At 43.7% G+C, this 115343-nt stretch carries 106 protein-coding genes, 6 tRNA genes, 1 other RNA gene and 3 pseudogenes (2 of these 116 only partly in view); 44 read left to right on the top strand and 72 right to left on the bottom strand.

Annotation, left to right across the window (positions count from 1 at the left end; translation table 11 throughout):
* Both msbA and OCV24_RS05215 read right to left on the bottom strand, forming a co-directional pair.
* On the bottom strand, positions 1 to 9 hold the start of the coding sequence (gene msbA, locus OCV24_RS05220) for a lipid A ABC transporter ATP-binding protein/permease MsbA (protein ID WP_017057034.1). Its footprint begins 1740 nt before the window's first position; the window shows 9 of its 1749 coding nt (coding positions 1-9); the start codon lies at positions 7 to 9; the stop codon falls past the left edge of the window.
* Positions 10 to 40: 31 nt separating this feature from the next.
* Complete coding sequence (locus tag OCV24_RS05215) at positions 41 to 2155, bottom strand: DNA internalization-related competence protein ComEC/Rec2 (RefSeq protein WP_167514257.1); 2115 nt, start codon at positions 2153 to 2155, stop codon at positions 41 to 43.
* Positions 2156 to 2370: 215 nt separating this feature from the next.
* Between OCV24_RS05215 and OCV24_RS05210 the strand changes: the two genes are divergently transcribed.
* Positions 2371 to 2883, top strand: a complete 513-nt coding sequence (locus OCV24_RS05210) for a DUF2062 domain-containing protein (protein WP_150878206.1) — start codon at positions 2371 to 2373, stop codon at positions 2881 to 2883.
* A gap of 190 nt (positions 2884 to 3073) precedes the next feature.
* Here the strand turns inward: OCV24_RS05210 and lolE are convergent, their stop codons facing one another.
* Genes lolE through lolC form a run of 3 tightly spaced genes read right to left on the bottom strand, consistent with a single transcriptional unit; the run spans position 3074 to position 6212 of the window.
* Positions 3074 to 4318 carry a lipoprotein-releasing ABC transporter permease subunit LolE gene (gene lolE / locus OCV24_RS05205; protein ID WP_150878204.1) on the bottom strand — a complete coding sequence of 415 codons (1245 nt, stop codon included), beginning with the start codon at positions 4316 to 4318 and terminating at the stop codon, positions 3074 to 3076.
* The gene (gene lolD / locus OCV24_RS05200; protein WP_017057029.1) at positions 4319 to 5011 is read right to left on the bottom strand and encodes a lipoprotein-releasing ABC transporter ATP-binding protein LolD; all 693 of its coding nucleotides are present in this window, start codon (positions 5009 to 5011) and stop codon (positions 4319 to 4321) included.
* Positions 5004 to 6212, bottom strand: a complete 1209-nt coding sequence (gene lolC, locus OCV24_RS05195; RefSeq protein WP_167514256.1) for a lipoprotein-releasing ABC transporter permease subunit LolC — start codon at positions 6210 to 6212, stop codon at positions 5004 to 5006. Before lolC ends, lolD begins: the two co-directional genes overlap by 8 nt.
* A gap of 227 nt (positions 6213 to 6439) precedes the next feature.
* Between lolC and OCV24_RS05190 the strand changes: the two genes are divergently transcribed.
* The 4 genes from OCV24_RS05190 (at position 6440) to OCV24_RS05175 (ending at position 11986) form a co-directional block, all read left to right on the top strand.
* The gene (locus OCV24_RS05190; protein WP_017057027.1) at positions 6440 to 7009 is read left to right on the top strand and encodes a hypothetical protein; all 570 of its coding nucleotides are present in this window, start codon (positions 6440 to 6442) and stop codon (positions 7007 to 7009) included.
* Positions 7010 to 7015: 6 nt separating this feature from the next.
* The gene (gene mfd, locus OCV24_RS05185) at positions 7016 to 10477 is read left to right on the top strand and encodes a transcription-repair coupling factor (RefSeq protein WP_150878201.1); all 3462 of its coding nucleotides are present in this window, start codon (positions 7016 to 7018) and stop codon (positions 10475 to 10477) included.
* A 62-nt stretch (positions 10478 to 10539) separates the two neighbouring features.
* Positions 10540 to 11307: a peptidoglycan binding protein CsiV gene (locus OCV24_RS05180; protein ID WP_077680626.1), complete on the top strand. Its 768-nt coding sequence runs from the start codon at positions 10540 to 10542 to the stop codon at positions 11305 to 11307.
* A gap of 133 nt (positions 11308 to 11440) precedes the next feature.
* Positions 11441 to 11986: a GNAT family N-acetyltransferase gene (locus OCV24_RS05175; RefSeq protein WP_150878199.1), complete on the top strand. Its 546-nt coding sequence runs from the start codon at positions 11441 to 11443 to the stop codon at positions 11984 to 11986.
* A gap of 114 nt (positions 11987 to 12100) precedes the next feature.
* Here OCV24_RS05175 and OCV24_RS05170 read toward each other — a convergent pair whose 3' ends face one another.
* The 7 genes from OCV24_RS05170 to hinT all read right to left on the bottom strand — a co-directional run bounded on the left by OCV24_RS05170 (position 12101) and on the right by hinT (position 18638).
* Positions 12101 to 13390, bottom strand: coding sequence for an NAD(P)/FAD-dependent oxidoreductase (locus OCV24_RS05170; RefSeq protein ID WP_150878197.1), 1290 nt, complete (start codon positions 13388 to 13390; stop codon positions 12101 to 12103).
* A 493-nt stretch (positions 13391 to 13883) separates the two neighbouring features.
* A complete protein-coding gene (ycfP, locus tag OCV24_RS05165; protein ID WP_146443688.1) occupies positions 13884 to 14423 on the bottom strand; it encodes an alpha/beta hydrolase YcfP in 540 nt (179 codons plus the stop codon).
* 111 nt (positions 14424 to 14534) lie between these two features.
* Positions 14535 to 15389, bottom strand: coding sequence for a phosphotransferase (locus tag OCV24_RS05160; RefSeq protein ID WP_146443686.1), 855 nt, complete (start codon positions 15387 to 15389; stop codon positions 14535 to 14537).
* Between the two features lie 155 nt (positions 15390 to 15544).
* Positions 15545 to 16135 (bottom strand): penicillin-binding protein activator LpoB, encoded by a 591-nt coding sequence (gene lpoB, locus OCV24_RS05155; protein WP_017057020.1) that lies wholly within the window; start codon positions 16133 to 16135, stop codon positions 15545 to 15547.
* A 115-nt stretch (positions 16136 to 16250) separates the two neighbouring features.
* Positions 16251 to 16634: a YcfL family protein gene (locus OCV24_RS05150; RefSeq protein ID WP_017057019.1), complete on the bottom strand. Its 384-nt coding sequence runs from the start codon at positions 16632 to 16634 to the stop codon at positions 16251 to 16253.
* Positions 16634 to 18025, bottom strand: coding sequence for a COG3014 family protein (locus OCV24_RS05145; protein ID WP_077680629.1), 1392 nt, complete (start codon positions 18023 to 18025; stop codon positions 16634 to 16636). Before OCV24_RS05145 ends, OCV24_RS05150 begins: the two co-directional genes overlap by 1 nt.
* A 262-nt stretch (positions 18026 to 18287) precedes the next feature.
* Positions 18288 to 18638, bottom strand: coding sequence for a purine nucleoside phosphoramidase (gene hinT, locus OCV24_RS05140; protein WP_004736268.1), 351 nt, complete (start codon positions 18636 to 18638; stop codon positions 18288 to 18290).
* A gap of 277 nt (positions 18639 to 18915) precedes the next feature.
* Here hinT and OCV24_RS05135 point away from each other — a divergent pair, with 277 nt between their 5' ends.
* Together OCV24_RS05135 and OCV24_RS05130 are read left to right on the top strand one after the other, a co-directional pair.
* Complete coding sequence (locus tag OCV24_RS05135; RefSeq protein WP_150878195.1) at positions 18916 to 20907, top strand: methyl-accepting chemotaxis protein; 1992 nt, start codon at positions 18916 to 18918, stop codon at positions 20905 to 20907.
* A gap of 195 nt (positions 20908 to 21102) precedes the next feature.
* Entirely contained in the window at positions 21103 to 22269 is a 1167-nt protein-coding gene (locus OCV24_RS05130) for a DUF1887 family protein (RefSeq protein WP_150878193.1), read from the top strand.
* A gap of 192 nt (positions 22270 to 22461) precedes the next feature.
* Here the strand turns inward: OCV24_RS05130 and udp are convergent, their stop codons facing one another.
* From udp to OCV24_RS05110, 4 genes are all read right to left on the bottom strand, one after another.
* Positions 22462 to 23220, bottom strand: coding sequence for a uridine phosphorylase (gene udp, locus OCV24_RS05125; protein WP_017057015.1), 759 nt, complete (start codon positions 23218 to 23220; stop codon positions 22462 to 22464).
* Positions 23221 to 23520: 300 nt separating this feature from the next.
* Entirely contained in the window at positions 23521 to 25872 is a 2352-nt protein-coding gene (locus OCV24_RS05120; protein ID WP_137031970.1) for a zinc/cadmium/mercury/lead-transporting ATPase, read from the bottom strand.
* Between the two features lie 154 nt (positions 25873 to 26026).
* Positions 26027 to 27487, bottom strand: coding sequence for an MATE family efflux transporter (locus tag OCV24_RS05115; protein WP_137031972.1), 1461 nt, complete (start codon positions 27485 to 27487; stop codon positions 26027 to 26029).
* A 126-nt stretch (positions 27488 to 27613) separates the two neighbouring features.
* Complete coding sequence (locus OCV24_RS05110; RefSeq protein WP_017057011.1) at positions 27614 to 28030, bottom strand: CBS domain-containing protein; 417 nt, start codon at positions 28028 to 28030, stop codon at positions 27614 to 27616.
* A gap of 417 nt (positions 28031 to 28447) precedes the next feature.
* Here OCV24_RS05110 and OCV24_RS05105 point away from each other — a divergent pair, with 417 nt between their 5' ends.
* Positions 28448 to 28744 (top strand): hypothetical protein, encoded by a 297-nt coding sequence (locus OCV24_RS05105; RefSeq protein WP_136996546.1) that lies wholly within the window; start codon positions 28448 to 28450, stop codon positions 28742 to 28744.
* Between the two features lie 122 nt (positions 28745 to 28866).
* Here OCV24_RS05105 and OCV24_RS05100 read toward each other — a convergent pair whose 3' ends face one another.
* The gene (locus tag OCV24_RS05100) at positions 28867 to 29823 is read right to left on the bottom strand and encodes a glycosyl transferase family protein (RefSeq protein ID WP_150878191.1); all 957 of its coding nucleotides are present in this window, start codon (positions 29821 to 29823) and stop codon (positions 28867 to 28869) included.
* 255 nt (positions 29824 to 30078) lie between these two features.
* Between OCV24_RS05100 and OCV24_RS05095 the strand changes: the two genes are divergently transcribed.
* On the top strand, positions 30079 to 30573 hold the full coding sequence (locus OCV24_RS05095; RefSeq protein ID WP_136996541.1) for a peptidylprolyl isomerase: 495 nt from the start codon (positions 30079 to 30081) through the stop codon (positions 30571 to 30573).
* 81 nt (positions 30574 to 30654) lie between these two features.
* Here OCV24_RS05095 and OCV24_RS05090 read toward each other — a convergent pair whose 3' ends face one another.
* The 8 genes from OCV24_RS05090 to OCV24_RS05055 all read right to left on the bottom strand — a co-directional run bounded on the left by OCV24_RS05090 (position 30655) and on the right by OCV24_RS05055 (position 38802).
* Entirely contained in the window at positions 30655 to 31521 is an 867-nt protein-coding gene (locus OCV24_RS05090; protein ID WP_150878188.1) for a DMT family transporter, read from the bottom strand.
* Between the two features lie 126 nt (positions 31522 to 31647).
* Complete coding sequence (gene cyoE, locus OCV24_RS05085; RefSeq protein WP_150878186.1) at positions 31648 to 32565, bottom strand: heme o synthase; 918 nt, start codon at positions 32563 to 32565, stop codon at positions 31648 to 31650.
* Positions 32526 to 32837, bottom strand: coding sequence for a cytochrome o ubiquinol oxidase subunit IV (gene cyoD / locus OCV24_RS05080; RefSeq protein ID WP_150878184.1), 312 nt, complete (start codon positions 32835 to 32837; stop codon positions 32526 to 32528). The genes cyoE and cyoD overlap by 40 nt, the downstream gene beginning before the upstream one ends.
* The gene (gene cyoC, locus OCV24_RS05075) at positions 32837 to 33454 is read right to left on the bottom strand and encodes a cytochrome o ubiquinol oxidase subunit III (RefSeq protein WP_017057004.1); all 618 of its coding nucleotides are present in this window, start codon (positions 33452 to 33454) and stop codon (positions 32837 to 32839) included. The genes cyoD and cyoC overlap by 1 nt, the downstream gene beginning before the upstream one ends.
* Positions 33444 to 35519 carry a cytochrome o ubiquinol oxidase subunit I gene (gene cyoB / locus OCV24_RS05070; RefSeq protein ID WP_150878182.1) on the bottom strand — a complete coding sequence of 692 codons (2076 nt, stop codon included), beginning with the start codon at positions 35517 to 35519 and terminating at the stop codon, positions 33444 to 33446. Before cyoB ends, cyoC begins: the two co-directional genes overlap by 11 nt.
* Positions 35520 to 35524: 5 nt before the next feature.
* Positions 35525 to 36421, bottom strand: a complete 897-nt coding sequence (gene cyoA, locus OCV24_RS05065; protein ID WP_077680639.1) for a ubiquinol oxidase subunit II — start codon at positions 36419 to 36421, stop codon at positions 35525 to 35527.
* Positions 36422 to 37164: 743 nt separating this feature from the next.
* On the bottom strand, positions 37165 to 37689 hold the full coding sequence (locus OCV24_RS05060) for a lipocalin family protein (RefSeq protein WP_150878180.1): 525 nt from the start codon (positions 37687 to 37689) through the stop codon (positions 37165 to 37167).
* A gap of 150 nt (positions 37690 to 37839) precedes the next feature.
* A complete protein-coding gene (locus OCV24_RS05055) occupies positions 37840 to 38802 on the bottom strand; it encodes a helix-turn-helix transcriptional regulator (RefSeq protein ID WP_077680641.1) in 963 nt (320 codons plus the stop codon).
* 52 nt (positions 38803 to 38854) lie between these two features.
* On the opposite strand from OCV24_RS05055, the gene OCV24_RS05050 reads away from it, so the two are divergent.
* A complete protein-coding gene (locus tag OCV24_RS05050; RefSeq protein WP_167514255.1) occupies positions 38855 to 39031 on the top strand; it encodes a hypothetical protein in 177 nt (58 codons plus the stop codon).
* Positions 39032 to 39156: 125 nt separating this feature from the next.
* Positions 39157 to 40887, top strand: a complete 1731-nt coding sequence (locus OCV24_RS05045; protein ID WP_150878178.1) for an amidohydrolase — start codon at positions 39157 to 39159, stop codon at positions 40885 to 40887.
* A 75-nt stretch (positions 40888 to 40962) separates the two neighbouring features.
* On the opposite strand, the gene OCV24_RS05040 is transcribed toward OCV24_RS05045, so the two are convergent.
* Together OCV24_RS05040 and OCV24_RS05035 are read right to left on the bottom strand one after the other, a co-directional pair.
* Positions 40963 to 41412, bottom strand: coding sequence for a septal ring lytic transglycosylase RlpA family protein (locus tag OCV24_RS05040; RefSeq protein WP_150878176.1), 450 nt, complete (start codon positions 41410 to 41412; stop codon positions 40963 to 40965).
* Between the two features lie 369 nt (positions 41413 to 41781).
* Positions 41782 to 42273, bottom strand: coding sequence for a VOC family protein (locus OCV24_RS05035; RefSeq protein WP_046223770.1), 492 nt, complete (start codon positions 42271 to 42273; stop codon positions 41782 to 41784).
* Positions 42274 to 42724: 451 nt separating this feature from the next.
* On the opposite strand from OCV24_RS05035, the gene ahpC reads away from it, so the two are divergent.
* Together ahpC and ahpF are read left to right on the top strand one after the other, a co-directional pair.
* The gene (gene ahpC, locus OCV24_RS05030; protein WP_016798107.1) at positions 42725 to 43282 is read left to right on the top strand and encodes an alkyl hydroperoxide reductase subunit C; all 558 of its coding nucleotides are present in this window, start codon (positions 42725 to 42727) and stop codon (positions 43280 to 43282) included.
* 207 nt (positions 43283 to 43489) lie between these two features.
* Positions 43490 to 45082, top strand: coding sequence for an alkyl hydroperoxide reductase subunit F (gene ahpF, locus OCV24_RS05025; protein WP_150878174.1), 1593 nt, complete (start codon positions 43490 to 43492; stop codon positions 45080 to 45082).
* 135 nt (positions 45083 to 45217) lie between these two features.
* On the opposite strand, the gene OCV24_RS05020 is transcribed toward ahpF, so the two are convergent.
* The gene (locus OCV24_RS05020; RefSeq protein ID WP_016798109.1) at positions 45218 to 45817 is read right to left on the bottom strand and encodes a LysE family translocator; all 600 of its coding nucleotides are present in this window, start codon (positions 45815 to 45817) and stop codon (positions 45218 to 45220) included.
* 121 nt (positions 45818 to 45938) lie between these two features.
* Here OCV24_RS05020 and OCV24_RS05015 point away from each other — a divergent pair, with 121 nt between their 5' ends.
* Both OCV24_RS05015 and OCV24_RS05010 read left to right on the top strand, forming a co-directional pair.
* The gene (locus OCV24_RS05015) at positions 45939 to 46424 is read left to right on the top strand and encodes an Lrp/AsnC family transcriptional regulator (protein ID WP_150878172.1); all 486 of its coding nucleotides are present in this window, start codon (positions 45939 to 45941) and stop codon (positions 46422 to 46424) included.
* Positions 46425 to 46538, top strand: a pseudogene (locus tag OCV24_RS05010) (LacI family DNA-binding transcriptional regulator); the annotation flags it as partial.
* A 23-nt stretch (positions 46539 to 46561) separates the two neighbouring features.
* On the opposite strand, the gene OCV24_RS05005 reads toward OCV24_RS05010, so the two are convergent.
* From OCV24_RS05005 to OCV24_RS04980, 6 genes are all read right to left on the bottom strand, one after another.
* Entirely contained in the window at positions 46562 to 46975 is a 414-nt protein-coding gene (locus tag OCV24_RS05005; RefSeq protein ID WP_029627068.1) for a globin, read from the bottom strand.
* 154 nt (positions 46976 to 47129) lie between these two features.
* Positions 47130 to 47510: a VOC family protein gene (locus OCV24_RS05000; protein WP_017056992.1), complete on the bottom strand. Its 381-nt coding sequence runs from the start codon at positions 47508 to 47510 to the stop codon at positions 47130 to 47132.
* Between the two features lie 142 nt (positions 47511 to 47652).
* Positions 47653 to 48093: a redox-sensitive transcriptional activator SoxR gene (gene soxR / locus OCV24_RS04995; RefSeq protein WP_017056991.1), complete on the bottom strand. Its 441-nt coding sequence runs from the start codon at positions 48091 to 48093 to the stop codon at positions 47653 to 47655.
* A 164-nt stretch (positions 48094 to 48257) separates the two neighbouring features.
* Positions 48258 to 48779 (bottom strand): NADPH-dependent FMN reductase, encoded by a 522-nt coding sequence (locus OCV24_RS04990; protein WP_017056990.1) that lies wholly within the window; start codon positions 48777 to 48779, stop codon positions 48258 to 48260.
* 325 nt (positions 48780 to 49104) lie between these two features.
* Positions 49105 to 50667 (bottom strand): glutamate synthase-related protein, encoded by a 1563-nt coding sequence (locus OCV24_RS04985; protein WP_150878169.1) that lies wholly within the window; start codon positions 50665 to 50667, stop codon positions 49105 to 49107.
* 214 nt (positions 50668 to 50881) lie between these two features.
* On the bottom strand, positions 50882 to 51439 hold the full coding sequence (locus tag OCV24_RS04980) for a DUF1439 domain-containing protein (RefSeq protein WP_017056988.1): 558 nt from the start codon (positions 51437 to 51439) through the stop codon (positions 50882 to 50884).
* Between the two features lie 288 nt (positions 51440 to 51727).
* Here OCV24_RS04980 and OCV24_RS04975 point away from each other — a divergent pair, with 288 nt between their 5' ends.
* Positions 51728 to 53071: a sigma-54 interaction domain-containing protein gene (locus tag OCV24_RS04975; protein WP_150878166.1), complete on the top strand. Its 1344-nt coding sequence runs from the start codon at positions 51728 to 51730 to the stop codon at positions 53069 to 53071.
* 130 nt (positions 53072 to 53201) lie between these two features.
* Here OCV24_RS04975 and OCV24_RS04970 read toward each other — a convergent pair whose 3' ends face one another.
* Positions 53202 to 54992 carry a hypothetical protein gene (locus OCV24_RS04970; protein WP_137007205.1) on the bottom strand — a complete coding sequence of 597 codons (1791 nt, stop codon included), beginning with the start codon at positions 54990 to 54992 and terminating at the stop codon, positions 53202 to 53204.
* 387 nt (positions 54993 to 55379) lie between these two features.
* Between OCV24_RS04970 and OCV24_RS04965 the strand changes: the two genes are divergently transcribed.
* The 4 genes and pseudogenes from OCV24_RS04965 to OCV24_RS04950 form a co-directional block, all read left to right on the top strand.
* A complete protein-coding gene (locus OCV24_RS04965; protein ID WP_150878163.1) occupies positions 55380 to 55766 on the top strand; it encodes a thiol-disulfide oxidoreductase DCC family protein in 387 nt (128 codons plus the stop codon).
* A 385-nt stretch (positions 55767 to 56151) separates the two neighbouring features.
* Entirely contained in the window at positions 56152 to 57471 is a 1320-nt protein-coding gene (locus OCV24_RS04960; protein ID WP_150878160.1) for an ABC1 kinase family protein, read from the top strand.
* A 105-nt stretch (positions 57472 to 57576) separates the two neighbouring features.
* Positions 57577 to 58122, top strand: coding sequence for a glutathione peroxidase (locus OCV24_RS04955; RefSeq protein ID WP_150878158.1), 546 nt, complete (start codon positions 57577 to 57579; stop codon positions 58120 to 58122).
* 24 nt (positions 58123 to 58146) lie between these two features.
* Positions 58147 to 58236: pseudogene (locus OCV24_RS04950) on the top strand (DUF3429 domain-containing protein); the annotation flags it as partial.
* Positions 58237 to 58253: 17 nt separating this feature from the next.
* Here the strand turns inward: OCV24_RS04950 and OCV24_RS04945 are convergent.
* From OCV24_RS04945 to OCV24_RS04915, 7 genes are all read right to left on the bottom strand, one after another.
* Positions 58254 to 58688, bottom strand: coding sequence for a GNAT family N-acetyltransferase (locus OCV24_RS04945; protein WP_136996505.1), 435 nt, complete (start codon positions 58686 to 58688; stop codon positions 58254 to 58256).
* Positions 58689 to 59032: 344 nt separating this feature from the next.
* Positions 59033 to 60469: a lipopolysaccharide biosynthesis protein gene (locus tag OCV24_RS04940; RefSeq protein ID WP_150878155.1), complete on the bottom strand. Its 1437-nt coding sequence runs from the start codon at positions 60467 to 60469 to the stop codon at positions 59033 to 59035.
* 16 nt (positions 60470 to 60485) lie between these two features.
* Complete coding sequence (locus OCV24_RS04935) at positions 60486 to 61412, bottom strand: glycosyltransferase family 2 protein (protein ID WP_046223752.1); 927 nt, start codon at positions 61410 to 61412, stop codon at positions 60486 to 60488.
* A gap of 410 nt (positions 61413 to 61822) precedes the next feature.
* Entirely contained in the window at positions 61823 to 62614 is a 792-nt protein-coding gene (locus OCV24_RS04930) for a ribonuclease H family protein (RefSeq protein WP_146443654.1), read from the bottom strand.
* An 81-nt stretch (positions 62615 to 62695) separates the two neighbouring features.
* Entirely contained in the window at positions 62696 to 63025 is a 330-nt protein-coding gene (locus OCV24_RS04925) for an AzlD domain-containing protein (RefSeq protein ID WP_102506304.1), read from the bottom strand.
* Positions 63026 to 63027: 2 nt separating this feature from the next.
* Positions 63028 to 63756, bottom strand: coding sequence for an AzlC family ABC transporter permease (locus OCV24_RS04920; RefSeq protein ID WP_102506305.1), 729 nt, complete (start codon positions 63754 to 63756; stop codon positions 63028 to 63030).
* 103 nt (positions 63757 to 63859) lie between these two features.
* Positions 63860 to 64693, bottom strand: coding sequence for an AraC family transcriptional regulator (locus OCV24_RS04915; protein ID WP_017056975.1), 834 nt, complete (start codon positions 64691 to 64693; stop codon positions 63860 to 63862).
* Between the two features lie 309 nt (positions 64694 to 65002).
* Here OCV24_RS04915 and OCV24_RS04910 point away from each other — a divergent pair, with 309 nt between their 5' ends.
* The 3 genes from OCV24_RS04910 to OCV24_RS04900 all read left to right on the top strand — a co-directional run bounded on the left by OCV24_RS04910 (position 65003) and on the right by OCV24_RS04900 (position 68430).
* Entirely contained in the window at positions 65003 to 65764 is a 762-nt protein-coding gene (locus tag OCV24_RS04910; RefSeq protein ID WP_150878152.1) for a transporter substrate-binding domain-containing protein, read from the top strand.
* A 550-nt stretch (positions 65765 to 66314) separates the two neighbouring features.
* Positions 66315 to 66914, top strand: coding sequence for a hypothetical protein (locus OCV24_RS04905; RefSeq protein WP_017057182.1), 600 nt, complete (start codon positions 66315 to 66317; stop codon positions 66912 to 66914).
* A 16-nt stretch (positions 66915 to 66930) separates the two neighbouring features.
* A complete protein-coding gene (locus OCV24_RS04900; RefSeq protein WP_198928341.1) occupies positions 66931 to 68430 on the top strand; it encodes a hypothetical protein in 1500 nt (499 codons plus the stop codon).
* Between the two features lie 211 nt (positions 68431 to 68641).
* On the opposite strand, the gene OCV24_RS04895 is transcribed toward OCV24_RS04900, so the two are convergent.
* Positions 68642 to 69238, bottom strand: a complete 597-nt coding sequence (locus OCV24_RS04895) for a tyrosine-type recombinase/integrase (protein WP_077681356.1) — start codon at positions 69236 to 69238, stop codon at positions 68642 to 68644.
* Positions 69239 to 69391: 153 nt separating this feature from the next.
* Between OCV24_RS04895 and OCV24_RS04890 the strand changes: the two genes are divergently transcribed.
* Positions 69392 to 69931: a redoxin domain-containing protein gene (locus OCV24_RS04890; RefSeq protein ID WP_017058056.1), complete on the top strand. Its 540-nt coding sequence runs from the start codon at positions 69392 to 69394 to the stop codon at positions 69929 to 69931.
* A gap of 98 nt (positions 69932 to 70029) precedes the next feature.
* On the opposite strand, the gene OCV24_RS04885 is transcribed toward OCV24_RS04890, so the two are convergent.
* The 3 genes from OCV24_RS04885 to OCV24_RS04875 form a co-directional block, all read right to left on the bottom strand.
* Positions 70030 to 70395: a winged helix-turn-helix transcriptional regulator gene (locus OCV24_RS04885; protein ID WP_017058055.1), complete on the bottom strand. Its 366-nt coding sequence runs from the start codon at positions 70393 to 70395 to the stop codon at positions 70030 to 70032.
* A 32-nt stretch (positions 70396 to 70427) separates the two neighbouring features.
* The gene (locus OCV24_RS04880) at positions 70428 to 71012 is read right to left on the bottom strand and encodes an NAD(P)H-dependent oxidoreductase (protein WP_136998878.1); all 585 of its coding nucleotides are present in this window, start codon (positions 71010 to 71012) and stop codon (positions 70428 to 70430) included.
* Positions 71013 to 71317: 305 nt separating this feature from the next.
* Positions 71318 to 71710: a hypothetical protein gene (locus OCV24_RS04875; RefSeq protein WP_167514254.1), complete on the bottom strand. Its 393-nt coding sequence runs from the start codon at positions 71708 to 71710 to the stop codon at positions 71318 to 71320.
* 330 nt (positions 71711 to 72040) lie between these two features.
* Between OCV24_RS04875 and OCV24_RS04870 the strand changes: the two genes are divergently transcribed.
* Entirely contained in the window at positions 72041 to 72484 is a 444-nt protein-coding gene (locus OCV24_RS04870) for a hypothetical protein (RefSeq protein ID WP_136997239.1), read from the top strand.
* 29 nt (positions 72485 to 72513) lie between these two features.
* A complete protein-coding gene (locus tag OCV24_RS04865) occupies positions 72514 to 73146 on the top strand; it encodes a peptidase M15 (RefSeq protein ID WP_146441211.1) in 633 nt (210 codons plus the stop codon).
* 113 nt (positions 73147 to 73259) lie between these two features.
* Here the strand turns inward: OCV24_RS04865 and OCV24_RS20775 are convergent.
* From OCV24_RS20775 to OCV24_RS04855, 3 genes and pseudogenes are all read right to left on the bottom strand, one after another.
* Positions 73260 to 73517 (bottom strand): annotated as a pseudogene (locus tag OCV24_RS20775) (Tn7 transposase TnsA N-terminal domain-containing protein); the annotation flags it as partial.
* Positions 73518 to 73655: 138 nt separating this feature from the next.
* Positions 73656 to 73752, bottom strand: an RNA gene (ffs, locus tag OCV24_RS04860) — signal recognition particle sRNA small type.
* 195 nt (positions 73753 to 73947) lie between these two features.
* Positions 73948 to 74691 carry a VP0952 family biofilm-associated protein gene (locus OCV24_RS04855; RefSeq protein ID WP_136998832.1) on the bottom strand — a complete coding sequence of 248 codons (744 nt, stop codon included), beginning with the start codon at positions 74689 to 74691 and terminating at the stop codon, positions 73948 to 73950.
* A gap of 214 nt (positions 74692 to 74905) precedes the next feature.
* Between OCV24_RS04855 and OCV24_RS04850 the strand changes: the two genes are divergently transcribed.
* A complete protein-coding gene (locus OCV24_RS04850; RefSeq protein WP_136998833.1) occupies positions 74906 to 75208 on the top strand; it encodes an MGMT family protein in 303 nt (100 codons plus the stop codon).
* Between the two features lie 75 nt (positions 75209 to 75283).
* Here OCV24_RS04850 and OCV24_RS04845 read toward each other — a convergent pair whose 3' ends face one another.
* The gene (locus OCV24_RS04845) at positions 75284 to 75724 is read right to left on the bottom strand and encodes a YbaY family lipoprotein (RefSeq protein WP_017056971.1); all 441 of its coding nucleotides are present in this window, start codon (positions 75722 to 75724) and stop codon (positions 75284 to 75286) included.
* A gap of 168 nt (positions 75725 to 75892) precedes the next feature.
* Between OCV24_RS04845 and tesB the strand changes: the two genes are divergently transcribed.
* Positions 75893 to 76753, top strand: a complete 861-nt coding sequence (gene tesB / locus OCV24_RS04840; protein ID WP_046225083.1) for an acyl-CoA thioesterase II — start codon at positions 75893 to 75895, stop codon at positions 76751 to 76753.
* A gap of 105 nt (positions 76754 to 76858) precedes the next feature.
* On the opposite strand, the gene OCV24_RS04835 is transcribed toward tesB, so the two are convergent.
* Both OCV24_RS04835 and OCV24_RS04830 read right to left on the bottom strand, forming a co-directional pair.
* Positions 76859 to 77524: a hypothetical protein gene (locus tag OCV24_RS04835; RefSeq protein WP_046225058.1), complete on the bottom strand. Its 666-nt coding sequence runs from the start codon at positions 77522 to 77524 to the stop codon at positions 76859 to 76861.
* A gap of 149 nt (positions 77525 to 77673) precedes the next feature.
* The gene (locus OCV24_RS04830) at positions 77674 to 78129 is read right to left on the bottom strand and encodes an Lrp/AsnC family transcriptional regulator (protein WP_046225057.1); all 456 of its coding nucleotides are present in this window, start codon (positions 78127 to 78129) and stop codon (positions 77674 to 77676) included.
* A gap of 145 nt (positions 78130 to 78274) precedes the next feature.
* On the opposite strand from OCV24_RS04830, the gene OCV24_RS04825 reads away from it, so the two are divergent.
* The gene (locus OCV24_RS04825) at positions 78275 to 79342 is read left to right on the top strand and encodes a PLP-dependent cysteine synthase family protein (protein ID WP_150878149.1); all 1068 of its coding nucleotides are present in this window, start codon (positions 78275 to 78277) and stop codon (positions 79340 to 79342) included.
* Between the two features lie 110 nt (positions 79343 to 79452).
* Here the strand turns inward: OCV24_RS04825 and OCV24_RS04820 are convergent, their stop codons facing one another.
* Complete coding sequence (locus OCV24_RS04820; RefSeq protein ID WP_150878146.1) at positions 79453 to 80235, bottom strand: sulfite exporter TauE/SafE family protein; 783 nt, start codon at positions 80233 to 80235, stop codon at positions 79453 to 79455.
* A gap of 20 nt (positions 80236 to 80255) precedes the next feature.
* The gene (locus OCV24_RS04815) at positions 80256 to 81128 is read right to left on the bottom strand and encodes an NAD(P)-dependent oxidoreductase (RefSeq protein ID WP_150878143.1); all 873 of its coding nucleotides are present in this window, start codon (positions 81126 to 81128) and stop codon (positions 80256 to 80258) included.
* A 405-nt stretch (positions 81129 to 81533) separates the two neighbouring features.
* Here OCV24_RS04815 and OCV24_RS04810 point away from each other — a divergent pair, with 405 nt between their 5' ends.
* Both OCV24_RS04810 and OCV24_RS04805 read left to right on the top strand, forming a co-directional pair.
* Positions 81534 to 82874 (top strand): aminotransferase-like domain-containing protein, encoded by a 1341-nt coding sequence (locus tag OCV24_RS04810; protein ID WP_137007196.1) that lies wholly within the window; start codon positions 81534 to 81536, stop codon positions 82872 to 82874.
* Positions 82875 to 83123: 249 nt separating this feature from the next.
* Positions 83124 to 83447 carry a DUF1244 domain-containing protein gene (locus OCV24_RS04805; RefSeq protein WP_046225052.1) on the top strand — a complete coding sequence of 108 codons (324 nt, stop codon included), beginning with the start codon at positions 83124 to 83126 and terminating at the stop codon, positions 83445 to 83447.
* A gap of 79 nt (positions 83448 to 83526) precedes the next feature.
* On the opposite strand, the gene vexH is transcribed toward OCV24_RS04805, so the two are convergent.
* Together vexH and OCV24_RS04795 are read right to left on the bottom strand one after the other, a co-directional pair.
* A complete protein-coding gene (vexH, locus tag OCV24_RS04800) occupies positions 83527 to 86640 on the bottom strand; it encodes a vibriobactin export RND transporter permease subunit VexH (RefSeq protein WP_150878140.1) in 3114 nt (1037 codons plus the stop codon).
* On the bottom strand, positions 86640 to 87716 hold the full coding sequence (locus OCV24_RS04795) for an efflux RND transporter periplasmic adaptor subunit (RefSeq protein WP_137007195.1): 1077 nt from the start codon (positions 87714 to 87716) through the stop codon (positions 86640 to 86642). The genes vexH and OCV24_RS04795 overlap by 1 nt, the downstream gene beginning before the upstream one ends.
* Before the next feature lie 564 nt (positions 87717 to 88280).
* Between OCV24_RS04795 and OCV24_RS04790 the strand changes: the two genes are divergently transcribed.
* From OCV24_RS04790 to OCV24_RS04765, 6 genes are all read left to right on the top strand, one after another.
* A tRNA-Tyr gene (locus OCV24_RS04790) sits at positions 88281 to 88365 on the top strand.
* Positions 88366 to 88467: 102 nt separating this feature from the next.
* Positions 88468 to 88552, top strand: a tRNA-Tyr gene (locus tag OCV24_RS04785).
* A gap of 102 nt (positions 88553 to 88654) precedes the next feature.
* Positions 88655 to 88739 (top strand) — tRNA-Tyr (locus OCV24_RS04780).
* A 102-nt stretch (positions 88740 to 88841) separates the two neighbouring features.
* A tRNA-Tyr gene (locus OCV24_RS04775) sits at positions 88842 to 88926 on the top strand.
* A gap of 102 nt (positions 88927 to 89028) precedes the next feature.
* Positions 89029 to 89113 (top strand) — tRNA-Tyr (locus tag OCV24_RS04770).
* A gap of 102 nt (positions 89114 to 89215) precedes the next feature.
* Positions 89216 to 89300 (top strand) — tRNA-Tyr (locus OCV24_RS04765).
* A gap of 580 nt (positions 89301 to 89880) precedes the next feature.
* Here OCV24_RS04765 and OCV24_RS04760 read toward each other — a convergent pair.
* Complete coding sequence (locus tag OCV24_RS04760) at positions 89881 to 90789, bottom strand: Tim44 domain-containing protein (protein ID WP_017056959.1); 909 nt, start codon at positions 90787 to 90789, stop codon at positions 89881 to 89883.
* Positions 90790 to 90985: 196 nt separating this feature from the next.
* On the opposite strand from OCV24_RS04760, the gene OCV24_RS04755 reads away from it, so the two are divergent.
* The 3 genes from OCV24_RS04755 (at position 90986) to OCV24_RS04745 (ending at position 94535) form a co-directional block, all read left to right on the top strand.
* Entirely contained in the window at positions 90986 to 91576 is a 591-nt protein-coding gene (locus OCV24_RS04755) for a TetR/AcrR family transcriptional regulator (RefSeq protein ID WP_017056958.1), read from the top strand.
* Between the two features lie 17 nt (positions 91577 to 91593).
* Complete coding sequence (locus OCV24_RS04750) at positions 91594 to 93468, top strand: MFS transporter (protein WP_150878134.1); 1875 nt, start codon at positions 91594 to 91596, stop codon at positions 93466 to 93468.
* A 146-nt stretch (positions 93469 to 93614) separates the two neighbouring features.
* The gene (locus OCV24_RS04745) at positions 93615 to 94535 is read left to right on the top strand and encodes a YeiH family protein (protein WP_017056956.1); all 921 of its coding nucleotides are present in this window, start codon (positions 93615 to 93617) and stop codon (positions 94533 to 94535) included.
* Between the two features lie 134 nt (positions 94536 to 94669).
* Here OCV24_RS04745 and OCV24_RS04740 read toward each other — a convergent pair whose 3' ends face one another.
* The 7 genes from OCV24_RS04740 to OCV24_RS04710 all read right to left on the bottom strand — a co-directional run bounded on the left by OCV24_RS04740 (position 94670) and on the right by OCV24_RS04710 (position 102384).
* On the bottom strand, positions 94670 to 94837 hold the full coding sequence (locus tag OCV24_RS04740; protein ID WP_046224406.1) for a hypothetical protein: 168 nt from the start codon (positions 94835 to 94837) through the stop codon (positions 94670 to 94672).
* A 157-nt stretch (positions 94838 to 94994) separates the two neighbouring features.
* The gene (gene menE, locus OCV24_RS04735) at positions 94995 to 96428 is read right to left on the bottom strand and encodes an o-succinylbenzoate--CoA ligase (protein ID WP_137008857.1); all 1434 of its coding nucleotides are present in this window, start codon (positions 96426 to 96428) and stop codon (positions 94995 to 94997) included.
* A 64-nt stretch (positions 96429 to 96492) separates the two neighbouring features.
* Positions 96493 to 97500 carry an o-succinylbenzoate synthase gene (menC, locus tag OCV24_RS04730; RefSeq protein ID WP_137008859.1) on the bottom strand — a complete coding sequence of 336 codons (1008 nt, stop codon included), beginning with the start codon at positions 97498 to 97500 and terminating at the stop codon, positions 96493 to 96495.
* A gap of 75 nt (positions 97501 to 97575) precedes the next feature.
* Complete coding sequence (gene menB / locus OCV24_RS04725; protein WP_017056952.1) at positions 97576 to 98442, bottom strand: 1,4-dihydroxy-2-naphthoyl-CoA synthase; 867 nt, start codon at positions 98440 to 98442, stop codon at positions 97576 to 97578.
* A 103-nt stretch (positions 98443 to 98545) separates the two neighbouring features.
* Complete coding sequence (gene menH / locus OCV24_RS04720) at positions 98546 to 99346, bottom strand: 2-succinyl-6-hydroxy-2,4-cyclohexadiene-1-carboxylate synthase (protein ID WP_136996954.1); 801 nt, start codon at positions 99344 to 99346, stop codon at positions 98546 to 98548.
* Between the two features lie 9 nt (positions 99347 to 99355).
* The gene (gene menD / locus OCV24_RS04715; protein WP_137008863.1) at positions 99356 to 101080 is read right to left on the bottom strand and encodes a 2-succinyl-5-enolpyruvyl-6-hydroxy-3-cyclohexene-1-carboxylic-acid synthase; all 1725 of its coding nucleotides are present in this window, start codon (positions 101078 to 101080) and stop codon (positions 99356 to 99358) included.
* Positions 101077 to 102384: an isochorismate synthase gene (locus OCV24_RS04710; RefSeq protein ID WP_029627060.1), complete on the bottom strand. Its 1308-nt coding sequence runs from the start codon at positions 102382 to 102384 to the stop codon at positions 101077 to 101079. The genes menD and OCV24_RS04710 overlap by 4 nt, the downstream gene beginning before the upstream one ends.
* Positions 102385 to 102679: 295 nt before the next feature.
* Between OCV24_RS04710 and OCV24_RS04705 the strand changes: the two genes are divergently transcribed.
* From OCV24_RS04705 to OCV24_RS04695, 3 genes are all read left to right on the top strand, one after another.
* Positions 102680 to 103897 carry a pyridoxal phosphate-dependent aminotransferase gene (locus OCV24_RS04705; RefSeq protein ID WP_017056948.1) on the top strand — a complete coding sequence of 406 codons (1218 nt, stop codon included), beginning with the start codon at positions 102680 to 102682 and terminating at the stop codon, positions 103895 to 103897.
* Between the two features lie 196 nt (positions 103898 to 104093).
* Positions 104094 to 104678, top strand: coding sequence for a 5'-deoxynucleotidase (gene yfbR, locus OCV24_RS04700; protein ID WP_017056947.1), 585 nt, complete (start codon positions 104094 to 104096; stop codon positions 104676 to 104678).
* Positions 104679 to 104732: 54 nt separating this feature from the next.
* Positions 104733 to 106076 carry an anti-phage deoxyguanosine triphosphatase gene (locus OCV24_RS04695; protein ID WP_102506055.1) on the top strand — a complete coding sequence of 448 codons (1344 nt, stop codon included), beginning with the start codon at positions 104733 to 104735 and terminating at the stop codon, positions 106074 to 106076.
* A gap of 31 nt (positions 106077 to 106107) precedes the next feature.
* Here the strand turns inward: OCV24_RS04695 and OCV24_RS04690 are convergent, their stop codons facing one another.
* Positions 106108 to 106707 carry a tRNA-uridine aminocarboxypropyltransferase gene (locus OCV24_RS04690; RefSeq protein ID WP_146449172.1) on the bottom strand — a complete coding sequence of 200 codons (600 nt, stop codon included), beginning with the start codon at positions 106705 to 106707 and terminating at the stop codon, positions 106108 to 106110.
* Positions 106708 to 106716: 9 nt separating this feature from the next.
* Here OCV24_RS04690 and rrtA point away from each other — a divergent pair, with 9 nt between their 5' ends.
* Positions 106717 to 107259: a rhombosortase gene (rrtA, locus tag OCV24_RS04685; RefSeq protein WP_150878130.1), complete on the top strand. Its 543-nt coding sequence runs from the start codon at positions 106717 to 106719 to the stop codon at positions 107257 to 107259.
* Here the strand turns inward: rrtA and OCV24_RS04680 are convergent.
* The 7 genes from OCV24_RS04680 to tig all read right to left on the bottom strand — a co-directional run.
* Positions 107256 to 107555 (bottom strand): ComEA family DNA-binding protein, encoded by a 300-nt coding sequence (locus OCV24_RS04680; RefSeq protein WP_017056943.1) that lies wholly within the window; start codon positions 107553 to 107555, stop codon positions 107256 to 107258. The genes rrtA and OCV24_RS04680 overlap by 4 nt on opposite strands.
* Positions 107556 to 107763: 208 nt before the next feature.
* Positions 107764 to 109629, bottom strand: coding sequence for a peptidylprolyl isomerase (gene ppiD / locus OCV24_RS04675; protein WP_137008865.1), 1866 nt, complete (start codon positions 109627 to 109629; stop codon positions 107764 to 107766).
* Between the two features lie 218 nt (positions 109630 to 109847).
* The gene (locus tag OCV24_RS04670; protein WP_004736083.1) at positions 109848 to 110120 is read right to left on the bottom strand and encodes an HU family DNA-binding protein; all 273 of its coding nucleotides are present in this window, start codon (positions 110118 to 110120) and stop codon (positions 109848 to 109850) included.
* Between the two features lie 190 nt (positions 110121 to 110310).
* Complete coding sequence (gene lon / locus OCV24_RS04665; protein ID WP_046224397.1) at positions 110311 to 112662, bottom strand: endopeptidase La; 2352 nt, start codon at positions 112660 to 112662, stop codon at positions 110311 to 110313.
* Positions 112663 to 112795: 133 nt separating this feature from the next.
* The gene (clpX, locus tag OCV24_RS04660; RefSeq protein WP_017056940.1) at positions 112796 to 114076 is read right to left on the bottom strand and encodes an ATP-dependent protease ATP-binding subunit ClpX; all 1281 of its coding nucleotides are present in this window, start codon (positions 114074 to 114076) and stop codon (positions 112796 to 112798) included.
* An 81-nt stretch (positions 114077 to 114157) separates the two neighbouring features.
* Entirely contained in the window at positions 114158 to 114784 is a 627-nt protein-coding gene (clpP, locus tag OCV24_RS04655; RefSeq protein WP_017056939.1) for an ATP-dependent Clp endopeptidase proteolytic subunit ClpP, read from the bottom strand.
* 105 nt (positions 114785 to 114889) lie between these two features.
* Positions 114890 to 115343, bottom strand: the 3' portion of a protein-coding gene (gene tig, locus OCV24_RS04650; RefSeq protein WP_017056938.1) for a trigger factor. The gene runs 845 nt beyond the window's last position; 454 of the gene's 1299 nt are visible here — the last part of the coding sequence; its start codon lies off the right edge, out of view — the gene reads right to left on this strand; its stop codon occupies positions 114890 to 114892.

Below are 115343 nucleotides of genomic sequence, written 5' to 3'. Positions count from 1 at the left end.
TGTTGACATAAAATCGCTTAATTTTCTCACAATAATCTATCTATTCTACTCCCTTACGAAGCATCTGCCTATACCACTGCCCACCTTGTTGCTCTCTAATCGTATGATATTTCCAACCTTCCTGATTGACAGTGATGGTTATTTGGCCACTTTCTCCTGTATCAAGCCAAGCACTCCCCACATCTCGATAACGTTCAATAACAGATGAATTTGGCATCCCCCACTGATTACCTTTTGCTAAAGAAGCGATTGCCACTTGAGGTGAAACCGCCTCGATAAACCGAGTAATGGAGGACGTGTCGCTACCATGATGCGGAACCAGCATCACATCGCTCTCAAGCCGATCCCCTTCACGAGAAAGTAACCACTCACTGACTAGTTCAATATCACCAGTTAGTAACATAGAGAACCCTGAACTGGGCTCAGATACTCTTACAACACAAGAATGTGGATTGTACGCTCTCTTCACGCGTTCAGGAGGCCAAAGAACTTCAAAAACAACATCTTGCCAACTCCAAACTTGCCCGATAGTACATGCTCGAAGATTAGATTCCGCTGATGCATTTATGCTTTGACTAGTTCTTATCCATTTGGGATCGTAATAGCCAAGTAACGCCGGATAACCACCTGCGTGATCAGAATCAAAATGACTCACAATCACACCCTCTAGTTCGTTAATCCCCCTTCGATTTAATGTAGGGATAAGCAAAGACTCGACAATCGAGCCGCCAGCCCACACATTACCAAGGTCATAAACCACGACTTGATTATTCTTTTCCAGAACCAATGATAAACCGTGTCCGACATCCAAAATGTCGATGGTTAATCTATCCTGCTTAAGGCTTGTCGACTCCCACCACAGCACAAACACCGCAATGACGAATATCGATAGAGCCTGTTTAAGGTACTTATTAATGAAACCGAAGAATAAAATGAGAAACACAAACAACGCCATCGTATGATCATCAACTTGAATCCAAAAACGTTTAGAAAAAGGAAGGCTATAAACCAGAGGCTCAAGTGACAAGTCAACCAACTTCCAAAGTTGATCAGCAAGATCGTTTACCATCAGTGCTACACTGCTTGCCCAAAGTGCTGATTCAGATAATAGACTGATAAACATTGCCGAAAATAGCAATGGGATCGTCACTATCGAAACCCACGGCAAAAGGAGTAAGTTATAAAAAAAAGAGACTAAACTGACTCCTTTAAAAAACAGTATAGAAAGAGGAGCAATCAGTATCGTCAACATTAGTTGAATCTTAGTAAGGGTTAACCCTCGATTCATCAATGTAAGATTTGAAGATGATGAATTATTATTTAGAGCAATATAAAGAACCACCCCTAGTGCGCCAAAGGATAACCAAAAGCTACTCGACAAAACTGAAAACGGCCATATAAGTAAAACAACGCATAAGCTTAAAGTAACATACCGAATCACGCCTATATTTTGACCCCGCCACAAAAAATAGCTCGCAACAACACACATTACCAAAGCCCTAAGCGTTGGCAACGTAAACCCAGCAAACCAACTGTAGAAATACGCCAACCCAAGCCCTAGTAACATCGGTAACCAAAGAAGCTGAGGTGATAATAATCTAGCGAACTTTCCCAGTTGATAACCGATGCCAAAAGCAATGCCAATATGAAGCCCCGAAATGGCCACTAAGTGGATCAACCCACTGCTTTTCAGTAAATCCCAACGTTCAGGGAGGATAAGTTCTCGATAACCAAAACCTAAAGCCATCATGAGATCCCTATTCTCCAATTGATTTAACCTTTGAAGGCTATTTTCAAACCACTTGGATCGTAAATTCGTACTAGAATAAATTCGATATTTGGTACCCGCTCTGTAAGTTGCATTGGCAACAATACCAGTGCTAAACAGGTATTTTTCTAAATCAAATCCCGCCTCATTGAGTTTGCCCCACACCGGTTTTATTGAAACGGACAAATGGACACTATCTCCAAGCGTCAACTTGAAAGGTGTAAATAACCTCAATTTTATCAATTGAGGGAAGATTAATTTTTCGCCACCAATTGATCTAGCTACTATTACACTTTCAAAACCATGGCTATTTTCACTAAAAAGGCTAACAACCGACGCATTTATGGTAGTATTCTGTCCTGATTGAAATAATCGACCTGTCTGCATTTCAATCGCATTCCCTAGGCAGATAACTAGTATCAATGCTGTTACTGAACCTCTTGCACTCCGGAAAACGCTATACTTTGTTGACGTTATGAGTAATAACATCATCAATGGTGCCCCAACCCAATGTGGCATCACAGGCCAAAAGCTTGCTGACACAGCTGTCGCAGCAAATGAAATCAAGAACCAAGTGTTAAACAAGAGAGTAGCTTCCTCCTATGCCAAGAAAGTTTATCAAACGATTTATGCCTGACCATGAGCTCATCAAGCGTCAGAAAGCATTGAAAGTTTTTGGCAATGTTTTGTACAACCCCAACTTGTGGTGTCTTAATCGTCGCTCTGCGGCTGGTGCGTTCGCTGTTGGGTTATTCATGGCGTTTGTCCCTCTACCAAGTCAAATGATTATGTCTGCAGGCCTTGCTATCGCGTGTGGCGTTAATCTACCATTGGCTGTTGCACTCGTATGGATAAGCAACCCAATCACCATGCCTGTACTCTTCTACTTTGCTTATAAAGTAGGGGCTTTTATTATGCATGTACCACCTCAAGAGTTTCATTTCGAACTGTCGTGGGACTTCATTTTGGCGCAAATGAGTACTATAGGCCCCCCATTCCTATTAGGTTGTCTAATTTGTGGAGTGGTTTCAGCAATGATTGGCTACTTTGGCATTCGTGGCTTGTGGCGCTATTCAGTAGTAAGAAGCTGGAAGAAGCGAAAAGTTAGGTACTAAACCTACCCTTGTATGTACCTTACTTAAAACGTATACAAGCAAAAATCGGATGAACAACTAACCTCTGCAATATTGGTATGTAAGGAAAGTTGTAAGAAATGCAGTTTGAATCCAATAAAAAAGGATCCCATCGGGGGATCCTTTTTTTGCATCTGGAGAAAGAAGATTTATTTGTTATTAGAAGCGAGCATTATTTAGAACTAAGCACCGAGGCCGGATTTAACTTAGCTGCTCGTGATGCTGGGTACCACGTCGCTAGTAGGCTCAGCACAATCGCAGTGCCGGAAACCACAACAACATCCGTCATATCAAGTTGTGATGGCAAGAAGTCGACAAAATAGATATCACCGGACAAGAACTGATGATCGACCAGCGTTTCAAGCCCTTTGATTAGCGTCGTAAGATTAAGCGCCACTAAGACACCTATCGCACTCCCTACTAAACTGCCTAAAACGCCTGAGAACACGCCCTGCCAAACAAAGATGCGCTTCACAAGACCATCTGATGCGCCCATGGTTCTTAAAATCGCGATCTCTGATGCTCTGTCTTTTACAGCCATCATTAAGGTCGAGACGATGTTGAAACAAGCCACACCAATAACCAGTACCATCACCAGATACATAATGGTACGCACCAATTGGATATCACGATATAAGAAACCGAACTTCTGTTGCCAGCTGCGCAGATATACATACACATCAAGCTGATTGCCAACCTCACGGACAATTGAATTCGCGTTCAAAACATCGGTGACTTTCAATGAAACCCCGGTTACCGCCTCACCTAAGTTTGCGTAAACTTGTGCATCACCAATCGGGATTAGAGCCAAGCTGTGATCTATCTGACCATTAAGCGTCAGCAAGCCAACCACTTTCACTCGAACTCGTTTTGGCGCCTGAACTTTCACAGAACCGTTAACCGTTGGAATCATCAAAGTCAGATAGTCACCGACTTTCGCACCCAGCACATTCGCTACACCAGAACCTAAGATGATTTGTTGTTGCCCTGCTTTAAACTCACTCCAAGCTTGTTTATCAATAAATTTCGATAGACTTGATACCTGTTGTTCAAGTTGTGGGTCAACACCGCGAACTTCAATTGCTTTGAGTTCTTTGCCCTTTTCGGCCAGCGCGGTAATTTTTACATAGGGTGTTGCAGCTACAACTTTATCATTTTTCACCGACTGCTCAATCACGTGCTTCCAGCGAGTCACTGGTTCATTTACACCCTCAAATTCACCATGTGGAATAACGGAAAGTACACGCGACTCAAGCTCTCGCTCAAAGCCATTCATTGCAGACAAACCGATAATGATCACCGCCACACCAACGGCAATACCAATCGTCGAAGACAAAGAGATGAACGACACCATTTTGTCTCGTTGTTTCGCTCTGCTAAATCGGCCACCTATCAATAGAGATAAAGAAGAAAACACTTAGCTCTCCTCTTTTTCTACGTTGACCAATAAACCATCTTGCATGTGAAGCTGGCGATCCATCTTACCTGCAAGTTCACCATCATGAGTTACTACCAAAAAGGCCGTGTCGTACTCGCGGTTGAGTTCACGCATTAAGTCGTAAATAGAAAGTGCGGTGTTATGGTCAAGGTTACCGGTTGGTTCATCCGCCAAGACTAACGCAGGCTTATTCACCAATGCACGAGCAATCGCCACTCGTTGTCTCTCACCACCAGAAAGCTCTGAAGGTCGGTGATCAACACGATGACTCAATCCAACTTTATCCAACAGACGTTGCGCTTCTTGCTTTGCTTTAGCGGGCTTTTCACCACCAATCAACAACGGCATTGCTACGTTTTCTAACGCTGAAAAATCAGATAGAAGATGATGGAACTGATAGACAAAACCAAGATGCTGATTACGAAGTTTGGCTTGCTTATTCGAACTCAGAGACGACAAGTCCTGGCCTAGAAAGCTCACACTACCAGCTGAAGCATCGTCTAACGCGCCTAAGATATGCAGTAAGGTACTTTTACCTGACCCAGAGGTACCGATGATTGCTACTAGCTCACCCTTTTCGATTTCAAAGCTCACTCCCTTGAGCACCTCAGTATCTAACGAGCCTTCACGGTACGTTTTACGGATATCATTACATTGAAGAAAATTACTCATAACGAAGGGCCTCAGCAGGTTTCACAGACGATGCACGATAAGAAGGGAATACAGTGGCAATCAGGCTAAGTGCAATAGCCAAAACCACAACAACGGCGATTTGAATTGGATCAATCATGACTGGCAGCTGGCCACCAAATGAGAACAGAGCGACACCGAGCGCTTTTAAAATAGTATTGAGGTTCATTGCTAATACAACACCTAACACGCCCCCCGATAACGCACCAACCACCCCACTACTTGCACCTTGAACCATGAATGTCCCCATCACTTGACCGTCGGTCATTCCTTGGGTCTTAAGAATGGCAACTTCAGATTGCTTCTCCATCACCACCATAATCAACGCAGAGATAATATTAAATGCGGCAACACCAATGATCAGCCCAAGCATCAAGCCCATCATATTTTTTTCCATTCGCACGGCTTGGAATAGCTCGCCACGTTGGTCACGCCAGTCACTCCACAACCAGCCTTCCGGTAACGGTTGGTTTGATAACTCTGCCACTTCAAACGGGTCTTCAAAAAACAGTCGCCAACCTGAAATGGTGTCAGACTTATAACGCATCAAACGACCTGCATCTTGAATGTGGGTAACCATTAATTGAGCGTCAATATCTGAACCTGTATTGAAAATACCGGCTACGGTAAAATTTCGTTGGCTTGGAATACGCCCTAACGGCGTGTATTGGCTAGCACTCGTGACCATTAAGCGAACTTTGTCGCCCATCGAGACTTTTAAGTTTCTCGCCAAAGTATGACCAAGGAATAACTGATACTGCCCAGCTTGGAGTGAAGACAATCTACCAGCAATCAAGTGATTCTGAAGAGGGTCATCTGAATTAGGTTCAATGCCGATTAACAGACCCGCAGATAACTGAGCAGGGCTTTGTATCACTGCTTCACTACGAACAATCGGTTCAACGTGACCATTGAGCGACATTTGCTCTGCAAAGCTAGGGGCTTGAGCAGCAAGTAACGTTGTGCCTCCTTGCTCATAAACGACGGCTTGAGGGAGCACGCCAAGAATTCGGTCTTTTAACTGCGCTTCGAATCCATTCATTACCGATAAAACAGTAATCAAAGACAGCACACCAATGGTAATACCCGCCGTCGACATATAAGAAACAAAACGGCTAAAGCGATCACCTGAACGGCCTTTCAAATAACGCAGGCCAACAAACATTGAAATAGGATGAAACATACTTTGAACCATCAAAAAGGGATGCGGGTTAATGTAACGGGTATTGCTGTTACTGTGTAGGGGGTAATTGAAAATATAGAGTGAATTAACTCAATTAGTTAGGCTTGAAAAACAGAACCTTGTCAAATAGTGATATTTCAAACAACTATTTAAGACTTTCAATTAACTGACCTTGATTACTGCGGCCACATAGCGATAATCAATAGATCACTTCAAGGAACTAACGCATGACAGAACAAGAGTTTTTCACCGTTCACCACAGCCTTACCGCGAATATAGAACCAATGGAAAGTAACTTCACTTTACCCTCTCAAATTCAGTTCGAATCCGAGATCCCTGCCCCTTTTGTTGTGGCGAGTGAATTTAGCCAATTGGACCTGTTAGCCGACAGTGCTCGCGCTGAACTGAAAAACAGCGACTTGAAGAATGTCACCAGTTTATTGGATGCACAAAACTCTAAATTAAACCTCTTGTTGAGCTTTATGCTATCACAACAAGATGATGAGAAATTTCGTACACACACCTACTCTTTTGGTGCGAGTCAGTTCTCTTGTTTTTCCAAAACAGATATCGAAACAGGTCGCTTAGTTAAAGCTAAGCTATTTATCGAGCACCCTGCCGCCGCTATTTATTGCTACGCGGAAGTCTTCGCTAGCGAACCTAAAGATTCAGGCTTCGAAATAAAATTTAAATATGCTCATCTTCGCGATACTGACCAAGACTTACTGATCAAGGCTGCACTTCATCAACAACAGAAGCTCTTACGTCAACGCTCTCTAGAACGAGATAACAAGTAAATTAACATGACCAAACAATCTATTTTTACACTACCTACACTCAAAGGAGCCGGTGACAAGAAGCACATCGGTAACCTAGTCGGTTCGTCTCTCGCTCTAGCCATAGCTAAACTCGCAGAGCAACACAATAGCCATACTGTACTTGCAGTACCAGATCCACAAGTCGCACTTAAGCTACAGTCTGAAATAGAACAATTTACAGCGCATGAAGTCGCACTATTTCCTGATTGGGAAACACTGCCTTACGACAGCTTCTCACCGCACCAAGAGATCATTTCAGATCGTATCGCACGCCTTTATGCTTTACCGACGCTAAAAGATGGTATTACGATAGTACCGATCAGCACGCTATTGCAACGTCAATCACCGCGTGACTTTTTGCTGCAACACACCCTAATGGTCAAAACAGGCGACCTCTATTCACTAGAGAAACTGCGCCTGCAGCTTGAAAAGTCCGGCTATCGCTATGTTGACCAAGTATTCGGGCCAGGTGAATACGCAAGCCGTGGTTCTATTCTCGATCTGTTCCCTATGGGCAGTAAAGATCCGTACCGTATCGACTTCTTCGATGATGAGATCGATACCATCCGTACTTTCGATCCTGAAAATCAGCGCTCTATCGAAGACATCTCTGAGATCCGTTTGCTGCCAGCTCACGAGTTCCCAACCTCTGAAAGTGCTATTGAAGATTTCCGCATTCGCTGGCGCCAACAATTTGATGCGCGACGTGAACCAGAATCTGTTTATATGCAGGTATCTAAAGGCACATGGCCTGCTGGTATTGAATATTGGCAACCGCTTTTCTTCGACCACACCGAAACCTTGTTCGACTATGTTGCCGATGAAGCGCAACTCTTGGTACTTGGTGACGTAGAAGCAGCTGTCGACACTTTCCTCACAGATGTTGCTCACCGATACGAGCAACGCGGTGTTGATCCACTTCGACCATTACTGACACCAGAACAGCTTTGGTTGAAGAAAGACGAACTGTTCGCACACTTCAAACAGAAACCACAAGTCAATCTGAGCTTAGATTCAATCGAAGAGAAAGCCGGACGTATCAACCTTCCAGTTGTGTCTCTTCCAGACCTCAGTGTACAACATCAGAATAAAGAGCCACTCACAAACCTAAGAAAGTTCACTGAAGCCTTCGACGGCAAAGTGGTCTTTTCGGTTGAATCTGAAGGTCGCCGTGAAGCACTTAGTGAATTGCTCCGCGGCATCAAAGTTCGTCCAAGCGAAGTTGAAAACCTCGACGCGGCGATTAAAGGTAAAGATAAGTTCAGCCTGATCCTCGGTTCTGCTGAGCATGGCTTTATCCACGAAGAGCAAAACATCGCCATTGTCTGTGAAAGCGACTTACTCGGCGATCGTGTTGTACAGCGTCGTAAGAAAGATCAGAAAAGCGTAAACAGCGACACCGTAATCCGTCACTTAGCGGAACTTAAACCGGGTCAGCCTGTTGTTCACATTGACCACGGCATTGGTCGCTACATCGGCCTGCAAACACTTGAAGCCGGCGGCATGAAAACTGAATACGTGACCCTTGAGTATCAAAACGATGCCAAGTTATATGTGCCTGTTGCGTCTTTGAACTTAATTGGGCGCTACTCTGGTGGCGCTGAAGATTCTGCACCGCTACATAAACTCGGTGGCGAAGCGTGGCAGAAAGCTCGTAAGCGCGCGGCGGAGAAAGTCCGTGACGTTGCAGCAGAACTACTTGATGTTTACGCCAAGAGAGAGCTCAAACCTGGCTACAAATTTGTATTAGACCGCGGTCAGTACGCGACCTTCAAATCTGGATTCCCATTTGAAGAAACCGATGACCAAGCGATGGCCATCAATGCCGTTATGTCTGACATGTGCCAAGCAAAAGCCATGGACCGTTTGGTGTGTGGTGATGTTGGCTTTGGTAAAACGGAAGTCGCAATGCGTGCAGCGTTCGTATGTACCGATAACAGTAAACAAGTCGCTGTATTGGTACCGACTACACTACTTGCTCAGCAACACTTTGAAAACTTCCGCGACCGTTTCGCAAACCAACCGATACGTGTCGAAGTACTGTCTCGATTTAAGTCTGCTAAAGAACAGAAATTGATCATGCAGGATGTCGCCGACGGTAAGGTTGATATCTTGGTTGGAACTCACAAGTTACTTTCTAGCGATATTAAATTCAAAGACCTTGGCTTACTGGTTGTCGATGAAGAACACCGCTTTGGTGTACGTCAGAAAGAGAAAGTGAAAGCGATGCGTGCCGATGTTGACATCCTAACACTCACTGCAACGCCAATTCCAAGAACCTTGAACATGGCAATGAGCGGTATGCGTGACTTGTCAATCATCGCCACACCACCAGCACGACGCTTGGCGATAAAAACCTTCGTCCGCGAGAGTGATGATGCCGTCGTAAGAGAAGCGGTACTTCGTGAAATCATGCGTGGTGGTCAAGTTTACTTCCTGCATAACCAAGTCGACACGATTGAAAAGACGGCTGAGTCACTGCAAAAACTGATTCCAGAAGCGAGAGTCACCGTGGCTCATGGTCAGATGCGAGAACGCGAACTAGAGCGCATCATGAATGACTTTTACCATCAGCGCTTCAATCTTCTGGTGTGTACGACCATCATCGAAACAGGTATTGATGTTCCGACAGCAAATACCATATTGATGGATAGAGCAGACCACCTTGGTTTGGCACAGCTGCATCAATTACGTGGTCGTGTGGGTCGTTCTCACCACCAAGCTTATGCTTACTTACTAACGCCACATCCGAAAGCAATGACAAAAGATGCCATCAAGCGATTAGACGCCATTGCTTCTTTAGAAGATTTAGGGGCTGGATTCACTCTCGCGACTCATGACTTAGAGATTCGTGGTGCAGGTGAACTGTTAGGCGATGATCAAAGTGGCCAAATACAATCCGTTGGTTTTACACTTTATATGGAAATGCTTGAACAAGCCGTTGAAGCACTGAAAGAAGGCCGAGAGCCTTCACTTGATGACCTGTTGCGAGAACAGACGGAAATTGAAATGCGTCTGCCTGCACTATTGCCCGACGACTATATTCCAGACATCAATACTCGATTATCGACCTACAAGCGTATTGCTAGCGTCAGTGACACTGATGAGCTAGCAGAGCTGAAAGTTGAGCTAATCGACCGTTTTGGTAGCCTTCCTGATGCCACCAAGAACTTGTTGTCCGTATCTGAACTTAAGTTAGCGGCCGCGTCTATTAAGGCGAAGAAAATTGAAGCTCACGATAAGGGCGGATTCTTAGAATTCTACCCGGATGCTGACATAAACCCGGCCTACCTTGTTAAACTATTGCAATCCCAACCGCAAAAGTTTTCAATGGAAGGGCCAACAAAGTTCAAATTTACGATACCATTGGTCGACAGACGGAAACGAATTCAATTTGTTAGTGATTTATTGGGCGAATTCAGACAGAACTTGCTGCCTTCGGCATAAAGCCCAATCCACTGCACATATAAATTATCCAGCCGTAACAGGGGCTGGGAGACGGAGTAAAAATGAAAAGACTGATCCCACTGCTACTATTGTTCGTCTCACTGCCAAGTTTGGCGCAGAGACAATTTGATATAGAAGTGATCATTTTCAAGCGCGCTGTTGATGCGGAAAAAGTCAACGAGTCTTGGCCGAACACTCAGCCTGAAATTTCACTTGAGCGCGTTGGTTCATTTCAAGATACCCAATATCGCTCCAGGAAAGGCGTGCAGATGCTCCCTTACTCGGAATATAAGTTAGCGCCTCAGAAAAATAGACTGAGTAATCATGCCGGCTTTGAAGTTTTGATGCATACCGCTTGGCGTCAAGGTGACCAAGGTAAAAGCTATGCTCCTGTCTTCCACATTCAAGCTGGTAGAGACTTCTCTAAGCAGTTCAATGCCGACGGTTCTGAGAAAGGCGCTGTGACTGCATCAAACCCAGATGGCTTTCAAGAAGAGACCATTGATAAGCCGCTTTATGAATTAGACGGTAAGCTACAAATCTACGTGCAGCACTATTTATACGCTGAAACAACGTTAGATTTAAAAGCACCAAGTGTTCGTGAAGTGACTCTACAAGAACAACAAATCGAGCTAGATTCACCAGTAAGTGGGGCAGAGAGCAACGTTCAAGTTGGTAACCTCACAGAGATATCTCCGACCGTTGAAGTGGAAGAGTTCCTTAAGAGCTACCGCATGGACCAAAAACGTCGTATGCGCAGTACCGAAACTCACTACCTTGACCACCCACTTCTTGGAATGGTGATTCAAGTTCGACGTGTAGCACAATAAGTCGATGTATAAATAACTTAAGGTATATTGATTCTATACGCCCTCCATTGTGAGGGCGTTTTATTAAGTACAGCACATATTCACACGTACTTACTATTCTTACCTAACATTTACACATTCTTCGGTACTTCTTATGAGCCCTGATTTTCAGATTAATACACAGCACCTTAGCCTCAAAATCATTGAAGCCTCAGATGCTCAAGAATTTTCTCAGCTGGTAAAGTCCTCCCCTAGCTTACTTCCATGGATAGACTGGTGCCACAATGAGTTTTCTATCGTCGAAGCCGAGAAGTTCATTCTGGCAACTCGCTTAAATTGGGTCAAAGCAGACTCATTTGGCTTTGGTATCTTTGAGCGAAGAAGCGATAAGTTAGTCGGTATGGTTGCGATCAATGAACTTTATCACACCTTTAATATGGCGAGTTTAGGTTATTGGGTGGGTGATGACTTTCAAAGGAAAGGGATCGCTAAAGAAGCGATGCTCGCACTATTTGAATTTTGTTTCGCGCAACTCAAGTTAACGCGTTTGGAGATTGTCTGCGACACCGAGAACCTACCAAGTCAAAGGTTGATTGAGAAATGTGGCGCTGAACGAGAAACCATCGCCAAGAATCGCTTTATATTTAATGGAAAGCCGAAAGATGGCGTTGTTTATTCCGTGTTACCTCCAACCTCTTAACCGTTGTTAGAGTGGGGTATGCAGAGATAGCAATGAATCAACACAAACAAAAAGAGCTCCAAAGAGCTCTTTTTGATTATTTGTGTACACCACTCTTTAAAAAAGCGTAACCGATTAGTGAAGCTTTAAGTTTGGACGAAGTACACGGTTAATACGGCCAACTAACATCATCAACGATGTTTTGATTAATCCATGAAGCGCCATTTGATGCATACGGTACAAAGATATATAAACTATACGAGCAATACGACCTTCAACCATCATAGAGCCTTTGGTTAGGTTACCCATCAAGCTACCTACCGTAGAGAAACGGCTTAATGAAACAAGCGATCCTTTGTCTTTGTAGATGTAATCTTTCAGGTCACGACCGTTTAGTTTGGCAATAATATTGCTGAATGCACAACTTGCCATTTGGTGGGCTGCTTGTGCACGCGGTGGAACGAATGAACCATCGGCTTGTGTACATTGTGCCAAGTCACCGATAGCAAAAATGTTATCATCATACGTAGTTTGCAGAGTGTTTTTTACAACCAATTGGTTAATACGGTTAGTCTCAAGACCACCGATATCTTTCATGAAATCTGGTGCTTTGATACCTGCAGCCCAAACCATTATTTGCGCTGGGATCTTGTCACCATCTTTGGTTGTTAGGCCATCAGCATCCGCTTGCGTCACCATAGTATTAGTACGAACGTTTACACCAAGCTTCGTTAGCTCAGAGTGTGCAGCACTTGAAATACGAGGAGGAAGAGCAGGGAGAATACGCTCACCCGCTTCAATAAGATTCACGTTCAGCTTACTTGAGTCTAGGTCGCCAAAGCCGTAAGTACGAAGCTCTTTAACCGCATTGTGTAGCTCTGCAGAAAGCTCTACGCCTGTCGCACCAGCACCAACAATCGCAATATCGACGGTCCCTTGACCGTTTTTAGCGTGAAGCTTCAAGAACTGATTGTTCATCTCTGTACGGAAACGGTGTGCTTGCTCTGGGCTATCAAGGAAAATACAGTTGTTACGAACACCTGGAGTATTGAAATCATTTGACGTGGAACCTAGCGCCATCACCAGGATATCGTATTCGAGCTCACGGCTTGGCATAAGCAGTTCACCGTGGTCATCTTTAAACTCGCTTAGAGCAATGACTTTACGCTCACGATCGATGTCGTTCAGGCTGCCCATTTGGAAGTCAAAGTAGTGGTTTTTTGCATGCGCGCGGTAACTCAATGCATCAACACCTTCATCTAACGATCCAGTTGCTACTTCATGAAGTAATGGCTTCCATAGGTGACTCGCTTTGCGGTCTACCAAGGTAATCTGAGCACGTTTTTTACGACCTAAGGTACGACCGAGTTTCGTTGCTAGCTCTAAACCACCAGCACCACCGCCTACTACGATAATTTTTGTCACAATGACAATCCTCTACAAAATGAATAAATGGGGTTCGGCTCGATTACTCCAACCGATAAATTCTATATATCTACTCGGCCCACCTTCAAAGGTTACGGCTTATTTGATAACTGTGATAATGGCTGACAACAGCTCACGAGTAGTTAGAGGGGTTTCAAATAACAAATGCTTTTCTGTTATTCTGCTCACGTGGGTAAAACTAAAAGGTGTCGACCTTCGAGGAAGAACACAAATAATGGGCAAGTTTTTCACTCGCTCTCAATTTTTTTTGATATTTGTCAAAATATTTTTCTTGTGAACATTATATATAGCAAAAAGATGACCGCAACAATAATCCATAACCTTAATGAGGATTCGCAACGAATGAGCTAACGTTTGAACAGCTCATAATCAAACATACATCAACATCTAGAAAAAAGAGTCCCTCTTAGTTTAGATGTAAAAAAGCAGCACTCGATTAAGTACTGCTTTTTTAGAAAATAGAATAGAGTGATTAAGCGTTTTTGAAAGCACTTATTGTCTGAAGGTGCTGAGAAATTTTTTTGAACTTATGGCTCTCTTTCTCATCCCAAATAACATCGTAGTAGTCTTCAAGCGCAGCTGCAGTCTTTGTATTATCATGAATTTCATCAGCACGAGAAAGTATAACTAAACAACGTCCTTTATTCTTCATACGATACTGAGAAACACACTTAGTTGCGATATCTTCGTACTCTTCAGGGCGATCTATTCGGCCAACCATGTTGTTCTCAGGTTCCAAATTAGGGTTGAACAATACCTGCTTAATCCCACACAAAAAACCAATACGCTCAGACCAAAAACCCCCTAAACCCACGCCACAAATGATTGGATGTGGGTCATCGGATTGCTCTATCACTTTATGCACTTCTTTAAGTAAATGTTGCATATCGTGTTTGGGATGCAAAGTACTGTAGTTAATAAAACGAACATCATCATCAATGAATTGCAGCTGCAATATCTTTTCGTGATTGCCGGGACTCGTAGAGTCGAAGCCATGCAGGTAAATAATCATTTGTACCTCCCTTATTGAATACTGGTACGCTTAGATTAATCTAACATGAAAAGTAAGGTTTTAAAGTAAAGAGAAATAAAATTAGATTTTTTTCACTTCCTAAACGTGATCCTAATTACAGAAAGTGCGGCTAAGATCTTCCGCTTCCTCTACGTAACTACCGTCTCCCCATAACTGATGTGCCAATAAATACCATAGCATTGCCATCATTCGACAGCGTGGTAACCATTGATCTACCCCGTCCACCCAAGCCTGCACATCATGGATGTCTCGCAGCTGACAATACTGATGAACGGCTTCAGCGATAGGCGCACCGGCAACAGAGATGGTTAAAGCCAAGTCTAGTCTTGGGTCTGCCAACGCTGCGTATTCCCAATCAATGATTTTGATTCCGTCGCGACTCTTCACGAGGTTATAACCACCCAAATCAAAATGACACAGAGATAAACCAACACTTGAGATGTTCGGAGCTGATCGCCATTCTTGATAAATAGTAGTATAGGTTTCGTTCTTGTGTGCATCATCAAGTTGAAGCCAGTAATGGTCAACTCGTGCGGTGAAGCTAAACGGTTGGAGTGGTAGTCGCTTGGTGTTAACTAAATGCACCGATGTGAGTGTTTTTAAGAGGTGATATAGGTCTAGCCCCTCATATAACGTATCACCTGCTACCCACTCGACTAGTAACCCGTGCTGATTAACCAGTATTGGGCTTGGGCCAATACCAAGACGTTCTATGGTAGACAATACTTGGTACTCTTCATGACGAGAGATAAAAAAAGCTTTAGTGATCGGCGTAATCGGGCGCCAAACATACGCTTTCTCGTCTGCGGAAACCAATTTCCAACATCGATTAGTCAAACCGCCTGTTAAGGTCTGCGCCCTGATTGGTGGCTCAGAAAAGTAACCATCAAGCGAACTCAGACTGGTATCAAGAAGCTTAGCCTCAGACCAAGAAAAAATTGCCATTGTTTATTCCCTATAAACGTCTTCAGTTCTTACAAAAAAGACACTGACCAAAAGCCAGTGTCTCTTCATAAAACAGCATTTGATCTGTTGCATTGGCGTATGGCCAAGCTAAACACTGTCAATACTGGCTGCGTTGAGTTAACAAGTAAGCGAAATTAAAGACCCAGTAGGCTCTTAGATTGTTGCTTCCGGATTTCAGTCTCATCTGCCCATTCAATCAAACCAGACTCAAGATCCATTAGACGCATCGTCATTTTGTAGTAAACATCTCCATCGCTACCGTCTTTCTTTACAATGCTTGATAGGTTGCCGTACAACATATATTGCGCACCGACCATTTTACCAAACTGGATTGCTGAGCTTTGGTTTACCAACTCATCATTATTTTGGAAATTCAATTGGTCACGAACAGACTCTACACGGTCCATATCAACGAAGCGAAACTTGCCAGAGTTCAACATCTTAGTACTGATAGTGTCAGTAATTGACTCTGTATCGATGTGCTCACTGGTTTTGTTCTTGATTCGCTCTACAAACACGATTGGACGCTGCTCACGAGTGATGTAAGCCACAGAACCAGAAGCCATCATGCTATCGACCATTTCACCCGCAATCGTTTGAAGGTCAGTTGAACCGAAATCGATTGTCGTGGTTTCTACTGCTTGTGCATCACCGTAGCTTACCTTGTTTGAACAACCACCTAAAATAACCGCTAAACCTAGTAACGCAATGACACTCTTTTTCATGTTATTTCCTTAACTTATCACTGAGTGGGGTGACCCTCACTCTTAAATTCTTGTATTAGCGAATCAATAGTTCTTCTTTTTTGATCCCTGTTTATTTTAACTTTGTTCTGATGAGTTACTGCTCTCGGAACTGAACTCGGAACTGAGTTGCCTTCGGGTTTACCGATACTTCTGACAACGAAATACTTTCAAAGCCACGAACAATCGCTTGCTTCCAAGGGCCTTGTTTTAGGTTGACCTCAAGCCCTGCATCGTCGTACCAATAGAAACGATAGAGGATATGTTGATCGCCTTTATAGTTGCTGTTTAAACGAACGATTCCTCGTGTATGACCATCAATTTGGTCGGTGCGAATATCTTCAACCATTAAACGGCTGCCCAATACCTTGTCACCAAAGAATACGTTCTGAGTCAGGCTATCAACCCTTACGCCAGCTGTATTATCAGCACAACCAGCTAGAGCTATAACCGCTGCTAAGCTCACTAACCACTTTTTCATTACAGCCTCCCTAGCTGTTTATGCCACATTGTTGCGTTGTTCCCTTGTCGAGAAATCCAAACCACGGTGGTCTGCCCTTCTCGAATATCAAAGTCATACGTTTTCACGCCCGCTTCTAACGTATATTGACCGCTACTTGCTACAAACGTGCTGCTCTTAATCTCAGCTGGTAACGATTGCCAACTACGAGTATCTGGTTGTTCGGTGAATACATTCCACACATTGAACAAAATATTACCAACGTCGTTGCCTTTAGTTGCTTCTTTTCGGATACGATCTTTTGCCACAACACGCAGAGCCTGACGAATTACAATAGTCGTCAGGCGTTCAGATAAATCGTTCTGAGCCATTGCGTTTACGTCCGTGAGCAAGTGTTCTTGCAACGGCTGCCCACTGATTCGTAGGGTTGGAAAACGCTCTACACTCTGACTTGGGTAATATGGCAGCGCCAGAGAATATACCGCTCCCTGATCTCGACTGTCATAAATAGGTAAATCCAATCGCCAACTGTCCATTGCTTGAACAGCGCTTTGCTCCTGAAGCACAATCACACGGCCTTGACCGTTGCCAAGCTTAGACGATTGCTTGTAACGCTTTTCAAGTGTCGCTAAATCTTGCCTCATTCCTAAACGAGCGGCTGTCGCCATCGTTCTATCGATGACTTCTTGGTTCTCTGGCATAACCGCCAAAGCACGTCGATAATCAACATAAGCGCTGTTTAAATCATTTGAAGCCTCATAAAGCAGGCCAGAAAAAAACATCAAATACGCATTCTGAACTGACTGCAGCTTCTTACCCGCATCCGGATAATTGGCAAGGATGCTACCGACATTGGCAGACAAGCCTTGCTTCTTCGCATCGTTAGCGGCTCTTTCTAGATCAGCTTCACGTTGCTTCTTTGCTTGTTCTTGAACTTGGTTGGCACGACGCATTTCGATCACCGCACCTTCTAGATCGTTCTTCTTGAGGTAGTTTAAGCCAAGATAAAGATGAAGAAAGCCTAACTCGTAATCGGGCGGCACATACTCGGTAATATTATCGTTGACAGCCAACGCACCCACGCTGGTCGCACTGTCTGAAATAGAGATCACGGCTTTGTTTTGTTGCTCTTTTACGGCCTGATCGGCCAATTCAAACGAAGACTTACTCTCAGGGTACTTTTGATCGAGCAGATTAATTCTGCCTCTTTCAAAGTTATCAAGGATGGCTCCTGCCGCGTAATCTGGTAACTCTTGTTGAGCCTCTGAATAATCTCCAGACTTCACCGCTTGATAGATAGCTTTGTTTTGTGCGCTGTAATGACTGAACAGGCTGCCTGCAGACATACTTGCACATCCCGCGGTCAACGCCGATAACAGGGCAATGGAAGCGAATCTAAACTGTTGCTTCACTTATCGTCTCCGTGCATGTTTCAAATGCCAACTTTAGTTGTCTCATTATCAAAACGAAACGTGTTGTAAAAAGGATCTCAAGCCAGTTGAAACCCTACTGATTTAGCCTCTACCTAGGCGATGCCGACATTCAGACAACAGATAGAACTTAAAGTTGGCATACAAACTACAAATTTTCCAACTAGCTGTTTATGTGAATCAACTAATTGGCGAGTTTTCGTTAGCTCATTAGCTTTTTAACCAACTCATCAACTTGTTTTGGTTAGCTCATAAGCAACGGACCAAGCGGACGGCCACCCACTAAGTGCATGTGAATATGGTAAACCTCTTGACCACCATGAGAATTACAGTTCACGATAAGACGATAGCCATCTTCTGCGATTCCTTCTTCTTTTGCTAACTTACGAGCAACGGTAAACATGCGCCCCATCATCGCTTCATCTTCGACTTCAACATCGTTGGTTGTTGGAATCAGCTTGTTTGGGATAATCAAAATATGGCTAGGAGCGCGAGGGTTAATATCGCGAAACGCCGTTACTAAGTCGTCTTGGTATAGCAGATCTGCAGGAATTTCTTTATTGATGATCTTACTAAAGATGGTTTCTTCAGCCATGTTTTTCTCCGATAAAACATTTACTTTTTAATGTTTTGAGTATGCGCTATGCCGCAACAAACCACAATAAATCCGCTTTAAAGCTTAATAAAAAACACCGTTCAAATCAAAGAAAACGAGCTTTAGATCTCAAGAATGGCATATTGGTTATAACTGAGGGTTATTTTTGACGTGTGCGTCATAAAATGCGTACGCTTAGCTGAATAGAATGCTGATAATTTTGTTAGTTTTACTTTGACCTGACATTGGGTCTGCATTTTAATTTAGGGAGAAAGCCATGAAGGGATCTGTGATCAAGCGTATGTACGCTGGCTTCGCACTGATCATCATCATGTTTGCCGTCACGATAACCATTATGATGAACAGCATGAATCAGATACACAGCAATTTCGAGAGTGTCTCAGAAACCTCATTACCGCTTGTTGCGCTTTCAAATCAAACGAGTGTTCAACTGCTTTCAGCTGATAAATCGTTTAAAGATTTTTTAACCACCCAAAATACAGAGCGCATGTCTGCAATGCGTACCGAATTTGCTGCATCGAAAGATGCTTTTTCTGAAGTACTCGGAAGACTCTCTGTAGCAAGCGGCAATAACGCGGCGCTCGTAGACCGTATTACACAGCTAAGAGCAATGGAAGAGCGCTACTTTGCAGAAGCAGCTGAAGCCATGAGCAACTACTTGGCGATGTTCGAAGCACAAGAACAAGTACAAAAAGCATCACGTGACTTCCAACGCCTACATTCAGAATTAACGGTTGGCATGAAAGAGTACGTTGCCGACCAAAAAAGCATCTCTGTAAAAGTGATGGCAAAGAGCTACTTCATTAAACTGCAAGACGCAGAAGTCATCACCTCTGATGCCCTCGCTAGCTCTGATGTTGCCTTCGTACAGAAAGCCGTAAATCAAAACAAAAAGGCCGTGACTCACCTCAACTACGCTTATCGCGGCTTATCAACACAACTACCTGCACTTAAAAATGTCTTCGATGAGTCGGTTCAAAAGTTCACCAAAGACGTTGGCCAGAAAGGTGGCGTACTAGACAAACACAACAACTATCTGCAAGCAAAACAAGCGCTGTACGTCAACATCGCTAACCTTGCGGTGGAAATTGACCAAGCGATGGCCGTGTTAGATTCATTCAACGTGACCGCAGAAGAGCAACTTAACGCTTCACTGGCAGACGCGAGCAGCATTTACGACAAAGGCCTATTTAACGCGATTGCGATTGGTATTGTTGTAACAGTATTCGCTGCAGCAATCGGTTATCACATTGCACACAGTGTAAGAGAGCCATTAACTCGTATTTTAGGGACATTGGAAGGCCTAACTGAAGGCGATATGACTCAACGTATCGACATTCGTTACGACAACGAATTCAGCCGCGTGAGCCGTCACATCAACACCTTGGCCGACAACCTACACAATATTCTTGTGAAGCTGAATGATGCTTCAGATGACTTAACAAAGACCGCAAGCGTAAACCAGAAGACGTCTTCTGAAACGCAGGTGCAACTGAACAACCAACGCGAACAAACTGCAACCGTTGCGACGGCGATGACAGAAATGTCTCATTCTGTGCAAGAAGTGGCGAACAGTGCGCAAAGCTCATTAGGCATGGTTCAACAAGTCGAATCAGCTTCTGAATCTGGTCGTCAGATAATGAACACTAACATCAGCACCATCAATCAACTTGAAGTTCGTCTGACTGAATCTGTCAGTGCGGTGGGTGAACTGCAGCAAATGAGCAGCAAGATTGGTTCGATTCTGGATGTAATTCGTGGCATTGCCGAGCAAACTAACCTCCTCGCATTGAATGCGGCGATAGAAGCGGCACGCGCGGGTGAGCAAGGGCGTGGTTTTGCGGTAGTAGCAGATGAAGTTCGAGTACTGGCACAGAAGACCACGCAATCAACGTCTGAAATTGAAACCATGATCAGTAACCTGCAATCAAGTTCGAAAGCGGCTAGCAACGTAATTGAAAGCTGCATGAATGATATGGACATGTCGGTTGAACAAGCTTCAAGTGCCAATAGTGCGATGGAAGAGATTCAAGCATTAATAATGGAAATCAGCCATATGAGCACACACATCTCTCAAGCTGCTGCAGAGCAGAGTGAAACCTCTGGCGATATCGCGCGCAACATCGAGGACATCAACTACATCGCAGATGCAAGTTACCAAGCGATGTCATCGATTGCTGAAGCGAGCCAAAACCTAACGATTCTAGCGAATCAACAGGGTGATTTGGTTCATCAATTCAAGCTATAGATAAACGAAGAATCGATAGATATTTACTGCAATTCTAGAGACTTGCTACCCAATAGTGGTAACTAATTGAACAAGGGCAACTTTTATCAAGGGTTGCCCTTGTTTTCCATGAGCTTTGTCATTATATGATTACTATGGCTTGCTGCTTTTCGTTTTCTTTCCCCTTTATGAGCGAGCCGCTATTAAGGAATTTATATGGCTGTTCATGTTGGTATTATCGATCAAGACCCCATTCGCTTGATCACCCCACTACTCGATAACCGAACGACCAGCACTCATATTGTGTTTATCGGTGACAAGAATCAAGCAAGTATGTATCAACGCTTGCACAACGTTTTGCAAAAACGCGACATTACGAGTGAGTTTTTCGAAATCCCGACGATCGTAAACACGTCGGCTATTAAGGAATCTATCCAAAGCTTAGCAGAAGACCTCAAGGCACGTGGCCAAGAAGTCAAGCTCAACGCTAGCTGCGGCCTACGTCACCGCTTACTTTCCGTTTACGAAGTCTTTCGCACTTATCATTGGCCCATTTTTGTAGTTGAACCAAACAGCGACAAACTGTGCTGGCTCTACCCAAACGGCAAAGAAGATACACAAGTCCAAGACCGTATTACTATCGATGACTACCTGACGGTATTTGGTGCTCGTGGTGAATTCAGCGACGTAAAACTGTCTCCTCAGCTTGATCAAAAACTTTATGAATTGGGTGAGCGCTGGGCAAGCAATGCACTAGAATTAGGCCCTGGCCTTGCGACATTAAACTATCTAGCAACGACCTGCCGTAAAGAACAGAAGCTTGATGTTGGACTGTCTGAGAAACAACAAGGCTACCGTGAACTGAACATGCTATTGAACGATCTGGTTGAAGCTAAGATTGCGACTTACAATAATGGTATTTTGACCTTTGCCAATGAAGACGCGCGTCGCTTCTCAAACGGTGAATGGTTGGAAACTCTGGTTCACAGTACCGTGAAACAAATCCAAGATGACATGCCGACAATACAAGACCGTTCGTTGAATGTTCAGGTATACCGTCAGCTCGGTGAACGTGAGGTTCGAAACGAGCTTGATGTTGCATCAGTGGTGAACAATAAACTGCACATAATCGAATGTAAGACCAAAGGCATGCGCGATGATGGTGATGACACCTTATATAAACTGGAATCGCTAAGAGATTTATTGGGTGGCCTGCAAGCACGTGCAATGTTGGTGAGCTTCCGTCCTCTCCGTCATAATGATATCACTCGTGCTGAAGACCTTGGATTAGCATTGATTGGCCCTGAAGAATTGAAAGATCTCAAAACACACCTAAAAGTATGGTTTACAGCGGCTGGTGGTAACGAAGATTTAGAGTGCTAATCTGAAGAAAATTGAGCAACTCGTTCATCAATAAGTAAAGAAAAAGGCGAACGGCTTAATTAGTCATTCGCCTTTTTTGTGCTCGTTTACTTTTATTTATCTTAATAAAAAATGGCCGCATCTTCCGATTCGGCCATTTTCAAAATCTTTCTGATACTTTAGTTCATCTAAAACTAAAGCATAAAGTAATGCTTAAAGCATTTTACGGGCAGCTTCTACAACGACTTTGATTGAGCGTGCTTCAGTCACTTTTAGAGTGTCGTGATCAGGCGTTTCTTTTTGAGTACGGTTGATGATGACACCAGCAACACAACCCGCCTTCAAACCAGAACTTGCACACATTGTTAGTAGTGTGGCTGATTCCATTTCAAAGTTTAGAACACCCATGTCTTGCCATTCTTGCATAGAACCTTGGAAACGCTTAACAACGCGACCAGAGAATGTATCGTAACGCTCTTGACCTGGGTAGAAAGTATCACTTGAAGCGGTTACGCCCATGTGAACGTCTGCACCTGATTCTTCAACTGCCGCTTTCATCGCCGTTGCAACATCAAAGTCAGCAACCGCTGGGAACTCCATCGGTGCAAAGTGCAAGCTAGCACCGTCTAGACGAACAGAACCAGTTGAAACAATCATATCTCCCACTTTTACGTGTGGTTGGATAGCACCCGTCGTACCAACACGTAGGAAGGTGCGAACACCAAGTTGAGCAAGCTCTTCAACGGCGATAGAAGTAGATGGGCCACCAATACCTGTTGAGCACACCACAACTGACTTGCCGTCTAGCTCTGCACGATAAAGTGTGTATTCACGGTGGCTAGCAAGAAAGACTGGATTTTCCATCTCTTCTGCAATTTTTTGAACACGAGCAGGATCACCAGGGATGATCGCAAGAGTAGCACCGTTAAGATCTGCTTCAGTAACACCTAAGTGGAAAACAGCTTGAGACATAATTCGCTCCTTTTGGCTTATTGGGCTTTTTACCCTTATTTAAGCTCATAGTAAATTCGTGGGGTACGCACACACTCTAACCAAGCTTACTACAAAATGAAGTGACCCCCATCACACCAATGATCGCAACAAAGCTCAATGTTTCACGAAAAACCGATTGGCATCACAAAAAGCAAGCAATACATAAGTCTTTGTTGCATATTAATGAGACAAGAGCGCCTGTAACGCATTATCGCGAATAACGTACTATCGCTAAAGACGCTTCTCAGATTAAGAATGTTCTATATAAGCGATCCGAACTTAATCCGCTTTAGATTTAAATCGAAGCAGACGTAGAGCATTCAGTGTAACTAGAGCTGTCGCGCCAGTATCAGCCAACACCGCAACCCATAAACCAGTAATCCCAAGCAAACTGGTCACCAAGAATACGGCTTTTAAGCCAAGCGCGAGTGCTACGTTTTGACGAATATTGTTCATCGTCGACTGTGACAATTCAATCATCGCTGATAGTTCAGTTAATCGGTTATGCGTGAGTGCAGAATCGGCGGTTTCTAGGGCAACATCAGTACCGCCGCCCATCGCTATACCCACATTAGCGGTTTTCATCGCTGGCGCATCATTAATACCATCCCCGACCATCGCAACATGCGATTGTTGAGAAAGCTCTTCAACATAAGACACCTTGTCACTTGGAAGTAAGCTCGCCTTGTATTGCATACCAATCTTGCTACTTATAGCAGCCGCACTGCGTGGGTTGTCACCCGTCAGCATGATAGATTGAATACCCAAGTCATTAAGTCGTTCAATCGCAACCTTAGCGTCACTGCGTAACGTATCTTGCCACGCAATCAATCCAATAGGTGTCACTTGATCTGTTGATTCTTCTTGATGCTTAAGCTCTAGAGCAATAACAACCGTCTTACCCTCACCTTCTAGAGCTTCTACCTGAGACACAACATCAGTAGCAAGATCGAAACTGACTTTAGAAGGAGCCAACACTTGGTATTTAATGCCATCGACATCACCTTCGACACCACTACCAATCAGCGCCTTCTTATTGTGTGATTCTGGGATGTCTATCTTCAGCTCTTTTACTTTCGCCACCAGCGACTGCGCCAATGGATGAGTAGAACCGACTTCAATAGCACCCACTACGCGTAACATTACGTCTTGCTGCCAACCCGATAGAGGCTGAATATCGGTAACCTGAGGTTTCCCCTCCGTCAATGTACCCGTCTTATCGAAGGCAATCGTTTGAATTTTGCCAAGTTGTTCTAGTGCCGCGCCGCCTTTAATTAGCGCGCCACGTTTTGCCGCAGCAGCCAAACCAGAAGTAATCGCAGCTGGCGTTGAGATAACCAAGGCACAAGGGCAAGCAATCAACAATAGCGCTAGGCCGCGGTATACCCAGGTTTCCCAAGGTTGAGCGAACAACAGTGGAGGCGTGATGATCACCAACAAGGCAACCAACATCATTAATGGCGTGTACCAACGGCTGAACTTATCAAGGAAGCGCTCCAGAGGTGCTTTACGAGATTCCGCCTCTTCAATCAAATGAAGAATACGGTCGATCGCATTCTCACCCTGCTTTGATGTGATAGTGATAAGAACGACTTTATCCACAACCACAGCGCCAGCCATGATGCTGCTGCCTTCGATATGTTCAACTGGGACAGATTCGCCAGTCAATGCACTTTCATCAAAACTCGCGGAATCTGTATTCAGTTGACCATCAGCGGGTAAACGAGATCCTGCAGAAACTTCGATAACATCACCAGGTACCAGCTCACTCACTGCAACTTCAGTCCGTTCGCCGTTGATAATTTTAGTCGCATTCTCTGGCACCAGTGCCATTAGGGCTTGCACACCACTTCTTGCTCTTGATGAAGCAAAAGCCTCCAAACGCTCACCAATCAAGAACAACAGTAATACCATGGCTGCTTCAATGGTTTCACCAAGATATAGAGCACCAAGAGCAGCGACACTCATTAAAGTTTCTATCGCGAAAGGTGTCCCAGATCGCGCTAATTGAACCGCCTTTTTCGCTACTGGATATAAGCCAAGTAAACAGGTTGCGATAAATAAGCCTTCGCTGAATTGAGGGAACGAGTTTCTCAGAAGAGCAGCGATCAGCATTGAGGCTGCAATCGCTATGATTTGTAAATTAGGTTGGATATGAGCTTGCCAAAACGTCTCTGGTTGTTGTTTTTCTTTCTTCGCCCCCACTTCGGTTAGTGGGAAGCCAGTTTTCATAGAGACTTGTTCAATGGTGTCGACGAGACTTTCTTTTTCGAATTTCACAACCAACTTTTCGGTAGCAAAAAGAACCTTCGCTTGAATCACACCGTCAATGTTACTGATCGCGTTCTCTATTTTTCTTGCACAAGCTGGACAGTCCATTCCGGCCACCAGCCAACTTTTGGAGAATTTGGCATCAAGAGATAAGGTTGAGGAGTGACTGTCTTCTTCTCCACTGTCCGACCCACAACAATCATCTCCAGACGGCGAAGACGCAGCAACAGAACTGCAACATGCAGATGAAGTACCTGCTGCGGTAATGCTTGAAATTTTAGGGCTAGAGCAGCTTGCTCCTGCCGCTTGAGGTTGAACGTCCACTTTTGTTGAGCGGCACACTGCATGTTTTGCGCACATATTGTATCTCCTTAATACTCAAAAAGCCTTGAGGCAGTTGCTGACTGATAACAACTGAACCCTAAGTTCACCAAAAGTATAAACCTTAGAGGTAGCTCCAAGGTCAAGAAGAAATTTACAAACCGATGAACCTTATATTAGAACATCGGTGTTATTATGATTTGAATTTTTTACATTCTTCCCGATTCGCCGACACATCATCGATCAGAACAGCATCGTGCGAACAAAATGGCGGGGTATTCAAACTGACTATCGATACATCCTCTTCACCATGATCGACTTCAGATCCTTGCATGAGCTCAGCAATATGATGACGAAGAACCAAGATCCCCAACAATCCAAACAAAATATTACCTAATGCCTGTCCATACAACACGCCTAACGCGCCATACCATAGTGAACCCAAGTACACGAATGGCAGAGTACCTAATGTCGCTTTACCTAAGTTAAGCGCCGTTGAGTAAAGTGGCTTACCTAGGTTATTAAAAGAAGTATTCGCTACAAATAACGCGCCATTAAAGGTAAAAGTAAAGGCAACATAAGTACAGAAAGCAGCAACAATAATGGCCGCGTCTCCCTGAAGGCTAAAGCCTTGAATCACGTAGCCCTGAGCTAAATACAACACAATACAAACAGCAATGGTGTAAATCGTTGCCACTAACAAAGAGTTATTCAATGTTTCTTTAACTCGGTCCATTCTTTCAGCCCCGAAGTTCTGGCCAATGATTGGTCCCACGGCACCGGATAATGCAAAAATAGCGGCAAAACAAACAGGTGTTAAACGACCAATGACCGCAAAACCAGCAACGAAATCCTCACCATATTGTGCGATACCAGTCGTCACGATCGCATTACCGATCGGCGTTGCTGTATTAGCAATAATGGCTGGAATTGCGATTGTCAAAATAGGGCGAATATTAATACGCCACTGCCCTAAAGAAGGTGGAGCAACCAACTGATGACTACGAATAAGAGGATAAAGCGAAAAGAAAAGAACCGAAAAACGTGCAATGACAGAAGCAATTGCTGCCCCTTCTATGTTCCAACCAAAACCAAAGATAAATAGAGGGTCTAAGATCGCGTTCACGATCCCGCCTGACAAAGTCGCCCACATCGAACGCTTTGCATCACCTGCCGCTCTTAAACCAGCACCTGCCGCCATCGCCAGGGCTAGAAATGGCCCACTTGGCAATAAAATCTGTAGGTAAGCTTGAGCCCGTTCTGCCGCAACGCCTTTGGCGCCAATGGCAGTCAGCAACTCAGGGATATAAACGAACATAACCGTAGCCACCGTCGAACTAATGACAAACGCAGTCAACATAATACTAACACTAAGGTTTCGAGCTTGGTCTCTGTCTTTGTAGCCTATCGCTTTCGATACCAGGGCACCCATGGCAATTGAAGTACCAATCGAAACTGAAGTGGCGAAAAAAGTGAGTGTCCCTGCAAAACCAACTGCCGCAGCCAATTCAACCTGTCCCAACATACTGATGAACAACATATCGAGTAAATCGACAACAAATAACGCCATCAAACCAACAGAGCCGGCTCCCGACATCATCAATATATGGCGCATCGTCGAACCTTCCACAAACTTTGCAGTTTGATTTGACATGAAACCTCCAAAGCTGAAATACCACAAGCTAACGATCGACAAAGAAAAGCTCTACAAAGAAGAAAAGACGCTAATGCGCCTTTTTAACCTAGAATATTGGAAGGTATAATCGTTCGTATTACACGACTACACCTGATGTTTGAAGCATTCATTTAAATTCTTGCCTATTGCTTTTAAAACATCCGATCTTGTTATCATGCCCACCAGTTTTTTATTATCAATCACTGGGTAAGCTTTAGGCTTGCCAACCTGCATCATGTCTGCCAATTCAATAATTGACAATTCAGGCGATACCGATAACACCTCTTGGTACATGCAATCGCGCACGATGTGGGTGTCTTGGCAGAAGTAGCTAACCTTGACCAGTTTATCTAATAAATCTTGTTCCGAGAGGAAACCGATAACTTGCTCGTTATCATCAATTACAGGTCCTCCCATATGAGGACTTCGCATCACTTTATCTAACGCTAGACTTAAAGGCATATCAGGAGTGAATGTCACAACCTGCTTCGTCATGTAATCTTTCACTTTTATTGAATGCATTATGTTCTCCCTAAATACTTTTCGTCATGGCTTTTCCGTCTTGTTAAGTTAATTGTTGTCTAAAATCTTGATTTTACTAAATGGATTTCAACAATTTTATTGATAGGTAAAACCTACTAAGACAAAAATGCGAGGTCGCAAAAGGCTTGAGCGTGTTTTAACATCACAAAAAAGAAACATTAGAGCACAAGAAATCACCCTCAGTCTGTTCATTAAATAGCGGATTCATACACATATTGTCTCGAACAAAGCTAACCAGCATTGTTATTAATGTATCGATATCGTATTTTGTAGCGAGTTTTTAAGCGGGTAACTATTTGACAATGGTGGAGGCTTAAATCGATACACTTCGTTCACTGGAGCGCTGGTTGTGTGAACTTTGCTCTTACTACTTTCATTTCTCAAATACGGTCTACTATGCCTTTATCAACCTCTTCTCAGACTCCTCTATCTAAGTATTTATCAAGGCTAAAAGCCTACTTCAATGAATTATTAGACTTCCAATCGCGTATTTGGGTTGTGCATATCTTTGAAGGCTCCATTACCGACCAATCGTTTGTGATTAACGAAGATGGCTTTAAAGAACCATTAGAGTGGATGAAAAAGCGTGACTATCAAGGAAAAATGCTTGATCGTGTAGATAAGATGAAAGTCTCGCAAGTGATTGAGATTCAGTTTGAAGACAAGATGCATCGACTGATGCGAGTTAAATAACCTTTGTAACTTAATCATTTACCGAAATACCTGTGCTAAAAAAATGAGTCACAAAAAAACAAGCACAAAAAAGGCCAGCAACGACGGCTGACCTTCTCTCATTTTATGTCGTTAGTTTGCCGCTAACTTTCACAATAAGCTTCCCAAAGATGCAATGCTTTTGCATAGGCTTCAGCTTTGTCATGTGTTTCTGCAAATAAAATCGCCGTCATACTGTCAACCACACTATTCGCCATTAGCTCCATCTCATCTTCCGGAGTACCCAAGACACATTCAGAAGGCAGAGGCAGTTCTGCGTTCATGGTCCCTTCCCAATAGAAAGACTCCACCTTTTCAGGTGAGCTCATCCAAACCGTTTGGCTAACCTTAGGGTTATATTCCGACTCGCCATTCATGCCTTTAAATGAAATTACCGAGTGGGATTTATTGCCAATGACATGCTCAACTTCAGCGTGTAACTGAGGAAAGCCTGGGTGGAAACTGCCACGTAACCCTAAACGGCCACCACCTGGGTTTAATGCTCTAACTACAGTGTTGATTGGCGTCCTCAACCCATAACGGTGCTTCCAACCAATCATAGTTTGAGCTTCTGGAGCAAAATTCACTAGAGGTAGATATGCAATGCCATCAACTTCTAGGATCTGTTTCGCGTCTTGTGGATCGGCCGCTCTACGAACACCAACGAGATCTAAATAAGTCTCAACGTGTGTACGACCGCTTGGCTTATCCATATAACCATGCATCAAGACTTTATAGCCATTTTCTGCCAATATCTTCGCAGCAAGTAAGTTCCACGGTTTACCACTAGCGGTATCGTTCCGCTTACCGGCGTAGCAAGGCCAATCGATATCAGCGCCCAAGTCAGGCACTCGTGATTGGAATGCTTTTACAAAGCCAGCTATCTCTTCGTTGGTTTCATTTTGTACACGAATTAACATCAATAGCATCGCCATTTGGTCGTCACCGACCTTTCCGCTTAAATACTCATCCATGATGCGATAGGCTTGTTCGAACGATAAAGGCTTACGCCCCCTTTCCCCTCGTCCAACAGTACGAATACACTCTAAAATACTACTCATTGACTGTTAATTCTCTTCCGTAGATATCAATAAAATTTACTACGTTTTCGATTCTATGTCACTCATAGCGCATTGCAAAGCGATTCGAGCGTATAGTAATAACTGCAGTAAGTTTATTAATGATCGATAAGTAAGCGGCCTAAAGAAATATAAACCTAGCGTGGAATCCACCACTGGCATCTGCCGTGATTTTTCATATACTGCACCCTATTGAAACATTCACGACTCTGTAAGACACAAATATTGGGCACCTTTATGATCATTATGAGCACCAACTTTGGCGATATCGAAATTGAACTCAACCTTGAGAAAGCACCTGTCAGCTCTAAAAACTTCCTTAAATACTGCCAAGATGGTTTCTACGAAGGCACCACATTTCACCGTGTTATTGAAGGTTTCATGATTCAAGGAGGTGGACACACTATCGACATGACAGAAAAACCAACTCGCGCACCCATCGTCAACGAAGCAAACCGTGGCTTGAAGAATGTCATTGGCTCTGTGGCGATGGCTCGCACAGACGCACCACATTCTGCGACAGCACAATTCTTTATCAACCTTGATAACAATGACTTTTTAGACCACACCTCTACCACAAATGCAGGCTGGGGCTATGCTGTGTTTGGTAAAGTATCTGCGGGCATGGATGTAGTCAGCAAAATCGCTGCCGCCCCAACGACCATGCGTTGGGGACATGAAGATGTGCCTTGCGAAGATATCGTGATCACTAAAGTCAGCATCAACGAATAGTTGTCAAGGAAACATAAAGACGAAGCGAGACCAACACTAATATAGAACTGAGCCTGTCACAGCCCTAATTCGCGCAGGCTTTTATTTTCGTCTCGACCATTTGATATAACAAAACAGTGAAGCAATAATCACCGTACCACCAAGCAGCTTCTGCGTTTCAACACTTTCTCCTAGCACGCCAACACTCAGTAATAGTGTCCATACAGGCTCTAGAATCATAATCAATGCAGCCACTTCCATATTCACGGAGTGTTGACCGACGGTTTGCAACAAATAGCGAATAGAGGTTGCGACCACCGCAGACACAATAAACCAGAAGATCAACGAACGAGTTATTTCAAAATCAGGTTGAGTCGTCATTGCAGAAAATGCCAAGCCACTAGCACCCACAACAAACAGCTGCACGCATATTGAAGCGATAGGTTTGATATTAGTAATCACACGCTTGTTCATTACGAAATGTACAGAGAGCAGCATCGACGCCAATAAGAAATAGATCTGACTCTGTTCAACATTCCAGCCATTGCCTAAGGTCAGTAATAACATACCGATGATCGCAATTGGGAAAGACATCCAAAACGCACGATTAGGCTTAACTCGAAACAGAATCCAAGAAACAAACGGCGCAATGATCATGGCTAAGCTCATGATAAAGGCCCCTTCAGACAAGCTTTCGGTTACCGAAACCGCAAATACCCATACTTGCAATGAGGCAGACAGCAACAACCCCACCCCACAAAGGGACAAGATCTGCTTAAGCGAGAGCTTGCGAATATGATGAATACAGAATGGCAATAAAATAAGGCTTGCAACAAAAAATCGCACACCGATGAACACTGGCCCCGGCATTTCCAATACCACCAACTTAGATGCGATCCACCCTACCCCAGCTAGCAGGGTGGCAAATAGGAGGTAAAGTTCTCCACGCATCGATTTCACGTTCATCATTTTCAATCGTCCGATAACAAAAAAACAACCTTACTCTGCAAGGTTGCTTTTAGAAAAATTCAACAGGATCAAGATACTATCCATTACTCAATATACCAAGTCCTTTGGGCTATATCTCTATTGAAGTTACAAAAAAGGCAACGGAATCAGTTCTATCCCGAGTACGCCACTGATGCTCATCACAACCAGCAGAGAGACCTTGAAAACAGTCTTTGACCACTGAATGTAGTTTAGGCAATCGACTTTTCGGAATGTCACTTTAGTCCACATAAAGCAAACCGCTGCCGACACCGCTAGGTATTCGTAACCCGCTTCTCCGAGTAAGAACAACGCCAGTGCAACCGCACCAAAAGCAACCACATACGCTTTCATGTGCTGATGTGCTTTGTCGACGCCCTCTTTCACCGGTAACACAGGAATACCTGCATCTCGGTAATCTTGAAGGCGGAACATTGCAATCGCATACGAGTGTGGCATTTGCCATAAGCAGAACATCACGAACAACAACACCGCTTCAAGGCTGATGTAATTAGTCACCGCCAAATAGCCCACCAATGGCGGCACTGCTCCCGAAATACTACCCACTAAAGTGCCGTAAACCGATGTACGCTTGTACCACATGGTGTAGAAAAAGACGTAAAACACATAGCCAAGCAACACCATGACCGCAGAGATCGGGTTAGCGAACTGAAACAGCAGCGCTGTGCCGGCTAGCAATAAAACCAAGGCATAGACGAACGCTACGTCTGTATTGATGTTGCCCTGAACCAATTCTCGATTTTGTGTGCGCTTCATCTTCTGGTCGATATCTCGGTCAAAGATGTTGTTCACAACACAACCTGATGCAATCACCAGCCCCACGCCCGCTAATGTTGTTAGTAACAACATCGCACTGGCGGGTTCTGTTTTTGCGGCGAGGAAGAAACCCGCCGCAACAGAAATCAGGTTGCCGAAAATGATGCCCGGTTTGGTAATAGACAAATATTTTTTCAGCATACCTTGGCCTACAACTTCATGTTGACGTTCATGTTGTAGATGATCCATACCGAGCCAGCGATAAGAATCAATACAACAATGGCGGTAAACATCAGTGACACCAAGTTCCAACGTCCATCAGAAGATTTCGCTTCCATGTGCAAGAAGTACTTAAAGTGCACAAAGATTTGTACCAGCGCACAACCGAACAAGATCACGTAAGTTTCCGTGCTTGGTAGCGCATGTGACCACACAATGTAGAACGGAATAATGGTCAGAATTAGTGACGCAATAAAGCCTTTCACGTAATCCGTTGCACCGCTGTCTAGATGCAGTTCCATTACATCACCCCCATTAAGTACACGATGGTAAATACACAAATCCAAACGATATCAAGGAAGTGCCAAAACAAGCTTAAGCACTGGAAACGCATCGACATGTTGTCGTTCAAGCCTTTGGTTGAAAGTTGGTGATACGCCACTGCCATCCAAATCAGACCAAACGTTACATGCAAACCGTGTGTGCCTACCAAGGTAAAGAATGCTGAAAGGAACGCACTCTCTTGAGGGCCATACCCTTCTGCAATCAAGTGATGGAACTCATACACTTCCATACAGATGAAGGCTAAGCCCAATACGAAAGTCACTTTGATCCAACGCTTCAGTCCGGCCACATCTTTGCGCTTCATCGCAATCATGCCAAAACCGAAGGTGATACTACTGAACAGCAGCATCATGGTTTCGACAAACACGAACGGCAGTTCAAAGATGTCTTTGCCTGTCGGACCTGCGATAGATCCACTCTCAAGCACGGCATAAGTCGCGAAAAGCGTGGCAAACAGGACACAGTCACTCATCAAGTAAACCCAGAAGCCAAACAACTTATTGCCCGCAGCTTCGTGGTGATGATCATGCGAGTGTGCAAGATCATAAGTGTGTGACGGAGTATTAGCTTGCATACGTCGTCTCCAAATCATCTTTATTGTCGTTATTACCACTATCAGCGCTGTTACCACGACCAGAATGGTCGCCTTTCACTGACTGTTTCTTTGCTTCTTCAAGCTGTGCACGTCGAGCCGCTTCAATCGCTTTGATCTCTTCAACTTCCACGTAGTAGTCCACATCGTCGTTGTAGCTGTGTTGAATACACGTCACCACGATGCCCACTAAGCTTGCAGCCGCTAGCCACCAGATGTACCAAATCATTGCGAAGCCAAATGCCAACGCCCATGCAGACACATAAATGCCTGTCGGTGTGTTCTTCGGCATGTGAAGACGTTCGTATTCTTCTTCCTGAGTTGGGTCAAACTCGCCACTTTGCTTTTGATACCAGAACGAATCGATCTCATCGCCCTTAGGCAGTTTTGCAAAGTTATAGAACGGCGGTGGTGAAGACGTTGCCCATTCAAAGGTACGTCCGCCCCACGGGTCACCGGTTAGATCTCGGTTTTGGTCGCGGTCACGAACACTCACGTAAATCTGAACGAACTGACACACCACGCCCATCGCAATCACGCCCGTACCTGCGGCCGCAACCGCCAATAGTGGGAAGAACTCAGAGTTAATGTCTTGGCTCAAACGACGCGTCATGCCCATAAAGCCGAGTGCGTAAAGCGGCAAGAACGCCATCAAGAAACCGATGATCCAGCAGTAGAATGCACGTTTACCCCAAAGCTCGTTCAGAGTGAAACCAGTCGCTTTCGGGAACCAGTAGCCAATAGCCGCAAAGCAACCGAATACTACGCCACCGATGATTACGTTGTGGAAGTGCGCAATCAGAAATACCGAGTTATGCAGAATAAAATCCGCACCCGGTACCGCCATCAATACGCCCGTCATACCACCAACGGTAAAGGTGATTAGGAAGCCCACTGTCCACATCATTGGCGTGGTGAAGCGGATACGACCTTTGTACATGGTGAATAGCCAGTTGAAGATCTTAACCCCGGTTGGGATAGAGATAATCATGGTCGCGATGCCGAAGAAGGCATTCACATTGGCGCCAGAACCCATGGTGAAGAAGTGATGCAGCCAAACCACAAACGCTAAAATAGTGATAGCCACCGTTGCCCATACCAGTGAGGTATAACCAAACAATTTTTTGCGAGAGAAGGTTGCAGTCACTTCAGAGAACACACCAAAGATAGGCAAGATTAGGATGTACACCTCAGGGTGTCCCCATGCCCAAATCAAGTTCACATACATCATCACGTTGCCACCAAGGTCATTCGTGAAGAAGTGCGTGCCGATGTATCTATCCAACGTCAGTAACGCGATGGTGACCGTTAGGATTGGGAAAGAGATGATGATAAGGATGTTGGCACACAGAGATGCCCACGTGAATACAGGCATCTTCATCATTGGCATAGACGGAGTACGCATGCGCAAAATAGTCGCAAAGAAATTCACGCCTGTCAGTGTGGTACCGACACCGGATATTTGCAGCGCCCATATCCAATAATCGACCCCGACTCCCGGACTTGCCTCAATGCCAGACAACGGCGGATATGCCAACCACCCCGTACGGCCAAATTCACCCAAGCCCAGTGACATGTTAGTTAGGATGATACCCACCACAAACAGCCAGAAGCTCAGGTTATTGAGGTAAGGGAATGCAACATCACGAGCACCAATTTGCAGCGGCACAATGATGTTCATCAGGCCGATAACCAAAGGCATCGCGACGAAGAAAATCATAATCACGCCGTGTGCCGTGAAGATCTGGTCATAGTGATGTGGCGGTAAATAGCCTGTCTCACCCGCTGCGGATAGCAATTGCTGACTACGCATCATGACCGCATCGGCAAAGCCACGAACTAGCATCACCATCGCGACCGCAATGTACATGAAGCCCAATTTTTTGTGGTCTACAGAAGTAAACCATTCATTCCAAAGGTATTGCCACTTACCGGCTTTTGTTACCGCATACACCACTAAACCACCTACTAAAGCGATCATGGTTAACGTGAACAAAATAATGGGTTCGTGGTAGGGAATTGAGTCTAGAGTTAATCTTCCAAACATGACGATTATCCTTGGGTTTCCGGCAAACAGTTCATTGAACCAGGGTGCTGGGTCACGACATCAGTGAATAAAAATGGTGGGATACTAGAAAACAGCGTCACAGGTTCAGCGACACTTGGCGCAGCCAATGAACGGAATTGCTCCCAATCTTCAATACGGTCTGGGCTTGCTTTCACTTTTTCCACCCAGTTTAGAAACGCCACTTGATCAGGCATGGCTGATGCAGTGAATTTCATCTGTGAGAACCCTTTGCCACTGTAGTTCGATGCAAAACCTTTAAAGTCACCTTCGTGGTTCGCGATCAAATTCAGCTTGGTCACCATTCCCGGCATCGCGTAGATCTGCGAACCAAGACGCGGGATAAAGAACGCGTTCATGATGTTGTCTGAAGTTAGCTTAAACGTCACCGGTACATCTTTCGGGAACGCAACATAGTTAACCGTCGCAATGTTTTGCTCCGGATAGATGAACAGCCATTTCCAGTCCAGAGAGACCACTTCGATCACCATAGGCTTAACGTCACTCTCCAGAGGCTTGGAAGGCTCTAGTTCGTGTGTTGTTCGCCAAGTGATGGTGGCCAGAATCGCAATAATGATGATTGGAATCGTCCATACCACTATTTCAATCTTGGTTGAGTGCGCCCAGTCAGGTGCATACTCTTCTGTGGTGTTACTTTCACGGTATCTATAAGCAAAGTAGATGGTCATCAGGATTACGGGGATGACGACAATCAGCATCAGCAACAGAGCCGTAATAATCAGCTCCTTTTCCTGAACGCCAACGCTACCTTTTGGGTCGAGCAATGCGGAGTTACATCCTTCGAGCATCAGGACGGTTCCCACCAAACCAATCCTCGACAGATTTGCTCTCGATAAAATGCGTTTATATCTTGAAGCTTCCATTAACTTTCTCGATGGTTATCCAGCCTCAGAACGAACGCCCGAGTACTGGTTGTCATGGTCATTAGAATATTTATGTGTTGAGCATGTGAAACGACGCATCTCAAATACGGAACTGAATTAGCCGTGTTTTTGAATAGTTAAACTGCCAAATTAAAACGACGGTGCTGCGCAGCCGAAACATTGCCGCACGGTTAAAACCACACAAAAAACATGACTTAATTGTTACACTTTGAAATGTATTGTTACATTTGACGCATTATGAAGAGTTGAAATGGAAAGCTCACCAAACAAACTTGGAAACTAACCTTTCATTAATGACGGCAGAATATAAGAAAGAGAACGCAATTTTGACGCGCGGCAATTGCGTGCTACATGAATTAGGCCAATGCTGGTAAGGGCTTAAAGAGAGATGTATGAACAAGTAGCTCCCACCAAAGCACAAGGTAAGATCGAGGCATATTAGAAAGTGCGAATCAGTTAAAACATGACTAAGATCACATTTCTGAAATCACATACCATTTACAAGGTATTCATAAACAGAGCTGTTTATTCACCCTACCTATTCATCAGTTAGATATTAGAATATTCAGTAATACAAAATTGTGGAAAGCCAATGTTGCTGTAAACGTGAAAGCAACACAAAATGGCGGGATAGAGAAGAGTTTGACAGAGAAACAACACAATAACCGAGACAAAATGCGAAGTAATAATCGGTGCCGTTGCTCAATCATATATGGGCGTATCTACTGGCTCTTGTTATGCTCCACGAAAATCAGCTTGTCAGTGTTAAAGCCACGCTCTTTAGACATCGCTTTGAACCTCTCCATGACCTCAGACGAGACTTCTGGGGTTCTAGAAAGCAGCCACAAGTAATCGGTATTTGGTCCTGAAACAAACGCGTATTGGTAATTCTCTTGGTCCAATTCAAACACCACATAAGCGCCGTAAAATGGTCCGAAGAACGACACCTTCAGATAACCCTGATCGCTGCCCTCGACAAAATACGCTTTGCCTTCCGCCTCGTTCCACTCGCCATCTTCATCTGAATAGCCGCGGTTAATTACCTTCACGCCACCATCATCACGTAGGCTGTATTCGACACTGATGTTGTCTAAGCCACGCTCAAACGAGTGATCCAAACGAGCCACTTCGTACCATTTCCCTAGGTATCGGTCCAACTCAAACTGTTGAACAGGCTTTACCGTTTCGGGCATGCCCACACAACCACCCAATAAGATCACGCTAAGCAGCAATAATACTTTTTTCATCCTAACCTCGGCTGGTTTTTATTAGTAATGCGAGTAAGTCTCGTGAAAACATAAACTTACATCCTTGGTAATACGTTAAATCCATTTTTATAGTTCACTTAACTGTAATTTATTCAGAATCTTATGTGAATCGTTTAGTCTGCGAATGAATCAATGACGTTTCATTGCTGTTCGATATTGAGTCGGTGTCACCTGCTTATACGATTTAAACTGACGATTGAAATTGGCTTGATTGTCATACCCTACTTTCTCCAAAACCAAACTCACTGGTAATGAGGTGTTAATCAATAAATCACATGCCACATTGAGCCTAATTTTCTTTAGCCGTTGACTAAAACTCTCGTTGTAATGCTTTTGAAATAGCCGCCTAACACTACTCTCACTAATGTACAGGTGACTGGCTAAGTCGTTAACCGAGATATCGCGAATAAAGTTATTCACCAAGAAAGCTTCAATCTTATCCAGCTTATCGCTGACCTCATCTTCGTCACCAGAATTGAACATAGGGTTGATCAATTGAACTACCTCCTGATCATCAAGTAATAACGAAAACAGAGCGAATAATGTAAGAAGTTGTTGATGTGGCGACTGAACCATCACCTTATTCAACAGTTCTGTTGCTTTTTCTGCGGTAGCGGGCGAAAACTGTAGCCCTTTCTTTGAATCTTCCAGCAGTGTACGCAGCGGTTCTAGCTCCCGACAGCAGGCTATTAATTGTTCTATCCAGTCTTTTCGAAACCAAATAACATGCGTTTCACAGACTCGCGAGTCATCAGGATTCTCGTCCGAATAGATGGCATGAGGTAGATCTGGACCAACCAAAATCATGTGGTTGTGAAACACATTACTTTGGTGATGCCCAACAAGGCTATGACCAAAAAAGTGACGATGAATCGCTATCTCATACTCTTCATGTCGGTGCCAACCATAGCTTTTACTGTTCTCAATAATTCTCTTGTAACGCCATGACGTGCCAATTCGTTGTGGCACTTTTTCCAAATAACCCTTCATTGCAATGCTCAGTGACTTTTTAATATTGAAAGTATACGTATCAAACCATCTAAATGAGAGTTTTGACTGAAAAGTATTGAAAATTGCACTAACAATACTCATCCGGTTGTCACCGCTAAATATACTGCAAGTGAACTTAACCAGGAGAGCAACTATGGACACTTTATTATTAAAAATTCGCGATATGATTCTTGCCACACGTCAGCAGTGGATCGGTGAGATCACCTACAACCACAACATTAAGGGTGATCACACTTGGAAACTCTATGGCTATAAATCTTATGACGAATACAAAAAAGATCTGCGTAAAAGCCTAAGACAAGAGTCGTGATGAAAAGCTTATTCAAACCACAATTTATTGATTAATATCGGTTTTAATTTGTCATTCATGTAGAGTTTCACACTTGCCACTCGCTTTCTATACTTACTAAACAGTGGAATATGGAATACATAATAATGAACAATAAGCTCACTCTGCCACACACTGCATGGATAGCATTACTCGCAAGCTTAACGGCCGTAACGCCGGTTCTTGCACAAACCAACACCGTTGTTCATGAGCAAACAGCCGTTAAAAGCCAAAGTGCTGATCAGATCTTTATCAATGCAGATATATACGGACATCGCGAGTCGGACTCGATCGTTACCCATAACGGCAAGATCATCTTCATTGGTAACCAATCACAGGCGCAAACTTTTCAAGGGCAAAGCACTGATGTCATTGATCTGGACAATGCCTTTGTCCTTCCGGGATTTATTGATAACCATAACCATGTGTTTGAAGCCGCCTCAGAGCTGGGTGGCAATTGTGAACTCGACTCTGAAGCAACGTTAGAAGAGCAAATCCCCTACTTAGAAGCTTGTAAAATCAATGCTGATACCGATGGCAGAGGTTGGCTAATGGGTTATGGTTTTTCTTTGGAAGCGACGCTCGATAGCGACTCTGACTACACGCCACTAGAGATCATCGACAGTATCTTCCCTGACCGCCCCGTGGTACTTATGGAGCAAACTTCTCACTCGATGTGGGTCAACTCGAAAGCTCTAAAAATCGCTCGAATCAGCCAACAATCTCCGGCCCCACAAGGCGGCGCTTATTTAAAAGACCAAGACAGCGGCAAGCTTAATGGCATCTTATTAGACAATGCTGGCGATCAAGTGATGGAGATGGCGTGGAACAGCCAAAGCGAACTGTTTGAGCAAAGCTATCAAGGGTTAATGTTCGGACTTGAGGAAGCGGCAGCCCACGGCATCACCACCATAGGTGACGGTCGCATGTATTGGAAACGAGGTTGGTATGACGTTTGGCTAGAAGCCGAGCAAAATCAAGACGTAACGGCGCGCGTGTCGCTGCGACCTTGGGTGTATCCATCAATGGCAATACCTTCTCAATTAGAAGTCTTTGAAAAGATGTATTCCGACGATAAAAGCCGTCTGTTGCTTGTCGATCAGGTGAAAATGTACAGCGACGGCATCTTCATCAACGGCACCGCCAAAACGCTCGCACCCTACTTAGATACTTATCTTCCCCAGTCTCCTAATGGCTTGAACTATATTCCGCCGGAACAAATGAAAGAGTGGCTAACTGCGCTCGAAAAAATAGGTTTTAGCGCCCACATTCATGCCATTGGTGATGGAGCGGTTCGTGAATCGCTTGATGCGATAGAAAGCATTCGCAAACAAGGTTCAACCAAACCCTACACCCTAACCCATGTCGAATTAATCAATGATGAAGATGTGCCACGCTTTCACCAATTAGACGTGACCGCAGATTTCCAAGTCGGCTCTGATTACGTTGCAAGGCATCAACACCAATGGGCCGAAGCTTTCCTTGGTGCTCGCCGAGCTAAAGCTATGATGAACCTCGACACGATACTCAAGACCGACGCGAATATCACCTTAAGCAGTGACTGGAACGTACACGATATCAATCCTTTAGTCGGCATCGCGAACAGCTTAATCATAGGCAAAACCGGCTTAACCGATATTTACACCGCAATAGACGCTTACACGCTCAATGCAGCCAAGAGCCTTGGAATTGAAGACATTACGGGCTCTATTAAGGTTGGTAAATCGGCTGACTTTGCCATTCTCGACAGAGACATCACCACCGTATCAGCAAGACAAATAGCCAAGACTCAGGTTTTGATGACGGTATTACGTGGGGATGTGGTTTACGAGAAATAAGGCTAACAAGCGCACCGAAAAGCGTGAAGAGATACAGATCTCAGAGGTAGATTAAAAAAGGAGGTTAGGAAATGATTAGTGTTTGTACCTAAAGGTATTGCTGTCATCAACAATCTCGATTTTTACAGGCACAGTGCCTTGCTTAACGTTGCCGATTTTTGCAAATGCCTTGTGCGAAAGGTCGATCACTCGGCCTTTTACGTAAGGGCCTCGGTCATTAATTTTCACATTAGCAGACTTGTTATTGGCTGTATTGGTCACTCTCACGGTAGTCCCAAAGGGCAAGGTTTTATGAGCTGCAGTATTTGCATTCATATTATACGTCTCACCACTTGCTGTGAGTTTTCCATGGAATTTATCGCCATACCAAGAAGCTTTACCAACAAGATCATGTGACTTGGCATAGCCCTTTGTTTTTGAAGTATCGACAGCCGCATGAGACGAGCATCCGGCAAGCAAAGTAATAAGAAAAGCGGCAAAGACAAGGTTTAGTTTTTTCATACTATTTGAGTAGATCTTCTTCATGTAATTATCTATTTTCATTGTAGTGCGATTTAGCAGTATTGAGCTGAGTATTGTGAGTTCTCAGCGAAAGCTATCACCAGTGTGATTCGACAATGTTTTCATGAAGCATGCTAGCTTCAGTCATATTCATGAAAGGTTTTATCTTCAAAACGTCAACTTTCACAACACATTCAAGTTATCTATTTATTGACCATCCATACGAATAAACACTAAAAGAGAACATTTTAAGGCCAAATTATTTGTACCCACGCCGATGTAAGTACCCTCTACTTTCCCAAAAAATAGTTGCACAAAAGAGGATTGGTATCTCTACCAATCCTCTTTAGGGAGAGTTTCGGTTTTTCAACCTTATGACAGGTAGTAACGCGATTACTCGTAGTCAGTCGCGTACGTGTCTTCGTATGTGTGCGAGTAGAATTCGAATAGGTTGCCAAACGGGTCTTCTAGGTAAACCATTTGTGCTTGTTTTAGTTCGTCTTCTGGGTGGTAACGCATGATGTCCATACGAACCTTACCGCCAAACTCTTCAACACGCTTAATCGCTGAATGAAACTGCTCTTTTGGAAGCTGCAGACAGAAGTGGAAAATGCCTAGGCGAGAGAAATCAACGTTATGACGCTCTTCACGGTCAACCATTTCGAACAGCTCAACACCAATACCATCAGATGTGACTAGGTGTGCAATGTTGAAGCCTTTGAAGCCTTCACCAAATACGGCAATACACATACGGCCGATTGCTGATTCGCGCTCTTCCATTACTTTAGTGTTGTTCATTACGACTCTTAGACCTAAAGCTTTCGTATAAAACTCGACTGCTTTGTCCATGTCGCCAACCATGATGCCTACGTGATTCATTTTCATAACTTTCTCCAAATTCGTTTTAAATTCTGTGCTTTCGAAGACTCGCTTCGGTATTTCGTTTCGATGGAGAGAGTATATGGAGATGTGATCATTAGATGAAATTATCATAAATTATATTAATGATAATTTTTTATTATCTTGAAATTTACAGAGATCTCAGTTCCCTTAAAGAAGCTACACCTGCCCTTGCCTACATAGATACATAGATACATAGAGGCTCACGTGAATAGAGGTAAGCCTAAATAGAGAACAACCTAAAGAGCATAGCTACCCAAATAGAACCTAGCCCTAGTTTGATAGCTTTTATCGATAGCCTTCTTCTATCAAAGATAGGATTTGCCTATTGAATCTATAGAAATGTCCGATTTCACTAATTTTCGGCGCCAATGCAATATATCTACATCGACGCGGGATAGCGTTAAACACTACAAATTAGAAAGAGAGTCAAATCATGATCAACACAGAAATCAAACCATTCAACGCAACAGCATTCAAAAACGGCGAATTCGTAGAAATCACTGAGCAAGACGTTAAAGGCAAGTGGGCTGTATTCTTCTTCTACCCAGCAGACTTCACATTTGTATGTCCAACTGAGCTAGTTGACCTACAAGACAAATACGCAGAACTTCAATCTCGCGGTGTAGAAGTTTACTCAGTATCAACTGACACGCACTTCTCTCACAAAGCATGGCACGATACTTCTGACAAAATCGGCACTATCGAATACTTCATGGTAGGTGACCAAACGGGCAACATCACAAACAACTTCAACGTTATGCGTGAAGGTCAAGGCCTTGCAGACCGTGCAACGTTCCTAATCGACCCTGAAGGCGTTATCCAAGCAATGGAAATCACAGCTGAAGGCATCGGCCGTGACGCAGAAGACCTACTACGCAAGGTTAAAGCAGCACAATACGTAGCCGCTAACCCAGGTGAAGTTTGCCCAGCTAAATGGAAAGAAGGCGAAGAGACTTTAGCGCCATCTCTAGACCTAGTAGGCAAGATTTAATTTAATCTAAGCCAAGCTAAACGAAAGAACAAATAAAACGGTTCTACAGGCGCGCTTCGGCCTCCCTCCTAAAGGGCAGTTGCGCGCCACCCTTTCAAGCCATCAACAACACAATATTTGCCGACTTGCGCCCCCTTTTTATTTTCCTTTTTCAGCAAGAAGGTATTGGTCAATACCAAGACACAGAATTTAAGAGCAGGCACGATTATGTTAGATCAAGCAATGAAGCAGCAGCTAAAAGCATACCTAGAAAACCTAAAAACCAATGTTCAGTTAGTACTGAGCCTTGATAGCAGCGATACCGCGAACAAACTTCAAGATCTGGCGAATGATATCGCATCTCTCACCGACAAAATTGAAATAATTCGAGATGATAACGCTAGTACTCGCCGCCCTATCATGCAGGTCGTAAACCAAGAGAAAGGCACTGCGATCGGTTTCGCGGGTTTACCAATGGGTCACGAGTTCACATCACTGGTACTTGCACTGCTTCATAGTGGTGGTCACCCTATCAAGCTTGAAGCTGACGTAATCGAACAAATTAAAGAACTCGATCAAGAGCTTAATGTAGAGGTTTTCATCTCACTCTCATGCCAAAACTGTCCAGAAGTGGTTCAAGCCTTCAATATGATGTCGGCGATTAATCCTCTGGTTAAGACAACGATGATTGATGGCGCAGCATTCCAAGACGAAGTGAAGTCTCGCGACATCATGGCAGTACCAAGCGTGTTCGTTAATGGTGAGCTATTTGGTCAAGGTCGTATGTCACTGGCAGAGATCCTGAACAAGGTTGATTCAGGCGCAGCAGAAAAGAAAGCAGCGAACCTAAACCAACAAGCACCCTTTGATGTATTGGTTGTCGGCGGTGGCCCTGCTGGTTCTTCAGCGGCAATTTATGCAGCACGTAAAGGCATTCGCACAGGTGTGGTTGCTGACCGATTCGGTGGTCAAGTAATGGATACTATGGCGATTGAGAACTTTATCTCAGTGAAAGCGACAACTGGCCCTAAATTAGTGGCAAGCCTTGAAGAGCACGTAAAAGAGTACGGTGTTGAAGTGATGACGGAGCAGCGCGCTGCAAACATCATCGCGGCAGAAGACACTGAAGACGGTTACATCCACGTTGAGCTAGAGAGCGGCGCAACACTGCGAGCTCGCACGGTTATCACAAGTACTGGTGCTCGCTGGCGTGAAATGAACGTTCCGGGTGAGCAAGAGTACCGGAATAAAGGCGTCGCTTACTGCCCACACTGTGATGGTCCATTGTTCAAAGGTAAGAAAACAGCGGTTATCGGTGGTGGTAACTCAGGTATCGAAGCGGCAATTGATTTAGCGGGTATTGTTGAACACGTAACCGTACTTGAATTTGCAGACACACTGCGTGCCGACCAAGTGCTTATCGACAAAGCGAACGCAACACCAAACATCGAAATCATCAAGATGGCGCAAACGACGCAAGTAATTGGTGATGGCAACCGTGTAACCGGTCTGGAATACAAAGATCGCAACACCGATGAACTAAAACAGATCGAACTTGCGGGTATCTTTGTTCAAATCGGTCTGATGCCAAACAGCGAATGGTTGAAGGGTTCAAAAGTTGAGCTGTCACCACGCGGTGAAATTGAAATTAACGCTCATGGCGCAACATCTATGAAAGGTGTGTTCGCAGCGGGTGATGTAACGACCGTACCTTACAAACAGATCATCATCGCGATGGGTGAAGGTGCAAAAGCAAGCTTAGGTGCATTTGACCACCTAATTCGTAACTCAGCTCCAGTTAAAGAGGCTGAAACCGCTTAACCTTTACACTGAAAAGCTCAAAGCTTTTAACTCAAGTTCCTTAAATATTTGTTAACTTAATTCTTTACTGTTAACGACTTAGTCGACATTTAGACGCCACTCCTATGGATTTAGGAGTGGTTTTTTCTTTGTAATTTACGCCGGTTGATAAAGCATGAAGGCAACCACCATCGCTAAGCTTCCACCCAAGCAACGGTTCACAAACATCATCTGTTTTGGTGATTGCAGCAACTTTTTAAGCATGGTGCCGCAATACGCCCACACCAACATGCACGGTACACCGGTAATCACCATACCCGCGATAATGGTCACGACTTGAATCAAGTAATCTGCGTTCGGAGTAATGAACTGTGAAAACACGGTTAATGACGCTATCCAACCTTTAGGGTTTAACACCTGCACCAACACACCAGACATGAAACCTGAACGATTGTCGGTGGTGCTTTCTTCGATTTGCATGTTCGCAATCGACCACGCCATGAACAGCAAATAAGCCGCACCCGCGTATTTCAAAATGTTGTATAGCTCTGGGTAAAGGGTAAATAGGCTCACCAAACCGACACTAGAACCTGCCAGTACGATGATGATGCCAACAGCGTTCCCAGAGATAAAAGGTAAAGTCGCAGCAAATCCATAACGACTTGAAATCCCAAGTAATGCGATATTGCCTGCCCCAGGGGTAATTGCAATTGATGTTGAAAATAGCAAGAACGCCAGCATTAATTGAGAGCTCATTTCCTCTCACTCCTGATAAGTAAAGATTTATAGGGAGAGAGTTTACAGATTCGACTAGGAATTAAATTGCTATATAGGCTAATATTAATGCAAATTTGAGCAAGACTTTTCTAAAAAAACCATGAAACAGAAAGAATCCACCAAAGAAGTGTTAGATGACACAGATATCGCCATCTTAGAGTATATCCAGCAAGACGGACGCATGAGCAACAGCAAGCTCGCAGAGAAGGTCAACCTCAGCGAAACCCCATGCTGGCGTCGTTGGAAACGCATGGAAGAAGCTGGCTATATCGATGGTTATGCCGCGAAGCTGAATCGTAAGAAATTAGGCTTTCATGTGGCGGGTTTTACTCTTGTCACTTTAGGCAACCATGAAGTAGAAAACACAGAACCGTTTGAAGAATTTGTCGAAGTAACCGATTGGATTCCTATGTGTCACTGTATTGCAGGCGGCGCCGATTACATGGTGCAAGTGTTGGCGAAAGATTTGGAAGAGTACTTTGAGCGCATTAGCTCGATCAGAAGAGTGAAAGGCGTGAGTGCGATTCAATCGAACATCTCGGTAAAAGAGTTGAAAAACAGCTATCGACTTCCTCTAGAAGAATAGCGTGAGTCAGTGAAAATTGTCGTAAGCCAAATTCAAGAGCAAGAGACGAACTTTGTAAAACTCGTAGTTCCAGTTCAATTTGTCGAACGTAATACCATGCTTAAAATTAAGTAAAAAGATTCCAGATAAGAAAATGTCTATGATTCTGACTTTACTACGCACTCTTTTTTCATGATATTTAGCCCTTGTTCAAGAGTCTGGGCCCAAGCTCGTTCGACGCTTTCATCGTAAAGGGGATCGTATTTTTTGACTGTATTCAGCAATGAGTTAAACCATTCGTTAAGCTCTTGTTCAGAGATATCCATCCCCAAATCTTTATGTCGCTTACCAAGCTTTTTAACCGAGTTTCTTACACTCGGTAAACCAGAAGAGTTGTAAATCAAGATGATCGAGGCTTTGAGCATCTTAGTTTGTTGCTCTAACCCTATGTTTTCAAAACGTTCTGAAAACCTAGGGTTGTGCTCACAGAAATCGGCCAAAAATGTTTCCAGAAACTCTTGGTCGATCCGGCAACGTTCAAAACTCTCATAAAACAGTTCATTTGGTGTCATCTGGCAGATCCTTTGCAATATTTGCGAGTCTTCAGGGAAACAGACAAGTTCAGAGCCGTAATTCACAAGCTCTGAACAATCAACATAACCTAATAATACGCCACCGTGGTATAAAGTGAACAGTGGCATAAGGTGAACTGTGGCATCAGGTGAACTATGGCATAAAGTGAGTGGCGCAGATCTTGTTTCCATCAGGGTCTCGTAAGTAAGCCAAGTAAAGGCGGCGCTCATCAGTTCCCCTCACTCCTGGACCATTTTCAATACTTGTACCCCCGTTTTCTACACCAATACGATGCCACTCATCGACGACTTCTGGTGAGGTTGCTAGAAAACCTATCGTCATCCCATTGCCATAAGTGGCAGGCTGGCCATCAATCGGTTTAGTTAAACCCAGTACACCGGTTTGAGTCACGTAAATGCAACGCCCTTTAGGGTCGACAGAACCTTCGCTGTAGCCAAGCACCTTCATGATTGGGTCATAGAAAGACTTCGCGCGTTCAATGTTTTCAGTACCAAGAAAAACATGGCTAAACATAACTAACCTCTTCTTATAGTGAAAGAATGCCCTAAACTAGACCCTTAATCCCTATTTGTCTACACAAGGTACGCCTTACCACCACTGATCCACTTATTGATAAAACGCTCAAATTTAGTTCGATATTCAAACGAAATAAAAGCTAATCAACAATACGCTGAGCGCCCTGCCCTTGATCATGCAGGATGTCCTCAGGGTTTAGTAATTGGCATTTCTGCATACTCAAACAGCCGCAACCGATGCAACCGGTTAAGTTCTCTTGTAACGACTTAATTTGCGCCATTTTACTATCGAGCTGCCCTTGCCACTTCTTAGCCACAAGCTCCCAATCATGTTTAGTCGCCGTATGGTTCATCGGTAACGTCGATAGCTCATCGGTGATCTCTTCAAGCGTGAAACCTATCGATTGAGCAACTTGTATCAGTGCGATTCGTCTCAACATCGCCGACTGATACCGACGTTGATTTCCGTTAGTACGAATCGAAGCAATCAACCCTTTGGTTTCGTAAAAACGTAAGGCAGAAGGAGCCACGCCACTGCGCTCTGCCAATTGGCCTATGGTGAGATATACGATGTTTCTCATTGTCACACTACCCTTGAGATCATAAATATTTAAAGCTTACTTTAACTTTAGAATAGCGACCTATTGTTACCTTAACCAGTTAATGTCCATAAACTTTGACTGCGGGCTCAACGAAAAGCAGTCATGAACATAGCTGCTTTGTCTTATTGAGGTGTTATCGATTTCTAAATTTGACTCATGACCGATTTCAGGTTTTCTGCCATTTCGGTATTGATGAGCTCTCCCGTTTCTACATTAAAGTTGTCGTAGAAACTTGGCACCGACATCGAACCCTTCACATCAGCATCAAAGTAAGGTGCGGAGTTTACCGCAGACAACAACACAGAACTTGCGCCGCCTGGACCTGGTGATGTGGAGAGCATAACAACAGGCTTGCCTTGATACACTTTCATGTCGATTCGTGATGTCCAATCAAACACATTCTTAAAGGCTGCGGTGTATGAACCGTTGTACTCTGCAAAAGAGATGACCACGGCATCTGCTTCGCCAATCTTACTAAAAAAGCGCTGCGCGTGTTGATGAACGCCAGACTCTTTTTCTCTATCTTCGCTGTAAATGGGCATCTCGAAATCATTAAGATCGAGCACCTCTACTTGCGCGCCCTCAACTAAGCTTGCGGTGTACGCTGCCAATTGTTGGTTAATCGATGTTTTACTGTTGGTCGCGCCAATCGCTAATACTTTCATTGTTGATCCTTGTTCATTTTTCTCACCTTTATGCACTCATGACTTCAATTACGGAGCTCAAAGTTCATAACTGAAGATTCGTAACGTCTGTTTGATAACATCAAAACCTGCACTAGGTGACAAGGTGATAGATTGTGTTTTTAGATTTGGGATGATGATAAAACCTCAAGTTAACTTGAGGTAAAGCGATATTTTCAAAAAATAGGAAATGATCTAAAAACACTTATAAAGCAGTCAATTACGAAAGGTTAACTATAGATTGGCATTACACAGACAAAAATAAGCACACCCAAAACACATTGGGTGTGCTTTATCGAAATACTATTTACTTAAGTTGATTTAGTGAACTGACACCAGAGTAAGCGACTCCAGATAGCTCGGCCATTTCGCGATTCCATGTTGCCAGATCGTGAGGATTAAACTGATTCAAATGATCATGTCCGCACGCTCTCGCCATCACTTGCATCAACTCCGTCGAGGCTTCGAAGAAGTTCTTCAATTGGTTCGATGCCTTCTCAACATTTAACCGTTGGCGTAAATCGGATTTTTGAGTCGCGATGCCCGCCGGACAATTATTGGTGTTACACATTCGGGCGGCAACACACCCTATCGACTGCATGGCACTGTTTGAGATAGCGACGCCATCAGCGCCAAGCGCCATCGCTTTTACGAAGTCCATCGGAACACGAAGACCACCAGTAATGATTAAGGTGACTCTGTCACTTACGCCTTGCTTGTCTAGATAGGCTCTGGCACGAGCAAGCGCTGGAATGGTTGGCACGCTAATATGGTCACGGAACATTTCTGGCGCTGCTCCTGTACCGCCACCACGCCCATCCAAGATGATGTAATCGGCACTGGCATCGAGTGCAAACTGAACATCCTCTTCAATATGATTGGCACTCAACTTGAACCCTATTGGGATACCGCCCGTTACTTCTCGAACTCGGTCGGCAAAATTTTTGAAATCCTCGACGGTTTTTAGATCAACAAAGGTGGGTGGAGAAATCGCGGCGGTACCGGCTTTAATGCCACGCACCTCTGCTATCTTGCCAATGTTCTTCGCACCCGGTAGGTGACCGCCTGTTCCGGTTTTAGCCCCCTGTCCACCTTTAAAATGGAAGGCTTGGACATTTTTGAGCTTAGATTCATCGTAACCAAATTGTGCGCTGGCTAATTCATAAAAGTAACGTGAGTTCGCCGCTTGCTCTTCGGGTAACATTCCGCCCTCCCCCGAGCAGATCCCCGTTCCCGCAAGCTCCGCGCCTGTCGCTAAAGAGATTTTCGCTTCTTCAGACAAAGACCCAAAACTCATATCAGAAACAAACAAGGAGATGTTCAATTTAAGCGGCTTTTCCGCTTTTGGCCCAATAATAAGCTCAGTACCAACGGGCACATCTTCCAATAACGGTTTGGTCGCCATTTGTGCAACCATCACTTGAATATCATCCCAGTGAGGTAATAGATATCTTGGGACGCCCATTGAAGTCATTGGCCCATGGTGACCCACTTTGGATAAGCCATCTCGTGCTAATTGATGAATGAATTCGACCGTGGGCTCTTCTTTGGTTGCAGAAGCCGCAGGTGAGAGATCGGGCGTTGCCGCTTGGATATGAACATCAGGGCCTTCTTGACCCACTTGCTCAGCCGTAAACTGTTTATGGGTGCCATCACAAAAAGGGAGATTATTCGAATACTTACAGCGGCACAGGTAAGCGTCGCCGGTTTCCTCGGCCACGAAACTCTTCGGTTTGAAGCCCGTTCCTGCATGAGAACCATCACAAAACGGTTGGTTTTTCGACTTGCCACAGGTACAGAAGTAATACTCCTCACCTTCGGTTAGCTCGACCTTAACGGGTTTGTTATCCGCTACTACTGGATTCTTCATAGTTCGCTCACCTTTTCTTTCTTATGATTTGATGACTGAAGCGATGACTTGCTCATAAGAGTAAAGTAAAGGTGAGATACGCGGCGAATTCAATAAATGAGCCAGAGAAAACTAGCTGAATAGACAGCCTAAAAACAGAAGCCTTGTTTGTTCAACACAAACAAAAATGGCCACCAAATCGGCAGCCATTGTATTTTAAATTAAACGTGAAAGGTTAATCGAATAACTCAATGACCAGCTTGTTGTCTTTAATCACAAGATTAGGTTCCGATGACTTGATCAGTGACTCTTGAACCTTATTACTGTCCAGTTTGTAAACTGGTGACTGGGACAAAGCAAAACCAATCATAGAAACGGCAGGCTTAAGTAGTTTAGCGATCTCAGGAGAAAGCTGCTTGTCTTTTTCTTCAAAGCGCTCTAAACGCAGTGATTTCAAATAAATCTCTCCACTTTCTTTATCGTATTCAGGAGTCGCACTGAATTCGATATCAAGATCCAACCCCATATTCGGCATATTAAACACTTGAATCTTTGCATTGGTATTCGCCAGAACAGAAACACGCTGACTCTCTGCTCGCCCGATTTTAACTTCTAGATCATCAACGGCTACTTGTGCATACATGACGCTTTCAACACCAACTTCTTGCTCTAACATCACCGAATTTTGCAGGTAGTTAGTCATGTCTTGTTCAGTCACGCTGTAGCTAACACAACCGCCTAGCATCAGCGCAGAAGCTGCCAAAATGAACTTTTTTGCTACGTTAATTATCATCAATATCAGCTCTTTATCGTTAGTGATTAGCGCGGAGTTTACTGTGTGATCATCAATAAACAAGACAGTAAAAACACGATATTTGTCAATACCTTTAATTAATAAGCATAAATATCAGTAAGTAAAGCGCCAGATTGGCTTTCTCGCTTGAAGTACTGCCACTTACTTGCTCAACGTTCTTAGGTTTATGTACTCGAATTATTCGAATTTTGCTCCTAAGCTTATGGGATATTTAGGGGGCTTACTGAAGGTTTCATCATGGATATCGAAACATGAAGAGTGAGCACAATGCCATCAAAAAGAGTATCACCTGAGCCAATAACTCGTTCTGTGATTTTGTTATGCAACACCGCATGCCTGCACCATAGTCAGTGGGTAGGTGAGCTGCGTCTCCATAACTGGGAAGCTCAAGTTGCAGAAACGACCGAACAGGCCATTCACTTACTCGATACACGCAGCCACAGCTACGCACCAATTGTGGTTTCTTGTCTAACATCATCCTCAATCGACAAACAATGTGAACAAATATCAGTGCTGAAGGCTCACTCTCCAAATTTAAAAGCAATCGCTATCTGCAACCAACCACCAAGCCGCAACTTATCGCTCATCAAGCAAACCTTTTGGGATTATTACCACCTCCCTATTGATACAGAATGGCTTTGTCGAAATTTAGGGCATGCGTATGGCATGGTCGACACCAAGCAAACTAAACCTAAGCCTGCCTCGTGCCATGAATGTCAATTGGTGGGACAATCCAGCACCACCCAACAACTTAGAAAGAAGATAGCCAAGCTCGCTAACAACGATTTCCCAGTACTGATTCAAGGGGAGACCGGAACCGGAAAAAGCCTATGTGCGCGTTTAATACATGAGGCCTCAGCCCGTAGCCAGAAACCTTTCATCGCTGTAAATTGTGGCGCAATTCCACAATCACTGATTCACTCGGAGCTATTTGGCTTTGAAAAAGGCTCGTTCACGGGAGCAAACAAACGCTACGTCGGGCATGTGGAAAGAGCGAACGGTGGCACGCTATTTTTGGATGAGATCGGCGATCTTGAGCTATCACTGCAAACCTACTTGCTCCACTTTCTAGAAAATAACTCGATAGAGCGATTAGGCAGTAACAACCAATTGCCCGTAGATTGCCGTGTAATTTTCGCCACCAACGTCAATATCGAACAAGCCGTTGCTGCGGGTAAATTTCGAAAGGATCTCTTTCATCGCATCAATGTACTTCCATTAGACCTAGTACCACTCAATGAGCACAAAGAAGACATTGAAGATTTGGTTCGCTTTGAACTGAAGCACAATTACGCATCCAAAACCAAACTGCCTAGTGACACTCTTGAGCAAATGAAACAGTACCATTGGCCGGGCAATATCAGAGAATTATTCAACTGCATAAAAAGAGCGATTGTTCTTTCTAATTCAAGCGTCCTCTCTACTCGTCATATGGGGATTCAATTGAAAGACACGTCGTCCGACACTGATAGTGACACTCGACTTTCTTCAAAAAATGTTCGTCGAGTGATTCAGCAACACCACTACAATATTTCCCAATCCGCTAAAGCATTGTCTATTTCCCGAACAACCTTATACAAGCTGATCAAAAAACATCAGATAGTAATTTAAGTCGCCTAGCTAACTAATAAACTAACTAACTAACTAACTAACTAACTAACTAACTAACTAACTAACTAATAAAGCAGCCTAACGAATTAGGCTGCTTTAGAATTTAATTGAGTACAATTAATGAAAGTACTTATTGCTCAGGTACAGTAATTGGACAAACATCACAGGTTGCAATGTTCGATGTTTCCATAAATGCTTCTTGCAAGAACAGCGAATCAAACGTTGCTGTCACTTGATTAGATAGCATTCCGTCTACTCCAGTTGGTAACACATTTGGCGCATAAGTTTTGCTTACTTGGGTACACACTTGACCAATCGCATCACCAAAGTTCGGTATCCACTCTCCTTCACCCGTTTTACAAGCAAACAACTCGGGGTCAGCACTCAATGCACTACACATATTACCAGCACCACATGTGGTCACATCCTCAAGATTATCGCAAGGTAAAGCAAAGTCGAGGTAGTAACTGCTGTTGACTACTTCGGTAGGTAAATCAGAACGGCTCAAAGAACCATCCTTAGAATCCATCAGCGATTCAATGGCTAATGGGATATCACCGGTATTACATATTTCAACATCATAGGTTTTCTTAAGCACAACTTGACCGCCATCAACCTCTAAGAAGCTATTACACACCTTAGAAATATCAACCATCGGGCTCAAGTCTATTGGTGGACAATTGTAGGCCACTGGCGCTTGAGCATTCACGATAAGTCCATCAAGATCCACCGAACCATCTATTACGCCGACAGCACCATTATTTACAGACAAGTAATTCCCCATGAATGAGAATGACTCACCTACACTCCACACTTCATCACCGTTACCCACCACTGGAAGCGCACCTAAGATTGGTGACTCAGATAAAAAGGCCACTTCGTAGTCACCATTGGTGCCTAACGAACCAGGGCCAGTATTGGTTACCGTCACGGTGTAATCGATGTTAAACATGCCATCAACCGTAAAGCTAGTTGTATTACAAGTCGCCGCTATGCTGATGCTACATAAACTGAATGAACCGACAACGAAGTCAGCTAAAGATGCATCAATCGAACGGGAAGCTCGTGACTCCACTAAGAAGCTACTGAAACAAGGAATGTCGCTGATACCAAACTCATCATTCAACAGAGCTGACAAGTTTAATCGACCTTCCACGAAGCTCTCGGTTGGAATCGTTGTTGTTTCACCCGTTTTAGCTAGATAGTCCCAACCTTGTACATTGGGTAGCGGTATTGCCCCGATAGAGTCATCATTGGAAATCGCACATATCTTATCGACACCAACAGCGCCACTGCCACATCTAGCTCCCACAAAATCATTCGATTTAGGGTCACCGTCTGTTTGGAAAATTCTCGTCATGTTGTCGGTGACATCGCCATTATTCAAATCCCACTGCAACACTTCTATATACGGATTACCACCACTCGCTTGTGGAAATGAAATCAGCACAAGGATGTCTCCATTGACATGCTGCCCAACAAAGTCACCCTTAGTTTTCCCATCCGGCAATCCTACTTGGTCTTGTAGGAACCAGAAGCCAATGTACATATCACCATTGTTTGCATATCGGTCTGCACCAAAGTAAATCAGCAAATCGCCTTCGCTTTCAAAGGCAGCGGCATACGCATTGGTAAAGTCATCTTTTGGTTGTGGTGACGCCGTACGGAAAGCCCAATCCGTTATGTCGGAATCATCTTTTGACCCACCCTTCCAAAATATTTGGTCGATACCATTACGGTCTTTTTCGAAGAACTCTGCAATCCCAACCATGCTGTTGGGATCATTGACATCGTCCCAATCAATACCAATATTATCACTGGTCGCGTTACCATCGAGTTCCATCACATCAACAGTAGCCCATACCAACTGGGGGCTACTAAACAACAAAAGCACACTAAGTAAATAATTTATAACCTTCATGTTCTCTCTCCATTTATCCATACTTATGCTTTTAGGGTTTTCTGCCTTGCCCACATTGGAGAAAATCCTTTAGCAATTCGTAGTTCGATAGAGCATATTCCAAGCCAAGTTCAACTAATTGATTTGGTTGATGTTTATATATTGAAGACACACCTTTATTGGACGCTTTGTTATCATTTGTCCATAAACCAGAGATTTGACCAAACAATCAAGGACTTGAAAGGATGAACAAAGTGTCTACGTCAGACATTCTTAGAACTTTGGATACAAGGTGAGTGATCTTTAAAAGGTGCAATCACGTAGCCATTGCTAGATTATTGAATAACAAGCGATTGAATTGACGGGTGTAACTGAAGGTTCACTCGTGAAATGATAGGCGAACAGACGATGACACAACTTACGATATTCTACGATGGGACATGTCCATTGTGCGCAAAAGAGATGGCGGCACTTGCCAAGCATGATACCGAGAATAAGATTCAAACTATCGATATCTACAGCGAAGCCTTTTCAGACTACTCTCAGATTGATGCGGACGCAGCCAATACCGTTTTACATGCTTTAGACGAGAACGGAAAACTGCTGCTAGGTTTAGACGTGACCTACCAAGCGTGGCGCTTAGTAGGAAAAGGTTGGCTATACGCCCCTTTACGTTGGGCGATATTCAAGCCAGTGGCAGATTGGTGTTATTTACGATTTGCCAAGAACCGATATAAAGTCTCGTTCTGGTTAACCGGAAAGTCGCGCTGCGGTGGTAACAGCTGCACAAAATAGTGCTTGGTTAAGACATACCACTTGCGACTTTGTAATACACCACACCAAACAGCGCAGCAAAAACTACAACGGTAACCGCGACTTTTAACCAAATAAACTTCATGTTTTTTCCTTTAAATTCTGTTTACTGTTTCGCGAGACAAGTTACCACAACAAAACATTCGGTTGGGTAATGATTTATAGAACTTTGTAGTCATACCAATCACAGTAAGTAAGTGGTCAAAAATAGCGCAGAAAAAAAGCTGGAGAACAAGGCGGATTTTTTCGATAAGTAGTTATTCTACAATCAAAAAATCTAACGACGTTATCGAGATTTTTAACAAGCTAGGGTGAACAGTTATTTACTACGATTGGTATCAATCTTGATAACTAAGTGAGAACCTTTATGTCGGCAAAAGAAAGAAATCTACCTACCCATCGCATTTCAAGATTCAGTAAGTTTGCCTCGCTGGCAACAAGGGTCGCGGGTAATGTGCTAACGGAAGGCACCAAGCAAATAGCACAAGGCAACAGGCCCAAAGCAAAAGACTTACTGCTAACGCCACAAAACATTGCTCGTCTAACCGATCAACTCGCACACCTGCGCGGTGCAGCAATGAAACTGGGGCAGATGCTATCAATGGATGCAGGCGATGTCTTAGAACCTGAATTAGCCGACATTCTTTCTCGCCTGCGCTCAGACGCAGATCCTCTGCCAACAAAGCAGCTCAACCAAGTGTTAGAAAGCTCACTCGGCATCAACTGGAAAGCCGAATTCCTTTCCTTCAACTTTAAACCTATTGCCAGCGCATCTATAGGCCAGGTTCACCAAGCCTATAGCGATGCGGGAGACAAACTCGACGTCAAAGTCCAATACCCTGGCATTCGGAAAAGCATCGACAGTGATGTGGACAACGTTGGTACATTGCTCAATATTGTGGGGTTGATACCAAAGTCAGTCGATTACAAAGGCTTGTTAGAAGAGGCAAAAAAACAACTACATGATGAAGCCGACTATGCTCGCGAGGCTGACTATGCGACTCGTTATCACAATGCATTAAAAGAGCACTCTCACTTCGTTGTGCCTAAGATTCATCCGCAAATCTCTTCAGAATCAGTGCTCGCCATGGACTTCATTGAGGGCATCTCGATAGAGCAAATAGAAGGTTACGACCAAAGCACCCGTGATTTTGTGATGCACAGCTTGCTCGAGCTTCTGTTCAGAGAGTTATTCGACTTCAAGATGGTGCAAACCGATCCCAATTTCGCCAACTATCTCTACGTTGAAAACACCCGACAGATTGGGCTTTTAGATTTTGGAGCAACACGTGAATATAGCGACCGCTTCAGTGATGGCTATCGTTTGGCTTTTACCTCTGTGATTAATCAAGACGAATCAGGGCTCAATCAAGCACTCGAACAGATTGGATTTTTTAGCGAGACGATTCTTCCCGATCAACGCCAAGCGATTCTAAACCTCGTAAAAATGGCCTGTGAGCCGATGTTGGTTGACGAGGAGTACGATTTCAAAGCCAGTGGTTTAGCCCAAAGGCTTCGTGAAGCAGGAACCATTCTCAGCATGGAGCAAGAGTATTGGCATACCCCACCCGCCGATGCCCTATTCCTCCACCGAAAGATTGGAGGCATGTACCTGCTGGCATCTCGCCTTGGAGCCAAGGTCAATATCAAGCGCTTGGTGGCGCCCTATTTACTAAGCGACAATTGATACTTAAGCGACAGTTGATACTGAAGCGATTCTGGTTTTTAAAGTGATCATTTTAAGTCGTTGAACAGTAATAACAGTTACGCCAACTAAAATTGAGTCAGACTTATGAAACATTCACTGCTGTGCTCCACCGCCCTAATCGCGAGCCTAACAAGTTCATTCGCTTTTTCAGCAAGCTGCCCTGAGATACTCAAAGGCAAACAACGCTTGTTGAACTCAACCGAGGAAATTGCCCTGTGTGATAAGTTTCAAGGCAAGACTCTTTTGGTGGTTAATACCGCGAGCCAATGCGGATTCACACCACAGTTTGAACAACTCGAGCAGCTCCATCAAACCTATAAAGACCAAGGCTTCACGGTTATCGGCTTTCCAAGTAATGATTTTCGCCAAGACAGAGGAAGTGAGGAGCAATCCGCTAAAATCTGCTACCTAGATTATGGCGTCACCTTTCCGATGATGGCGCGCGCTTCACTCTCTGGGCCTGACGCAAATCCAATCTTTGCCGAAATCCAACAACAAGCCGGTATCAAACCAAAATGGAATTTCTACAAGTTCTTGGTCAGCAAAGAAGGCAAAGTGATAGCAACCTTCCCGAGTTCTACATCGCCAACCAGTAGTACCCTCAAAAATGCAATAGAGCAGCAGTTATGAAGGCCGACTACATGGCGACAATTCAAAGGCCAAGGGCCCGATAGCTGCGTTGACATGGGATCGCGGCTCTTCTCTAGCGTCGTGTTAATGCACGGTATCGTGATGTTGACCTAGATCTGTGAGCCTTTAATCTAGATGATGAGCTGCATCACCAACCTTGGCTCATCATCACCAAAGTAGTTTTCTTCTTGTTTAATAGTAGAGAATCCCATCGATGCATAGAGTGCACAGGCCGATTCGTTATTAGGATCCACGGTGAGCATTACCTTAGAGCCTTGGTCCGCTCCAGCTATCGCCTGCTCCATCAATGAACGACCTACTCCCATTCCTCGATAGTGACTCTCAACGGCCAATGACAGAATCCAGTACTCTTGTGATTTGTTCGTTGGTGTCATTAATACATAACCTGCAACCTGTAACTCTTGTTTCGCTACCAACAAGCCCTTTCCCCAGCAATCAAATGCCTGACGAAAGAAAACCAATGGATAAGCATGCTCGCCAAACAAAGCATGTTCAAGCTGGTAAATATCAGCCAATTCTTGTTTTTCCGCACAAGTAATATTCATAGATAGACCTTAATAGATTTAACTACAACCCCCCCTTCACCTGGTGAAGCCAACCAAGTTAGTAGCTTTACTCTTAATCAATGGTTGTACTTTGAAGCCTCAGGGTTGTTACGCGCGACTAATATATTCGTGACTTATATTAGGATCCAGCTTTTCACGACTATTAATTGCTTTACTGGAACTTCACGAAAATGAGAAAGGATTAACATTCACTTATTCATACCTCTTTCCATAGCTAACCTATAAATACGTTCTAATCCAAAAGGTTATACACGGTGTTTTATTGTGGCTGTTTAGACTTTTACTCGCTTAACGAAACACTGAATAGCCCGAGTGACATGCTTTTAGCTGACATGCGAACACTTGCCGAGCGTCAATTTATCAAGCAAAGTTTGAGGAATAACGATGACCGAGTATTTGATAAAGGCCACCAGCGTGATTAGACCAACAACAGTTCCAAGAATAAAATCATGGACATCAACCAACACCAATCCCAGAAGTTGATCGCTCACTATCGCCACTAATGCAATACTGACTGCGACGACACACTTGCTATGTTCATAAGGTAATGGTTCCATCGTTTGACTGACAAAATACAAAAGCATGAGTCGCACGGAATAAGTTGCACAAAGAACGGCGACAACCCCCCACACTCCATGAATGGGCGTCACTGTAAAATAGCCAATGGCCGCCAAGATCGCACATCCACCTTGAATCCACATCTGAGATTGACTTGAGTCACCGCTAAAACAACCTAGATTCAAGTAGTCACCTGCATTTTTGATAACGCTAATGGTAAGCAGCGCGACAACAATGGTCCCCGCATAGTGGTAACTGCTTGGTAAAATTAGAGATATAAAACCCGGCACGGTTAGAATCATCAAACACCCCAACACAATGGCCAGATTCACGCCGACCAGCGCTCTGTCCGCACACTCTTTCTTGCCGTCAGGTTGTTGCAGCATGGCCACCCGATTTGGAAACCACCACAGGGCGTAAGGCTGCAGTAGCAAACCAAGAAGCAACGCAAACTTGCCACTGACCGCATAGATTGCTAACTCTTCAACGCCAACAAAGCTCGCCATGACCCAGCGGTCTAGCCCTGTGATCATATACATCGAAGCACCACCAACTAACGTAGGCAATCCAAATTTTAGAATCTTAGATGAGTACTTGAGGCTGCCAAATGTGCCCATTTCTTGCCATTGATAACGTACTAAGCAAACCATCAACAACACGCTAGATACGGCAGCAGAGATCAACACACCATCAATCCCATACCCGGACTCAAGCAATGCAAAAGTCATGGTGGCTTGCACACTTGCCTTTAATACATTGAGCATGCAAAAACGTTTGGCCATCGCGTTCATTCGCATTAAAGTCAGCGGGATAGAAATCGCACCATCGAGCATGGTAGGGATAAGCAGGAGTAGGATTTGGTACGGCTGGAACTCGACGGGAAGCATCAGTAACAACAGCGGCATGCTCAAAGCAATTAAGCTCCCACCAAGCACACACACAAAGACACTCAACGTGAAACAGTTTGAGACCAATTTCCTCTTTTCTTCGCCCTCTGCGACACCAACATATCGATACATGGCCTCAACAATGCCAAAACTAAATAAGATCGTCCCGATGTCAGCCAGTAAGACAATAGCTTCTAAAGAACCGTATTCAGCCAACGTCATCTTATGGGTGATATAGGGGATCATCATGAGCGATATCCCTTTCATCATCACAATGCCAATGGCGTAATAGGTAGACTGTCTTAGTGACCCCATAGCAGACACCTATTCCTTACCATGCAGGCATTAGGAAACTCTTACAGTCTCCTAGAAGATGTCGTAACGTTCGTTTTTGCGGAGCCAAAACTATCGAACGAATACTGTATGAGATGGCCAATCGGTTTTGTTGTAATCCTCGATAATAGTCAGCGTAACCTTCCAGTATTCTCGCCTTTGCGATTTTAAAGCTGGAAGTGGGTAGATTCCAACGCTCACTATCATTTTGGTAATGCTGAAGAATAGATTCTATAGACTGCAGGTTTCTCAGCTTAAGACTTTCAGTTTGAGTGACGGAACTCGCTCTCATCAAGTAGCCAACCTGCACTGAATTCAACACACCAACCTGATGATTTTCACTCATTCGAAGCCACAGATCCCAATCTTCCCCATACTTAATGTCAGCATTGAAACTGTCTGTTTGAGAAAACACATCCGCTTTTACCATGACCGTTGATGTTCCAATCACGTTGTTTTCAATGATGAACTCCAACGGGTTCTCGATATTGATGAACAGCTCGTCTTGGTCTTGAAACTGCGACCAATAACTAAAGCAGTCGACTATCACTTGGTAATCTTCAGTCAGGTGTTCGTAGTTAGTAAAGCTCATCGCAAGATCTGGGTAACGATGATGTAATTCGAGTTGGCGTTCGAGTTTTTCAGGAAACCAGAAGTCATCCGCATCTAAAAAAGCGATGTATTTACCGGTCGCCTTTTCAATCCCTAGGTTTCTCGCTTGAGGCGCGCCAACACCCAAAGTGGATAAGGTAATAATGCGTTCATTATGGATTGACGCGAGATAAGTAGACGTTTCATCGTTGCTGTTGTCGTCAATAATGATCAACTCCACGTCTTGATGTGTCTGCTTCAGTACGCTGCCAATTGCCTTCGGCAGGTAATCCAAACAATTATAGGTAGGAATAACAACACTTACTTTAGCCATGATAGCGCTCTCATATTTACACGTTATACTACTAACTCTGCATGTTCTGTGCCGTACAACTCCAGTAAATAAATCACAATAATATCAGCCACCTAAATACCGATTCGCAAAATGACGAAGAAGGAAAATCAGTAAATAAACTCACAATGTCAAATTGATTACCATTTTGAAAAGATGACGAGTATCCGGGTGATAGACCTCAGAAACAGAAATGGAGATGAAGGCAAGAACAAGAATCGAGCAGAGCTTCAACTCATTTAAGCAAGCACAACCGCTATCTCACTGAATAGAGAGCCCAGCTTATTAGATTGGTAAATAGTCTTAATAAATAGATAGGGACAAAAAAACCAAGCGTTACATTGAAGAAAACTGTAACGCTTGGTTAGTTATGTTTTAGTTATCGATCCTTCTTAACCAGCTCGCAGAGCTAAGATTTCGGTTAGATCGTCAGTCTCTGAATATCTACTCAAGTTTTTCTCTTTAGAAGAAATCGCCACAATAGACATGCGGTCGGCAAGTTCATTGCCTTCAATACCAACGTGACCGTTAACATGATAAATAGTAATTTGAGATGCTAACTCTTGGTAAAGTGCATACGCAGGCTTGATGATATCAAGGTTTTTGATCTCACCGCCCGACTTCATCCAACCCTTTTTCTCCCAACCTGATGCCCACTTAGTAATGCAGTCTATCGAGTATTTCGAGTCGCAATAAATCGCAATCGACAAACCCACTTGCAGCTTTTCTTTTGCAAGGATGAGTGCTTGCTTCAAACCTTGAAGCTCTGCGGTATTATTAGTACCCATCGGTTGATACAAGCCATACCACAACTCGGTTAGCTCATTCTTCAAGTAGACCGCTAAGCCTGTACCCGCTTCACCAGGGTTTGGCTCACAAGCCCCATCGGTAAAGATCTTGATATCAAAAGGCATATCCGTAATTTGCTGCTGAGAAAGAGGCGGGACTTTCGCTTTCTTAGGCTTACCCGCAGCACTTGGCTTGGTCGATGAAGATCCAGATGTTGAAGTAGAACTAGACGCAGAAGATGCTTTACCGCCGAGAGCAGACTCTGCTTCGCCTAATGTTGGAAACGATTTATATCTCGCGCCTGCAAAACCATCGACCTGAGTTTTACACTCGTTCCAAGTGGTAAAAATACCCGGTGTGCGACCTTTCCAAACCACATAATATTTCTTAGCCAAATTAACTCCTTACCAAAACCTAAATACACAAATAGTGAATAAAGACATTAGAAGTCACCACGCCATACGTTGCAAGGTCAATCAGTTAAAAAGGAAATCAACTGCGACGAGATTGTAGAACAAAAACACCGCCATGCTGACGCCGATCGTTAGTAGCACATTGCCTGTTTTCCATATCAACACGCCAGTCACAAGAGCGCCTATCAAATAAGGATTCTCAAGGCTTGGCCAAAATGTCTGCTCCGGTGCAAACACAATCGGCCCCCAAATCGCAGTCAGCACCGCGGGGCTGGAGTAACGTAGCAAGCGTCTCGCTGTTTGGTTTAAACGAAGTGGGATTGCAGGCTCAAGAAACAGATACCGACTAAAGAACACAATCGCCGTCATGAGTAATATCGTTAACCAAATCATCTCTATTTACCCTCCACAATTGGCTTATTGCCATTGTTTCGCTCTTGAAACGACTCACTGGAAAAGCCAGCTAGCATGCCAGCAATCGCTGCAATCATTAGACCGCCTTCAACGTTATTCACCGCCATAGCAACCGAAGTAACCAATGAAACCACCACACACACGACAACAGGCAATGTTCTGATTAATGGAAAAACCAACGCAATAAAAGTCGCGGCTACCGCAAAGTCGAGACCAATTTCATTGAGCGACGGGATTTGGCTTCCTGCGACTATGCCAACGAAGCTTGCGATATTCCAAATAAGGTAAAAACCACCACCGACACCCACAGCGTACCAACGATTAAACTCTTGTTGAGACTGTCCACTGCATATCGCAAACAGTTCGTCGGTGAGCCAAAAGCCGAGTAGCAAACGCCAACGAGCCGGAAGGTGACTGATTTTGTCGCGCATCGATACACTGTATAAAAAGTGCCTTGAGGTGATAAACAAAGTGGTCAGCAGCATAGTGCCAAGGCCAATGCCCGCTTTAAACATACCCGCAGCGACCAATTGCGCCGAGCCTGCGAACAAAATCGCCGACATCGCTTGTGCTTGTAGTTGATTCAGTCCAGCATCTATTGCGTATGATCCCGCAAGAACTCCCCATGGGATCACTGCGATACTTAGAGGCATTCCGGCTAAAACGCCCTTCCATAATTGAGTGCGCCTATCCATTTTTTGACTATCCATATTATTCTTTTCTCTCTTCACATTGGCTATTCAATGTAAAAACACCTGAATGGATTCGATTGCATAAACTTGCTCAATTTAACAACCGAATTAACGAGTCGATTTAGAGCATTTTGATGTATTGCCCCGGCGTGTAACCATTGGCTTTTTTAAAGTGTCGATGAAAGTGGCTTTGATCGTGAAAACCACATTCTTGAGCGGTATCTGAAATCGAATGTCCTTGCTTCAACAACTTACGAGATAGCCTCAACCGAGACTGAATCTGATACGCATGTGGCGGAAGACCAAACTCTTTTTGGAAAGAGCGCACTAAATGAAACGGGCTTAAAGCTGCCAGTTTAGAGAGTTCTTCTAAGGAGACATCGGCTTGAGGAAAGTCATCTAAAAACTCTTTAACCAGAACAAGCTGACGCTGAGTTTTTCCATCCAATTGAGGCTTAAGGCTAGATTTCCCATGTCGACTAATCAACTTAACCAACATCCCGTACATCAATGTTTCACGTAACAAACGATTATCCGATTCATCAATCGCATTGAACACTAGCCTTAATTGGTTAGCTAGTTCAGGGTCTTCAACCACCGCTCTTGGGAAATAAGGCGCGCCGTAATTCGGTAGGTTAAGCTCTTGGGTAATCTTGGCGAGTTGCTCAGGAAGTGGATACATTGCGCGATACGCCCAACCACCTTCAGTAGCAGAGTGACCGCTATGCACTTCATCGGCGTTCACTAGAATAATGGCATCTCGAGGTGCGATATGATGCCCGCCCGTTCGATAGAAACGTTGAGCGCCCTGCTCAATAACACCAAGCGTGTACCCCTCGTGGCTATGGCGTGAGAAGTTCTGCTTTTCATATTCAGCATTCAGGATTTCAAGGCCACCGAGTTCTTCTGTGATCTTATATTCGGCCTTTTCTTTAGAACGTTTCTTGTTCTCCATAACAATTCCCAAGCCTGTTAATTATCGAGCGACTTATCAGTCTACTCTATAGGCTCTTTCAGCTTTTGTACAAAATTGCGCATTTGATCATTAACACAATTTTTATAGTGGGCTTTGAGTGCTCGATAACGATTTCTGATTGGGAGAGAACTTGATATAAGTGGTTGGTGAAAAATTGGAAAATCAGAGAGTCAATCAGACCCATCGTTTATACATTTATGTCTTAGTTCACATCGATGTGCATCCGCATTGATAAATATTAACAAGTAGTTAACTATCTACAGCTATTATTACTATAAGGAAATAAAAATGAAATGGATATTCGTTGCATTCGTCAGTGTGTTCTCTGCACTCACATACGCCAAAGATTGGCAGCAAATTCGCTTTACTGTTGAGGGAGCCTACCCACCGTTCAGTTGGACAACACAGGACGGAAAACTAGAGGGATTTGAGGTCGATTTAGCCAACGCGCTTTGTATCGAATTAGGGGTAAAGTGCATCATCTCCAAAACAGATTGGGACGGTATTATCCCTTCACTATTGAGTCGTAAGAACGATGCGATAATTGCAGCCATGACGATTACCGAAGAGCGTGAAAAAAAAGTTAACTTCACCATTCCATACGCCAAAGTCCCAACTCGTTTCGTGATGAAGAAAGATCGAGAGATCAATATGAGTGACGACAGCTTGAATGACCTAACTATCGGAGTTCAGCGTGCAACAATCGGAGATAAGTACCTTTCTGAAATATACCCGGATATAGATATGCGCCGCTACGGTACCTTCGATGAAGCATTTACAGACTTGTTAAATGGTCGTCTCGATACTGTGTTTGGTGGTTCAATAGGGCTAAATGCTGGTTTCCTTGAAACAGAACAAGGCAAGGACTACCACTTTACAGGCCCTAAATTCACAGAAGAGAAATGGTTTGGTCGTGGTATTGGTGTAGCAGTCAGAAAGCAAGATAACGAACTAAAAGATCTTATTGATAGTGGCATACAAAAGCTTATCGACAATGGTCAACATCAAAAAATCGCGAGTAAATATTTTACATACAGTATTTACGATTAGCAGGATGACATTCAAATGATGCAAAAATGGTTGTTTACACCTCTTGATTAACTTTGAATAGATGCTGTTGTAGAAGCTAAAGATAGCAAAAAGCCGCTCGTTAAGAGCGGCTTTTTTAAAGTGATGCTTACAACATAAGTTCGCATAACATTGCATCAAAAGTCTACAAATTTTAACAATACCCCAAATCCAACGTTGTAAAATTACCACCCCCGAATGAGCCCTTCGAGAGGCATAGTGAGTATGTGTGTAACACACTTTTGGACAAAAATGCGTTTAGGAAAATAGAACATTAGCAAAACATGAATAACTAAAAGTATGGAAAGTCATTTAACTTTGTATCCACTGTTGATGGAACAGGCCATTATGGCAATAAACCTGATTAAAACTGCTCGATAAGTACTTGCAATTCTTGTTCTTGGTTCATGCTCGATTACGATTTTTCCTGCCTATCACCACTCCTTATGCTGTCATTAAAATTCTTTATTATTCAGTGAGTTAATTTGTCCGTATTCTTTGGTATCTATTTGAAATACTAGGGGAAACAAAAATGAAAAATGGGTTAGTCTGCACATTAGCAGTGATGTTAATTGTGGGGTGCAAAGAATCGAATGAGCCAAACGCTGCTGTAGTGGAACAACCGAGTGTCACATCACACATAGAGAAAACACCTGAGCTAGTCGCGGAATTAAAGGCACAAGAAACAATTGATGATCAACTTAGGCTTCTATATGAGCGTTTTGAACCCATGCTTGACCGCAGCGACTCTCTTACTGGTACGGATGCAAACAATGATGGTATCCGCGATGACATTGAGGCGTTTATCGATGCGTTAGAAGTGACCGAGCCAGTCCGAAAAGCCTTAAAACAAGAGGCTCGGCAGGCACAAGAAAGTCTTTATCACGACTGGAATGCAAAGACCGATGCGAACATCAGAAAAGCACTCGACATTTCATACAAATACGACAAAGTACTCGCTTGTAAAGAGTTTGTTGGTATTCCTGTAAGAGATATAACCAATACAGGAAGAACCGTTGATGCGCTCACTTACAATACCAAAGCCCGCACTATGACTTATTTGGCTTACAATCACCTATTAAATGGTTCCGTAAGTACGCTCCTTGCTGCGGAGGCACAATATTGTGAATAAGCCAACAATATCACTCATGATTGCTGCTTTGCTGCCATTTAATGCAATCGCCAACTCATGCAAAATTGAAGGTTACACCATCGGTTTTTTTAACGGTGTTGCAACAACTGAAAAACAAGCCAAAGAAGGGATAAAAGAAATAAAATCCACTATAGATATCAACCAATACAACGGTGAGTCTGTCGAATACCAGCTTTTCTACAACGATTCTTATATTGAAGGAAGTGGCCTTAACGTACTGGCTGATTTTGCTGAAACCTTTGACCAAAGAACTTCCGAGTTAGAGCAGAAACAATTCGACCGGTGGGAGGCCTTTTGGGACATCGTAAGCGGTAGGCAAAACAGCGCTATCATCCAAAAAATCAGCGCCACTTTTGCTTGGTTTGCTGGGTTTGTTCTCGACTTCACAAACCAAACCATCAATGCAACTATCACGACATATTTAAAAGAACTAGCCTCACTTGTTGATGCCCCCGAAACTAGCCAGACTAGAATGCAGCATCATCTTTTAAATGACTCTCTTACGTGGAAAGGAAAAAAGCTCATTTACATCGCTCATTCACAAGGGAACTTATGGGTAAACGAATCATACAAGCATGTTACATCTCAATACGGTTACAGTGCCGATAACATTCGCGTCGTTCACATCGCTCCCGCTTCTCCAACCCTTAGCCCAGACAGTGATTATATTTTATCGACCTCAGATCTTGTGATTAATGGGCTGAACTTTACAGGGATAGGCAGCGTTCCGCCTCCCAACACCACGATAGCACCGAGCAAATTAGACTTTGCGGGACACGGACTCATTCCAATTTACCTCTCTCACCCTAAATCCATTGAGAAAATCAAAGCGTCGGTAGATAAAGCTTTCACGTCTCTTACTAAACCCGAGATGGAAGATTTTTTGTTTAAAATTGAGTTCAATTATAGTGCGAGCTATGACGCACTTCATGATAACCCTGTTTATGAAATTGTTGACGCAAATAAAACTGACGATTTTGGTTCTTACCTAAAGTCTCCTTCTTTTTATCTCAGTCCAGAGGGTGATTCTTGGTTCAAAAGGAACGTGGATTCTTATATACAAGATGAAGATAGATTGCCATTTAGAGTTGAGAACAATGCTGTGGTTTTGTTTGATACTTGTAAAAGCCCGAACGAGGCAATGAATGACATTCCATCGATTCCCTCGCAAGACACTTATATGTTCGTACAATGGCGAAATTTAAAACGCTTTGAGCGAGGTACATTTAAAGATATTTGGAGGTCAAGAAAGATGACCGATAGATATGGATTGGTAGATGAAACCCCAATAGCATTTCGAGATATGGACGACGACTATTTCATTTGTGCTGGGGATGGAGATGCGATTGAACTAGAAGCAACACAACACTTTTATAATGAGGAGCAACGTCAATATTTAGCCTCTCAGTATTTGTCAGGACGTTATGATGTGTCGGCACGATATGAGACACCTTACCTTCCTTTCCAACCTACCAATCTTTGCCAAGGTCATTGATCATTATCTTCATCCACAGAATCAATGTATTAGTAACGAATTCTCATCAACTAATCGCTAAATGACAAATATTATGTAGTCATGATTCAGATAACTATTAATAAGTAAAAACAGTATTAGCAAGATGCTGATGAGTATCAACTCTAAATGATAATGGGGCAACACCTTGTCGGTGAACAATAGGAACCCTACTAAATAGGGTTCATTTCGACTAACAATCCGTGCCTTCTGAAAGTAACAATGCATCTTCTAATTCGACACCAAGGTAGCGAATAGTGTTATCTACCTTTGTATGCCCCAGTAAAAGCTGTACCGCTCGGATATTTTTAGTTTTTGCATAGACCAGTGTCGCTTTTGTTCGTCTCATCGAGTGAGTACCATATAGGTTCGGATCTAACCCAAGGTTTAACGCCCACTTTCTAACTAGATAGCGGTAGTACGAATAGCTTATAGCTTTGTGCTTACGTCTTTGACTTGGAAAAAGAAAATCTCTGCTGCCTAGTGAAGCAATCAAAATCCATTTAATTAGGCTTTGTTGAGTTCTTGTCGTTATCTCAAATTGAACTTCAATGCCCGTTTTTCGCTGAATATGTTTAACGCGATTAAATATCCTATCTTGCGAAGATACATCACAAACTCTGAGAACGAGCAAATCACTCGCTCTAAGTTTGCTATCAATAGCTAAGTTGAGCAACGCAAGCTGCATCAAATTATTTTCAATTTCTAATCTGGTTCTGATCCGCCAAATTTCCTCAAGCCGAAAAGGCTTTTTGACGCCACTTCGTTTTGTTTTGTTGAAAACCACCATGATGAACTCCTTTTTGATTTGGTCATCACGATTGTAGTTGGAAGAAATGGACAGTTTCCTTATCTAGGTTACCAAAAGTATACTAGTTGAAACTATTCTGATCTTGCCCTACGTTTTGAATTACTTAGTAATAGTTAAATCCAAGGAGCCAAGATGGGATACTCAAAGAAACTGAAAGCAGGTGCTACTTTCCCTGTATTGGAAGCAACTAAAATAGATGGAACAAAAGTGAAGTTAGGTCAGCCACAAGGTGAAGCTACTTGGCAGGCTGTATTCGTTTATCGTGGTAAACACTGCCCACTTTGCACAAAATACTTGAATGAAATAGAAACTTATAAACAAGCCTTTTCCGATGCCGGTGTCGATATTCTGGCTGTCTCTGGCGATTCAAAGGAACAATTAGAACAACATCTAGAAAAGCTCGATATAAGCTTCCCGATTGCTTATGGTTTAAGTGAGCAACAAATGAAAATGCTAGGACTTTACATTTCACTACCGCGCTCTGAAAAAGAGACTGACCATAACTTTGCAGAGCCGGGGTTATTTGTAATTAATGAGCATGGAAATGTTCACGTAGTAGATCTATCAAACAACCCATTTGTGAGACCTGAACTTGGTGCACTTACACGGGGGTTAGCTTGGATTCGCGACCCAGATAATCATTATCCAATCCGAGGTACGTTAGATTACTAAATGTAGCTTGCTAGAACGAGACAGTTCCGAATAACTCTCGTATAAAAAAGGCAACACCTTAAGATGTTGCCTTTTTGCAATGTTAACTTTCATTGAAATTACTTGAGTTGGATATCGTTACTTTCCGACCACTTTCTTAACTCATCAAGAATATTCAAGGCACTTCTTCCAAACTCGGTAAGCTCATAGCTTACGGCTAGCGGCTTTTCATTTAGCACTCGACGTATCACCATATTTTCGTTTTCGAGTTCCTTTAGGCGTTGGTCTACCATCTTCTTACTTGCGCCACCGAGCATGCGTGAAAGATCATTAAACCGAACCGGACCATCTTTCAAATGATAGATAATTGAACCTTTCCATTTAGCTCCTAAAATCCTCATTCCTTTTTCAATAGCACATGGCTCGCCGCAGGCATGAATAACACTTTTGTGTCCTTTTGCATTTATTTCAACTTTTGCTTTCATACAGCCTCGCTAAAAACGAATCCAGACCGTTACTAGAATACTTCGTTGAGGTGCGCTTCAAATCGAGCGAAGTCATTCTCAATATCGGCATTCTTCATAACATCGTAACATGCAAAAGTAGGCAGTGCAGACATACCAAAAAATCGGAAATTTGCGTGCATGTGGAACATCAAATCATCCACACTTTTACCTTGGAATAGGTATTCATCTTGGCTATTAAACGATTCTTGTGGAGCATTAAATGTTAGAGAAAGCATGTACTTGGTGTTTGTAAGTGTACCGCCTGTACCATAGTTTTTAGTCGGTTCATCTTCACTGCGGCCATCGAAAGCACACAACGCACCTCCCATTCCGGCTGTGAACACTTCATCCATATATTTCTTGAAAGACCAAGGGATCGTCATCCAATTAACAGGGGATTGCAGAATGACTCGATCAGCCCATTGAAAGTGGGCCAATTGTTCATCAACAACATACTCTTCTTGCATGGTCACAACGCGAACAATATGTCCTTTTTGCTCTAAAAGTGTAACAGCTTTGTCAACCAAAGACGCATTAAGTTTGCCTTCTGAAAATGGCGATGGCTCGTGGGCATTGATGATAAGAATGTTGCTCATTGTTAATTACTCCGCATATAAAGATTGGATAGACAAGTGAAGTCATAGCTCCTTGTCTGCTGCGGTATATATTAGTTACCTAAAAAGCGAATTCAATTAGTATACTTTTAGTAACCTAGTCAAAAAATTAGTTGGATTGACTTAAGTGATAGCTTTATATAGAGATCTTAGTATTAGTTTCTTTAGTGCAAAACCTGTTTAATTCTTCAACGTAATATTCAGATGTAACTCGCCTTGGGGCAGAGACGAGTTAGCACAATAGTGCCGACAAAGCTCGTCACGGTTTTCACCCTGAATAGAGTTTACTAAGCTCGACCGAAAGCTTTTAAGAAGTTCTTGGGGTGTTGGTGAAATCTTACATGATCGGGGTGATTAACCCTCCTCTTTCCCTTGAAGGGCGGCGCAATATATCCCCAATTTGAACATCTTGAGAAATATATTACATAATCAACCTGTGTATTCTGCCATTGGTCAGTAACAACGGTGTTTTCATCAAAGCACTCTACCGATTTCACTTGAATTCGATAGAACTTATTCCCATCAGAAACCAGTACATCAGTCTTCATTCCATGATCGATCATCGGCATAAAGACTTCCCAACCGTCTTGTAATAGCCAACTAGCCAATAATGTTTCATAGGAGATACTTTTGTAGTATTTCTTTGCTTCAGAGGAAGTATGGAGTGTTTTTACAGGCATAGTAATATCCTAATTACATGCTGAGTGTCTTTTTAGCACAAGACATCCAGCGAAGCCTCCCTTTGGGGGGCGCTTCAATTAGGATTCACAATGGCTCTATTGAGGTCTCATCAACTAGCAATGGGAGCTGCCCCTAGTCTTCTACCGTTTGGTTACCTTGACTATTAATACTAGCGTTCACGTATCGTGAGTGAATCAGTCGTGTTCATATAAAGATAAACAAAGTTCATAATTTCGTCAATTCTAATGCTGGTGAAAAAGCGTCATTAGACAGACAAATTAAAAGATCCCAACTATCTTTATAACAGTCGGAAAGTTGGGATTCCTACCATGTTAAAAACAATCATTACTTGGGTTAGGAAGTGGATTACAAAAGCTACTTCCCATCCAAAAGAGCCTGCGGTACAGCCAATCAAAACTAATATTGAAACCCTGCATGCTCAGGCACCTAAAACATTGTCCGAAGAATACCTCGATGAAAAAAATAAAGTGAGACACCGACTGGAACGCTGGGCTTTGCATCAAGATCAAATCAATAGTCGTATCCTTAATGCTTATTTAACCCTAGAGCGTAAAGGCTATTCTCCTATAACTATCACGATGCTTCAGAACCAACTTCTAGACATGAAAACTTTCCTACCCAACTTCAATCAAATGAAAAGTATCGCCCCACACAATCATGCGAAGGTATTTGATGTTAGGGGTGAAAGTGTGCGTATTTGGAGTGTTGTTGAAGTTCATGTACGAGAGTATGAAAACAAGATCTTTCACTAGAAAACTGGACAGGTTAAAAAGGTTTAAGTATGAAAACTCCGACTACGGTATCCAACCTAGAAAAACTCGGGCGCGTGCGCCTATCTCCTTCCTTTTTTATGAGGGACTTTCTTCACTCTGAAATAGCACAAATTGAGCAGCTAACCAATGTTCCGGATTATCCTGACATAGCTATTGAATCGGGTAGAAACCTTTGCCAGAAGATACTAGAACCAATAAGTAATAAATTTGGCAGGATCAGTATTCGATCTGGCTATCGTTCACCACTAATTAATAACGTAGGAAATGAAAAGAAGTATAATTGCGCATCAAATGATAAAAACTATGGTGGTCATATTTGGGACTACAGGGATAAAGACGGCCTATTAGGAGCTACAGCTTGTATCGTCGTAAATTATTTTATTCCTTACTATGAAGAAACAGGTCACTGGCAAGCACTGGCATGGTGGATTCACGACAATATTCCTGATTACTCTGACATCTGTTTTTTCCCTACTTTTGCCGCATTCAATATCACCTGGCGCGAATCCGAACCACGCAAAGTAATACGCAGCTATATTCCTGAAGGCAAAGGGGTTCTAACAAAGCCTTCTTATGACAATCACCACGGCTACCACCATCAAGAATACGCAGCATTCATTAACAGCCTTGTGCCAAACTAATCCCGCAAAACAAAAAACCATCAAGCCTAAACATGGTGGTTTTGATTATTAACTGCTTGTTCAGCAGGAGGGTTGCTTTCTTCCTGGCCTATTCTTAGCTGCCTATGCGGCAGTTTTACTTCGAAGAGGGTTAACTGCTCGTTGTGATCTGTTATTAAAAAGTCTGGAGTATACCGGCTCTTACGATTATTGAATTGATAGTGGAAGCCAAAAGGTTGAGAGGTAAAACTTTTAATGTTTGCGTTATATTCAAGGTGAAAGCAGAAATCGAACTCCAAAATGGAGAGAGTGCGAACAACAGCATCATTCTTCAAGCTCATGAACTTACAGATGTTGTGTACGTGAGATGATTTCTTGGTTTGGTCGAACATAGCAAATCACTTTTGTTGTAAACCTACAACAAAAAATAGACTATGAAGACTTATGATGCAAATATGAAGACTTATGATGCAAAAATGAAGAAAGCCTGCAATTTATGCGAACATATATTGCAGGCTTCATAAAGGGTGGGAACCCAGCCACATCCCGGCACACAAGTCACTCGCTGCGGCTGCTCCCTTCCAGGCCTGACCGAGTTCACGAATTATTGTTGCGGGAGGACCAGGCCCCCATAGATTCGATTTCTAAGAGGTTTGCCTCAAAGAGTGATTGGATTATTCAGCATCACAGCAACCATTGCAAGCCCTTACACCTTATTTTTTAACAATTGCTGCTTAAGTGCTTATCCTTTATCCAAACCATTAAAAAATCGCAGGTAAATTCACCATTTACCTACATTTAGGAGCAATGGTTTCTATAGGGCTAGATATCGATGTCTTCGTTATCTTCTGTCCTAATGATGTAATCTGTCATCCATGCGGTAGTCAGCAAGCATAGCCAAACCACAAAAACAGGGCTTGGCACCTCAATACTTGGGGTGACCACCAAAACAGCAAACCCTACCGTTGGCAATGTCCAACACAATAACTTATTCCAACGAAAGGTTTTCAAGCGCGTTAGAGTTTCCATTGAAGCCATAATGCCGGTCACACACAAGGCAACCAAAGCCGCATAAGGTAAATCAGCTATCCATAATGGCAGTATTAAGCCTAATGACCACCAGCTGTGTCGGCTGGCTGGCTTAAGATGATTTGCCGCCCACCAAATAACAATGATTGATAAGGTTTGAAGTGTGGTAACCCACGGAACACCTTCAAGCTTGCCTGCTGATTGCGTGACCATAATTCCGACCTGTAAGGTGGTCACGATCAGGCCAGAAATAATCACGACAGACAAACTACTTCTTCTTGAAAAGACCACCATAAGTAGTGGGAATAGCACCCATGCGCTGACAGAAAGTGTGATTGGCTGTAAAGGAAGGGTTAAACCGTAAGTAGTCATGGAAATAAGCAAAGCTAATCCTGCAATCCCTCCCTGCGGTAAAACCCATAGCGCGGGAATGACCATCGCAAGTACTGGGATGTCACCGTCACTTAAACTGATTGCTCTCGCGCAAATAACCGCTAATAATGTTGTGATTAGAAACTGAAATGTCGAAAACACCATAGCTCTCTCCTTCTACCGATCCGTGGTACCATACCAATCGTAGTAATTAACTGGTCACCCTAGCTTGTTAAAAAACTCGATAACCTCGTTAGATTTTTTGATTGGAGAATAACTACTTATCAAAAAAATCTGCCTTGCTCTCAAGCTTTTTCCCTGCGCTATTTTTGAACACTTACTTACTGTGATTGGTATTTATGAACTAGGAACATTTAGTATGGACCAATTTTTGAGCCAAATCTTTGCTGTGATTCACCAAATTCCATATGGAAGAGTAACAACTTATGGAGACATAGCACGTTTTTCAGGTTTTCCGGGCTATGCGCGGCACGTAGGAAAAGCGCTGGGGAATTTACCAGAAGGAAGCAAACTGCCTTGGTATCGAGTGATCAACAGTAAAGGAGAAATCTCTTTGAAGGGTGATTCGTTTGATCGTCAAAAGAAACATCTGGTTGAAGAAGGGATTGAAGTAAGTGACGCAGGAAAGGTCAAACTCAGAATATACAAGTGGCAGCCCTAGAGCTGCCATCAACCGCCGATTCAACAGGCTAAGTTAAGCTAATTAAGATGCCTTAAAAGTGGTATCCACGACTAATTAACGAACACCAACCAAGCGTAGGTCTGCTTGTTGCGTGTTTTCAACGTCTGTAATCACTGACTTAATCGTATCAGTTGTGAAACGCAGTTTGCCGTCAACATGAATCGTTGCGCGCATGTTGTAACGGTGGTTAGGTTGAATTTTGTTGTTATCGTAGCTCAGTTCGAATGCGAACGGTACTTGCTTACCGTCAGTGGTGAATTCTTGAGTTGCGATAACCGTTGATGGCGCGTCAGCCAGTGAAATATCTTCTAGCGTTACGGTCACCACTGCATTCTCAGGCAATGCAATTCTTTCGCGATAACTTACTGTTCCTGAAATTACTTGAGCGTTGTCTGCAACCACTCCCTGAGAAGTGTTGGTTTCTGATGTTGCTTGGCAGCCAACAAGTAGACCAAACGATACTAAAGATGTAATAAGAATTAGAGCCTTTTTCATATTCAATTTCTCTCAACATGTTTACCGGATTCGGCAAATCTACACACCGATTATAAGAGAGCTTTTATATTCTGTCTTGAAACCCTATGATTTATTGACAGATATCTGACTAAGCTAAATGATTAGCATCATAATCTGACACTCATTTTACGAAGAGGAATGCTGGCGATGAGTCAACCTTTACAAGAATTACTAAGTTTACTTCAGCTAGAGAAACTGGAAGAAGGTTTATTCCGTGGGCAAAGTGAGAACCTCGGTCTGCCTCAGGTTTACGGTGGTCAGGTACTGGGACAAGCACTTTCCGCTGCTCGCTATACCGTTCAAGACGACCGTAGCGTTCACTCGTTCCACAGCTATTTTCTATTCCCCGGCGATCCTGAAAAACCCATTATTTATGATGTTGAGAACCTAAGAGATGGACGCAGCTTCAGCACGCGCCGAGTTAAAGCGATTCAAAATGGCCGCCCCATTTTCTATCTCACGGCTTCTTACCATGGCGATGCTCCAGGCTTTGAACATCAAAATGAAATGCCAAGCATCCCAGGGCCAGAGAACTATGCATCGGAAACCGAGTTAGCGAGCCACATTGCTGAATTTCTACCAAAGAAGCTACGCAAAACCTTTTGTGGCGAAAAACCAATTGAGATGCGCCCTGTAACGGTCGTGAATCCACTCAACCCTAAGAAGACAGATGCGAAACAGTACCTTTGGGTAAGAGCAAATGGCGCAGTGCCAAACAACCAATTGATTCACCAATACTTGCTTGCTTACGCATCTGATTGGGGATTCTTGGTGACAGCGCTTCACCCTCATGAAGTTTCTATCATGACGCCGAACTTCCAAGTGGCGACGATTGACCATTCAATCTGGTTCCACCGCCCATTTAAGATGGATGAATGGCTTCTTTATGCAATTGAAAGCCCGACGGCGGCGAACACTCGTGGCTTAGTTCGCGGCGAAATCTTTAATCAGAAAGGTGAGCTCGTAGCGACAGCCGTTCAAGAAGGTGTGATGCGCTTTACTAAATAGCGATCAAACATTGTTTTAAAAGCCACAATAAAAGAGAGGCCAAGTTTAATACCTAGCCTCTCTTTTTAATTCTAGCGATAAGTCATTACATAGAGTTCGTAACCCCTACTCAACCTCTAACGTAGGTTCGAATTCGCTTTGTACTCGCGTTTTGATGCCGTCTCCAGCGTCTCGCAGTAAATTAAATGGCGATAGCACTACGCCTTTCACCGCTCCTTCTGCTGCACCTTGAGCCAATGCTTTACTCTTATCGGCTAGCAAATTGGCTTGATCTAAAATACCCGGCACTTCGGCTCTCAGCATTTCAGATTCAGCAATCACCACCGGAATCGTTTGTTCGCGGTAAGACTTACTTTCAGCCAGCATAGGTGGCATTACGTCTACTCGGTATCGTTTCAACTCAGTCAATGTTGACGGAATCACATCCATTCTTACCTGCTCCACTTCCGTTCGAACGTTTTTCACTTCATCTAAAATGGACGGGATTTTACTGTCGACCGATGAAACAGTCTGATTCACTTTCTCGGCGGTTCTTCTTACATCTTCAACAGTATCTAACACGTGCGGGGCAAGTTCATCGATATGCTCAGCAAACGCTAACCACTCTTCGACTTTCAGGCCCTTAGTCAATACTGATAAATCTTCGATGACTTTAGGGTAAGTATCCACAATTTCACCGACTTTATTAGTAAACGAATAGATAGTGTAACCCAAGTAAAAAATGGCGACAGCTAACACCAGCTGGATAGCGGTAGATACTTTTGTAAACATGGAAAATCCTTTTCTTTATCTCGTCGAAGCGATGTCTAAGCTTAAATTATATCTAACCAGAAACTAATTAACCGAAACTATGTATGACTCATAAGGTCGCGAATAAGGTCGCGAATAAGGTCAGCTAAACAAAGTTGTTCTAAGATGCATTACAACGGCAGTGCTGTTGTGTACTTTAATGGCTCCATGGCAAACGTCGAGGTCACATTGGAAATGCCATCAATACTGTTAACCAATCGTTTGTAGAAGTCATCAAAGCACTTCATGTCTTTAACCTGCACCTTCATCATATAATCATATTCGCCAGCCATGCGATAGAACTCCATCACTTCTGGAAATTCCGACACAGTAGTCACAAAACGACCATACCACTCATGAGAATGATCACTGGTTTTCACCAATACGAACGCGGTAAAGGAAAGATCCAGTTTTTCCGGGTTTAGCAGCGCGACTCTTTTCTCAATGATGCCGTTCTCTTCGAGGCGCTTAAGCCTTTTCCAACAAGGCGTTGTGGTGAGGTTGACCGCTTCAGAAATATCGTTCAATGACAGCGTACTGTCTTCTTGCAGTAATCCTAATATCTTTTTATCTACGGCATCAATCATATTTTCACCAAACGGCATTTAAGAGAAAAATTTTCTACAATTTAAACAAAACAAAGCAAATATGGCAAAGTTTTTCTCCGGGATTATCGCTAAATTAGGACCATACAAATTCTAAAAATTCCTACAAAAAATCAAGAGAACGCCTATGTGTACTGACCACCAATGGATTAACAATGCAATTCAAAAAATTGAAGCTGACTACCAACGTTCAGCGGATACGCACCTTATCAAACTCGATTTACCAAGTATCGAAGGCATTGACATTTATCTCAAAGATGAAAGTACACACCCAACGGGATCATTGAAGCATCGTTTAGCGCGATCTCTATTCTTATATGCTATCTGTAATGGTTGGGTTGGCCCAGAAACAACCATCATTGAATCTTCGTCAGGCAGTACAGCAGTGTCTGAAGCGTACTTTGCTCGACTACTTGGCCTGCCGTTTATTGCGGTAATGCCAAAATGCACAGCAAAGAGGAAAATAGAGCAGATTGAATTCTACGGCGGTCAAGCTCATCTTGTCGATCGGTCTGATCAAATCTATGCTGAGTCTCATCGTTTAGCTGACGAACTCAATGGTCACTACATGGACCAATTTACTTACGCTGAACGTGCAACTGACTGGCGTGGTAACAACAACATCGCGAACTCGATTTTCAATCAAATGCAGATGGAAGATCACCCAGTTCCAACTTGGGTGGTAATGAGCCCAGGAACAGGCGGAACTTCAGCAACTATTGGCCGTTTTATTCGCTACCAACAACATGAGACTAAACTTTGTGTTGTTGACCCTGAAAATTCGGTATTCCACGAATACTTCCAAACAGGTAACGCGGACGTGAAAGGCAGTACATTCAGCAAGATTGAAGGTATTGGTCGCCCACGTGCAGAACCAAGCTTCATTCCTGGTGTGGTTGACGAAATGCGCAAAATTCCAGACGCAGCAAGCATCGCAACCACACATTGGTTGTCTAACATTCTTGGCCGCAAGGTTGGCGCATCAACGGGTACAAACATGTACGGTGTGCTTCAGCTAGCCAGTGAAATGAAAGCGCGTGGCGAAAAAGGTTCTATTGTAACTTTGCTATGTGACAGCGGTGAGCGCTACCTAGATACTTACTTCAATGGCGAATGGGTAAACCTGAATATCGGTGACCTGCAACCTTATACAGCGAAGCTAGAAGCTTTCTCGCAAACGGGCGAGATCGTTTAAGGGCGATAGTACGTACCTGTTACAAAATAAAAAAGAGCCCTTAATGGTGATGCCGTTCACTCTTAAGTGAACGGCATTAGTTTCATTGTGTAGACTTTTGTGGCTAGTTTTTAGAGCAGGAATTTATAACCTAGCGAAATCATCAGTAGACTGAGTGAGACTGATATGGTCCGTTGAATCAGTTTGGCACCATACTTCATGGCCGATGAACTCCCGACATGGTTACCAAGTAAATTCATTGCTGCTAAAGGTATTGCCAGCAAATATAAGACATTACCTGCAATCATAAATGCGAATAATGCGCCGATGTTGGAAGAAAAGTTAAACAGCTTTGAAGTCGCTGATGCCGAAACTAAATCGAATCTAAGTAAGTAATGTAAAGCTAGAATTAAAAAACTACCTGTACCTGGACCGAAAAATCCGTCATAAAAACCAATGATAAATACAGCGGCTGGAACGCCAAATAAAATTACTTTTTTGTTGATTGGATCTGAATTTTCTTCATTACGATTCTTCTTAGGAATGAAAGATAAAATAATTCCGAACGGAAGCATAAAAAGAATGATTTTTCCGATTGTATCAGGGTCAAAGTAAAGGATCGCTTGTGCACCCGCATACGCACCGATGAGGCCGGCTGGGATACCAGTTGCCGCTGCGCTCCAAATTACTTTCTTATTTCGAACAAAGTTTCGAATAGCTGCGATAGTACCTAATGTGCTGACAATTTTTTCTTGCCCCAGAGCTAATTGAGGTGGCAATCCTGCAAGGATAAAAGATGGCACTAAGATTAATCCTCCACCGCCTGCTACTGAGTCAATGAACCCGGCCGCAAAGGCCGATACCATTAATGCTATTAGTATTAAAAGTGTAATGTCGTTACCGAAGAGTTCCATACTGAAAATTCCTGTCGAAGTTATCGCTCGTAGATTTTGAAAAGCACAGAAGTATCCATACGACCAAAACCTTGCTGCTGTAGAGATTGATATTCACTGTCTACTTTTTCTGTTAGCGGAAGCGTAACACCCATCTTATTAGCTTCATTTAGGCAAATGCTGAGATCTTTGTGCATCCAGTCAATAGCAAAACCAAAATCGAACTTATCTTGCGACATAGTCACGGTTCTATTCTCCATTTGCCACGAACCTGCGGCACCATGCTTTAATACATCAACTAATTGGTTAATATTGAGATCTGCTTTTTTTGCCAGAAGTAGACCTTCGCTTAGCCCTTTTAATACACCTGCAATACAGATTTGATTAACCATCTTACTGCGCTGTCCCTGGCCATTTTTACCCATTAAAGTCGATTGCTTACCATAACTTTTCATCACGGGTTCTACGCGATCAAAAACAGTTTGTTCACCACCACACATAATTGTCAGAGCTGCATTTTCAGCTCCTGCCTGACCACCTGATACTGGAGCATCGATAAACGAAATATTCTTTTCCATACATGCTCTAGCCAATTCCTCCGCAAGCTCTGCAGATGTTGTCGTGTGGTCAACCAAAACAGAGCCTGTAACCATACTTGCGAGCACACCGTCTTCTCCATATACAACACTTCTTACGTCGTCATCATTCCCTACGCATAAAAACACAATGTCACAGTTAGTCGCAGCTAACCCTGGAGTTGGCTCGTATTCACTAGAAAATTCTTGCGCCCATAATTTTGCTTTGCTTTCTGTACGATTAAACACTTTGGTCTTGTACCCTGCTTTTGCAAGATGACCCGCCATTGGAAAACCCATTACACCTAAACCAATAAAAGCGACGTTGTTTGATTTCATTTTATTTTCCTTAATCTTTTCCAATATGTTGAAATTCTGGGAAGGCTGGAACGATACGCTCTAATGTACTCATCCCAAACAGGCGAGCTAGCCAGCGGTCTGAACCATCCGATCTGGATTTAAAACCTTCACGGCTATGTAAAAGCCGTTGGTTCTTAATTATCAGTAATGTACTTCTTGAACACTTTATTTTTTAAGTGTCCCTACCTTTTCTTTTAGAATTTATTAAGCCTAATCTGATGTTGTCATAGCTCACATTGAGTTATATCAATATCACTTAAATACAGATTATTTCCAAAATTGAACTATGTCAATGTAAGGTTTTGTTTTTATTTAAAAGAATAAAAACTAAAAAGACATATGTTATAATCGATTAAAAATCAGGATTGTCCGGGGAGGCACCTTGTGAGCAATAGTAAATTCATTCGTATCGCAGAAGTTATAGAGCAGAAAATTGAAACAGGTGAGTTCCCACCAAGCTCAAAACTACCCACTCATCGATTACTTGCAAGGGAGCTAGGCACTACGCCCGCAACCGTTGCAAAAGCTTATAAGTTGCTTAATGACAAAGGATGCTTGGAGTCATTTATTGGACGCGGTACGTTCGTTCGAGCTAACTCAGAACTTGATAAAGCCATCCAAGCTCCCGATAAAGAAGAAAACTATAACTTCTCTATACTTCAACCTTGTCTAGAAAGAAATGTACCTGCGTTGAAAAATGCCTACCGGCAATCAGCGGATTTACTGACCTCTGACTTTGTTGGATATGTTGAGCATTCAGGGCATGACGATCATAGAGCGGCTGGTGTTAAATGGGCGGAAAAATACGGCTTAGAGGGAGCAAACAGCGAGAATATGTTGCTGACGAATGGTGCTCAACACGCTTTGTCTTTACTCATTGATGCTTTAACAAAGCCTGGGGATACTATTCTAGTCGAACGACTTACCTATCCAGGCATCCTGGCCATTGTAAACATGTCAGACCGTCATGTAATTGGTGTCGATCTTGATGAATATGGTTTATGTCCAAAAGCTTTGGCGAGTGAAATTGATGCACACCAAGCCGCCATGGTGATAACTGTTCCTAGCCATCAGAACCCAACAGGGCTCTCAATGCCTGAATCCCGAAAAAAGGAAATAGCACAAGTTATTAACGATAAGAGAGTTTGGTTAGTTGAAGATGATATTTATTGCTTTTTAGATGATGAACCAATACCTCCAATAGCTAATTTTGCTCCAGATTATACGTTCCACATTTCAGCACTATCTAAAGCTATCAGCCCTGCTATGCGTTGTGGTTACCTAAAAGCCCCTGAAAGTCAGATAACAGCTCTTAATGCAAATATTAGAACTAACATTTGGCTTGCGTCTCCAATTAATTTTATTGCAGCGACTTTGTTGATTGAATCCGGTGATGCTTTTCGGTTAGCGGATCAACAAAGAGAAGTTGCGAATGAAAGGCAGAAGATGGTGAGGGAGATTTTTACTTCTATAGAGTTCACGGCGTCTGGATATCATATTTGGTTACCACTACCTGCTCATTGGCAGCCAGATCGATTTGCTATGGAAGCCAAAAACCGAGGTGTAATAGTTACTAGCGGTAGTTACTTCTGCGCAAATAATGAAAGTACGCCACATGTCAGATTATCTTTGATGTCTATTGGGAATGAGGCTCGATTGAGAGATGGCTTGAATCAGCTCCAACTACTATTGGACTCTGACATTAATAGCTTTTTCCCATATTAAGGAATCGAACAAATGGTTTTGAAGTAACTAAGGCGTAAATTAGCTTGGTGGAAGCCTACCCTTTTGCATCGCCACCATACCAGTAAACACAAGCTCTCAACATTATGATAAAACCTCAACACAATTGAACCATCAGTAAAACAGAGGCAAATATCGTTACCAGAGTTGATGAGTCGAGTCTTTGCATCAATAACCTAGCAATGTAGACTCAATACTCATAGACAATAAAACTCATAAAAGGAAGAGATTGTGGCGCAATTTAAATATAAACAACTAACCCAAGAAGAACAAGATAAGCTGGATGCTGCAGCATTTCGTCGACTATTGGCGCATTTAGACTCTAATAAAGAGGTCGCTAATATAGACTTAATGATTTTAGCGGGTTTCTGCCGAAATTGTTTTAGCAAATGGTATGCTGCTGAAGCTGAATCTATAGGCGCTGACCTGAATTTAGACGACGCCCGAGAACGTGTCTATGGGATGACATATGACGAATGGAAGCGTAACCATCAACCAAAAGCGACTCCAGAGCAATTAAAGGCATTTGAAGCTAGCCAGGCAAAAAAGAAATAAAGTTTCGATACTATAAAAGCCTGCTATTCGCTAGGAGCAAACGCAGGCTTTTCTGTAGTGTTACATTATTCCGTGTTCATTAACCGTGACTACTTCTTCCCACGTTATCATGACTAAGCTCTTTATTAAGCTCCGCTTCCACGTGACCCGGAGAGCGTGTTGAGCCAGAAATCAGGCGATACATCGCAGGGATAACGAACAGAGTAACTAAGGTCGCAAAGCCCATACCAAAGAAAATAACCGTACCCACAGCCACTCGGCTTTCATAGCCTGCGCCCGTTGAAGTAATCAATGGGATTGCACCGGCTAGTGTGGTGAACGCCGTCATCAAGATTGGACGTAAACGTCGAGCCGAAGCATCAATGATCGCCTTTTCAAACTCAATGCCACGGTCACGAAGTTGGTTAGCAAACTCTACGATCAAAATACCGTTTTTGGTCACCATACCGATCAACATAATCATACCAATCTGGCTGTACACGTTGAGCCCTTGGTCCATCAGCATCAAACCTAAGAAGCCACCAAAGATACCCATAGGTACGGTGAACATCACCACCAGTGGGTTAATGAAGCTCTCAAACTGCGCGGCCAATACCAAATACGCCACTAACATAGCTAATGCAAACACAATTAAGATACTTGACTGGTTCTCTTTGAAGTCTTTTGATTCGCCCGAGTAGCTCACTGATATGTCACCCGGTAGCTGCTCAATCGCTTGTTGATCAAGGAAACCCAGAGCATCGCCCAGCGTGTAACCTTCCATGAGGTTCGCTTTGATGGTTACTGACTTCTGCTTGTTGTAGTGCGACAAACGAATCGATGATGCCACTTCTTCAATGTGCGTCAGCGTATCAAGCGTTACTAGCTCGCCAGACTGAGTTCGCATGTAAATTTGACTCAAGTCATTCGCATTGTTAAAACTATTCTCATCACCACGTAGGTAAACATCATACTCTTCACCGCGTTCAACAAACGTTGTTTCACTCTTACCACCAAGCATGATTTCTAATGTATCTGAAATGTCTAAGACGCTCACACCCAGCTCTGCTGCACGCTGTTTGTCTACCGTAACCAATAACTCTGGTGTTTTTTCAGAGTAATCGATATCCGCACCTTCCATCATTGGAGAGTCTTCAGCCGCTTGCTTTAGTATCTCGCCCCACTTTTGTAATTCCGAGTAATCAGAGCCGCCCAACACAAACTGTACTGGCTCACTAGAGCCGCCTTGGAAACCTGGCATGAACGGGAATACACGCACATCAGGAATACCATTCAAAGATTTTCGAACTTCGTTCAATGCTTCTTGCGCCGTCACATTTCGCTCGTCCCAATCTTCTAGGATCATGATAACGAAACCTGTTTGGTCACCCGCATTTCCCCCAAACGCTGGTGATTGAATGCTGAATGATTTCAAGAAACCTTGACCAAGCAACGGCATTAAGCGCTCTTCAACAATGTCCATGTTGGCAGACATACGGTTGTAACTGGTTGCATCAGCACCACGAACAAACGCAAAGATAACGCCACGGTCTTCTTGTGGAGTTAGTTGTGAAGGCACTTGTTGCATCAAGCCATAACTGCCGCCCATGCAAGCGATAATGATGATTGGAGCAGCCCAACGCCAGTTTAGCGCGCGGCGCAATACCGCTTTGTATCCAGCTTCTAGCTTGCCAAACACACGTTCTACAAATCGATTGAAGCGGTTTGGTTTTACATTTGCTTTTAGAATCTTACTGCCAAGAACTGGCGTTAGCGTTAATGCCACCACAGATGAGAAGATCACCGACATCGCCAACAATACCGAGAACTCAGTAAACAGAAGGCCTACCATACCATCCATAAACGAGATCGGTAGGAACACCATGACCAGAACTAGCGTGGTTGCGATTACCGCAAAGCCTACTTCACGCGTGCCTTTATAAGCGGCAAGCAGTGGCGATTCGCCGCGTTCAATGTGATGGAAAATGTTCTCTACTACCACGATCGCGTCATCTACCACCAGGCCGATAGACAGGATCAGTGCCATCAAGGTAATCAGGTTTATAGAGAAGCCGAAGTAGTACGCCGCAATAAACGACGAGATCAAAGAAACAGGAACAGTTACCGCAGGGATCAGGGTTGCACGTGCTTGGCCAATAAAGATGTAAAGCACAAGGATAACCAAGCCCCCCGTGATAAAGAGCGTGCTGTAAACCTCTGAAATCGAACGGTCGATAAACACCGTTGAGTCATAATCGACAGCAAGACGAGTACCATCAGGCAAGAATTTTTGAATTGCTTCGACTTCTTTATGGACTAAGTCAGCAACCTCAAGTGGGTTCGCATCTGACTGAGGTACAATGCCCATACTGACGTTAACCACGCCATCACTTTTAAAGGTTGAGTTTTCATTTTCTGCGCCAATGTAAACATCAGCCACGTCTTTCAAGTAGATAGGTGTGTTATCTGAAGATCGTTTTACTACTAAGTATTCAAAATCTTTTGCTTGGGTATACGAACGAGCAGTACGAACCGACATCACAATTGCATCGTTACGCACTTCACCACCAGGGCTTTCAATGTTCTCACTGTTTAACGCCGATGTAATATCAGAAGCAGTTACGCCACGTCCCGCCATCTCAGCAGGTTTCAGCTTCACGTACATTACTTTGTACAAGCCGCCAGAAATATCCACTGAACTCACACCAGAGATCAAACTAAAGCGATCAATCAACACACGCTCGGTGTAATCGGTTAACTGCGTTCGGTCCATCTCGGTTGAGCTGAGGTTGATGTAAACCGACGCTTCACCACTACCATTGTTCTTATAGACAATTGGATCGTCGGCTTCATCAGGTAACGATCGCTGTGCTCGAGCTACTGCATCACGCACATCACTCACACCGGTATTTAGATCATAACCCAACTCAAAGGTGATCGTGATTCGTGACGAGCCGTTTCGGGTAGTCGACTCAATTTCATCGATACCGCTAATGCCGGAGAGCTGGTCTTCAAGATTAGAAGTAATCTGGCTCTCAATGATGGTGGCTGATGCCCCTTCATATCGAGTACTAATCGATACTACCGGGCTTTCAATATCTGGCATCTCACGAACTGCGAGCTTGCTAAACGATACAAGACCAAACACAACCAAAAGCAAGCTCAGTACGATAGCTGCTACTGGTCTCTTGACTGAAACATCAGATAACAACATTAGTTAGCGCCTTCTTGTGTTGCTGTATTACCATCAAGATTAGCTGAGCGATTAACGGCGAGTTCTTGAACCAACACTCCATCGCGCATATTCACGATGCCTTGCACCACAATCTTCTGACCAATCTCGATCCCTTTATCAATCACGACTTCGTTATCAATACGCGCGCCCAAGAACACTTCTGTTCGAGTTGCCTTGTTATCTTCGCCAATCACGTAAACAAAACGTTTCGTACCAGAGTATTCCAATGCTTGAACCGGGATAATCGGTGCTTCAACTGGTGGGAAGTCCATATTAGCTGCCACTAACATACCCGGTTTCAAGTAATCATTGTTGTTATCAAAGTGGATTCGAACTCGTAAATTCAAGGTTTCAGCGTTGATACGTGAATCAATGCCAACCACTGTGCCAGTGAACTGAGTATCACCCCATGCACTGGTGCGAGCCGTTACTGTCATGCCTTTAGACAATTTAGAAAGGTAACGCTCAGGAATTTGGAGATCTAGCTGCATGACAGATAGATCATCTAAGGTCACAAGTTCAGTACCGGATGTCACCATTTTACCGCGGCTAAAGTCGATAAAGCCGACGGTACCAGAGAAGGGAGCACTGATATGAAGATCTTTCAGATTGGCATTTGCGGCAGCTAAGCGAGCATTCGCAATCTCAACATTGGTTTTCTGCGCGTCAATTTCAGTTTGCGTAATCGCGTTACGTTTCACTAGTCGTTGAAATTCCGCTAGCTTACGCTTTTCATCTTTTAGGTACGCTTGCGCCTCTGCAACCGCGGCTTTGGCTTTGTCGTCATCTAATTGGACCAACATTTGCCCTTTAGTGACATCTTGATTAGCTTTAATATTGATAGAGTCAACCCTGCCCGCTACTTCAGAAGTAATGATCACAGATTGCTCGGCTTCTAACTTACCGACCAAAGAAAGAGACTGACTGACTTGATGGACATCGACCTGTTCAGTAACAACAGTGACAGCGCTTGGGCCCATCAGTTTTGCTAGTGTGGTTGGAGACGCCATAACAATCGAAAAGATAAAGAGGGGTAAAACAGATTTACGCTTCATAATAATGGTCTGCAAGTAAGGTTATACCAATCACAGTGAGCAAGTGGTCAGAAATAGCGCAGGAAAAAGGCTTGAGAACAAGGCAGCTCTTTTCAACAGATAGTTTCGATAAGTAGTTATTCTACAATCAAAATATCTGACGCTGTTCTCGAGCATTTTAGCAAGCTAGGATGACACCTTGATTTACTACGATTGGTATTATTATCTATAAATGAAATTAACCGTATTCTATCAACTGATGAATGTTATAACGTCAAGAAGTGTAAATCTAAATTAAATTCTGTTTACCTTTCTTCAATAACTAAACAAACCTAACACAATACAGAAAGTTAATTACCTCAAGGTGTTACTAATCAATACGTAAACCTTAATACAGATGTTCACTTCACGAGCAATATGCGTACTTTTCGCCATCTTTGCCCAAAAAGAAAGCATTTAACACAAAACCATAAGAAAAACCCTTTACAGGTTTAACGTGTTTGCTATGATGCGCTCCGCACTTGAGAGATGCGTTGGGAAAAACATCTCTTTAGCCTATCCATTATGAGTTAGGAAAAACACCCTGGAGGGGTTCCCGAGTGGCCAAAGGGAGCAGACTGTAAATCTGCCGGCTCCGCCTTCGATGGTTCGAATCCGTCTCCCTCCACCATATTCTTCTTACCTCTTTTGGGAGTTAAGAGAACAACCTGATTGATGGGCTTATGGGAAAACATCAATTTAGGCTTACTTTGTGAAGAGTAAGATACACCCTGGAGGGGTTCCCGAGTGGCCAAAGGGAGCAGACTGTAAATCTGCCGGCACTGCCTTCGATGGTTCGAATCCGTCTCCCTCCACCATATTCTTCTTACCTCTTTCGAGAGTTAAGAGAACAACCTGATTGATGGGCTTATGGGAAAACATCAATTTAGGCTTACTTTGTGAAGAGTAAGACACACCCTGGAGGGGTTCCCGAGTGGCCAAAGGGAGCAGACTGTAAATCTGCCGGCACTGCCTTCGATGGTTCGAATCCGTCTCCCTCCACCATATTCTTCTTACCTCTTTCGAGAGTTAAGAGAACAACCTGATTGATGGGCTTATGGGAAAACATCAATTTAGGCTTACTTTGTGAAGAGTAAGACACACCCTGGAGGGGTTCCCGAGTGGCCAAAGGGAGCAGACTGTAAATCTGCCGGCACTGCCTTCGATGGTTCGAATCCGTCTCCCTCCACCATATTCTTCTTACCTCTTTCGAGAGTTAAGAGAACAACCTGATTGATGGGCTTATGGGAAAACATCAATTTAGGCTTACTTTGTGAAGAGTAAGACACACCCTGGAGGGGTTCCCGAGTGGCCAAAGGGAGCAGACTGTAAATCTGCCGGCACTGCCTTCGATGGTTCGAATCCGTCTCCCTCCACCATATTCTTCTTACCTCTTTCGAGAGTTAAGAGAACAACCTGATTGATGGGCTTATGGGAAAACATCAATTTAGGCTTACTTTGTGAAGAGTAAGACACACCCTGGAGGGGTTCCCGAGTGGCCAAAGGGAGCAGACTGTAAATCTGCCGGCACTGCCTTCGATGGTTCGAATCCGTCTCCCTCCACCATATTCTTCCTTAATTGGAAAATCGAAAAGCCAACTCGTTGAGTTGGCTTTTTTCGTTTCTAAGTTCAACACTTCGGACACCTACCCGCAGCTCTCACTGCAAGATTGTAATCTCTCGGAAATCATTTCCCATACTTCCCAGTGACGTCCACAAGCTAAAGAAGAGGCGCAACCTAAGCCATTGGTAGAAATAAGCTACTCATACTCTTCAACTATTTGTTGTTTCTGATGCAATGATATTTCAGGTTCTATTATCGGTTCGAAAACTCAGTCGTCACGATTAACACCTCTATCTTGGTTAGATACCCCGATTGAATATCTAAATAAAATGAATAACTTGGTTCAGCCTAACTCACCGTTGGCACAAAGTATCACTCTAAATAATTGTCGTGATGATACTGTTTTTCTACAAATGAGGAGAATCCAGAGAGCCGCATTATCGTAAGCCCTAGAAAAACTCTCTTCTGAAAACTTACAGTTCTATACAACCAGACACAAAAAAGCCCCTACAGATTTCTCCGTAGGGGCTTTCAATAATCAAAGTAATGTCTAGCTAACTCATTTTTAGTTAACTATCGAGATTAACCTTGAATACCAACAATTAGCCAAGGCGCATTGTTAGTTGTTAGGTCACGCTCTAAGTGCCAGATATCAGTGATATCTTCTTCAATGCCATCCGCTGTGTCACGGTAACGACCGCTAAACTGAAGGCTTAGCTGTGCTTTGCTACCATCGTGGTCTGCGCGAACGATTTCAGCATCAACGTACATTACGTCTGTATGCTGATCACCGTCTAGCTTATTACGCTCAGCTTTTAGGTCTTCAAATAGGCTTGGAGATACGTATTCTTCAATTGTGTTTAGTTCGTTGTGATTCCATGCACCTTGCAGTGTACGGTAGTGCTCACGAGAACCGTTGATGAATGCCGCTTGATCAAAGCCCGGCGGGTAGTTATGTGGAACATCGCTTTGTGCACCAAAACCGAAACCACCAGCAGTACCTTGTGATTGAGGTTGTGCTTGCTCGAAGTTATGAACATTTGGTTGTTGCTTAGGTTGTTCAAACTTGTTCTGACCCATGCCGCCGAATGCTGGCTGTTGGCCACGTGCATTCTGCTGATTCATTGAGCCCTGCTTCGCGCCCAACATTCCACGTAGGAATTTAAACGCTAGGAAAGCAATCAGACCCATGATCAAAATATCCATAAACTGGATACCTTCAAATGCGCCACCAAAGAATGCAGCTAAAAGACCACCAGCCAGTAAACCACCTAGCAGACCGCCCATAAGGCCTTTCTTGCTAGAGTTAGCTGCTGCTTTCTTACCGGTTTGATCTTGTCGGATCGAATTCGTGTTTTGTTGTTTTGGTGCTGGAGCCGTTTTAAAGCTTTTGCCAAATGACTTACCACCACCAAACTTTTTCGCTTCTGCGATTGGCGTCACCGCGACTGTTACCAACAGGATCGCGACTAGTGAGAAAAATCGTTTCATTATTATCCTTTATAGGTTTTTTATCTTTCGACCCTTTCATCATACTCGTTAACAAAGAACAATGAAATATTCACGGCATTTACACATGTATCATAATATTGCGGCTATTAATTGGTTGCTTAATTAGCGAAAAGATTGACGACTATCGAGGGCATCATTAAAATATTGAACGATGTTCATTTACTAGAAACGAATCATGGCACGAAGAAACGATCATACTCGAGAGCAATTAGTTCAGCTGACCTTAAAGACAGTGACAAACTTTTTAGATCAGCACTCTTATCACGAGTTAAGTCTACGTAAAATTGCCAATATGATTGGTTACGTCCCTAGCACATTGGTGAATGTATTTGGGAACTACAACCTACTACTTTTGCACGTTGTTGCCCAAACATTAGATGAACTGACGTCTGAATCAGCGACCGCAGTCGAACAATCGAGTAGTCCTCAACAAGCTCTATTCAATCTAGCCTACTGCTACCACGATTTTGCACAAAGACACCCTCACCGTTGGCAGCTTATTTTTGAGCACAACATGAATGGTGAAAACCTTCCTGAATGGCAGTCGAACCGCATCGATAAAATGATAGATATGCTTGAGCAACTCCTATTAGCCATTGCACCTGAGCACACGGAAAGTGAAGTGGTTAAAGCAAGCCGAGTATTATGGTCTGGTGTGCATGGTATTACTTTATTAAGTGTCGACGATAAATTTTTCGCATCAGAACCTATTGATGGTAAAGAGTTGATCGATAACCTAGTCTCAAACTACTTAACTAACTGGTAAGTATCCAAGGAAAGAGAATGAACAACAGCAGCCAATCTTCGCTGTTAACGCAAAAAAGGTTCCTACCCTACTTTATTACCCAATTTCTGGGGGCCTTTAATGACAACATATTCAAAAATGTTCTGTTGCTGTTTGTAGCTTTCGCAAGCGTAGACACGCTGCCTATCTCCAGTAATTTATTCATAAATTTGGCCGCTGGCCTTTTTATTCTGCCCTTCTTCCTATTTTCGGCGTTGGCTGGTGTACTGGCTGATAAATATGAAAAATCTTGGTTTATTCGTAAGATTAAGCTTATTGAAGTCGTTATTATGTCACTGGGTGCGATCGGTTTTATCTACGAAAGTTACGGAGTATTACTTCTACTTCTGTTTCTCATGGGAACACAAAGTGCCTTCTTTGGCCCGGTTAAATATGCGCTATTGCCACAACAATTAGAAACGAAAGAGCTTGTTTCTGGAAATGCCTTAGTTGAGACAGGCACATTCCTAGCAATCCTGATCGGCACTCTCGGTGCTGGTATTATTGCATCAGAAGAAAGCGCTAAACTGATCGCTGCTATCAGTATCATTTTATTCGCGATTCTCGGATATGTCTCAAGCTGTTTTATTCCTGAAGCACCAAGCAACGCCCCAAGCCTAAAAGTGAATTGGCAGCCCGTTAAACTGACCCGCAGCACACTGGCGATTGCGAAGAAAGACCGACCTACTTTCCAAGCGCTGATGTCTATCAGCTGGTTTTGGTTCCTTGGTGCAGCTTACCTAACTCAGTTTCCCAACTTCACCAAACTGCATCTAAACGGCACTGAAAGCTCAGTCGCCTTTTTACTGGCACTATTCTCGGTAGGCATCGCGATCGGCTCTTTGGCTTGCGATAAGTTATCTAATCACCGAATTGAAATCGGCATCGTGCCAATGGGCAGCTTAGGTATCTCGATCTTCGGCCTTTTGATGGCGATATCCATTCCGGAGTCTTTGCCTGACTTTAGTTCTTTCTATCAATTCGTAACCTATTCAGAGCTTTGGCCGCTATTCGCTTACCTTCTGCTTCTGGGTATCTCTGGAGGTATCTTTATTGTTCCTCTGTATTCACTAATGCAGTTACGTGCCAAGCCCGACGAGCGTGCCCAAGTGATTGCCGGGCTCAATATCTACAACTCACTGTTCATGGTGGGAAGTGCGGTATTAGGTATTGTTTGCCTTAGTGTTCTAGATCTTTCAATTCCACAGCTGTTTATCTTGCTCGCGGTGGGCAACACTTTGGTGATGTTCTCCCTGTTTTATCAGGTGCCTATCTACGCTTTCCGCTTCTTTACGTGGATAGTCACTCACACCATGTACAGAGTTAAACATAAGAACTTACATCACCTGCCAGAAAAAGGCGGCGCGTTGATTGTCTGCAACCATGTGAGTTATATGGATGCACTGTTGCTGAGCGCGGTTTGCCCTCGCCTTATCCGTTTTGTGATGGAAGAGGATTACACCAAGTTGCCACCTATTCGACGCTTCTTGAAAAGAGCGGGAGTGATTCCAATTTCCGCAACAAACCGCAATTCGATTCGAAACGCTTTCAAAGAAGTAGAACGTGCCCTGCATGAAGGCCACATCGTATGTATTTTTCCAGAAGGAAAGCTCACCTCTGATGGTGAAGTGGCTGAGTTCATGCGTGGTATGGAGCTGATCATCAAACGTTCTCCTGTCCCTGTGATTCCTATGGCTCTCAAAGGATTATGGGGCAGCTACTTTAGTCGTTACAAAGGCCGTGCCTGCAAAGGATTACCAACTCGCTTCTGGACTAAGTTAGAGATAGAAGCTGGTGAGCCTATTTCACCTAAAGAAGCCTCTTGTGAAACTCTTCGACAGTCAGTCTCTGACCTTCGCGGATCACTACGCTAGCTAGCCAGCCCTTTATTCATATCAGCTGAACAAGCGTTAAGTTTTCCTTAACGTTTGTTCAATTCATTTAGACTTACTTATCATTTTATTGAACGTATAGTGGTCTCATCACAATAACGCCACAACAAAACAAGACTCTAAATACAATGAACCTAAAAAAGTCCGTTCCATTTTATCTTGCTGCACTGTTTTGCTTAACGCCTTGGGTTAGCTCACCGACAGCCCTGGTTATCGGTTTCCTACTTGCTAGTTTAGGGTTAGTCCCTGAACACTTGGAAGTCGGCAAACTCACCAAAAAGCTACTGGCCTACTCTATTGTTGGCTTAGGTTTTGGTATTCAGTTTGAAAAAGCATTAGCAGTAACAGGCGATGGTATTGGGCTCATTGTAACGACGATTATCGGTACATTAGTTATTGGTTGGTTCTTGGCTAAGCGAATGGGGCTAGACCGCACAACGGGCTACCTTATCTCATCTGGTACCGCGATTTGTGGTGGTAGCGCGATAGCAGCTGTGGCACCCGCGATCAAAGCAGACGATGAACAGATTGGCTTGGCATTAGCCACTGTATTCGTGTTGAACTCGGTTGCTCTATTTTTGTTCCCGATGATTGGTCACGCGCTTGAACTCAGCCAACAAACATTTGGTACTTGGGCAGCTATTGCGATTCACGATACCTCTTCGGTTGTCGGTGCGGCATCTGCGTATGGTGAGGAAGCGCTCACTACAGCAACAACATTAAAACTAGCTCGCGCGCTTTGGATCATCCCAATCGCGTTAGTCAGTGCAATGATCTTCAAAAATGGCCAAAAGAAGATTACGGTTCCCTATTTCATTTTCTTCTATTGCGCCGCTATCGCGGTGAGTGACTTACTGCCACAATTTGAGATGGTCTATCAAGGAATCTTTGATGTGTCTAAGCGAGCACTGGTGGTGTGTTTGTTCTTAATTGGCTGTGGTATTTCAGTTGAGAAGTTAAAAGCAGCGGGGCCGAAACCATTGATGTTTGGTATTACGATGTGGGTCATGATCTCAACGGGTTCATTGGCATGGTTAACTCTCGCCTAACCGACATAGAAACGTTTTAGACGGTTGTTCGGTTACCTAGACATTCAGGTTAGCGAGCAACAAAACAAAAAAGGCAAAGCTCAAATGGGTTTTGCCTTTATCGTATGTGGTAAAGATATTCTGTGTTGCAACAATCACGAATCAAACAGGGGCTTATCACTCTTATTGCTCTCTCTTTTCATTAAAACAAGTACCACAACCAACACAAATGCGGTGAGCTCAGCCAACGAACGAGTCAACCCTGATGAGATGACCGCTTGGCCTATCTGCAGTAAAACCGCAATGATGAGGGCAATTTTCATAATAAGACCTTATTCTATAATCCGTTATTTATATGGCTTATTATGATGGATGGTTATAAAGATAATAAATTCTGTTTTGAACTATCTAATTGCTAAATTAACTAACCGCCTTCCAATCTAGCAAACGACACAACAACTTCCGGATCTGTGCGGCTTTTTAGTTCCTACGTTGAAACAACCAAGCTGCCAAACCTGCTCTCGATACTTTAATCCCCTGCTGTTCTTGCTCAGGCATTTCATAATACTCGATAGGAAATTTGAATCGCTCTAGGTTCCCTTGTAACTGTTCTGCAAACCACTCTTTGGTCGGTAGTTCGTCACTGTCGACAATCGCTACAGGTCTAAATCCAAATTCACTATCTTCTACAGGGACCACAAAAGCTTGTTTAACACTAGACAATTGAGTTAATGCTCGCTCTATCTCTTCGCAGTGAATGTTCTCACCGCCGGAAATAAACTGGTTATCTGCGCGGCCAATTATCGACACTTGTTCGCCGTCCCATTGGCCAAGATCTTTACTATCAAACCAACCGCTCTCATCCACCAAAGGCGTTAATTTACCTTGATGGTAATAACCGGAAGCGAGGGTGTCACCTCCAATATAAATACGTTGGTTTTCAATTTTCAATTGACGATGATTAAGCACGAAACCAGCAGTGCTGCTTGCATCAACAAGTTTTGCAGTCACCGTTGAAGCCGCTTCGGTCATACCGTACCCCAGCCAAGTTTCGATGCCCATCTGTTGAGCTTGAAGAGCAAGTTCTTCTGGAATATGACTTCCGCCCAAAAGCACATGCGTTAAAGTAAGTGCTTGCTTACTCTTTAGTAAGCGATGTAGCTGAGTAGCGACCAATGATGCGTGACTGCATTCTTCTATATCAGTTTCAAGCTGACCTGTGCCTATCTTGATGCAGCCACCAGCCGCTAACCAACGATGAACTATCGCCAGCCCCGACACATGGTACATAGGTAAACTCAGTAACCAAGTGTCACCTTGTTGATAACGAAACACCTCAAGTAAGCCGGCCGCCGAGCATAAATGCTGCTCAAGCGTGTGAGCCACTGCTTTGGGATTTCCGGTAGAGCCAGAAGTGAATACGATGCTCGCAAGGTTTTGAGGATTGAAGCTGGAATCTTCCAGAATTGTTAAAGGTAGGCCATCACTATCAACCTTAACTTCACTTAGGCAAGGAAACGTCACCAACTCAGTGTTCAAATCAGCAGCATCAGAGCGCTCTATCCTACTACTGTCCAAAAGCCAAAGGTAGCTTTGTTGATCCGCTTGATATAAGGAATTGAGCTTTTGCTTCAGGCGTAAACTAGGCTGAGGCATCGTAAACGCACAAACCACACCCAAATTGAGTGCGGCAAGATAAACCGGGATCACTTCAGCTTGGTTCTTACCAACAATCGTCAGTACATCACCTTCAGATAGGCCTTGATGAGATAGCTGTTGTTGGTACTCACTAACCAACACAAACACTTGTTGCCAAGTATAAGTGCGGTGAGTAGTCACTAGCGCTGGTTGAAGTGGGTTTTGCTGCGCCCACTGTAACCAGAGCGGGTGATGATTAGATTGTGGGCGCATCATATGATAACCAAAAATAGATTAAGAACTTACTGAGATAATTACATAGCCATTCAAATAGCTCGGTCTAACAAGACCAAATCAGTTGCTGCTGTTCAAGCGTAGAGACAGGCAACTGACAGCCCGGCCAAGAAACTTCTAGCTGCTGCTTGAACAAGCCAATCGTATCCAGCCCCGGCACTTCATTTGGCAAATATTGCTGCGCCAGACGAGCAATCTGAGTCAGACCTAGGCTCGACTCAATACTTGAGCTCAATACAGGTTTAATTCCAAGCTTCTGTGCACGCTCAATGATTGCTACACAACGCTCGACAGAACCAATAAGAGTTGGCTTGATCACGACAGCTTTAACACCAGTAAGGTCGCTAAGATCAAACTCTGGACTGCGCACCGCTTCTTGCAATGTCTCGTCCCACGCAATCGCCACACCATGGTCAATGGCAAAGGCCAAGCTATCTTCTGGCTTTTGGCAAGGCTCTTCAATAAAGCTAATGCGCTGACGTAATGAGGGCGCAATGTACTTAATGAACTGCTTCGCTTTCTCTGGCTTCCATGCACGGTTAGCATCAAGTCTTAAGGTTAAATCAGGAATCGACTCAAGGAATAAGCTCACCAGCATACCGTCACGGATCGCTTCATAAAGGCCAACTTTTACCTTAGCAACCTTCTCGCCTTCCATCTCGTTAAGTACAGGGATCAGTTCATCAGGATCCCCTGTACACAAAGGCGCAGCTTGGTAGTTACCTTCAGCGTTAAGATCGCCTCGTAATTCCATCATCGCCATCGAAAAGCCAAACGCGACAGAAGGATATAGCTCATCAAAAGGCGTTTGAGGGTTATTGTGGCTCCAAAGTTCTAATTCGTGTTGAAGCTGAATGCCAGCTTGTTCGGCATCTTCTTGGCTAAAACCTGGCAAAGGTGCGACTTCACCAAAACCAGTTTTACCATTACACTCAAGTTGGATTATATAGCCAACGCGTTCGTTCAACTTATTGTCACGAAGAACCACGCCACTATCCATAGGTAATTGATAGCGGTAGAGTTTAGCGTAGCGCTGAGAATTCGCTGAGTTCATAAAGTTTCCTAAAAAACGGGGAACATCAAAAGAAAATGAGCCGCAATTTAGCGACTCATTCTGAAGAGGATAAAGCTATGGGTTACGCGGGAATTTGTCGAAGTCTGGTCGACGTTTCTCGTTGAATGCGTTGCGGCCTTCTTGGCCTTCCTCTGTCATGTAGAACATCATGGTTGCGTTACCAGCGAGCTCTTGTAGACCGGCTTGACCATCACAGTCCGCGTTCAGTGCCGCTTTCAAGCAACGCAGAGCCATTGGGCTGTGCTGCAGCACTTCGCGACACCAACGAACGGTCTCTTTTTCTAGGTCAGCGACAGGAACAACGGTGTTTACAAGGCCCATGCCCAGTGCTTCTTGTGCATCGTAGAAGCGGCACAGGAACCAGATTTCACGCGCTTTCTTTTGACCAACGATACGAGCCATGTAAGAAGCACCCCAACCGCCATCAAATGAACCCACTTTAGGACCCGTCTGACCGAACTGCGCGTTTTCAGCGGCAATAGTAAGGTCAGCCATCATGTGAAGTACATGACCGCCGCCTACTGCCCAACCCGATACCGCTGCGATAACTGGTTTTGGACAAGTACGAATTTGACGCTGGAAATCAAGTACGTTCAGGTGGTGTGTACCTGAATCATCTTGGTAGCCGCCGTAGTCGCCACGAATACTTTGGTCACCACCAGAACAGAACGCCTTCTCACCAAGACCCGTCAAAATGATCACGCCTACTTTCTCGTCGTAACGAGCGTCAGCCAGTGCATTGATCATCTCTTTTACGGTTTGTGGACGAAACGCATTGTGGACTTGAGGACGCGCAATCGTGATTTTTGCAATACCATCATCAGACTTGTGGTACTGAATATCTTCATATTGACTGCTTTCATCGCGCCAGTTAACGGCTGCGTAAAGTTCTTCTTCTGTGATGCCTACTGTTTTAGCCATGGTGATTCCCATTGTTCTATTAGAGACCACGACTAACGAATAGTCGTGACGGTGTTGCTCTGCTTTTTGATAGTGCTGAATACGAGAGAGTCGCTCAATCAGCCTAACTACGGCTGGCGATACATTGGATGATCAAGTTTGAAAACAGCTCTGGTTGTTCAAAGTGAACATTATGACCAGCGTAATCCACTTGACTATATTCAAAGCCACTATTCTCAGCTAGCTCCATGAATTTACGATCTTTTTCACCGCACACATAATGCAATAAATGCTCATGAGATTTTAATGTGGCACGTAAATCCGGTTGCTTAGCTAACGAAGTAGATAACAACATATTTGCTACGGATACTCCAAGGTTACCACTACGCTTTATGACCAAAGTTTGTCTTTGCTCATGATTTAGTGAAGAAAAGACGCTTTGTTGATACCAATCGTCCAAAACATCTTCAATCGACTGCTGCGCAAAGCGAACCGCCCACTGCGTATCATGTACTAACCTTTGTGCTCGTTCTTCATCACACTCTAAGCCAAAGTTGCCGCCTTCAATAATCACTTTCTCTAGGTTAAGCGTCTCAAAACAAGGGCTTGTCACCCCATACATCGCAAGCCTTCCACCCATCGAGTAACCAATAATCACGATAGGATAGTCTGCTGGCAGATTGTTGCGCGCCAATTGAGAAGTAATGCACTGGACAATTTTATTGCAGCAATGGTCAAACCCTACCGGATCGATAAAACAACTTTGTCCGTGTCCGGGTAAATCTATGCAAAGACGAGAAAAATCCTCGAGGAATGGATGACATGCACTCCAATCATCCCCGCTTCCGAGTAAACCATGTAAAAAAACAAGCAAAGGTTTGTCAGAAGATACTTTTGAAGCAGGGAAATAATTGGAGTAAAGCATACAAAGTCCTTAGGCTAATGCCTCGGTAAGCATTGAACTGAATTGTTTTAGTAAAGTAGACGCTTGCTCGGGAGGGGTCTTAACTTCAACGAGCAAGGTACCCTGACCCTGTTCGAAATGTTGTTCGATAATGGTTTGATAGCAATTCAAGGTTTCTGGCGCAGCGTATCCCAACTGGAATTGCGCAGCAGCGTGTTCAAAACTGAAACCATGAGGCATTTGATAAAGAGACTGTTTCTGTTGTTCTGGTACCGGCAACAAATCAAAGATCGCACCACCATCATTGTTGGTCACAACAATAACCATCGGCGTTAAATTATGAGTCAGCAGAGCCAGTGAGTTCAGGTCGTACAGCAAAGAGGTATCGCCAATCAACATCAACAAAGGATTCTGGTTGGCTTTCACTACACCCGCAGCCGTCGCCACCAAGCCATCAATGCCCGATGCACCACGATTGCTGTAAACTCGATTCGCAGATATTGATGACAACATATCCACCAGCCTTACCATCAAGCTGTTTCCCACAAACAACTCTCTGTCTTTAAGTCTAGACGACAAGTCAACGGCAACACTCAACTCTGTGAGTTGGTCATTATTAGATATTTGCGCAAGTGCGAGTTGCTGAACGGTATTTGCCACCTCGATTAAAGGCGCCGCCCAACCAGCATGCGGGCCAAAAAACGTTGGCAAGTGTTGTTCTGATATCCATAACTCGATATCGGCAACAATATGAGTTTGAGGCAGGTGGTCTTGGTTGATACGATGTAAATCAGGTGACACAACAATATATTGTAATGAGCTGAATGATGATGCTTGTGATTTTATCCAATGATTAAGGCGCTTAGAAACAATGCGCTCACCAAACTGAAAGATAAAATCACATTGGTTGAGTTGTTCTTTCGCTACGTTACTCTGCATCCACAGATCATAATGTTTCCAATCACTTGTGACACCTGATTGAGGGTCACAAAAAACTGGCCAGCCTAATGTAGTGGCAAACTGCTGAGCTTTTGTCGCTTGTTCAATATCTAACGAACCGAGAATAACCACACCCTTACGTCCAAGGTACTCACCTGGAGCAATAGGTTGTGTGCTCACTTGATTAGGTAAAAACGTTTGGCTGTAACAACCTGTTCCCGATTTCCACCCAGCGACACTGGATGTGTACTCTGCATACATTTCAGTGTTATTTGATGAATAAAGCGGCTCAGGGAACGGGCAATTGATATGAATGGCTCCGCCGACACTGCGTTGTTTCGCGAGTGCGTTATCAACCGATGTCAGAAGCCAGTTCAAAGAAACTTGCGTGGTTGGGCTTGGTAGGTTTAGCGCCGTTTCAACATGGGACGAAAAGATACCCTGCTGCTGAATTGCTTGGTTAGCACCACAGTCGACTAAATCAATAGGTCGATCTGAGGTCAGTAAAATCAGTTTCTCTCGTGTCAGCCCAGATTCAGCCGTGGCAGGTAGAAGATTCGCAACAGCAGTTCCAGAGGTTACAATCACTGCAACGGGTTTGTCGCTCGCCTTCGCCAAACCTAAAGCAAGAAAGCCAAGACCACGCTCATCAAAATGCGTGTGTAAGGTTAACTTGGGGTTAGCTTCAGCTTCGAGCGTTAATGGCGTTGAGCGAGAGCCCGGTGCAACACAAACATGTTCAACACAGTTGCGTGTTAGCTCTTCAAGTAACGTTTGACACCAAACTCGATTTAATACGGCTTGGTCGTGGTTCATGACGCTACACCCAATGGCGGGTGATCAGAAATGAGGCTGAGCAGAGTCGACATCTTCTTGTTCAACTCTTGCCACTCATGTTCGGCAACCGATCCTGGCACGATCCCCGCGCCCGCAAACAGCTGCACTTGATCGTTTACAACTAAAGCACTGCGAATCGCTACACAGAGCTCAGCGCGTTGGTGGCTAATATAGCCAACAGAGCCTGCATACCAACCTCGAGCAAATGGTTCATGTTCAAGTATGAAATCCATCGCTTCTTTACGAGGTAACCCTGCAACTGCAGCAGTCGGCTGCAACGCGGCAAGTAACTGCACACCGTTAATGCCTGCATTAAGCTGAGCATGGATATTACGTTTCAAATGCTGCACTTTACGCAAACGTACAAGGCGCGCATCCTTTTCAACATGAACCATTTGTGAGTGAGGAGTGAGTCGCTCAATGATATCGTCGACCACATACTGGTTCTCATTGAGGTTTTTGCTATCTTGAGAAAGCCAGTTTGCTAACTCCATATCCTCGGTTGCGTTCTCCCCGCGACCAATCGTTCCAGCAAGCGCTTCGGTATCAAGCTCTATACCATGTCGGCTATACAAGCGCTCTGGCGTCGAGCCAATAAAGCTGTGTTTAGAATCCAACACCAACATAAAGTGAAAGCTATGATGATTTTGTTGATAGCTTGCCTTAAGTAATTGTGCTGCACAGATAGGCGCATCGAGCTGTAGCGTGGTTTTACGAGCCAAAACCACTTTCTTATACTCTTCGTCACTGATCCCCTGAAGCACTTTATTCACCAAACTACCCCACTGTTCCTTTTCCGGCACGTGGGTTATTTGTTCAATATGAGCAGACAACGGCGCTAAAATCGCCGCTTCAACAGATAGCTTATTTAAGGCATTAATCGAAGCAACGCGATCAGGAGATAAATTAACCGCTAGCGACCAAGTATTATCAAAGCGAATCAATTCAACCTGAGGAAGGAAGAAAAACGATTCCATGCAACGACGATTCTTAGCGGTGTGCCCGTCAAATGAACGTCCCCCCCAAATTCGCTGGTCTTCCCCAAGAATTGCATATGCGGGTGCGGGGTCTGAAAAAGTATGTAACTGACCGAGTGCAACGACCTCTTCACGAGTGTCGCGTGACTGCCAGTAAAATTTGGGAAAGAGAGGTTGAGCATGAAGCCATTCTATAAATGCAAACGATGGTTTTTGCGTTAGAACTTCAACACAACGAACTTCGCTTGCTGGGGCATTGTGTACTCTCTCAATCAAAGCGGAGAGAGTTTGCTGGAAATGTGACAAATCGACCTCGTCCACACCTAAATTATTATTATATTAGGTTGATACTTTATGGGTAGCACCCACTGAGATCAAGAATGTACTATATCTTTTCAACATTCCTGTGATTTTAAGCAATCTCGCCCCCTTTCTTCCCTTCGCTAAAATCAACAACGCTAAGAATTAAAACTCATAAAATAGTGATAGTAAAAAGACCAGACGTTACACGGAAATGCGACATTCAGCAGATTTTTATTCTATCAAACCCCATTTTGCGGTACTTTAATAAAGTATTTAAATTAATTCCAGGAAACCGGCAATGCAAAATATCGGGATGTCGTCAAAACTCAACAATGTATGCTACGAAATCAGGGGGCCTGTACTCAAACATGCTAAGCGCATGGAAGAAGAAGGGCATAAAATACTAAAGCTAAATATTGGTAACCCCGCCCCCTTTGGTTTTGACGCCCCTGATGAGATCCTTGTTGACGTAATCCGCAATCTACCAACATCTCAAGGGTACTGTGACTCAAAAGGTATTTATTCAGCCCGAAAAGCGGTTGTCCAGCACTATCAGAAAAAAGGTCTTCGCAACCTTGATGTAGAAGACGTTTACATTGGAAATGGTGCATCAGAGCTTATCGTGATGTCTATGCAGGCACTGTTGGATAATGGTGATGAAATCTTAGTGCCCGCACCAGACTACCCACTTTGGACAGCATCTGTAGCGCTTTCTGGAGGCACACCGGTTCACTACATGTGTGATGAAGACGCCGATTGGTATCCAGATCTCGATGACATACTCGCGAAGATTTCACCAAAGACTCGCGGGATCGTTTTGATTAATCCAAACAATCCAACGGGTGCTGTATATAGTCGTGATTTCCTGTTGAAAGTTGTGGACATTGCTCGTGAGCATGGTTTGATCATCTTCGCTGATGAAATATACGACAAAGTACTTTACGACGGCGCAGTGCACACTTCCGTATCAACCTTGGCTGAAGACGTTTTAATGGTAACCTTCAATGGCTTATCGAAAGCTTATCGTGTATGTGGCTTTCGTGGTGGTTGGATGTTCTTGACTGGTCCAAAACACTTAGCGAAAGGCTATGTGGAAGGCCTAGAAATGCTCGCTTCTATGCGCCTGTGTGCCAACGTGCCAATGCAGCACGCAATACAAACCGCACTCGGTGGCTATCAGAGTATTAATGAACTAATACTACCTGGTGGTAGACTGCTTGAACAACGTGACCGAGCATGGGAATTGATCAACAAGATCCCGGGAGTGTCTTGTGTGAAACCAAAAGGTGCGATGTACCTGTTCCCTAAAATCGATACTAAAATGTACAACATCAAAGATGATCAAAAATTTGTACTCGATTTCCTTAAACAAGAAAAAGTATTATTGGTTCAAGGTACTGGCTTTAATTGGCCAAAACCCGATCACTTCCGCATCGTGACTTTGCCACATATCGAAGATCTAGAAATAGCAATTGGTCGTCTTGAGCGCTTCTTGTCAACTTACAGCCAAGAGTAGTTCGCCCACAATCAACCTGCTAACAACTAGTCCACTAACGATGGCTATAATTTACTGTTTTAAAATACTTTAACTTGTATTCATTCACTTATATGCTTAAAAGGCTCCTGTTTAGGGGCCTTTTTTATATCTCCTATCTCGTACTACTTGTATCGTTTACAAGACACAAGTAGAGCATTGTTAAGCAAGGACACTTATGAAACAAAGCCATTTCTTTGCCCATCTAGCACGCATGAAACTGATCCAACGTTGGCCACTGATGCGCTCAGTCTCAAGCGAGAATATTTCAGAGCATAGTTTACAAGTTGCCTTCGTCGCGCACGCTTTGGCGCTTATCAAAAACAAGAAATTTGATGGTCAACTCAACCCTGAGCACATCGCATTGTTAGGTATGTACCATGACACTAGTGAGGTGCTTACCGGTGATTTACCAACTCCAGTCAAATACTACAACCCAGACATTGCACAAGAGTACAAAAAGATAGAAGCAGCAGCCGAGAAAAGGCTACTGTCCATGTTGCCGGAAGAGTTTCAAGAAGACTTCGCACCATTTTTAATTTCAGGGACAGCAAGTAAAGAAGAGCAAGGCATTGTTAAACAAGCAGACACTATCTGTGCTTATTTAAAATGTTTGGAAGAACTCAGCGCTGGAAATCATGAGTACGAGCAAGCAAAACGTAGACTTGAAGAAACACTCGAACAGCGTAAAAGTCCAGAAATGGATTACTTTCTCACTACCTTTGCACCGAGTTTTGAATTATCACTAGACGAGATAAGCTAACTGGGTATACCTTGAATATAATTAGTTAAATAAATCAATTTGATAGGCGCTATTTTGACAGTCCAACTCGAACCAACATTTGCACTCGAACAAGAATGGCAACATCGAAATGACGATGAACATAAAATAAGACGTGATGACCACCGTAGCCCGTATCAACGTGATCGTGCACGTGTACTTCACTCTGCGGCCTTCCGCCGCCTTCAAGCTAAAACTCAAGTGCATGGCACCACTGTTAACGATTTTCACCGAACCCGATTAACACACTCTCTAGAAGCCGCGCAGCTTGGTACAGGTATCGTCGCTCAATTGAAAAAGAAGCAGCCCGAATTCCGCGACCTATTGCCCTCAGACAGCTTGATAGATTCACTATGTTTGGCTCACGACATTGGTCACCCAGCTTATGGGCATGGCGGTGAAGTCGCCCTGAATTACATGATGCGCGATTATGGCGGCTTTGAAGGCAACGCTCAAACGTTTCGCATTGTCACACAGCTAGAACCTTACACTGAGCATCACGGGATGAACCTATCTCGACGCACTTTGTTAGGTCTGATTAAGTACCCTTCTCTGCTTAGTGAAGTTCAAGCTAAATTGCAGTCTGAGCCAGTTAAGCATCAACGACAACTCCGTGCCAAAGATTGGATGCCAGCAAAAGGCATCTACGATCACGATAAAGAGCTGTTTAACTGGGTACTGGAGCCGCTTTCAAGCAGCGACCAACAACGGCTAAAAAAGAAAAGAAAGTCGCACACCGAACCACTTGAACACAACAAGACCAAATACAAGTCACTTGACTGTTCTATTATGGAGCTGGCTGATGACATCGCGTATGGCGTACACGATTTGGAAGATGCGATTGTGCTGGGCTCCGTGACTAAGACACAATGGGTAGAATCGGCTTACCCGCAGCTACAAGAAATGGCGGACCCATGGATTTGTGAACACCTTGACTCAATAACTGAAATGCTGTTTTCCGGCGAGCAGTATCGCCGCAAGGACGCAATTGGCGGAATAGTCAACGCACTATTGACCAGTATTTCGATTAAGCGCGTTGATGAGAACTTTGAGAATGTGTTGCTCTCCTACAATGCCGTACTTGAGCCGAGCATGGATGGCACACTCGATAAGCTGAAGCACTTCGTGAGTGAGTTTGTTATCCAAGTCCCTCAAGTTCAGGTTATTGAATACAAAGGACAGCAAATAATCATGGATATGTTTGAGGCATTCAGTGCTGACCCTGAACGCTTATTGCCACTGCCAATCAAGAAGCAATGGCTACAACATCAAGACGATTCAAGAAAGATGCGAGTGATTGCAGATTACATTTCATCAATGACTGATGATCTTGCACAGAAAATGCATCAGCAATTGTTCTCAGCTCATACAGAGTTTTAAGCGCTCAATAGCTTAAATATCGTGTAACGGCTTAATCTAAATAGTTTTTCTCGAAGACACCTGGTGGCATTTGATTGATTTGAAACTGAATCATTTGGTCAAATGCCGTTAACAGTGGGCGAAAATCACCGTCAGTCTCTAGTAAGCTCAATAAATGATAACCCGCTTCTACTGTGGATAGACAGTTGTCACTAGGTGCTTTGCGAATTCGATAGTTACCCTTGAGGTCTTTCGGCAAGTAAACCGTTTTTAACGCATGCAAGTTACTCGATACCTGCCACATTTTGAACGCCTTCTTCCACGTCCCATCCAACAAAATCACACGTAGCTTTTTATTTGAACAGGTTACCGACTCAACAGGAACAGAGTTTTCGCTTGGGTATAAAATCACATGTTGGTACTGTTCATCGGCCAGCAATGCGTTCAGTTGTTCATTGTCTGAAAAGTCTTCGCCGACAAGCGTCACGCTATTATTTAGAGATAACGAGAGGATGCGCGCAGTTCCCATTGGGCGATGCTCTTCTGATAGGTGCTGAAGAATGATAAGCTCAACATTCGATTCGAGTGGTGTAACCCACTGACAAATACAAGCTTTCAAAGCCTTGCTGCATTGGGGGCAATAACGAGACATGGATTTAATGTGTACCCTGTTTTAATTTTCACTTCACTTTTATGCGTCTTATTCCAATTTGAACCAATACAAGCTTGGGTCGTTTGGGATAGCAATGCGATTGCCGATGGGCAATGGTGGCGAATCCTAACAGGAAATTTTTCACATACCAACTACTCGCATCTTCTGATGAATCTAGCAGGCTTGTGGATCATCAGCTATCTGTTTCAACCGAGTAAAAAACAGCTTGTTCTTGCTTTGCTTGTGATTAGTTTAGTGACTGGGGTCGCTCTGTTATTTTCAAGTATTCAGATCTACGTTGGCCTATCGGGCACTTTGCATGGGTTGTTTGGTTTATGCGCGCTCAGAGAGACTATAAACGGCAGGAAATCTAGTTGGCTGTTAGTGTTGGGATTAATCGCTAAGATCGTTTGGGAGCAGCTTATTGGCCCTTCTAGTACGACTGGCGAACTAATTAACGCTCGTGTCGCAATTGAAGCCCACCTAGCAGGGTCAATAGCAGGAGGCTTCATGGCTGTAATATTTTTGCTAGCGGATAAAAAAGCGGATTAAAGCTGAATTCTTTCGCGGTTCTTTTCTACCGTCACTTCACCGATTCCTTTCACACTCACCAAATCATCAGCAGTCGCAAACGCACCATTTTGATCTCTGTAATCGACGATATCTTGGGCTTTCTTGTCCCCGACGCCAACTAATAGCGCTGAGAGTTCTTCTGCTGTCGCTGTGTTGATGTTTACCGTTATCTCAATACCTTCGTAAAGCTCAGCCTTAGTTGGGCTGTCTGCAAACGCTGCGGAGCTAAGGGTAATAAGAAATGAAAGAAGTAGTGTTGAATATATTGTGCGCATAAACCGTTCCTTTGTATAAAAAACGTAACTTATGCATTTACCATTATAAATGACACAGTAACTAAATAAAAATAAAGCGGGCCACCTTAGTGACCCGCTTTGTTATACATCTCGTTTTCATCAGCTTGTTTGTTCGCTCACAAATTTGATTTATAGAGCAACAGTCATACTTTGATTAACAATACTAAATCATCGAGTGAATCAAAGTTTACTGATCTTGGCCAACTACGTAATATTCAACATCCGCGTTTTTGCGAAGTACGTTTAATACATTAGTAAGATCTTGTTGGTTGCCAACTCGTTCCAGTTGAGCGCCAATTTGAGTGCTGTAAGCCGGGTTGATTTCAGCCGTTACTTTTGAAAGCTCAACAACAACAATATTACCGTCTTGGTCTTTAGACTGACCGAATACAGATTGACCGTCTTCTGGTTTCGCGAAAGCGAATACAGAAGATGCTAATGGAGAGTTACGGTCTATCGTTTCAAGTTCAGTGAACTCAAGATTATTATCCGCCAGTACTGCTTCATTGCCTTGCTTAAGTTCGTTCACTAGAGAAACACCTAGTTCAATCGCTTGTTGCTCAGCTTGAACAGCAGACAATGCAGCCACAACCTGCTCTTTCACTTCAGCTAGCGGAAGAACGGTTTCGTCACGAGTTTCTTCTACACGAACAACAATCACATGCTCAGGTGCAACTTCGATAACTTCAGAGTTTAAACCATCTTCTTTCACTTCAGGACTCAAGATCGCTTGCATAACTGCAGGTGTCATGAGGAGTTCTGGAGCATCAACTTGAGAAATGAAACCCGTTGTTGTGATCTTAGCGTTAATAGCTTCAGCTGAATCGTCCAAAGAATCTGGGAATTCAAATGCCACTTTCTCTAGTTCATTTTGCTTCTCGTAGAACTGGTCGACAGCATGCTGGTCTATAAGCTCTTGCTTAATCTCAGCCGCTACTTCTTGGTAAGACTGAGCTTGAGACGCTTTTAGCTCGTCTAACTTGATGATGTGGTAGCCAAAATCCGACTTAACTAAACCAGTTATGTCGCCAATAGTTTCAAGAGCAAAAGCTGCATCTTCAAACGCTGGGTCCATAACGTCGCGTTCAATCCAACCTAGGTCACCGCCAACGTCTGCACTACCGAAGTCGTCAGATTTCTCTTCCGCTAGCGTAGCAAAATCAGCGCCTGCATTTAGCTCGTCTAGGATTGACTGAGCTTTCGCTTCGTCATCGCCTTGAACTAGGATGTGGCTAACTTTACGTTGCTCTTCAGTTGAGTACTTGTCTAGGTGCTCTTGGTAGTATTTCTGTGCTTCTTCATCGCTTACTTCAAGCTGAGACTTAAGCGCTTCAGCAGAAAGCTCAATGTAAGATACCTTAGCTTGCTCTGGACGAGTATAAGCTGCTGGGTTCTCTTGGTAGTACTGTTCGATTTGCTCGTCAGTTAACTCGATGTCTTTTGCTAGGTCAGCAACAGACAGTGTCACTGTGCGAATGTCACGAGTTTGTGCGATAAGCTTGCTCTGAGTATCGATTTCGCCTTGAAGAACGAATTCACTGCCTTGAAGTGCAGTCACAAGCTGGTTGCGCATTAGGTCACGACGCATGTATTCTGCGAAGCTTTCTGCGCTGAAACCTGCACGACGTAGTGCTGCTTGGTAAACTTCTTGGTCGAATTGACCCGCCGTTTGGAACTGAGGCATTTCTAGAATCATGGTACGGATTTGAGAATCACTGATTCGTAGGCCTAGAGACTCAGCTTGCTGCTCAAGCAGTACGTCATTGATCATGCGATCAAGTACTGATTTACGGAAAGATTCTACGTAACCAGGGTCTGCAAGCATTTGAGAGAAGTAATCGCCAAGTTGAGACTGCATACGGTTACGTTCGTTTTGGTAAGCCTGTTCGAACTCACCACGAGCAATTTCTGTGTTGCCAACTTTAGCTGCTGCGTTGTTACCGCCACCGGTGATGTAGCTGCCTACACCTGCGAATACGAATGACAGGATAATCAACCCAAGGATAATTTTTACCGCGATGCTATTCACGCCTTCGCGTAATCGATCCATCATAATTTAAGTGCTCTCCGGATATGAAGCATTGGCTTCAAAATAAAAATCTATTCACGCGATATTATCAGAAAAAGAAATGCGCATCAGTAGGATGCGCATAATTTAAATAAGTTCAATGTTCTTTGTACACATACTGTTTAAGAATGAAACATCATTTTTCAAACAGTAAACGCATTTTACTGCCTTCCCCTCTTAAATGGAGGTTTCAGCAGTGAAAATTAGTTACATGCGTCTTTAAGTGCTTTACCCGCTTTGAAGCCAGGTACTTTAGCTTCTGCGATTTGGATCTCTTCACCAGTTTTTGGGTTACGACCTGTACGAGCAGCACGAGTACGAACACTGAAAGTACCAAAGCCAACAAGTGCAACTTGGTCGCCTGATTGTAGCGTTGTGCCAACTGCTTCGATGAATGCGTCTAGAGCGCGGCCAGCTGAAGCTTTAGAGATGTCTGCGTTTTCTGCGATTGATTCTACTAGTTGTGTTTTATTCACTGTTTTTCCCCTATGTGTCATCTGTGACTACTTCTTGATGACTGTACGTTCCATTTTGGTTTTAATTTAGCCGCAAGCCTTATTGCAAAAGGGCTGCCGCTTTGAGCAATAACTTAGCGTCCAAAAAAAACGCTGACAAGCCTTTTCGGGCCTATCAGCGTAATTCTTTACTTATTTTTGCTATGCATCACTATTTTTTCACGTCAAACTCGACCCCTGACGGATCTCGTTCTAGCGCTACTTTGAGTACTTCATCAATCCACTGAACCGGGATCACCTTCAAGTCAGCGATTACGTTGTCTGGAATCTCTTCCAAATCACGCTCGTTGTCTTTAGGAATCAGTACAGTTTTGATGCCGCCACGGTGTGCTGCAAGCAGTTTTTCTTTCAAGCCACCGATAGGTAAAACTTCACCACGAAGGGTAATTTCACCTGTCATACCGACCTCTGCTTTAACAGGGTTACCCGTCAAGCTAGATACTAATGCAGTACACATTGCGATACCCGCACTCGGGCCATCTTTCGGTGTAGCACCTTCCGGTACGTGAACGTGAATATCGCGCTTTTCGTAGAAATCTGAGTTAATACCAAGCTTTTCAGCACGAGAACGAACCACGGTCATTGCCGCTTGAATCGATTCTTTCATCACATCGCCAAGTGAACCCGTTTGCGTTAGCTTGCCTTTACCCGGCATTGCTTCAGTTTCGATAGTCAGTAGATCGCCACCAACTTGAGTCCAAGCTAGACCAGTTACCTGACCAATACGGTTACTTTCATCCGCTTTACCGAAATCATGACGTTGAACGCCTAAGTACTCTTTCAGGTTATCAATATTAACCGTTACAGACTTAAGGTCGCTGTCTAGCAAGATGTTCTTCACTGCTTTACGACAGATCTTAGAGATTTCACGCTCTAGGCTACGTACACCCGCTTCACGTGTGTAGTAACGAATGATGCCGATGATTGCAGAGTCTTCAATCTCAATTTCATGAGGCTTAAGACCGTTGCGCTGAACTTGCTTGTCCAGTAAGTGACTCTTAGCAATGTTCAGCTTTTCGTCTTCTGTGTAACCAGATAGGCGAATCACTTCCATACGGTCTAGTAACGGGCCAGGAATATCCATCGAGTTAGACGTTGCAACAAACATTACATCTGACAGATCGTAATCTACTTCTAAGTAGTGATCGTTGAATGAAACGTTTTGTTCAGGGTCAAGAACTTCCAATAGCGCCGAGGATGGGTCTCCGCGCATATCAGATGACATCTTATCGATCTCATCTAATAAGAATAGAGGGTTTTTAACACCAACTTTAGACATCTTCTGGATTAGCTTACCTGGAAGAGAGCCAATATACGTACGACGGTGACCACGAATCTCAGCTTCATCACGGACGCCGCCTAGTGCCATACGAGTGTACTTACGGCCCGTTGCCGCTGCAATCGAACGGCCTAGCGAGGTTTTACCTACACCAGGAGGACCAACAAGACAAAGGATTGGACCTTTTAGCTTGTTAATTCGATTTTGTACTGCCAAGTATTCAAGGATACGTTCTTTAACACGCTCTAAGCCGTAGTGGTCTTCGTTTAAAACCTCTTCCGCTTTCGCTAAATTCTTTTTAACTTTTGAACGCTTGGTCCAAGGAACACCCACCATCCAATCAATGTAGCTACGTACTACTGTCGCTTCAGCCGACATTGGCGACATCATTTTTAATTTTTGCAGTTCTTGCTCGGTTTTCTCGCGAGCTTCTTTAGGCATTTTTGAATCTTCGATCTTCTTCTTCAGAGTTTCGAATTCATCAGGTGCGTCATCCATCTCGCCCAGTTCTTTCTGAATCGCTTTCATTTGCTCATTCAGATAATACTCGCGCTGAGATTTCTCCATCTGTTTCTTAACGCGGCCACGAATACGTTTTTCAACTTGCAGGATGTCAATCTCTGACTCCATTTGGCCCATCAAGAATTCCAAACGTTCAGTTACATCTGAAATTTCTAGAACGTGCTGCTTGTCTACCAATTTAAGGGGCATGTGTGCTGCAATGGTATCGGCTAGGCGTGCTGCCTCGTCAATACCATTTAGCGACGTTAGAACTTCTGGTGGAATCTTTTTGTTTAGCTTAATAAAGCCTTCGAATTGATTGATCGCACTACGAACAACCACTTCTTGTTCTTTTTCGTCAAGCTCGGAAGTTACAACGTATTCTGCATCTGCTAAGAAAAATTCACTTTCTTTAAATTGATTAATTTTTGCACGCTGCTGACCTTCAACAAGTACTTTTACAGTACCGTCGGGAAGCTTGAGCAATTGAAGAATGGTAGCAACGGTACCTACATCAAATAGGTCTTCTATTGAAGGTTCATCAGTGTCCGCTTCTTTCTGTGCTACAAGTAGTACTTGTTTGTTAGCTTCCATTGCCGATTCAAGGCAAGTAATCGATTTTTCACGACCAACAAACAATGGAATAACCATATGTGGGTAGACCACTACATCACGTAGAGGTAGCACGGGGATTTCGATACGCTCGGAACGTTCCAAGTTCATATATTTCTCTCTTCCGCTTTAAACTTATAAAGCAGTATATGGGGCTTAAACGACTGGATTCAATGGAAGAATAAAAAAAAGGAGGTAATTGCTTACCTCCTTTTTCAATTTGAGCGTGTAGTCTAAAAAAGACTTACTCTGCAACAGCTGCTTGGTTATCTGAGTTACTGTAAATTAATAGTGGTTCTGACTCACCATTAATTACCGACTCATCAATCACAACCTTGCTTACATCTGTAGAAGATGGCAGTTCATACATAGTTTCTAGTAGAACCCCTTCCAAAATAGAGCGTAGACCACGAGCACCTGTTTTACGGTTCATTGCTTTCTTAGCAATAGCGCGTAAAGCGTCTTCGCGGAATTCTAGCTCTGTATCCTCAAGTTCAAATAATGCAGCATACTGTTTTGTCAGTGCATTCTTTGGCTCACAAAGGATTTGGATTAACGCTTCTTCATCAAGCTCTGTCAGTGTTGTTGTAACAGGTAGACGACCGATGAATTCTGGAATTAAACCATACTTCACTAGATCTTCAGGTTCTACTTGAGTGAACAATTCACCGATAGTTTTGGTTTCGTCTTTTGAACGCACTTCTGCGCCGAAGCCGATACTTGAACCTGTTTCTACACGTTGCTCAATCACTTTATCTAGGCCTGCAAACGCACCACCACAGATAAATAGGATCTTAGACGTGTCCACTTGCAAGAATTCTTGCTGTGGATGCTTACGACCACCTTGAGGTGGAACTGAAGCCACTGTACCTTCAACAAGTTTTAGTAGAGCTTGCTGCACACCTTCACCAGACACATCACGAGTGATTGATGGGTTTTCAGCTTTACGAGAAATCTTGTCGATTTCATCGATGTAAACAATGCCGCGTTCCGCTTTCGCTACGTCGTAATCACATTTCTGAAGCAACTTCTGGATGATGTTTTCAACATCTTCGCCCACGTAACCGGCTTCGGTTAGTGTTGTTGCGTCTGCCATTGTGAAAGGAACGTCTAGGAAACGAGCCAGTGTTTCAGCAAGTAGTGTTTTGCCACTACCAGTAGGACCGATAAGAAGAATGTTACTCTTACCTAACTCTACGCCTTCAGCCGTTGTATCACCATTACGTAAACGCTTGTAGTGGTTATATACCGCAACTGCTAGCACTTTTTTCGCGTATTCCTGACCGATTACATAGTCGTCAAGATGCTCACGAATCTCACGCGGCGTTGGCAGCGATTCAGATTCTTTCTTAGGAAGAACATCTTTAATTTCTTCACGAATAATGTCGTTACATAGATCGACACATTCATCACAAATGTAAACAGAAGGACCTGCGATTAACTTGCGAACTTCGTGTTGGCTTTTGCCACAGAAAGAGCAGTAAAGCAGTTTACTGCTACCACCCTCTTTGCTTTTGTCTGTCATTCGCTAACCTCTTAGCCTGTACTCTCTATGTTTGAGTGTATATCAATTTGAATCACTTTGCGTTAAACAATTGCCTTGCAATTATTGGCCGCGATGATTAAGAACTGAATCCACCAAACCGTATTCTACTGATTGCTCAGCAGACATGAAATTGTCACGATCTGTATGTTGCTCAATAACTTCTAGAGGCTGACCTGTGTGCTCCGCCAATAGCTTATTTAGCTTTTGTTTGATCGTTAGGATCTCTTGCGCATGAATTTGAATATCAGACGCTTGACCTTGGAAGCCGCCAAGTGGCTGGTGAATCATCACACGTGAATTTGGAAGCGCGTGACGCTTACCAGGAGCACCACCCGCTAGTAAGAATGCTCCCATAGAGCACGCTTGACCCATACATACTGTGCTCACGTTTGGCTTGATGAACTGCATTGTGTCGTAAATAGACATACCTGCAGTTACGCTACCGCCTGGTGAATTGATGTAAAGATAGATATCTTTGTCTGGGTTTTCTGATTCCAAGAAAAGCATTTGAGCCACGACAAGGTTTGCCATGTGGTCTTCAACTTGACCGGTTAAGAAAATGATACGTTCTTTTAACAGACGAGAATAGATATCGTAAGAGCGTTCACCACGGGAAGTTTGTTCAACCACCATAGGAACTAACGCGTCCATAATCGATGGCATTGTATTTTTTTCTTGGTAGCTCATATTCTTATGTCCCTAAAATAAATGGCCCGAATGATTAAATCATACGGACCATTGTTAGCAGAATTGTTGACCGTACGTCAACCTTCTACATCAGATATTACTATATTATGCAGGTTGCTGATTCATTAGCTCGCTGAAGCTAACTTCTTTATCAGAAACTTGAGCTTTAGCGATGATTGCATCAACTGCTTGCTCTTCTAAAGCAACGTTACGCATATTGTTCATCATTTGCTCGTTTTGCTCGTAGTAAGCAATAACTTCTGTTGGATCTTCGTATGCTGTAGCCATCTCTTCGATGATAGCTTTAACTTTCTCGTCATCAGCTTCTAGCTCTTCAGTCTTGATTACTTCACCAAGAAGAAGGCCTACAACTACGCGACGTTTAGCTTGCTCTTCGAACAGCTCACGTGGAAGTTGGTCAGCAGCTTCAGTGTTGCCACCGAAACGTTGAGCAGCTTGTTGACGTAGAACACCGATCTCTTGATCGATAAGAGCAGAAGGTACGTCGATGTTGTTTTCGTTAACTAGACCGTCGATAGCTTGCTCTTTGATGCGGTTC

The sequence above is a fragment of the Vibrio kanaloae genome, assembly GCF_024347535.1.
GTDB lineage: Bacteria > Pseudomonadota > Gammaproteobacteria > Enterobacterales > Vibrionaceae > Vibrio > Vibrio kanaloae.
This window is presented reverse-complemented; position numbering and strand designations above follow the sequence as displayed.

Coding starts and splice junctions, on each gene's coding strand:
- lon (WP_046224397.1), bottom strand. CDS start 112,662: ATGAACTTGGAACGTTCCGAGCGTATCGAAATCCCCGTGCTACCTCTA.
- OCV24_RS04905 (WP_017057182.1), top strand. CDS start 66,315: ATGAAAAATGGGTTAGTCTGCACATTAGCAGTGATGTTAATTGTGGGG.
- OCV24_RS04865 (WP_146441211.1), top strand. CDS start 72,514: ATGAAAACTCCGACTACGGTATCCAACCTAGAAAAACTCGGGCGCGTG.
- OCV24_RS04965 (WP_150878163.1), top strand. CDS start 55,380: ATGACACAACTTACGATATTCTACGATGGGACATGTCCATTGTGCGCA.
- OCV24_RS05190 (WP_017057027.1), top strand. CDS start 6,440: ATGACAGAACAAGAGTTTTTCACCGTTCACCACAGCCTTACCGCGAAT.
- OCV24_RS04850 (WP_136998833.1), top strand. CDS start 74,906: ATGGACCAATTTTTGAGCCAAATCTTTGCTGTGATTCACCAAATTCCA.
- lolC (WP_167514256.1), bottom strand. CDS start 6,212: ATGTTTCATCCTATTTCAATGTTTGTTGGCCTGCGTTATTTGAAAGGC.
- OCV24_RS04755 (WP_017056958.1), top strand. CDS start 90,986: ATGGCACGAAGAAACGATCATACTCGAGAGCAATTAGTTCAGCTGACC.
- OCV24_RS04885 (WP_017058055.1), bottom strand. CDS start 70,395: ATGAAAGCAAAAGTTGAAATAAATGCAAAAGGACACAAAAGTGTTATT.
- OCV24_RS04745 (WP_017056956.1), top strand. CDS start 93,615: ATGAACCTAAAAAAGTCCGTTCCATTTTATCTTGCTGCACTGTTTTGC.
- OCV24_RS05060 (WP_150878180.1), bottom strand. CDS start 37,689: ATGAAAAAAGTATTATTGCTGCTTAGCGTGATCTTATTGGGTGGTTGT.
- OCV24_RS04815 (WP_150878143.1), bottom strand. CDS start 81,128: ATGAAATCAAACAACGTCGCTTTTATTGGTTTAGGTGTAATGGGTTTT.
- OCV24_RS05040 (WP_150878176.1), bottom strand. CDS start 41,412: ATGAAGAAGATCTACTCAAATAGTATGAAAAAACTAAACCTTGTCTTT.
- OCV24_RS04935 (WP_046223752.1), bottom strand. CDS start 61,412: ATGGCTAAAGTAAGTGTTGTTATTCCTACCTATAATTGTTTGGATTAC.
- OCV24_RS04900 (WP_198928341.1), top strand. CDS start 66,931: ATGATTGCTGCTTTGCTGCCATTTAATGCAATCGCCAACTCATGCAAA.
- OCV24_RS04895 (WP_077681356.1), bottom strand. CDS start 69,238: ATGGTGGTTTTCAACAAAACAAAACGAAGTGGCGTCAAAAAGCCTTTT.
- lolD (WP_017057029.1), bottom strand. CDS start 5,011: ATGAGTAATTTTCTTCAATGTAATGATATCCGTAAAACGTACCGTGAA.
- OCV24_RS04855 (WP_136998832.1), bottom strand. CDS start 74,691: ATGGTGTTTTCGACATTTCAGTTTCTAATCACAACATTATTAGCGGTT.
- OCV24_RS05215 (WP_167514257.1), bottom strand. CDS start 2,155: ATGCAGACAGGTCGATTATTTCAATCAGGACAGAATACTACCATAAAT.
- OCV24_RS05045 (WP_150878178.1), top strand. CDS start 39,157: ATGAACAATAAGCTCACTCTGCCACACACTGCATGGATAGCATTACTC.
- udp (WP_017057015.1), bottom strand. CDS start 23,220: ATGTCTCAAGCTGTTTTCCACTTAGGTGTTACTGAAGCAGATCTTAAC.
- OCV24_RS05110 (WP_017057011.1), bottom strand. CDS start 28,030: ATGCATTCAATAAAAGTGAAAGATTACATGACGAAGCAGGTTGTGACA.
- OCV24_RS04960 (WP_150878160.1), top strand. CDS start 56,152: ATGTCGGCAAAAGAAAGAAATCTACCTACCCATCGCATTTCAAGATTC.
- OCV24_RS05130 (WP_150878193.1), top strand. CDS start 21,103: ATGGCTGTTCATGTTGGTATTATCGATCAAGACCCCATTCGCTTGATC.
- OCV24_RS04830 (WP_046225057.1), bottom strand. CDS start 78,129: ATGATTGATGCCGTAGATAAAAAGATATTAGGATTACTGCAAGAAGAC.
- OCV24_RS04880 (WP_136998878.1), bottom strand. CDS start 71,012: ATGAGCAACATTCTTATCATCAATGCCCACGAGCCATCGCCATTTTCA.
- tesB (WP_046225083.1), top strand. CDS start 75,893: ATGAGTCAACCTTTACAAGAATTACTAAGTTTACTTCAGCTAGAGAAA.
- menB (WP_017056952.1), bottom strand. CDS start 98,442: ATGGCTAAAACAGTAGGCATCACAGAAGAAGAACTTTACGCAGCCGTT.
- OCV24_RS04680 (WP_017056943.1), bottom strand. CDS start 107,555: ATGCGCACAATATATTCAACACTACTTCTTTCATTTCTTATTACCCTT.
- OCV24_RS05120 (WP_137031970.1), bottom strand. CDS start 25,872: ATGTGCGCAAAACATGCAGTGTGCCGCTCAACAAAAGTGGACGTTCAA.
- OCV24_RS04945 (WP_136996505.1), bottom strand. CDS start 58,688: ATGAATATTACTTGTGCGGAAAAACAAGAATTGGCTGATATTTACCAG.
- cyoE (WP_150878186.1), bottom strand. CDS start 32,565: ATGGATCATCTACAACATGAACGTCAACATGAAGTTGTAGGCCAAGGT.
- OCV24_RS05100 (WP_150878191.1), bottom strand. CDS start 29,823: ATGAGTAGTATTTTAGAGTGTATTCGTACTGTTGGACGAGGGGAAAGG.
- OCV24_RS04890 (WP_017058056.1), top strand. CDS start 69,392: ATGGGATACTCAAAGAAACTGAAAGCAGGTGCTACTTTCCCTGTATTG.
- yfbR (WP_017056947.1), top strand. CDS start 104,094: ATGAAACAAAGCCATTTCTTTGCCCATCTAGCACGCATGAAACTGATC.
- OCV24_RS04985 (WP_150878169.1), bottom strand. CDS start 50,667: ATGAAGAATCCAGTAGTAGCGGATAACAAACCCGTTAAGGTCGAGCTA.
- OCV24_RS04705 (WP_017056948.1), top strand. CDS start 102,680: ATGCAAAATATCGGGATGTCGTCAAAACTCAACAATGTATGCTACGAA.
- ahpC (WP_016798107.1), top strand. CDS start 42,725: ATGATCAACACAGAAATCAAACCATTCAACGCAACAGCATTCAAAAAC.
- OCV24_RS05150 (WP_017057019.1), bottom strand. CDS start 16,634: ATGAAAAAGTGGTTAGTGAGCTTAGCAGCGGTTATAGCTCTAGCTGGT.
- OCV24_RS05035 (WP_046223770.1), bottom strand. CDS start 42,273: ATGAAAATGAATCACGTAGGCATCATGGTTGGCGACATGGACAAAGCA.
- OCV24_RS04910 (WP_150878152.1), top strand. CDS start 65,003: ATGAAATGGATATTCGTTGCATTCGTCAGTGTGTTCTCTGCACTCACA.
- mfd (WP_150878201.1), top strand. CDS start 7,016: ATGACCAAACAATCTATTTTTACACTACCTACACTCAAAGGAGCCGGT.
- lpoB (WP_017057020.1), bottom strand. CDS start 16,135: ATGAAAAAGAGTGTCATTGCGTTACTAGGTTTAGCGGTTATTTTAGGT.
- OCV24_RS05050 (WP_167514255.1), top strand. CDS start 38,855: ATGGACACTTTATTATTAAAAATTCGCGATATGATTCTTGCCACACGT.
- OCV24_RS05135 (WP_150878195.1), top strand. CDS start 18,916: ATGAAGGGATCTGTGATCAAGCGTATGTACGCTGGCTTCGCACTGATC.
- OCV24_RS05000 (WP_017056992.1), bottom strand. CDS start 47,510: ATGTTTAGCCATGTTTTTCTTGGTACTGAAAACATTGAACGCGCGAAG.
- OCV24_RS04920 (WP_102506305.1), bottom strand. CDS start 63,756: ATGGATAGTCAAAAAATGGATAGGCGCACTCAATTATGGAAGGGCGTT.
- OCV24_RS04980 (WP_017056988.1), bottom strand. CDS start 51,439: ATGATAATTAACGTAGCAAAAAAGTTCATTTTGGCAGCTTCTGCGCTG.
- ycfP (WP_146443688.1), bottom strand. CDS start 14,423: ATGATTATTTACCTGCATGGCTTCGACTCTACGAGTCCCGGCAATCAC.
- OCV24_RS05055 (WP_077680641.1), bottom strand. CDS start 38,802: ATGAGTATTGTTAGTGCAATTTTCAATACTTTTCAGTCAAAACTCTCA.
- OCV24_RS04760 (WP_017056959.1), bottom strand. CDS start 90,789: ATGAAACGATTTTTCTCACTAGTCGCGATCCTGTTGGTAACAGTCGCG.
- OCV24_RS04740 (WP_046224406.1), bottom strand. CDS start 94,837: ATGAAAATTGCCCTCATCATTGCGGTTTTACTGCAGATAGGCCAAGCG.
- OCV24_RS05015 (WP_150878172.1), top strand. CDS start 45,939: ATGAAACAGAAAGAATCCACCAAAGAAGTGTTAGATGACACAGATATC.
- OCV24_RS04795 (WP_137007195.1), bottom strand. CDS start 87,716: ATGAAGCGTAAATCTGTTTTACCCCTCTTTATCTTTTCGATTGTTATG.
- clpP (WP_017056939.1), bottom strand. CDS start 114,784: ATGAGCTACCAAGAAAAAAATACAATGCCATCGATTATGGACGCGTTA.
- OCV24_RS05160 (WP_146443686.1), bottom strand. CDS start 15,389: ATGGCAATTTTTTCTTGGTCTGAGGCTAAGCTTCTTGATACCAGTCTG.
- OCV24_RS05095 (WP_136996541.1), top strand. CDS start 30,079: ATGATCATTATGAGCACCAACTTTGGCGATATCGAAATTGAACTCAAC.
- cyoB (WP_150878182.1), bottom strand. CDS start 35,519: ATGTTTGGAAGATTAACTCTAGACTCAATTCCCTACCACGAACCCATT.
- OCV24_RS04870 (WP_136997239.1), top strand. CDS start 72,041: ATGTTAAAAACAATCATTACTTGGGTTAGGAAGTGGATTACAAAAGCT.
- cyoA (WP_077680639.1), bottom strand. CDS start 36,421: ATGGAAGCTTCAAGATATAAACGCATTTTATCGAGAGCAAATCTGTCG.
- OCV24_RS04925 (WP_102506304.1), bottom strand. CDS start 63,025: ATGATTTGGTTAACGATATTACTCATGACGGCGATTGTGTTCTTTAGT.
- OCV24_RS04750 (WP_150878134.1), top strand. CDS start 91,594: ATGAACAACAGCAGCCAATCTTCGCTGTTAACGCAAAAAAGGTTCCTA.
- ahpF (WP_150878174.1), top strand. CDS start 43,490: ATGTTAGATCAAGCAATGAAGCAGCAGCTAAAAGCATACCTAGAAAAC.
- OCV24_RS04875 (WP_167514254.1), bottom strand. CDS start 71,710: ATGCCTGTAAAAACACTCCATACTTCCTCTGAAGCAAAGAAATACTAC.
- OCV24_RS05020 (WP_016798109.1), bottom strand. CDS start 45,817: ATGAGCTCTCAATTAATGCTGGCGTTCTTGCTATTTTCAACATCAATT.
- OCV24_RS05210 (WP_150878206.1), top strand. CDS start 2,371: ATGCCAAGAAAGTTTATCAAACGATTTATGCCTGACCATGAGCTCATC.
- OCV24_RS04955 (WP_150878158.1), top strand. CDS start 57,577: ATGAAACATTCACTGCTGTGCTCCACCGCCCTAATCGCGAGCCTAACA.
- OCV24_RS04845 (WP_017056971.1), bottom strand. CDS start 75,724: ATGAAAAAGGCTCTAATTCTTATTACATCTTTAGTATCGTTTGGTCTA.
- OCV24_RS04970 (WP_137007205.1), bottom strand. CDS start 54,992: ATGAAGGTTATAAATTATTTACTTAGTGTGCTTTTGTTGTTTAGTAGC.
- hinT (WP_004736268.1), bottom strand. CDS start 18,638: ATGGCTGAAGAAACCATCTTTAGTAAGATCATCAATAAAGAAATTCCT.
- ppiD (WP_137008865.1), bottom strand. CDS start 109,629: ATGATGGATCGATTACGCGAAGGCGTGAATAGCATCGCGGTAAAAATT.
- OCV24_RS04975 (WP_150878166.1), top strand. CDS start 51,728: ATGCCATCAAAAAGAGTATCACCTGAGCCAATAACTCGTTCTGTGATT.
- OCV24_RS05105 (WP_136996546.1), top strand. CDS start 28,448: ATGCCTTTATCAACCTCTTCTCAGACTCCTCTATCTAAGTATTTATCA.
- OCV24_RS05090 (WP_150878188.1), bottom strand. CDS start 31,521: ATGATGAACGTGAAATCGATGCGTGGAGAACTTTACCTCCTATTTGCC.
- OCV24_RS05005 (WP_029627068.1), bottom strand. CDS start 46,975: ATGACACCAAATGAACTGTTTTATGAGAGTTTTGAACGTTGCCGGATC.
- soxR (WP_017056991.1), bottom strand. CDS start 48,093: ATGAGAAACATCGTATATCTCACCATAGGCCAATTGGCAGAGCGCAGT.
- cyoD (WP_150878184.1), bottom strand. CDS start 32,837: ATGGAACTGCATCTAGACAGCGGTGCAACGGATTACGTGAAAGGCTTT.
- OCV24_RS05180 (WP_077680626.1), top strand. CDS start 10,540: ATGAAAAGACTGATCCCACTGCTACTATTGTTCGTCTCACTGCCAAGT.
- OCV24_RS04990 (WP_017056990.1), bottom strand. CDS start 48,779: ATGAAAGTATTAGCGATTGGCGCGACCAACAGTAAAACATCGATTAAC.
- menD (WP_137008863.1), bottom strand. CDS start 101,080: ATGAACCACGACCAAGCCGTATTAAATCGAGTTTGGTGTCAAACGTTA.
- OCV24_RS04835 (WP_046225058.1), bottom strand. CDS start 77,524: ATGTTTACAAAAGTATCTACCGCTATCCAGCTGGTGTTAGCTGTCGCC.
- vexH (WP_150878140.1), bottom strand. CDS start 86,640: ATGTTGTTATCTGATGTTTCAGTCAAGAGACCAGTAGCAGCTATCGTA.
- OCV24_RS04690 (WP_146449172.1), bottom strand. CDS start 106,707: ATGTCTCGTTATTGCCCCCAATGCAGCAAGGCTTTGAAAGCTTGTATT.
- cyoC (WP_017057004.1), bottom strand. CDS start 33,454: ATGCAAGCTAATACTCCGTCACACACTTATGATCTTGCACACTCGCAT.
- OCV24_RS04825 (WP_150878149.1), top strand. CDS start 78,275: ATGTGTACTGACCACCAATGGATTAACAATGCAATTCAAAAAATTGAA.
- menE (WP_137008857.1), bottom strand. CDS start 96,428: ATGATGCGCCCACAATCTAATCATCACCCGCTCTGGTTACAGTGGGCG.
- OCV24_RS04820 (WP_150878146.1), bottom strand. CDS start 80,235: ATGGAACTCTTCGGTAACGACATTACACTTTTAATACTAATAGCATTA.
- OCV24_RS04940 (WP_150878155.1), bottom strand. CDS start 60,469: ATGGGGTCACTAAGACAGTCTACCTATTACGCCATTGGCATTGTGATG.
- OCV24_RS04915 (WP_017056975.1), bottom strand. CDS start 64,693: ATGGAGAACAAGAAACGTTCTAAAGAAAAGGCCGAATATAAGATCACA.
- menH (WP_136996954.1), bottom strand. CDS start 99,346: ATGCTTTACTCCAATTATTTCCCTGCTTCAAAAGTATCTTCTGACAAA.
- OCV24_RS05175 (WP_150878199.1), top strand. CDS start 11,441: ATGAGCCCTGATTTTCAGATTAATACACAGCACCTTAGCCTCAAAATC.
- clpX (WP_017056940.1), bottom strand. CDS start 114,076: ATGACAGACAAAAGCAAAGAGGGTGGTAGCAGTAAACTGCTTTACTGC.
- menC (WP_137008859.1), bottom strand. CDS start 97,500: ATGAACTCAGCGAATTCTCAGCGCTACGCTAAACTCTACCGCTATCAA.
- OCV24_RS05115 (WP_137031972.1), bottom strand. CDS start 27,487: ATGTCAAATCAAACTGCAAAGTTTGTGGAAGGTTCGACGATGCGCCAT.